The sequence below is a fragment of the Agrobacterium sp. LMR679 genome, from assembly GCF_027157905.1.
Classification (GTDB): Bacteria; Pseudomonadota; Alphaproteobacteria; order Rhizobiales; family Rhizobiaceae; genus Agrobacterium; species Agrobacterium leguminum.
Map to the genome: position 1 here is coordinate 1382094 of NZ_JAPVOJ010000002.1, position 113008 is coordinate 1495101.

The 113008-nt window shown below is 59.8% G+C and carries 108 protein-coding genes, 1 tRNA gene and 3 pseudogenes (1 of these 112 running past the window's edge); 74 read left to right on the top strand and 38 right to left on the bottom strand.

What is annotated here, in order from left to right; all coding sequences use genetic code 11:
• Positions 1–418: 418 nt before the first annotated feature.
• The 3 genes from O3W47_RS17395 to O3W47_RS17405 all read right to left on the bottom strand — a co-directional run bounded on the left by O3W47_RS17395 (position 419) and on the right by O3W47_RS17405 (position 3269).
• Positions 419–1291 (bottom strand): SDR family oxidoreductase, encoded by an 873-nt coding sequence (locus O3W47_RS17395; RefSeq protein ID WP_269314257.1) that lies wholly within the window; start codon positions 1289–1291, stop codon positions 419–421.
• Positions 1292–1294: 3 nt separating this feature from the next.
• Entirely contained in the window at positions 1295–2446 is a 1152-nt protein-coding gene (queG, locus tag O3W47_RS17400; protein WP_137004263.1) for a tRNA epoxyqueuosine(34) reductase QueG, read from the bottom strand.
• A gap of 130 nt (positions 2447–2576) precedes the next feature.
• Entirely contained in the window at positions 2577–3269 is a 693-nt protein-coding gene (locus O3W47_RS17405) for a glutathione S-transferase family protein (RefSeq protein ID WP_003520121.1), read from the bottom strand.
• A gap of 159 nt (positions 3270–3428) precedes the next feature.
• Between O3W47_RS17405 and O3W47_RS17410 the strand changes: the two genes are divergently transcribed.
• The gene (locus O3W47_RS17410; protein ID WP_065654605.1) at positions 3429–4235 is read left to right on the top strand and encodes an undecaprenyl-diphosphate phosphatase; all 807 of its coding nucleotides are present in this window, start codon (positions 3429–3431) and stop codon (positions 4233–4235) included.
• 607 nt (positions 4236–4842) lie between these two features.
• On the opposite strand, the gene O3W47_RS17415 is transcribed toward O3W47_RS17410, so the two are convergent.
• The 6 genes from O3W47_RS17415 to dnaN form a co-directional block, all read right to left on the bottom strand.
• Positions 4843–5823 (bottom strand): complex I NDUFA9 subunit family protein, encoded by a 981-nt coding sequence (locus tag O3W47_RS17415; RefSeq protein ID WP_149742843.1) that lies wholly within the window; start codon positions 5821–5823, stop codon positions 4843–4845.
• 121 nt (positions 5824–5944) lie between these two features.
• The gene (locus O3W47_RS17420) at positions 5945–6232 is read right to left on the bottom strand and encodes a DUF1330 domain-containing protein (RefSeq protein WP_065654603.1); all 288 of its coding nucleotides are present in this window, start codon (positions 6230–6232) and stop codon (positions 5945–5947) included.
• Between the two features lie 20 nt (positions 6233–6252).
• On the bottom strand, positions 6253–6960 hold the full coding sequence (gene pyrF / locus O3W47_RS17425) for an orotidine-5'-phosphate decarboxylase (protein WP_269314258.1): 708 nt from the start codon (positions 6958–6960) through the stop codon (positions 6253–6255).
• Positions 6961–6964: 4 nt separating this feature from the next.
• A complete protein-coding gene (locus tag O3W47_RS17430) occupies positions 6965–7561 on the bottom strand; it encodes a histidine phosphatase family protein (protein ID WP_269314259.1) in 597 nt (198 codons plus the stop codon).
• A gap of 95 nt (positions 7562–7656) precedes the next feature.
• On the bottom strand, positions 7657–8250 hold the full coding sequence (gene pmtA / locus O3W47_RS17435; RefSeq protein WP_269314260.1) for a phospholipid N-methyltransferase PmtA: 594 nt from the start codon (positions 8248–8250) through the stop codon (positions 7657–7659).
• A gap of 194 nt (positions 8251–8444) precedes the next feature.
• Complete coding sequence (gene dnaN, locus O3W47_RS17440) at positions 8445–9563, bottom strand: DNA polymerase III subunit beta (RefSeq protein WP_269314261.1); 1119 nt, start codon at positions 9561–9563, stop codon at positions 8445–8447.
• Between the two features lie 267 nt (positions 9564–9830).
• Between dnaN and rsmI the strand changes: the two genes are divergently transcribed.
• From rsmI to O3W47_RS17490, 11 genes and pseudogenes are all read left to right on the top strand, one after another.
• On the top strand, positions 9831–10772 hold the full coding sequence (gene rsmI / locus O3W47_RS17445; RefSeq protein ID WP_269314262.1) for a 16S rRNA (cytidine(1402)-2'-O)-methyltransferase: 942 nt from the start codon (positions 9831–9833) through the stop codon (positions 10770–10772).
• On the top strand, positions 10762–11130 hold the full coding sequence (locus O3W47_RS17450) for a YraN family protein (RefSeq protein ID WP_003520112.1): 369 nt from the start codon (positions 10762–10764) through the stop codon (positions 11128–11130). Before rsmI ends, O3W47_RS17450 begins: the two co-directional genes overlap by 11 nt.
• A 34-nt stretch (positions 11131–11164) precedes the next feature.
• A pseudogene (locus O3W47_RS25380) lies at positions 11165–11305 on the top strand (maltose acetyltransferase domain-containing protein); the annotation flags it as partial.
• A 222-nt stretch (positions 11306–11527) separates the two neighbouring features.
• Positions 11528–11692 (top strand): annotated as a pseudogene (locus O3W47_RS25385) (DapH/DapD/GlmU-related protein); the annotation flags it as partial.
• A gap of 120 nt (positions 11693–11812) precedes the next feature.
• On the top strand, positions 11813–13111 hold the full coding sequence (locus O3W47_RS17460) for an extracellular solute-binding protein (protein WP_269314263.1): 1299 nt from the start codon (positions 11813–11815) through the stop codon (positions 13109–13111).
• Positions 13112–13194: 83 nt separating this feature from the next.
• Positions 13195–14163, top strand: a complete 969-nt coding sequence (locus O3W47_RS17465; protein WP_174024117.1) for an ABC transporter permease subunit — start codon at positions 13195–13197, stop codon at positions 14161–14163.
• Positions 14164–14174: 11 nt separating this feature from the next.
• Positions 14175–15017: a sn-glycerol-3-phosphate ABC transporter permease UgpE gene (gene ugpE, locus O3W47_RS17470; protein ID WP_003520108.1), complete on the top strand. Its 843-nt coding sequence runs from the start codon at positions 14175–14177 to the stop codon at positions 15015–15017.
• A gap of 10 nt (positions 15018–15027) precedes the next feature.
• Positions 15028–16128, top strand: a complete 1101-nt coding sequence (locus tag O3W47_RS17475; protein WP_127756756.1) for a sn-glycerol-3-phosphate import ATP-binding protein UgpC — start codon at positions 15028–15030, stop codon at positions 16126–16128.
• A 109-nt stretch (positions 16129–16237) separates the two neighbouring features.
• Positions 16238–16750, top strand: a complete 513-nt coding sequence (locus O3W47_RS17480; protein ID WP_080818111.1) for a cupin domain-containing protein — start codon at positions 16238–16240, stop codon at positions 16748–16750.
• A 243-nt stretch (positions 16751–16993) separates the two neighbouring features.
• On the top strand, positions 16994–17953 hold the full coding sequence (gshB, locus tag O3W47_RS17485; RefSeq protein WP_003503823.1) for a glutathione synthase: 960 nt from the start codon (positions 16994–16996) through the stop codon (positions 17951–17953).
• Between the two features lie 185 nt (positions 17954–18138).
• On the top strand, positions 18139–19671 hold the full coding sequence (locus O3W47_RS17490) for a YifB family Mg chelatase-like AAA ATPase (protein ID WP_269314264.1): 1533 nt from the start codon (positions 18139–18141) through the stop codon (positions 19669–19671).
• Between the two features lie 211 nt (positions 19672–19882).
• Here O3W47_RS17490 and cysK read toward each other — a convergent pair whose 3' ends face one another.
• From cysK to dut, 3 genes are all read right to left on the bottom strand, one after another.
• Positions 19883–20851, bottom strand: coding sequence for a cysteine synthase A (cysK, locus tag O3W47_RS17495; RefSeq protein ID WP_003520103.1), 969 nt, complete (start codon positions 20849–20851; stop codon positions 19883–19885).
• Positions 20852–20992: 141 nt separating this feature from the next.
• Positions 20993–21610 carry a LysE family translocator gene (locus O3W47_RS17500; RefSeq protein WP_269314265.1) on the bottom strand — a complete coding sequence of 206 codons (618 nt, stop codon included), beginning with the start codon at positions 21608–21610 and terminating at the stop codon, positions 20993–20995.
• A gap of 87 nt (positions 21611–21697) precedes the next feature.
• Complete coding sequence (gene dut / locus O3W47_RS17505) at positions 21698–22168, bottom strand: dUTP diphosphatase (protein WP_269314266.1); 471 nt, start codon at positions 22166–22168, stop codon at positions 21698–21700.
• Positions 22169–22258: 90 nt separating this feature from the next.
• Here dut and O3W47_RS17510 point away from each other — a divergent pair, with 90 nt between their 5' ends.
• The 3 genes from O3W47_RS17510 to O3W47_RS17520 all read left to right on the top strand — a co-directional run bounded on the left by O3W47_RS17510 (position 22259) and on the right by O3W47_RS17520 (position 25489).
• The gene (locus tag O3W47_RS17510; protein WP_003520100.1) at positions 22259–23842 is read left to right on the top strand and encodes a peptide chain release factor 3; all 1584 of its coding nucleotides are present in this window, start codon (positions 22259–22261) and stop codon (positions 23840–23842) included.
• Between the two features lie 70 nt (positions 23843–23912).
• Positions 23913–25118, top strand: coding sequence for a bifunctional phosphopantothenoylcysteine decarboxylase/phosphopantothenate--cysteine ligase CoaBC (coaBC, locus tag O3W47_RS17515; RefSeq protein WP_127756760.1), 1206 nt, complete (start codon positions 23913–23915; stop codon positions 25116–25118).
• Complete coding sequence (locus O3W47_RS17520; RefSeq protein WP_080818102.1) at positions 25115–25489, top strand: MmcQ/YjbR family DNA-binding protein; 375 nt, start codon at positions 25115–25117, stop codon at positions 25487–25489. The genes coaBC and O3W47_RS17520 overlap by 4 nt, the downstream gene beginning before the upstream one ends.
• Positions 25490–25498: 9 nt before the next feature.
• On the opposite strand, the gene O3W47_RS17525 is transcribed toward O3W47_RS17520, so the two are convergent.
• The 3 genes from O3W47_RS17525 to ubiE form a co-directional block, all read right to left on the bottom strand.
• On the bottom strand, positions 25499–26413 hold the full coding sequence (locus O3W47_RS17525) for a sterol desaturase family protein (RefSeq protein WP_127756761.1): 915 nt from the start codon (positions 26411–26413) through the stop codon (positions 25499–25501).
• Between the two features lie 165 nt (positions 26414–26578).
• On the bottom strand, positions 26579–28153 hold the full coding sequence (ubiB, locus tag O3W47_RS17530) for a 2-polyprenylphenol 6-hydroxylase (protein WP_080818093.1): 1575 nt from the start codon (positions 28151–28153) through the stop codon (positions 26579–26581).
• Between the two features lie 36 nt (positions 28154–28189).
• Positions 28190–28966 carry a bifunctional demethylmenaquinone methyltransferase/2-methoxy-6-polyprenyl-1,4-benzoquinol methylase UbiE gene (ubiE, locus tag O3W47_RS17535; RefSeq protein WP_137452455.1) on the bottom strand — a complete coding sequence of 259 codons (777 nt, stop codon included), beginning with the start codon at positions 28964–28966 and terminating at the stop codon, positions 28190–28192.
• Between the two features lie 143 nt (positions 28967–29109).
• Here ubiE and mutM point away from each other — a divergent pair, with 143 nt between their 5' ends.
• The 4 genes from mutM (at position 29110) to dnaA (ending at position 33603) form a co-directional block, all read left to right on the top strand.
• Positions 29110–30006, top strand: coding sequence for a bifunctional DNA-formamidopyrimidine glycosylase/DNA-(apurinic or apyrimidinic site) lyase (gene mutM / locus O3W47_RS17540; RefSeq protein ID WP_137452454.1), 897 nt, complete (start codon positions 29110–29112; stop codon positions 30004–30006).
• 31 nt (positions 30007–30037) lie between these two features.
• Positions 30038–30811, top strand: a complete 774-nt coding sequence (locus O3W47_RS17545; RefSeq protein WP_003520092.1) for an enoyl-CoA hydratase — start codon at positions 30038–30040, stop codon at positions 30809–30811.
• Between the two features lie 195 nt (positions 30812–31006).
• Entirely contained in the window at positions 31007–31273 is a 267-nt protein-coding gene (rpsT, locus tag O3W47_RS17550) for a 30S ribosomal protein S20 (protein WP_003493474.1), read from the top strand.
• Between the two features lie 869 nt (positions 31274–32142).
• Positions 32143–33603 carry a chromosomal replication initiator protein DnaA gene (dnaA, locus tag O3W47_RS17555; protein WP_003520091.1) on the top strand — a complete coding sequence of 487 codons (1461 nt, stop codon included), beginning with the start codon at positions 32143–32145 and terminating at the stop codon, positions 33601–33603.
• A gap of 72 nt (positions 33604–33675) precedes the next feature.
• On the opposite strand, the gene hemW is transcribed toward dnaA, so the two are convergent.
• Genes hemW through rph form a run of 3 tightly spaced genes read right to left on the bottom strand, consistent with a single transcriptional unit; the run spans position 33676 to position 36259 of the window.
• Entirely contained in the window at positions 33676–34875 is a 1200-nt protein-coding gene (gene hemW, locus O3W47_RS17560) for a radical SAM family heme chaperone HemW (RefSeq protein WP_059759503.1), read from the bottom strand.
• Positions 34876–34880: 5 nt separating this feature from the next.
• Entirely contained in the window at positions 34881–35525 is a 645-nt protein-coding gene (rdgB, locus tag O3W47_RS17565; protein WP_003520089.1) for an RdgB/HAM1 family non-canonical purine NTP pyrophosphatase, read from the bottom strand.
• A 17-nt stretch (positions 35526–35542) separates the two neighbouring features.
• Positions 35543–36259 carry a ribonuclease PH gene (gene rph / locus O3W47_RS17570; protein WP_080818085.1) on the bottom strand — a complete coding sequence of 239 codons (717 nt, stop codon included), beginning with the start codon at positions 36257–36259 and terminating at the stop codon, positions 35543–35545.
• 135 nt (positions 36260–36394) lie between these two features.
• On the opposite strand from rph, the gene hrcA reads away from it, so the two are divergent.
• Entirely contained in the window at positions 36395–37486 is a 1092-nt protein-coding gene (hrcA, locus tag O3W47_RS17575; RefSeq protein WP_020811203.1) for a heat-inducible transcriptional repressor HrcA, read from the top strand.
• A gap of 112 nt (positions 37487–37598) precedes the next feature.
• Entirely contained in the window at positions 37599–38234 is a 636-nt protein-coding gene (gene grpE / locus O3W47_RS17580) for a nucleotide exchange factor GrpE (RefSeq protein ID WP_080852756.1), read from the top strand.
• Between the two features lie 81 nt (positions 38235–38315).
• On the opposite strand, the gene ptsN is transcribed toward grpE, so the two are convergent.
• The 6 genes from ptsN to lptC form a co-directional block, all read right to left on the bottom strand.
• Positions 38316–38777, bottom strand: a complete 462-nt coding sequence (ptsN, locus tag O3W47_RS17585) for a PTS IIA-like nitrogen regulatory protein PtsN (RefSeq protein WP_003503792.1) — start codon at positions 38775–38777, stop codon at positions 38316–38318.
• An 82-nt stretch (positions 38778–38859) separates the two neighbouring features.
• Positions 38860–39432: a ribosome hibernation-promoting factor, HPF/YfiA family gene (gene hpf, locus O3W47_RS17590; RefSeq protein ID WP_003520085.1), complete on the bottom strand. Its 573-nt coding sequence runs from the start codon at positions 39430–39432 to the stop codon at positions 38860–38862.
• Positions 39433–39666: 234 nt separating this feature from the next.
• Positions 39667–41217 carry an RNA polymerase factor sigma-54 gene (rpoN, locus tag O3W47_RS17595; RefSeq protein ID WP_269314267.1) on the bottom strand — a complete coding sequence of 517 codons (1551 nt, stop codon included), beginning with the start codon at positions 41215–41217 and terminating at the stop codon, positions 39667–39669.
• 267 nt (positions 41218–41484) lie between these two features.
• Positions 41485–42294 carry an LPS export ABC transporter ATP-binding protein gene (lptB, locus tag O3W47_RS17600; RefSeq protein ID WP_003520083.1) on the bottom strand — a complete coding sequence of 270 codons (810 nt, stop codon included), beginning with the start codon at positions 42292–42294 and terminating at the stop codon, positions 41485–41487.
• Positions 42295–42303: 9 nt separating this feature from the next.
• Positions 42304–42867, bottom strand: a complete 564-nt coding sequence (locus O3W47_RS17605; protein WP_003503784.1) for an LptA/OstA family protein — start codon at positions 42865–42867, stop codon at positions 42304–42306.
• 13 nt (positions 42868–42880) lie between these two features.
• Entirely contained in the window at positions 42881–43546 is a 666-nt protein-coding gene (gene lptC / locus O3W47_RS17610; protein ID WP_059759327.1) for an LPS export ABC transporter periplasmic protein LptC, read from the bottom strand.
• A gap of 234 nt (positions 43547–43780) precedes the next feature.
• Here lptC and sppA point away from each other — a divergent pair, with 234 nt between their 5' ends.
• The 27 genes and pseudogenes from sppA (at position 43781) to trmB (ending at position 73090) form a co-directional block, all read left to right on the top strand.
• Entirely contained in the window at positions 43781–44734 is a 954-nt protein-coding gene (gene sppA / locus O3W47_RS17615; protein ID WP_080818837.1) for a signal peptide peptidase SppA, read from the top strand.
• Between the two features lie 2 nt (positions 44735–44736).
• Positions 44737–45063 (top strand): integration host factor subunit beta, encoded by a 327-nt coding sequence (locus O3W47_RS17620; protein ID WP_219256707.1) that lies wholly within the window; start codon positions 44737–44739, stop codon positions 45061–45063.
• Positions 45064–45127: 64 nt separating this feature from the next.
• Positions 45128–45469 carry a LapA family protein gene (locus tag O3W47_RS17625; protein WP_003520079.1) on the top strand — a complete coding sequence of 114 codons (342 nt, stop codon included), beginning with the start codon at positions 45128–45130 and terminating at the stop codon, positions 45467–45469.
• Between the two features lie 92 nt (positions 45470–45561).
• Positions 45562–46695 carry a class I SAM-dependent methyltransferase gene (locus O3W47_RS17630; protein WP_269314268.1) on the top strand — a complete coding sequence of 378 codons (1134 nt, stop codon included), beginning with the start codon at positions 45562–45564 and terminating at the stop codon, positions 46693–46695.
• Complete coding sequence (locus O3W47_RS17635) at positions 46692–47552, top strand: TrmH family RNA methyltransferase (RefSeq protein WP_080818073.1); 861 nt, start codon at positions 46692–46694, stop codon at positions 47550–47552. The genes O3W47_RS17630 and O3W47_RS17635 overlap by 4 nt, the downstream gene beginning before the upstream one ends.
• Positions 47552–48040 carry a signal peptidase II gene (gene lspA, locus O3W47_RS17640; protein ID WP_003520075.1) on the top strand — a complete coding sequence of 163 codons (489 nt, stop codon included), beginning with the start codon at positions 47552–47554 and terminating at the stop codon, positions 48038–48040. Before O3W47_RS17635 ends, lspA begins: the two co-directional genes overlap by 1 nt.
• 55 nt (positions 48041–48095) lie before the next feature.
• Entirely contained in the window at positions 48096–50342 is a 2247-nt protein-coding gene (locus O3W47_RS17645; RefSeq protein WP_269314269.1) for a hybrid sensor histidine kinase/response regulator, read from the top strand.
• Between the two features lie 94 nt (positions 50343–50436).
• The gene (locus tag O3W47_RS17650; protein ID WP_003520073.1) at positions 50437–51318 is read left to right on the top strand and encodes a GNAT family N-acetyltransferase; all 882 of its coding nucleotides are present in this window, start codon (positions 50437–50439) and stop codon (positions 51316–51318) included.
• A 190-nt stretch (positions 51319–51508) separates the two neighbouring features.
• Positions 51509–54160: a DNA mismatch repair protein MutS gene (gene mutS / locus O3W47_RS17655; protein WP_127756827.1), complete on the top strand. Its 2652-nt coding sequence runs from the start codon at positions 51509–51511 to the stop codon at positions 54158–54160.
• Positions 54161–54256: 96 nt separating this feature from the next.
• Positions 54257–57085: a [protein-PII] uridylyltransferase gene (locus O3W47_RS17660; RefSeq protein ID WP_269314270.1), complete on the top strand. Its 2829-nt coding sequence runs from the start codon at positions 54257–54259 to the stop codon at positions 57083–57085.
• Between the two features lie 7 nt (positions 57086–57092).
• Positions 57093–58682, top strand: a complete 1590-nt coding sequence (murJ, locus tag O3W47_RS17665; protein WP_269314271.1) for a murein biosynthesis integral membrane protein MurJ — start codon at positions 57093–57095, stop codon at positions 58680–58682.
• Positions 58682–59086, top strand: a complete 405-nt coding sequence (locus tag O3W47_RS17670) for a VOC family protein (protein WP_269314272.1) — start codon at positions 58682–58684, stop codon at positions 59084–59086. The genes murJ and O3W47_RS17670 overlap by 1 nt, the downstream gene beginning before the upstream one ends.
• 103 nt (positions 59087–59189) lie before the next feature.
• The gene (trpS, locus tag O3W47_RS17675; protein ID WP_080818064.1) at positions 59190–60254 is read left to right on the top strand and encodes a tryptophan--tRNA ligase; all 1065 of its coding nucleotides are present in this window, start codon (positions 59190–59192) and stop codon (positions 60252–60254) included.
• Positions 60255–60368: 114 nt separating this feature from the next.
• Positions 60369–60860 carry a universal stress protein gene (locus tag O3W47_RS17680; RefSeq protein WP_003503758.1) on the top strand — a complete coding sequence of 164 codons (492 nt, stop codon included), beginning with the start codon at positions 60369–60371 and terminating at the stop codon, positions 60858–60860.
• A 146-nt stretch (positions 60861–61006) separates the two neighbouring features.
• A complete protein-coding gene (locus O3W47_RS17685) occupies positions 61007–61570 on the top strand; it encodes a NifU family protein (RefSeq protein WP_080818062.1) in 564 nt (187 codons plus the stop codon).
• A 19-nt stretch (positions 61571–61589) separates the two neighbouring features.
• On the top strand, positions 61590–62258 hold the full coding sequence (gene tsaB / locus O3W47_RS17690; protein ID WP_269314273.1) for a tRNA (adenosine(37)-N6)-threonylcarbamoyltransferase complex dimerization subunit type 1 TsaB: 669 nt from the start codon (positions 61590–61592) through the stop codon (positions 62256–62258).
• 52 nt (positions 62259–62310) lie between these two features.
• A complete protein-coding gene (locus tag O3W47_RS17695; RefSeq protein WP_127756773.1) occupies positions 62311–62805 on the top strand; it encodes a GNAT family N-acetyltransferase in 495 nt (164 codons plus the stop codon).
• A gap of 64 nt (positions 62806–62869) precedes the next feature.
• Entirely contained in the window at positions 62870–63298 is a 429-nt protein-coding gene (locus tag O3W47_RS17700; RefSeq protein ID WP_003503749.1) for a Fur family transcriptional regulator, read from the top strand.
• A gap of 30 nt (positions 63299–63328) precedes the next feature.
• Entirely contained in the window at positions 63329–64123 is a 795-nt protein-coding gene (locus O3W47_RS17705) for a lysophospholipid acyltransferase family protein (RefSeq protein WP_269314274.1), read from the top strand.
• A gap of 65 nt (positions 64124–64188) precedes the next feature.
• Positions 64189–65628: a tRNA (N6-isopentenyl adenosine(37)-C2)-methylthiotransferase MiaB gene (gene miaB, locus O3W47_RS17710; protein WP_269314275.1), complete on the top strand. Its 1440-nt coding sequence runs from the start codon at positions 64189–64191 to the stop codon at positions 65626–65628.
• A 40-nt stretch (positions 65629–65668) separates the two neighbouring features.
• Positions 65669–66724, top strand: coding sequence for a PhoH family protein (locus O3W47_RS17715; RefSeq protein WP_080818056.1), 1056 nt, complete (start codon positions 65669–65671; stop codon positions 66722–66724).
• A gap of 10 nt (positions 66725–66734) precedes the next feature.
• A complete protein-coding gene (gene ybeY / locus O3W47_RS17720; protein WP_269314276.1) occupies positions 66735–67241 on the top strand; it encodes an rRNA maturation RNase YbeY in 507 nt (168 codons plus the stop codon).
• A gap of 15 nt (positions 67242–67256) precedes the next feature.
• A complete protein-coding gene (locus O3W47_RS17725) occupies positions 67257–68402 on the top strand; it encodes a hemolysin family protein (protein ID WP_080818054.1) in 1146 nt (381 codons plus the stop codon).
• 223 nt (positions 68403–68625) lie between these two features.
• A pseudogene (lnt, locus tag O3W47_RS17730) lies at positions 68626–70214 on the top strand (apolipoprotein N-acyltransferase).
• Positions 70215–70347: 133 nt separating this feature from the next.
• The gene (locus tag O3W47_RS17735) at positions 70348–70767 is read left to right on the top strand and encodes a helix-turn-helix domain-containing protein (RefSeq protein WP_026363797.1); all 420 of its coding nucleotides are present in this window, start codon (positions 70348–70350) and stop codon (positions 70765–70767) included.
• Positions 70768–70957: 190 nt separating this feature from the next.
• Positions 70958–72220, top strand: coding sequence for a methionine adenosyltransferase (metK, locus tag O3W47_RS17740; protein WP_003520054.1), 1263 nt, complete (start codon positions 70958–70960; stop codon positions 72218–72220).
• A 171-nt stretch (positions 72221–72391) separates the two neighbouring features.
• A complete protein-coding gene (gene trmB, locus O3W47_RS17745) occupies positions 72392–73090 on the top strand; it encodes a tRNA (guanosine(46)-N7)-methyltransferase TrmB (protein ID WP_078051327.1) in 699 nt (232 codons plus the stop codon).
• A gap of 12 nt (positions 73091–73102) precedes the next feature.
• Here the strand turns inward: trmB and O3W47_RS17750 are convergent, their stop codons facing one another.
• Together O3W47_RS17750 and O3W47_RS17755 are read right to left on the bottom strand one after the other, a co-directional pair.
• Positions 73103–74002, bottom strand: a complete 900-nt coding sequence (locus tag O3W47_RS17750) for a ribokinase (protein ID WP_137002806.1) — start codon at positions 74000–74002, stop codon at positions 73103–73105.
• 53 nt (positions 74003–74055) lie between these two features.
• Positions 74056–75249: a DNA recombination protein RmuC gene (locus O3W47_RS17755; RefSeq protein WP_162936737.1), complete on the bottom strand. Its 1194-nt coding sequence runs from the start codon at positions 75247–75249 to the stop codon at positions 74056–74058.
• Positions 75250–75397: 148 nt separating this feature from the next.
• Between O3W47_RS17755 and def the strand changes: the two genes are divergently transcribed.
• From def to truA, 3 genes are read left to right on the top strand one after another with little or no spacing between them, the layout of a single operon-like run.
• The gene (gene def / locus O3W47_RS17760; RefSeq protein WP_003503724.1) at positions 75398–75910 is read left to right on the top strand and encodes a peptide deformylase; all 513 of its coding nucleotides are present in this window, start codon (positions 75398–75400) and stop codon (positions 75908–75910) included.
• 45 nt (positions 75911–75955) lie between these two features.
• Positions 75956–76891, top strand: coding sequence for a methionyl-tRNA formyltransferase (gene fmt, locus O3W47_RS17765; RefSeq protein ID WP_269314277.1), 936 nt, complete (start codon positions 75956–75958; stop codon positions 76889–76891).
• On the top strand, positions 76891–77694 hold the full coding sequence (gene truA / locus O3W47_RS17770; protein ID WP_269314278.1) for a tRNA pseudouridine(38-40) synthase TruA: 804 nt from the start codon (positions 76891–76893) through the stop codon (positions 77692–77694). Before fmt ends, truA begins: the two co-directional genes overlap by 1 nt.
• 22 nt (positions 77695–77716) lie before the next feature.
• On the opposite strand, the gene O3W47_RS17775 is transcribed toward truA, so the two are convergent.
• From O3W47_RS17775 to dapD, 3 genes are read right to left on the bottom strand one after another with little or no spacing between them, the layout of a single operon-like run.
• Positions 77717–78313, bottom strand: coding sequence for a hypothetical protein (locus O3W47_RS17775; RefSeq protein ID WP_003520047.1), 597 nt, complete (start codon positions 78311–78313; stop codon positions 77717–77719).
• Positions 78297–79493: a succinyl-diaminopimelate desuccinylase gene (gene dapE / locus O3W47_RS17780; RefSeq protein WP_127756779.1), complete on the bottom strand. Its 1197-nt coding sequence runs from the start codon at positions 79491–79493 to the stop codon at positions 78297–78299. Before dapE ends, O3W47_RS17775 begins: the two co-directional genes overlap by 17 nt.
• Positions 79494–79508: 15 nt before the next feature.
• Positions 79509–80363 (bottom strand): 2,3,4,5-tetrahydropyridine-2,6-dicarboxylate N-succinyltransferase, encoded by an 855-nt coding sequence (gene dapD / locus O3W47_RS17785; protein WP_003520045.1) that lies wholly within the window; start codon positions 80361–80363, stop codon positions 79509–79511.
• Between the two features lie 138 nt (positions 80364–80501).
• Here dapD and O3W47_RS17790 point away from each other — a divergent pair, with 138 nt between their 5' ends.
• Complete coding sequence (locus O3W47_RS17790; RefSeq protein WP_442864623.1) at positions 80502–81368, top strand: LOG family protein; 867 nt, start codon at positions 80502–80504, stop codon at positions 81366–81368.
• A 166-nt stretch (positions 81369–81534) separates the two neighbouring features.
• On the top strand, positions 81535–83874 hold the full coding sequence (locus O3W47_RS17795; protein WP_269314280.1) for a methyl-accepting chemotaxis protein: 2340 nt from the start codon (positions 81535–81537) through the stop codon (positions 83872–83874).
• Positions 83875–83944: 70 nt separating this feature from the next.
• On the opposite strand, the gene O3W47_RS17800 is transcribed toward O3W47_RS17795, so the two are convergent.
• Positions 83945–84889 carry a nucleoside hydrolase gene (locus O3W47_RS17800; protein WP_080818038.1) on the bottom strand — a complete coding sequence of 315 codons (945 nt, stop codon included), beginning with the start codon at positions 84887–84889 and terminating at the stop codon, positions 83945–83947.
• Between the two features lie 206 nt (positions 84890–85095).
• On the opposite strand from O3W47_RS17800, the gene O3W47_RS17805 reads away from it, so the two are divergent.
• A complete protein-coding gene (locus O3W47_RS17805; RefSeq protein WP_010970852.1) occupies positions 85096–85521 on the top strand; it encodes an Hsp20 family protein in 426 nt (141 codons plus the stop codon).
• A 56-nt stretch (positions 85522–85577) separates the two neighbouring features.
• Positions 85578–85835, top strand: a complete 258-nt coding sequence (locus O3W47_RS17810; protein WP_003520040.1) for a DUF1150 family protein — start codon at positions 85578–85580, stop codon at positions 85833–85835.
• A 41-nt stretch (positions 85836–85876) separates the two neighbouring features.
• Here O3W47_RS17810 and O3W47_RS17815 read toward each other — a convergent pair whose 3' ends face one another.
• Together O3W47_RS17815 and O3W47_RS17820 are read right to left on the bottom strand one after the other, a co-directional pair.
• Entirely contained in the window at positions 85877–86494 is a 618-nt protein-coding gene (locus tag O3W47_RS17815) for an EF-hand domain-containing protein (protein ID WP_080818037.1), read from the bottom strand.
• 100 nt (positions 86495–86594) lie between these two features.
• Positions 86595–87308: a pyrimidine 5'-nucleotidase gene (locus O3W47_RS17820; RefSeq protein ID WP_269314281.1), complete on the bottom strand. Its 714-nt coding sequence runs from the start codon at positions 87306–87308 to the stop codon at positions 86595–86597.
• Between the two features lie 106 nt (positions 87309–87414).
• On the opposite strand from O3W47_RS17820, the gene O3W47_RS17825 reads away from it, so the two are divergent.
• Positions 87415–88332, top strand: a complete 918-nt coding sequence (locus tag O3W47_RS17825) for a DMT family transporter (RefSeq protein ID WP_031234346.1) — start codon at positions 87415–87417, stop codon at positions 88330–88332.
• Positions 88333–88378: 46 nt separating this feature from the next.
• On the opposite strand, the gene argB is transcribed toward O3W47_RS17825, so the two are convergent.
• Entirely contained in the window at positions 88379–89263 is an 885-nt protein-coding gene (argB, locus tag O3W47_RS17830; protein ID WP_003503698.1) for an acetylglutamate kinase, read from the bottom strand.
• 271 nt (positions 89264–89534) lie between these two features.
• On the opposite strand from argB, the gene O3W47_RS17835 reads away from it, so the two are divergent.
• On the top strand, positions 89535–89912 hold the full coding sequence (locus O3W47_RS17835; RefSeq protein WP_020812283.1) for a hypothetical protein: 378 nt from the start codon (positions 89535–89537) through the stop codon (positions 89910–89912).
• 12 nt (positions 89913–89924) lie between these two features.
• Here O3W47_RS17835 and yihA read toward each other — a convergent pair whose 3' ends face one another.
• The 4 genes from yihA to rpmH are packed head-to-tail and all read right to left on the bottom strand — an operon-like array spanning position 89925 to position 92934.
• Positions 89925–90578 (bottom strand): ribosome biogenesis GTP-binding protein YihA/YsxC, encoded by a 654-nt coding sequence (yihA, locus tag O3W47_RS17840; RefSeq protein WP_080818032.1) that lies wholly within the window; start codon positions 90576–90578, stop codon positions 89925–89927.
• Positions 90575–92377, bottom strand: a complete 1803-nt coding sequence (gene yidC, locus O3W47_RS17845) for a membrane protein insertase YidC (RefSeq protein WP_269314282.1) — start codon at positions 92375–92377, stop codon at positions 90575–90577. The genes yihA and yidC overlap by 4 nt, the downstream gene beginning before the upstream one ends.
• The gene (rnpA, locus tag O3W47_RS17850; protein WP_003520031.1) at positions 92377–92760 is read right to left on the bottom strand and encodes a ribonuclease P protein component; all 384 of its coding nucleotides are present in this window, start codon (positions 92758–92760) and stop codon (positions 92377–92379) included. Before rnpA ends, yidC begins: the two co-directional genes overlap by 1 nt.
• Before the next feature lie 36 nt (positions 92761–92796).
• Positions 92797–92934, bottom strand: a complete 138-nt coding sequence (rpmH, locus tag O3W47_RS17855; protein ID WP_003493611.1) for a 50S ribosomal protein L34 — start codon at positions 92932–92934, stop codon at positions 92797–92799.
• A 351-nt stretch (positions 92935–93285) separates the two neighbouring features.
• Here rpmH and O3W47_RS17860 point away from each other — a divergent pair, with 351 nt between their 5' ends.
• The 17 genes from O3W47_RS17860 to O3W47_RS17940 all read left to right on the top strand — a co-directional run bounded on the left by O3W47_RS17860 (position 93286) and on the right by O3W47_RS17940 (position 112913).
• A complete protein-coding gene (locus tag O3W47_RS17860; protein WP_269314284.1) occupies positions 93286–95334 on the top strand; it encodes a methyl-accepting chemotaxis protein in 2049 nt (682 codons plus the stop codon).
• Positions 95335–95583: 249 nt separating this feature from the next.
• Positions 95584–97002 (top strand): ATP-binding protein, encoded by a 1419-nt coding sequence (locus O3W47_RS17865; protein WP_162935999.1) that lies wholly within the window; start codon positions 95584–95586, stop codon positions 97000–97002.
• 217 nt (positions 97003–97219) lie between these two features.
• Positions 97220–97296 (top strand) — tRNA-Arg (locus O3W47_RS17870).
• A 174-nt stretch (positions 97297–97470) separates the two neighbouring features.
• Entirely contained in the window at positions 97471–98283 is an 813-nt protein-coding gene (locus O3W47_RS17875) for a class I SAM-dependent methyltransferase (protein ID WP_269314855.1), read from the top strand.
• 217 nt (positions 98284–98500) lie between these two features.
• Positions 98501–99646, top strand: coding sequence for an ABC transporter ATP-binding protein (locus tag O3W47_RS17880; RefSeq protein WP_170985779.1), 1146 nt, complete (start codon positions 98501–98503; stop codon positions 99644–99646).
• Positions 99643–100569: a carbohydrate ABC transporter permease gene (locus O3W47_RS17885; protein ID WP_003520025.1), complete on the top strand. Its 927-nt coding sequence runs from the start codon at positions 99643–99645 to the stop codon at positions 100567–100569. Before O3W47_RS17880 ends, O3W47_RS17885 begins: the two co-directional genes overlap by 4 nt.
• Entirely contained in the window at positions 100569–101390 is an 822-nt protein-coding gene (locus O3W47_RS17890) for a carbohydrate ABC transporter permease (RefSeq protein WP_127756790.1), read from the top strand. Before O3W47_RS17885 ends, O3W47_RS17890 begins: the two co-directional genes overlap by 1 nt.
• A 42-nt stretch (positions 101391–101432) precedes the next feature.
• A complete protein-coding gene (locus O3W47_RS17895) occupies positions 101433–102725 on the top strand; it encodes an ABC transporter substrate-binding protein (RefSeq protein ID WP_269314285.1) in 1293 nt (430 codons plus the stop codon).
• A gap of 66 nt (positions 102726–102791) precedes the next feature.
• The gene (locus O3W47_RS17900) at positions 102792–103592 is read left to right on the top strand and encodes a phosphodiesterase (RefSeq protein ID WP_269314286.1); all 801 of its coding nucleotides are present in this window, start codon (positions 102792–102794) and stop codon (positions 103590–103592) included.
• Positions 103593–103882: 290 nt separating this feature from the next.
• Complete coding sequence (locus tag O3W47_RS17905) at positions 103883–105379, top strand: acetyl-CoA hydrolase/transferase family protein (RefSeq protein WP_269314287.1); 1497 nt, start codon at positions 103883–103885, stop codon at positions 105377–105379.
• A gap of 186 nt (positions 105380–105565) precedes the next feature.
• The gene (locus O3W47_RS17910; RefSeq protein WP_269314856.1) at positions 105566–106888 is read left to right on the top strand and encodes an alpha/beta hydrolase; all 1323 of its coding nucleotides are present in this window, start codon (positions 105566–105568) and stop codon (positions 106886–106888) included.
• 129 nt (positions 106889–107017) lie between these two features.
• Positions 107018–108055 (top strand): 4-hydroxyproline epimerase, encoded by a 1038-nt coding sequence (locus O3W47_RS17915; protein ID WP_127756794.1) that lies wholly within the window; start codon positions 107018–107020, stop codon positions 108053–108055.
• A gap of 113 nt (positions 108056–108168) precedes the next feature.
• The gene (gene pyrC / locus O3W47_RS17920; protein ID WP_269314288.1) at positions 108169–109206 is read left to right on the top strand and encodes a dihydroorotase; all 1038 of its coding nucleotides are present in this window, start codon (positions 108169–108171) and stop codon (positions 109204–109206) included.
• A gap of 166 nt (positions 109207–109372) precedes the next feature.
• A complete protein-coding gene (locus O3W47_RS17925) occupies positions 109373–110071 on the top strand; it encodes an orotate phosphoribosyltransferase (protein WP_003520012.1) in 699 nt (232 codons plus the stop codon).
• 100 nt (positions 110072–110171) lie between these two features.
• Positions 110172–111098 carry a carbohydrate kinase family protein gene (locus O3W47_RS17930; RefSeq protein ID WP_262534743.1) on the top strand — a complete coding sequence of 309 codons (927 nt, stop codon included), beginning with the start codon at positions 110172–110174 and terminating at the stop codon, positions 111096–111098.
• 124 nt (positions 111099–111222) lie between these two features.
• Positions 111223–112188: an acetylxylan esterase gene (locus O3W47_RS17935; RefSeq protein WP_269314289.1), complete on the top strand. Its 966-nt coding sequence runs from the start codon at positions 111223–111225 to the stop codon at positions 112186–112188.
• Positions 112185–112913 carry an esterase family protein gene (locus O3W47_RS17940; protein WP_127756797.1) on the top strand — a complete coding sequence of 243 codons (729 nt, stop codon included), beginning with the start codon at positions 112185–112187 and terminating at the stop codon, positions 112911–112913. Before O3W47_RS17935 ends, O3W47_RS17940 begins: the two co-directional genes overlap by 4 nt.
• Before the next feature lie 61 nt (positions 112914–112974).
• Here the strand turns inward: O3W47_RS17940 and pgi are convergent, their stop codons facing one another.
• Positions 112975–113008: the 3' portion of a glucose-6-phosphate isomerase gene (gene pgi / locus O3W47_RS17945; RefSeq protein WP_269314290.1), read on the bottom strand. Its footprint extends 1592 nt past the window's final position; 34 of the gene's 1626 nt are visible here — the last part of the coding sequence; the start codon falls outside the window, past its right edge; its stop codon occupies positions 112975–112977.

Consider the following 113008-nt stretch of genomic DNA (forward strand, 5'->3'; position numbering starts at 1 on the left):
CCCTGAAAATCGGCCCCGCGCCGATTGATTGTGCCCTTGCTAAACGGCCATGAACTGGCCTGAACGCCTTTTGATGCGAGATTGTAGGGCGAGGGAAAAATGGCGAAAAAAGCTGACCTCAAATCACGAACTGTTACAGTCTGTAATATTCGTGATCGTTAGCCGGAAAGCTGTCGGCAGGGCATCCCGGCCAGAAGCTGGAAAAAATAACGCAGAATCAATGGATAACGGAAATGCTGTTGCGGGTCACGGCTTCGTGAATCCAGTTCACGAAATGTGAGTGAAATATTTTTCTAATGACTACGATTTTAGTGATTTCTGGATGGTTAATAAAATCCTAATTGGCTGAAATAAGACGAAAACCATCCGCAAAAGCGGGATTGGAAGGATTTTTCATCGCTTTTCAGGGTGGGATTTTTCAGCCTCGCCAGAGGCCGTTTTGCCACAATTGTCTGAGGGAGAACCTGTACTCCGGAAAGCGGAAATCGAAGCCGAGATCGCGTATTCTGGCGTTGGAAACGCGCTTGTTCTCGCCATAAAAAGAGCGCGCCATCGGCGTCAGATCGGCGGTCTCGAAGGCCTGCTCGGGTGGCGGTTCCACCCCCATCAGCGCTGCTGCGAAGCTCACCACATCCTGCGGCGGGCAGGGCTCGTTGTCGGTCACGTTGAAGATGCCGCGTTCGTTTTTCCGTGCCAGAAAGGCAAGTGCGGCACCGATATCCTCGACCCGGATGCGATTGAACACCTGGTCTTTCTTCACCAGCCGCCGCGCCGTTCCCTTCTCGAAATTCATGAAGGCATTGCGTCCGGGGCCGTAAATTCCGGAAAGGCGCAGGATGGAAAGCGGCGCATCCGCCTTTTCCGCTGCCGCAGTCCAGGCGGTTTCCGCAGCCACCCGTTCCACGGATCGCGCGGAGACCGGGCGGCAGGGCGTTGTCTCGTCCACCCAGGCGCCGCCATGGTCGCCATAAACGCCGACGGTGGAAAGATAAGCGACCCATTTCAGATTGGGCATGAGCTTTTTCAGATCGCCACCCAGAAGCGCAAGCAGCGGATCGCCATCCTTGCCCGGTGCGACGGATTGTACAAGATGCGTGACATTGCCCATTGCGGCGACGAGCGCGTCATTGAGCTGAACGCCGTCGAAGAGCAACGGCGTCATGCCTGCGGCGATGAGGTTTGGAAACTTGTCCTGGCTGCGTGTGGTGCCGGAAACGCTTGCCGCTTCGGTTCTCAGCGCGTTAGCGATGGCTTTTCCCGAATATCCCGCGCCGAAAATCATCACATGCATGCGTCACGCCTCTGCCAGTTGCCATTCCATTTCCGCCTCCGGATCAGGCTCCGGCGCGCGACCGGCAGAGTATGTACGGAATTCGTCCCTGTCCATAAGCCGTGACAAAGCCCATGCGGCCATGCCGCGTACTTCGGGCGAAGGGTCGGTTTCGGCAAGTGCTTTGCATTGTTCCACGAATTGCCGGTCTGCGGAGTTGCCCGCCGCGATCAGCACGTTGCGGATGAAGCGATTGCGGCCGATGCGCTTGACGGGCGAGCCGCTGAAAAAACCGCGAAAGGCGGCGTCATCGAGCGTGAGCAGGAAGGCGATGGAAGGTTCCTTCAGATCCTCGCGCGCCTGCAATTTCATCTCGGAGGCGCTGGCCGCGAACTTGTTCCATGGACAGGCGGCAAGGCAGTCGTCGCAGCCATAGATACGATTGCCGATCATCGGCCGGAATTCGTGCGGGATCGGCCCCTTGTGCTCGATGGTGAGATAGGAAATGCAGCGGCGCGCATCCAGTTGATAGGGAGCGGGGAAGGCGGCCGTCGGACAGGCATCGAGACAGGCGCGGCAGGAGCCGCAATGGTCCCTCTCAGCCTCGTCAAGACAGAGTTCGGCCGTGGTGAACATGCTGCCGAGAAACAGCCACGAACCGTGGGTGCGGCTGACGAGGTTGGTGTGCTTGCCCTGCCAGCCGAGACCGGCGGCGGCGGCAAGCGGTTTTTCCATTACGGGTGCGGTATCGACAAAGACCTTTACATCCTCGCCGGCGCGCGCGGCAAAACGGGTGGCGATTTCCTTCAGCCGCCCCTTGATGATGTCGTGATAATCGCGATTGCGGGCATAGACCGAAATGGCGGCCTTGTCGGGTTTGGAAAGCAGGCCGCGTGGGTCTTCCTCGGGGCCGTAGTTCAGCCCGAACATGACGATGGAGCGCACGTCTCCCCACAGCGTTTTCGGCTCTGCCCGGCGGGCTTCCGTTTCTTCCATCCACGCCATCGTGCCGTGATAGCCATTGTCGAGAAACTGTCTCAGCCGTTCGGGTGCGAGCGGAATGCTGTCCGGCGCCGTGATGCGGCAGAGATCGAAGCCAAGCGAAAGCGCTTCCTGACGAACGAAGTCCGTCAGTTTACGCGCGCGTATTCGCTGCTTTTCGCTCGCGACGTCGATGGTCGTCTCTCCTGCGGGTTATTCTGCGGCATATATAATGCATGTCGCCCGAAAGTGCGCAGCGATTTCCGGACAACGACATGCTTTAGATACAGCCGCACGCCACAGCAAATAACCGGGAGGCCAGACCTTAAAAGTCCAGATCGGCGTAGTGGGAGGAAGGGGCAAGGCGCGGAATGCGTTCGCTGAGGAACGGCCGGAAGGAAGGCCGGGATTTCACCCGCTGATACCATTCCTTGGCAATCGGCGCTTCGAGCCAGTTGATCTCACCGAGATAATCCAGCACCGAGACCGCGGCAGCCGCGGCAAGATCGGCATAACTCAACCGGTCACCGGCGAGCCAGGTGCGTGAACCGGCCAGCCATTCCAGATATTTGATGTGCTGGCGAATATTGTTGCGCGCGGTGCGCAGCAGCTTGGAATCCGGCGGTCCGCCACCCTGCGCTGCCGTCATCTGCAATTTATAGACCCGTTCCCGCACCAGCGGCCGGGTCACGTCGTTTTCCATCTTCTGCAGAAACCATTCCGTCAGGCGGCGAATTTCCGCACGCTGAAACGGGTCTTCGGCAAGAAGCCGACGGTCGCGCTTCAGAACCCCGTGCGTTTCGTCAAGAAATTCCGCAAGCACATAGGGCCCGCTCAGCGAGCGCATATTGTCGTCCAGATAGACCGGCAGGGTGCCGGCCGGATTGAGCGCCAGAAACTCCCGCCGTCTTTCCCACGGCTGCTCCTCCACGAGATCGGTCTGGAACCCGTATTCCGCGAGGATCAGACGAACGAACCGGGATGCGGTCGACATCGGAGAGTGATAGAGAGTTGGCATCGGTACTCAATTTTTACGATTGGTTGTCATGATCGGCATTTGCCGAAAAACTTTTTCAGTTTCGCTTCATCAAGACGCTATAAGAGCTTGGCTACTTTAAAACAAGTTTAACGCAATTGCCTTCCATTGCCACTTTCCCCCTGAAAAGAAGGATACCTCATGGGTGACCAATCGATCATCAGCGCGCTTCTGCTGGGCATTATCGAGGGTCTGACGGAGTTCATTCCCGTCTCCTCAACGGCGCACGTGCTGCTGGCCGGGCATTTCCTCGGCTTCAAATCACCCGGCAACACCTTTGCCGTTCTTATTCAGCTTGGTGCGATCCTTGCGATCCTTCTTGTTTATTTTCAAAAGCTTGTGTCGATTGCGCTCGCTCTGCCGACAAGCGCGAAAGCGCGCCGCTTCGTGCTGGCCGTCGCTCTCGCTTTCCTGCCGGCGGCGATAATCGGAGCTTTGGCGCATGACTTCATCAAGACCGTGCTGTTTGAAACGCCGATGCTCATCTGTGTGGTGCTGATCATCGGCGGCGTCATTCTGCTCGGCGTCGACCGCATGCCGCTGAAGCCGAAATATACCGACATCATGGACTATCCGCCGTCGCTTGCCTTCAAGATCGGCCTGTTCCAATGCCTTGCGATGATTCCCGGCACGTCGCGGTCCGGCGCCACAATCGTCGGGTCGTTGCTGATGGGAACGGACAAGCGCTCCGCCGCTGAATTTTCGTTCTTCCTGGCGATGCCGACAATGCTGGGTGCTTTCACGCTCGATCTTTACAAGAACCGCGATGCGCTGAGCTTCGATGACGGTGCACTGATCGCCGTGGGTTTCATCGCCGCTTTTGTCTCGGGCCTCTTCGTCGTTCGCTCCCTGCTGGATTTCGTATCGCGGCGGGGCTTTGCACCCTTCGCCTGGTGGCGCATCGCCATCGGTTCGCTGGGACTGGTGGCACTTCTGGTTCTGGGTTGAACCAGGGGCGGGAATAATCTCCGTTCGCGACGAACGAACAGAAAAAGAAAAAGCGCCCCCGGAGAACCGGCGGCGCTTTTTCTTTGAAACTTTTAAAGGCCGATCAGTTGGTGCTGATCGAAGCCGTTGCGCAGGGGTCGACGCCATAGGCGGGAGCGCAACCGCTCTTACCCGCTGCAACCGTTCCCGGCGCCATGAAAGAACCCGCCAGAACCACCAAAGCCGCACACGCAAAAAAGAGTGCGATAGATCTGCCCATTTTATGATTGCCTTTCAGACGTTCGTTCGCGCGGATCATGCCGCCGTGTGTGAATTGAGTGGTCGGGATATGTTTGGAATGTGGCGAATATCAATAAAGCAGCTTGTTGAATACCGGGTTAATACGAAGTCTTTTCCACAGTTGCGCTTGTGCCACGCTTGCCTGTGGAGGCCGGACCACCGTTAACTTTTACCCGGCTTTGCAAAACAGCCCTGGTTCATTCAACACCTCCCCTGCAGTTGAGGGGAAAATGCACGAATAGCGGTTTGGTTGCGATTGAATTGCGCAAAAACAAAAAGCGGGAATGGCTCCCGCTTTGTTTGTGTTCGATGAGGCTGAAGGTGGGCTTCAGGCCGCTTTTCCGGCATTGGAGAACTGGCCGTGCGGGCGGTATTGCACCATATAGGAAGGCAGAATGGACGCAACGCGAACGGGAGTGATGCCGATGCCTTCCAGCGTCAGGCCGTTCTTTTCCGCGTCAGTGGAAACGACATTGTCCTTTTTCAGCATGGTCACCTGATCGGGCGTCAGCGGCGGCGCAATCAGCGGCACCATTGAAGCGATCTTGCCAATCATGGACGCGACGCCGAAGGGCAGGTTGACGAAGGGACGCTCCCTGTAGGTCGCGGCAAGAACCGCCTCGAGACAGTCACGGAATGTCATGACATCCTGACCGCCGAGTTCATAGATCGCGCCGGGCTTCAGCTTGCCATCGACGCCAAGGGCGACGGCTTCCGCGACATCCTCTACATAGACCGGCTGGAACCTGGTTTTCCCGCCACCGATCAGCGGCAGGAACGGCATGCTGCGGGCCATCTTTGCGAACTTGTTGAAGAAATCGTCTTCCGGTCCAAAAATGATCGACGGGCGCAGGATCACGGCGCCAGGCAGAATGGAATGGATGGCGGCCTCGGCGCGGCCCTTGGTGCGGCCATAACCGGTCGGCGAACCGGCATCCGAGCCGATGGCGGAGATATGCGTCAGCGTGGCGCCGGCATCGCGGGCCGCCTCGGCAATGGCTTTCGCACCGAATTCCTGTACGGCGTCAAAGGTGTTGCGGCCGCTTTCGGTCAGAATGCCGACGCAATTGACCACATGGTCGGCGTCTTCCACGGCTTTGACGATGGAATCGCGATAACGCAGGTTCGCCTGGGCGAAGGAAATCTGGCCGACATTGCCGAGCGGCTGCAGGAAACCGGCGAGATCCGGGCGGCGAACGGCGACGCGGATGCGGTAACCGCGCTTCGCAAGTATCCGCACGACATGCCGCCCGACAAAACCCGAACCGCCGAAAACGGTGACGAGGGGTGGAAGGTTGGCCAAGGTCATGGGAGGCTCCTCAGAAGCTGTCGATAAAGCGTTTTTCAGTCTCTTAGCCCAAAGCCGCGCGCGCGTGAAGAGATGTTGTCGCGAGGCTGGAAGACGGTTTGGGAAATGCGGTTGACGGACGTCAAATTCCTTCGACGATCATCATCTCCGCATCCGCGACTTCCTGGCGGATTTTGGCCGCGGCCTGATATTCGGGAGAATTATAACAGTCGATGGCGTGCTGCACCGACGGGAACTCGATGATGACGTTGCGCGCACGCGCCTTGCCCTCCAGCTCGGTCAGCGCGCCGCCACGGGCCAGGAAATTGGCGCCGAACCGCTCGAAAGCGGGCTTAGCCGTCGTGACATAGTCCTTGTAACGCTCACTATCGCGCACATCGACGCGGGCGATCCAGTATCCCTTTGCCATTTCATCTCCTCCGATTGTCGTTACTGATTGGCCGGAAAGCTGGCGCGCAGCATGTCGTCAAGAATGGCGCGGGCCGCCGCTTTCGGGTCTTCCGCCCTGACGATCGGGCGGGCGACGACCAGATGGCTCGATCCGGCCTTGATGGCGTCGTAGGGTGTCATCACCCGCTTCTGATCGCCGAGATCCGCGCCGGCCGGGCGGATGCCAGGGGTGACGACGGCAAGGTCCGGACCGAGGATTTCGCGCACGGCGGTCGATTCTTCCGCCGAACAGACGATGCCGCCCATGCGCGCCTCGCGTGCCTGCTCCGCCCGGCGCAGCACCAGCGAACGGGCGTCAGAGGCATAACCCGCCTCGGCGAGATCGACGTCGTCCATCGAGGTCAGCACGGTGACGCCCAGCAGGCAGAGACCGGAGCCTTCGGCGGCCTTGACGGCAGCGCGCATCGCCTTGGGATAGGCATGCAGCGTCAGCATCGACATGCCCATGCGGGCGATGTTTTCGACGCCGGAGGCGACGGTGTTGTCGATGTCGAGCAGTTTCATGTCGAGAAAGACCTTCTTGCCGCTCTGGACAAGGTCGCGCGCGAATTCGAGACCGCCGGCAAAGACCAGCTGATAACCGATCTTGTAGAACAGAACCTCGTCGCCGATTTTCGACACGATGTCTTCGGCCTGCTGCACAGTCGGAACATCCAGCCCGACGATGAGTTTTTCGCGCGCGGTCATTGTCTTATCCCTGCCATGTTTCCATTGCCGTCCAGTCGCATGTGGGGGACGCGGCTGCAAGTGAAAAGTCGGCGATGGAGAAGCGAAAGAGATTGCCGCCGCCGGGCGGCTGGTCCTTGCTGCGGCTGATGCCGCGGCCTTCGATATGGCATTTCAGAAGCGTACCCACGCCACCATGGCCGACAAAGGCGATCGGCTGCTGCGGGTCGTGCCGGTCAAGAATGGCTTTGACCACCCCGACGATCCTTGTCTGAGCGTCGATTGCACGCTCCCAGCCGTGAAAACTCTCCTCGGGATGGGCGAAGAACCAGTCCGCCGCCTTTTCGAATTCCGGCGGCGGCAGGAAACCGGTGGCGGACCGATCATTTTCGTGCATCGCCTCGACGATGTCCATTTCCGCCCCGGAGGTTTCAGCCAGGATGCGGGCGGTTTCGATCGCCTTGGTCTCGGCGCTGGAAACGATGCGGCGCAATGACCGTGCCCAGGGCAGGCGGCTTGCCTCACGCGTCCGCTCGGCACCCCTGTCCGAAAGCCCCCATTCGGGAACGGGAACAGCCGGATCGATCTTGACCTGGGGGTGGGTGATGTAGAGCGCATGCATGGCAATCGGTCCTCAAGGGCGATGGAAAGGGCAAATCGACACCCTAACCATTCGTCACGACCGGGAAATGACGGGTTCCGGCACTCTGTCGAATATCAGGCCCGCATATAGGTCCACAATTGCGCCGGCGGAATATTGCGCACGATGAAATCGAAATGGCGGATGTGGTAGAGATGCGGCTGCGCGACGATGGGGGAAATCGGGCCGTAGGATATCTGCACGACGGGCCGGCCATGGGGCACGCGCTTCAGCAATTCGTCGAGAAGCTTGATACGGGCGGCCATGGGGAAATTCAGCATCGGCACGGCGGAAACGACGCTGTCGAACATCTGGCCCTTGTGTTCGCCAAGCGTCGCATCGAGATCGAAGGCGTCGCCATTGACGAAATTGACGCCCGGATAACTCCTGAGCAGCTGATTGTAGAAATCGGTCGAATATTCGATGGCGGTCAGGTTCTCCGGCTTGATGCCACGCGCCAGAATGGCCTTGGTGATGACACCCGTGCCGGGGCCGAGTTCGAGAACCGGCAGGCCGGAATGGGGATTGATGACACTCGCCATTTTTTTCGCCGTGATCGACGATGTCGGCACAATGGCCCCGACTTTTTTCGGCTGGCTGACCATGCCCTTGAAAAAGCGGATTTCTTCTTCAAATTTCTGTTCAAGCCGTTGCTTCAGGTTAAGTGCCATAGTTCCCTCAGATGCTTTTGGTCATTGTCAAAAAACTGTTACGCAATGTTGATCCCATTTGGCGCAAAAACAAGGCAAAATGTCGTAACTGGAAAAATTCACTTCCGACGTGAAACCTTCTTCGGCCGAATCAAAAAACGCCGGTGAAGCAGTTCCCCGGCGTTTTGGATGAAACCGATGAGAAATTCGCGTTTTCAAACGCGCATCGGCATCAAAACATATAACGCATCATCGCCAGCGGTGTCGCGAACGAGCGTCGGCGAGCCGGCGTCGGCCAGCAGGAAAATCGCGTCGTCGCCGGAAAGCTGCGAGGTGATGTCGAGGAGATATTTGGCGTTGAAGCCGATTTCCATCGAATCATTGTCGTAACCGACAGCCACTTCTTCCGTCGCACTTCCCGAATCCGGGTTGTTGACGGTCAGCGTCAGCTGGCCGTTGGTGAGCGCGAGCTTCACGGCGCGGCCGCGCTCGGAGGAAATGGTCGAGACGCGGTCGACAGCCTGCGCGAAGGTCTGGCAATCGACCCGCATTTCCTTGTCGTTGCCGGTCGGGATCACGCGCTGATAATCCGGGAATGTGCCGTCGATCAGCTTCGAGGTCAGGACGACCGAACCGATGGTCAGGCGGATTTTCGCATCCGAAACTTCAACCGTGACTTCCAGTTCCGGGTTGTCCATCAGCTTCTGCAACTCGCCGACGGTCTTGCGCGGAATGATGATGCCCGGCATGCCTTCGGAGCCGGAAGGCGCATCCACATCGGCGCGCGCCAGGCGGTGACCATCGGTCGCGACGGCGCGCAGCTTCAGGTCGCCATTGCTTTCGATGGTATGGAAGAAAATGCCGTTCAGGTAATAACGCGTTTCTTCGGTCGAGATCGCAAATTGCGTCCGGTCGATCAGCATCTTCAGATCGGTCGCCTTCAGTTTGAAGGTGTGGCTGAAGGTGCCGGCCGTGAGGTCGGGGAAGTCCCCTTCCGACAGGCATTGCAGCGAGAATTTCGAACGGCCGGAGGCAACCGTCATCGAGGAGCCGTCCGGATTGGTGGCCAGAAGCACTTCCGAACCGTCCGGCAGCTTGCGCACGATTTCATAAAGCAGATGCGCCGGCACGGTGGTGGCGCCTGCCTGCTCCACCATGGCCGGTGTCGCTTCGGTGATTTCGAGATCGAGGTCGGTCGCCTTCATGTCCAGATTGGCGCCGGATGCGCGCAGCAGGACGTTGGACAGGATCGGGATCGTGTTGCGACGCTCGACGACCCGGTGGACGTGGTTCAGCGATTTCAGAAGGTTCGACCGCTCAAGAGTAATACGCATGGACGCTACCGCTTTCAACCGTTGCGAACCGGCCACCGCCGGATCGGCAAGAAGAGTCTTCACCGGCCAGAAAGCCGGACAATGTGGACGGGCAAAATGGCAGAGTTATTGCAGGAAATGCAAGAGCCGAGTGCATCTGCCGCGGGTCATTTTGCTGCTATACAGCATGATCCACAGGCTGGGGGCGTCCGTGGACCTTGTTCGCCGGTTTTCTATTGCCCATAAAGAGAGGAAACCAGAGCGACCGGCCGCGAATAATCGGCCAGAATGATTGGAAGCCGTGTGACGGAAGAAATATCGAACAGCGACTTGAGAGATGCAACAAAGAGCTTCAGGATCGGCACGGCCACCATTCCGGCCCGGCCGCTGGAGCCTGCGCTTTATCTCGTGGCCACGCCCATCGGCAATCTTGGCGATATCACCATCCGCGCGCTGGAAACGCTGGCCTCGGCCGATGTTCTCGCCTGCGAGGATACCCGCGTCACCCGCATCCTGCTCGAACGTTACGGTATTCGCACCCGCCCGCTCTCTTATCATGAGCACAATGCAAACGAAGCGGGGCCGAAGCTCATTGCAGCGCTTGAGGCGGGAAAATCCGTGGCGCTGGTCTCGGATGCCGGAACGCCGCTCGTTTCCGATCCCGGTTACCGCCTCGGCCAGCTCGCGCTCGAGGCCGGGCATCGTGTCGTACCGGTGCCGGGAGCATCCGCGCCGCTCGCTGCCCTCGTGGGTTCGGGAATGCCGAGCGACGCTTTCCTGTTTGCCGGCTTCCTGCCGGTGAAGGATCGGGGCAAGCGCGACCGTTTTGCCGAACTCGCAAAAATCCCGGCCACCTTGATCTTCTTTGAATCGCCGCATCGCATCGGCGCTTCCGTCAAGGTCGCGTCCGAAGTGCTCGGCCGCGACCGCCGCGCCGTGGTCTGCCGCGAACTGACCAAGACCTTCGAGGAGTTCCGGCGCGGCACGCTGGGCGAGCTTGCGGATTATTACGATGGCGACCGTGTGGTGAAGGGTGAGATCGTGCTTCTGGTGGAGCCGCCCTCCTATGACGAGATTCCCGATATCGAGGATGTCGAGAAACTGCTGAAGGATCTCGTCGCCACCATGCCCGCCGCCAAGGCGGCAGGCGAAGCCGCAAAGCTGACGGGCCTGCCGCGCAAGGAGCTTTATCAAAGGCTGCTGGACATGAAGGAAACGGATGGCCGCTGACGGGCGAAGCAATAAAAGGCGCAAGGCCGAGCGACGCGGCCATGCCGCGGAATATTGGGCGGCTCTTTATCTGCTGCTGAAGGGATATCGCATCCTCGCCATTCGTTATCGCACCCGGCTGGGCGAAATCGATCTCATCGCCCGCAAGAAGGACCTCGTCGCCATCGTCGAGGTCAAGGCGCGAACGTCCGGCGAAGGTGCCGTGGATGCGGTCGGTTTCCATTCGCAGCAGCGTATTCGGGCCGCTGCCGATCTATGGCTCGCCCGCCGCAAGGATGCCGCGCGGTTTTCGCTGCGTTTCGATATCATCGCCGTTTTGCCGCGACGCCTGCCGCAGCATTTTATCGATGCCTTTTGAGGGGAGGGAAAAAATGTCCACCGAGCGGGAAAAAATGGCTGCGGGCGAGTGGTACAGCTGCATGGATGCTGAGCTGGATATATTGCGCTGGCGGGCACGAGGGGCAGTCCACCAGCACAATACGATGCCGCCGGATGGGCGCGGGGCAATGGCCCCCTTGCTACGGGCTCTTTTCGCTTCTGTTGGAGAAGGGGCATTTATCGAAGCGCCGTTTCATTGCGCTTACGGTTTCAACATCACGCTGGGCAAAAATGTTTATCTCAATGCCGGCTGCACCATTCTCGATTCCGCGAAAGTTACGATAGGCGACGGCGCGATGCTGGGGCCTGCGGTGCAGATCTATTGTGCGGAACACCATCTGGACCCGGTGCCGCGCGCGCAAGGCATTGAAATCGCAAAGCCCGTCACGATCGGCCGTGATGTCTGGATCGGCGGCGGAGCGATCCTTCTGGCTGGCATCACCATCGGTGACGGAGCGATTGTCGGCGCCGGTTCGGTGGTGACGCGCAATGTGCCGCCGGGGGTTACGGTGGTCGGAAATCCGGCTCGGCCCATAAAGCGCATGGCCGACTGAGATTTTCGTCAGTCGCTGTAATAAATCTGACATGGAACTGTCAAAGAGGCGTCATGGAACGTCTCTATTCGCATCCTCATCCCAATAAATGGTGGAGAGGATTTAGTAATGTTGAAGAAGATTTCCATGGCCGCAGTGGCCGTCAGCATTTCGGCGACGTCTTCCATGGCTGCTACCAACATCACCTGGTGGCACGGCATGGGCGGCCGCAATGGCGAAGTCATCAACGAAGTCGCCCAGAAGTTCAACGAAGCCCAGAAAGAATGCGCTCTGACGCCGGTTTCCAAGGGCTCCTACGAAGAAGCCCTGGCCAGCGGCATCGCTGCTTTCCGCTCCGGCGAACAGCCGAACATCCTCCAGGTTTTCGATGCTGGCGCCGCCACCATCATCAACGCCAAGGGCGCTGTCATTCCCGCCGAAGACCTCATCAACAAGGCCGGTTACAAGTTCGACCGCGACGCCTTCATCAACGGCGTGCGTTATTTCTACGCTGCCGCTGACGGCAAGTTTGTCGGCATGCCGTTCAACTCCTCCGCTCCCATCATGTACGTCAATGACGAAGCCCTGAAGAAGGCCGGCGTCGAAGCCCCGAAGACCTGGGAAGAGTTCGAGCAGGTTGCGCCGAAGCTGAAGGAAGCCGGCTACATTCCGCTCGTTCAGTCGCAGCTGACCTGGCAGTTCACGGAGAACTTCTTCTCCCGCAACAACATCCAGTTCGCCACCAACAACAACGGTTACGACAGCGTCACCGACACCAAGCTCAAGGTCACCGACCCGAACCTCGTCGTGATGTTCGACAAGCTGAAGGACTGGAAAGACAAGGGCCTGTTCGCCTATTACGGCGCCGGCTGGAACGACAACCAGAAGCCGTTTGAAGAAGGCAAGGTCGCCTTCTGGATCGGTTCCTCGGGCTCCTTCGGCGGCCTGCAGAAGACGGCGACCATGCCGTTCTCGGCAACCTTCCTTCCTTACTGGGGCTCCATCAAGGGTGCCGGCACCAACTCCTTCATCGGCGGCGCTGCGCTCTTTGCAATGTCTGGCAAGTCTGAAGCCGAAAACAAGTGCGTGGCCGACTTCTTCCAGTTCCTGACCTCGCCGGAAATCCAGGTCTTCTACCACAAGGCAACCGGTTACGTCGCCATCACCAAGGCGGCTTACGAAAAGGCCAAGGCTGAAGGCTACTACAAGGAAAAGCCGGTCGCGGAAGTCGGTATCCAGCAGCTCTCGCTGCCGGGCGGCGAATGGTCGAAGGGCTACCGCCTCGGCTTCTACCCGCAGATCCGCGCCGTCATGGAACGCGAATATAACCGCATCTTCTCCGGCGAAGTTACGCCGAAGGCTGCTTTCGAGATCATCGAGAAGGAAGGCAACGACCTGCTCGCCCGTTTCGCCAAGACGGCCGGCTGATCGTCTGTTTCGAAACCAATGACCATTGCCGAGCCTCCTTTCCCACGGAAGGGAGGCTCGCTCTCGGATAAGGAAGCGCAAGCGTGGCCTATACATCGTCTCAACCGCGCCGGTTTTTGTCCGGCTGGTCCGCAAAGGCTGGAAAGCCAGCCAAACCTGCCGACGCCGGCATGAAGCGCGTGCAGTTCTCCTCGTCCTACGTACCGTACCTGTTTCTGGCGCCGCAGCTTGCGGTGATTTTCATCTTCTTCTACTGGCCATCGGTTCAGGCCATACATTCGTCCTTCTATATCGAAGACCCGTTCGGCTTCGGCGCTTCCTTCGTCGGACTTGCCAACTATTCGGATGCGATCTTCAGCCCCGAATATCTCAGCATCGCCAAATTCACGGTTGTCTTCACCGTGATGGTCACCTTCTTTTCGCTGGCGCTCGGCCTGCTGCTCGCCGTCAAGGCCGACGCGGTCATTCGTGGCAGCTCGACATACAAGACGCTGTTGATTTCCGTCTATGCCATCGCGCCGCCGGTCGCCGGTCTCATCGGAATGATGTTTTTCGACCAGCATATCGGCCCCTTCGTCAAGATGGCCGCATTCCTCGGCTGGGACATGAAGGTCGGCCTCAATTATTTCGATACGGCCTTCGCCATGATCGTCGTCGCGGTCTGGAAGCAGATCCCTTACAACTTCATCTTCTTCCTTTCGGGTCTTCAGGGCGTGCCGGTCTCGGTGCGGGAAGCCGCCGCCATCGACTGCCGCTCGGGCTTTCGCCGGTTCTGGACGGTGATCATGCCGCTTCTGGCGCCCACGGCCTTCTTCCTGCTGATCATCAACATCACCTATGCGCTCTTCGACACATTCGGCGTCATCGACGTGATGGTGAAGGACAAGGCGGCCAACAATCCGATCACGCTGGTCTACAAGGTGTTTCTCGACGGTTTCCGCGGCAATGACATCGGTGGCTCTTCTGCCCAGTCCGTCATCCTGATGCTGGTCGTCTTCGTTCTCACCATCATCCAGTTCCGCTTCATCGAAAAGCGCATCCATTACAATTGAGGGAAAAGACCATGTACAAGACAAAACCCCTCGATCATCTGGTGCTGATCATCGGCGCGCTGTTCCTGATATTACCGGTCATCGTGGCCTTCATGACCTCCACCCACACCGCTGCGGAAATCCACCGCAGCGGTCTGACGATGGTTCCCGGTGACAATTTCATCGAGACTTATGAAAAGGTCCTGACCCAGAAGGGCGGCTTCACCGGGCAGATCACGGGTCTCAACATGGTGTTGAATTCGCTGATCCTCGGCATCGGTTTTGCCGTCGGCAAGATCGTCCTGTCGATGACGGCGGCCTATGCGATCGTCTATTTCCGCTTTCGTTTTGCGACGCTCGCCTTCTGGATCATTTTCACCACGCTGCTTCTGCCGCTCGAAGTGCGTATCATGCCCTCCTACGAGGTGATGAGCAAACTTGGCCTTCTGAACTCCTATACCGGCCTCATCGTGCCGCTTCTCGCTTCGGCGACAGGCACCTTCTATTTCCGGCAGTTTTTCAAATCCGTGCCGGAGGAGTTGCTGGAGGCTGCCCGCATTGACGGCGCAGGGCCGGTGAAGTTCTTCATCGACGTTCTCATCCCCCTGTCCCGCACCATGATGGCGGCGATCTTCATCATCATGTTCGTTTACGGCTGGAACCAGTATCTCTGGCCCATGCTGATGACGACGGATGAGGGCTTCTTCACGCTGATGCGCGGCATCAAGTCGATCCTGCAGGTCTGGGTCGGTTCGCAAATTCCCGATTACAACGAAGCTTTCGCGCTCGCCGTGCTGGCCATGCTGCCGCCGGTGCTGATCGTCGTCATTTTCCAGCGCTGGTTCATCAAGGGCCTGACCGAAAGCGATAAATAAGGAGACCGAAATGGCCGCGATAGAAATCAGTCAGGTCTGCAAGGATTATCATGGCGGCGTGCGCGCCGTGCACCACGTCGATATCGACATCAGGGACGGCGAGTTCATCGTTCTGGTCGGCCCTTCCGGATGCGGCAAATCCACGCTTCTGCGCATGGTCGCAGGGCTTGAGGATATTTCCGAAGGCACGGTGAAGATCGGTGACCGGGTGGTCAATCAGGCCGATCCGGCGGACCGGGATATCGCCATGGTGTTTCAGAACTATGCGCTTTATCCGCATATGTCGGTGCGCCAGAACCTGGAATACGGGTTGAAGAACCGCAAGACGCCGAAGACTGAGATCGATGCGCGTGTGGCCGAAGCCGCGCGTATGCTGCAGCTCGAACCCTATCTGGATCGCAAGCCGCGCGCCCTTTCCGGCGGCCAGCGGCAGCGCGTCGCCATGGGTCGCGCCATCGTGCGCAAGCCGGCGGCCTTCCTGTTCGACGAGCCTTTGTCCAATCTCGATGCCAAGCTGCGCGTTTCCATGCGCGGCGAAATCAAGCGCCTGCAAAAGCGCCTCGGCACCACCTCGATCTACGTCACCCACGATCAGCTGGAAGCCATGACGCTGGCCGATCGCCTTGTGGTGTTGAATGGCGGCCGTATCGAACAGATCGGCGCGCCGCTCGATGTCTATCACACCCCTGCCTCGACCTTCGTTGCGAGTTTCATCGGCTCTCCCGCCATGAACCTGCTGAACGCCGAATTGCATGGCGATAGCCTCGCCATCGGTCCGTCGCTCTTTGCGCTCAACGGTTTCGCACCTGCCTCCGGCCCCGTGACGGTGGGCATGCGGGCGGAAGATTTCCGCCTCGCTACGGCAGGTGAGCAGGGCTTCCCGCTTCGGGTCGACTACATCGAGGAACTGGGGTCACAGCGCCTTATCCACGGCATGATCGGCGACCAGAGCCTGACAGTTGCTTTCCCGCCGGATGTCGAGGTTCCGTCTGCGCTCTCCGTCACGATAGCGCCGGAAAAACTGCATTTCTTCTCCAGTGAAACCGGCAAGCGCATTGCCGGCAAAGCGGAGCAGCTGGCGACGCAGCCCACGCAAATGGCGACGGCCTGAGTGCTTCGCAGAAATCGGCGCGATGACTAAAATTGCGCCGATTGTCAAAACCGCTTCGTTACGATCCCGATGATAGAAGACCTCCAATATTTCACGGGGGTTTTCTAATATGTCCTTCAAAATGATGTTCGCTGCCGCGGCAACCATGGCGATCCGCACGGTGCCGATTTTGCCGGCCTATTTGCGCCGGTCAAAAGACGAGGCCGTTGTCAGTGCATCCTGCACCGATCTGCGGCTTCAGCCGGCCCCCATCAATCCGGAATGGATCATTTCCGGCAACCCCCAGGCGCGCGCGGCGGATCATTCCAGAAGCGGCGACCGTGCTTCAAGCACCGCCATGTGGGATTGCACGGCGGGCGAATTCCGCTGGTTCTTCGGCTGGGATGAAACCGTGTATATTCTCGAAGGCGAAGTGCATGTGACCGCGGAAGACGGTTCCATCAGCATCCTGCGGGTCGGCGATGTCGCCTATTTCCCTGCGGGAACATGGGCCACCTGGCGGGTGGATGATTATGTCCGAAAGGTTGCCTTCATGCGCCGTCCGTTCCCCAAGGCGCTGGCGCTTGCCTATCGCGTCAAGAACAAGCTGTTTGCCGGCCGTTCCTATAAGCTGGCGGCCTGAACCCATTAAACATTCCAGTCGGCGGGGCCTGCATGGCTCCGCCGACGGAATTGTGAAGGTTCAATAAAACTCACACGAACCACCGCTTGCAGCAGTTGCCTTTGAATGGTCGCTGCCCTACATCTTCAGGGTTTTCTGAAGCATTTCCGGGTTTCTACCGGTCCTGCAGGGAAGCTTGAAAAGGCGAGGCAATGGGCACCGCGGGCCGGCAAAGCGTCCGCATGCTGCAAGAGGAACATGCGCATGGCGAAGATCAAGAACGTCGCGATCCAGATGGATCATGTCTCCGGCATCAATATCGCCGGTGACTCCACCTTCGCCATGAGCCTTGAGGCGCAGGCGCGCGGATACCGGCTGTTCCATTATACCCCCGAGCGCCTTTCCATGCGCGATGGCAAGATTTACGCCACTGTCGAGCAGATGGAACTGCGTGACATCAAGGGCGATCATTTCTCGCTCTCCGAACCGGAGCGCGTCGATCTGTCGACCATGGATGTCATCCATCTGCGTCAGGATCCGCCATTCGATATGGCTTACATCACCTCGACCCATCTGCTGGAACGCATTCATCCGAAAACGCTGGTGGTCAACGATCCCGCCTGGGTCCGCAACTCGCCGGAAAAGATTTTCGTCACCGAATTCGCCGATCTGATGCCGAAGACGCTGATCACCAAGGACGTGGAGGAAATCGCCCGCTTCCGCAATGAAATGGGCGATATCATCCTCAAGCCGCTTTATGGCAATGGTGGCGCCGGCGTCTTCCATTCCGCGCGCGACGACCGCAATTTCTCCTCGCTGCTGGAGATGTTCGGTCAGATGTTCCGCGAGCCTTATATCGCCCAGCAATATCTTCCTGACGTCCGCAAGGGCGACAAGCGCATCCTCCTGGTAGATGGCGAGCCGGTTGGCGCAATCAACCGAGTGCCGGCGGAAAACGACGCCCGCTCCAACATGCATGCCGGCGGCCGGCCGGAACCGACGGAACTGACGGCGCGCGAGAAGGAAATCTGCCGCCGCATCGGCCCTGCCTTGCGGGAACGTGGTTTCCTTTTCGTCGGCATCGATGTGATTGGCGACTACATGACGGAAATCAACGTCACCTCGCCGACCGGCATTCGCGAAGTGCGGAAATTCGGTGGTGCGGATGTCGCAAGCCTGTTGTGGGATGCGATCGAGAAAAAGCGCGAAGCGCAGGATTTCTGAGGCGACCTTTCGCCGGTCCAGCTTTGTTCCGCGAGTACAACTAGACACAACTAAAATACATCGCCAGCGAGAAATTGTTCGCTGGATGTTCTTGTTTTATTCTTTGCCTTGTGGCAGGTTGCTTGCGGGTGGCCGCGATAGGGCATGAAGCTCTGACTAGCGCGGCCGGTTTGCGGGGGCAGGCCATGGTGGCAAGGGTCAATACGGTCGCATTTCAGGGCATAGAGGGTGTGCCCGTCGAGGTGCAGGTCATGGTCGCGCCGGGAAAGGTGGGCATCCAGATTGTCGGCCTGCCCGACAAGGCGGTGGCCGAAAGCCGCGAGCGGGTGCAGGCCGCCCTGCATGCCTCGGGTCTGGCGCTGCCGGCCAAAAAAGTCACCGTCAATCTCGCGCCTGCCGATCTGCCCAAGGAAGGATCGCATTTCGATCTTCCCATTGCGCTTGGCCTCATGGCCGCTTTGGGCGCGATACCGGCGGAAATGCTGGCACGTTATGTGGTTCTCGGCGAACTCAATCTTGATGGCACCATCGGTATGGTTTCGGGCGCCCTGCCGGCGGCGATCGGCGCCAATGCGCTTGGCAAGGGGCTGATCTGCCCGGCTGAAAGCGGGCCGGAAGCGGCCTGGGCCGGCGCCGGTATCGATATTCTCGCCCCGCGCAGTCTGATTGCGCTGGCCAACCATTTTCGCGGCACCCAGCTTCTCTCGCGCCCGACGCCCGCCATTCGCGCCAACCCGGTCAATCTGCCGGATTTAGCGGATATCAAAGGACAGGAGAGCGCCCGGCGCGCCCTGGAGGTGGCGGCCGCCGGGGGTCACAACCTGCTTATGGTCGGGCCGCCCGGCTCCGGCAAATCCATGCTCGCAGCCCGCCTGCCATCCATCCTGCCGCCACTGGAGGCGGCGGAATTGCTGGAAGTTTCGATGGTTCATTCCATCGCCGGCCAATTGTCCGGCGGCAAGCTCTCGGACCGCAGGCCGTTCCGCACCCCGCACCATTCCGCTACCATGGCGGCGCTGATCGGCGGAGGGCTTCGCGCCAAGCCGGGTGAGGCTTCGCTCGCCCATCACGGCGTTCTTTTTCTGGATGAGTTCCCGGAATTTTCGCCGCAGGTTCTGGATGCACTGCGCCAGCCGCTGGAAACGGGCGAATGCATTATTGCTCGGGCCAATCATCGCGTCAGCTATCCGGCGGAAATTCAGCTCGTTGCGGCGATGAACCCCTGCCGCTGCGGCATGGCGGGAGAGCCGGGTTTCACCTGTGCCCGAGGCCCGCGCTGTGTGACGGATTATCAGGCCCGCATTTCCGGCCCGCTGCTGGATCGTATCGATATCCGCATCGACGTTCCCGCTGTCTCCGCCGCCGATCTCATCCGCCCAGTCGCGTCAGAGCCGAGTGCGGCGGTCGCCGCCCGTGTTGCCCGGGCGCGCCTTGCGCAGCAGGAACGTTACGCTGCAGCGGGATTTGGCGCCATTCGCACCAATGCCCGCTGCACGACGACCCTGATAGAAAAATATGCCGAGCCGAATGCGTCCGGGCTGCAATTGTTGCGCGATGCAGCCGAGCGGCTGAAGTTCTCCGCGCGCGGTTATCATCGCATTCTCAAGGTTGCCCGCACCCTGGCCGATCTGGATGGCAAACAGACGGTCGGCCGCATCCATGTGGCGGAAGCCGTGTCCTATCGTATCTCAGGCGAAAGGCTGACGGCGGCAGCCTAGAGCATCCAGTAAAGTGCGAAGCGGTTGTGCGTCCGGAAATCCGTAAAAACAGGGAGATAGAGCACATCCACCGATTCCGTTTAAACCGGATATGCTCTGGAAGGTTGCCCTTTTGCCTTGCCTAAAAAACATTGTGCCGCCAGCGGAGCCGGCGGCACATAAGAATATTCGCTAATCTGGCGCGCGATCGTACCGCGCTTGAAAGCGTGGCTTAAAGTCCAAGGCCCTCGAAAAGCGCCGTCGAAAGGTAACGTTCCGCAAAGGAAGGAATGATGACGACGATGTTCTTGCCGGCATTTTCTTCCCGCGCGCCGACCTTGATTGCCGCCGCCAGCGCCGCACCCGAGGAGATGCCGACCGGCACGCCTTCCAGCCTTGCCGCCAGACGCGCGGTTTCGAAAGCCTCGTCATTGGTCACGGTGACGATCTCGTCATAAATGCCGGTATCGAGGATGGCGGGTGCAAAACCGGCGCCGATGCCCTGAATCTTGTGCGGGCCGGGGTTGCCGCCGGAAAGAACCGGGCTGTCGGCAGGTTCGACCGCAATGACCTTCACCTCGGGCTTGCGGGATTTCAGCACCTGACCTGTGCCAGTGATGGTGCCGCCGGTGCCGATACCCGAGACGAGAATATCGACCGTGCCTTCGGTGTCGTTCCAGATTTCTTCAGCCGTCGTCTTGCGGTGAATATCGGGATTAGCAGGGTTTTCGAACTGCTGCGGAATGATGGCGTCGGGCAGCGTTTCGGCCAGTTCCTGCGCCTTGGCGATGGCGCCCTTCATGCCCTTGGGACCTTCGGTCAACACCAGTTCGGCGCCGAGCAGGGCCAGCATTTTCCGGCGCTCAACCGACATGGTTTCAGGCATGGTCAGGATCAGCTTATAGCCCTTCGCAGCGGCCGCGAAGGCAAGCGCAATGCCCGTGTTGCCGGAGGTCGGCTCCACCAGCGTGGTCTTGCCAGGGGTGATCTTGCCCTGAGCTTCCAGAGCTTCGATCATGGCGACGCCGATGCGGTCCTTCACGGAGGCGATGGGATTGAAAAATTCGAGTTTGGCGAGAAGGTTGGCCTTCACGCCCTTCTCTTTCGCCAGCTTGTCGAGCCGCACGATCGGCGTGTCGCCGATTGTTTCCGTAATCGAGGAATAGACGCGTCCGCGTCCGGGCTTTCTGGCTTCGGGCATGATGCTCTCCTGTGTAAAGACCGCAAGATTTGAGCGGCAGAATAGGAGCAATAGCTTTCGCAAGCTAGCGAACGTTCGTCCTAATATCCCTAGATTGCAGGAATAATTTCACGATAAATCGCATAAATGCACGAATTTGTTTTACGTGCTGCGGATCGCGATCATGGTCGCGGTTCCGGCCAGAATACCCGCCGCCGTGCGGTTGAGGATCGTCAAGGCGCTCGGCCTTTTCAGGAGGTTACGCGCCTTGGCCGCAAGCAGGATATAAGGCAGGAGAACCGTCATCAGCACGACGAAGGTGATGGCGAGAAGTGTCGCATATTCCGAAGGGCCGATCATGCGGATATCGATCAGCGTCGGCACCAGCGCCACATAAAACAGCATGGTTTTCGGGTTGCCGAGCGTGATCAGCAGACCGGACAGGAAGGACATGGGCATGCTGGTGCTTTTCTTTGCCTTCAGCTCCTGTGGCAGCAGGCCGGCGGTCCAAAGCTTCCAGGCAATATAAAGGAGATAGGCCGCGCCCGCGAATTTCAGCACCATGAAGGCTTCCTGAAAGGTCTGCGCCACGAAGGCCAGGCCCAGGATCACAGCGGTCAGGTAAATCATGTCGCCCAGCACCAGCCCGAGACCCATGAAGAAGGTTTCGCGAAAGCCCGAACCCAGCGCCCGCGCCACGATCGCCGTCATGCCGGGGCCTGGAATGGCGGCGGCGATGAAGAGGGCAGTGGCATAGGCGAAAAGGGTCGTCAGCGTCATGATCGTGTTTCCCGGAAAATCCGCTAAATCCATAACGAAATTGCCAGATAAAGACAATCAGTCCGCGCGTCTGTTCCAGCGGCGTCGCTAAACCCCGGTGGAGCCAAAACCGCCGGTACCCCGTGCCGTCTGCGAGGTCTCCGTCACCTCGCTCACAACAACCTGGGTTACCGGCGCAATCACCATCTGCGCAATGCGCATGCCGCGCTCGATGATAAAAGCCTCCTGGCCCAGATTGGCGAGGATGACTTTCACCTCGCCGCGATAATCGCTGTCCACCGTGCCGGGAGAGTTGAGGCAGGTGATGCCGTTCTTGATTGCGAGGCCCGAGCGGGGGCGGATTTGCGCCTCATAACCCTGCGGAACCTCGAAGATGAAACCGGTCGGGACCAGCGCGCGTTCGCCGGGTCGCAGGGCCAGCGGTTCACCGGCAGGTACGGCAGCGCGCAGGTCCATGCCGGCGGCGCCACGGGTCTCATAGGACGGCAATTCGAGGTCAGCGCCGTTGGCGAGGCGGACGAGCCGGAGAGGGGGGCGATTGTCGTTTTGAAGGGTCATGCGGCATTAGTTTGCCGAGATCGGGGCAAGGTCAATTGCAAATGTGGGCCTGAAACGCTAGATAGCCCGCAATTCCACAGGATTTGTCAGATGGCCGAAACACTTGCCGAGGCGGTCTCCCGCCGCCGCACCTTTGCTATTATTGCGCACCCGGACGCGGGTAAGACCACGCTTACCGAAAAACTGCTGCTGTTCGGCGGAGCGATCCAGCTTGCCGGTGAGGTGAAGGCGAAGAAGGATCGCATCCAGACCCGTTCGGACTGGATGAAGATCGAGCGCGAGCGCGGCATTTCGGTCGTCACTTCGGTCATGACCTTCGAATATAACGATCGTGTCTTCAACATTCTCGATACGCCCGGCCACGAGGACTTTGCTGACGACACCTACCGCACGCTGACGGCGGTGGATGCGGCAATCATGGTCATCGACGCCGCCAAGGGTATCGAGCCGCGCACGCTGAAGCTCTTCGAAGTCTGCCGCATGCGCGATATTCCGATCATCACCTTCATCAACAAGATGGACCGCGAAAGCCGCGACCCCTTCGAGATTCTGGATGAGGTGGAAGAGAAGCTCGCGCTCGATACCGCGCCCATCACCTGGCCGGTCGGTCGGGCAAAGACCTTCTGCGGCGCCTATAATCTCGCCGACAGCACCTTCCGTGGCGTCGATACCCAGGTGGAAGCCATGCCGGTCAACGGCCCGCAGGCGGTTGCCGATCGGCTGCCGGAAAATGAGCGCCATCTTTTTGTCGAAGAAACGGAACTGGCGCTGGAGGCCTGCCGTCCTTTCGATCGTCAGGCATTTCTCGAAGGTCATATGACGCCGGTGTTCTTCGGTTCGGCGTTGCGCAATTTCGGTGTGCGTGACCTCATCAATGCGCTTGGCGATTTCGCACCGCCGCCGCGCGATCAGGTGGCCGATACCCGCACCGTCCATGCGGCTGAAGAGAAAATGACGGCCTTTGTCTTCAAGATTCAGGCCAATATGGACCCGAACCATCGTGACCGTATCGCCTTTGCCCGCATCTGCTCCGGCAAGCTGGAGCGCGGCATGAAGGCGCGGCTTGCTCGCACCGGCAAACAGATGGGCCTCACTGCGCCGCAGTTCTTCTTCGCCTCGCAGCGTCAGCTTGCCGATACGGCCTTTGCGGGTGACGTGGTGGGCATCCCGAACCATGGTACGCTGCGCATCGGCGATACGCTGACCGAGGGTGAAAACCTGGTTTTCCAGGGCGTGCCGAACTTTTCACCGGAAATTCTCCGCCGCGTGCGTCTGGAAGACGCCATGAAGGCCAAGAAGCTGAAGGAAGCCCTGCAGCAGATGGCGGAAGAAGGCGTCGTGCAGCTCTTCTCGCCGGAAGACGGTTCGCCGGCCATCGTCGGCGTTGTCGGCGCGCTGCAGCTCGACGTGTTGAAGGAGCGCCTGATGGGCGAATATGGCCTGCCGGTCTCCTTCGAAATGTCGCGCTTTTCCGTCTGCCGCTGGATTTCTTCCGATCAGCCGGCTGAAATGGACAAGTTCCTCAACGTCAAGCGGGGCGATATCGCCCGCGATCTGGATGGCGATCCGGTGTTTCTGGCGCAGGACGCCTTCTCGCTCCGCTATGAGTCCGAGCGTTTTCCGGCGATCAAGATGGTCGCGATCAAGGAATATCACGTCGCCAAGGCGGCGTGATATCAGCCGGATTGCACTTTGTATGCCAAGGGCTTAGTTTCCCGGTGAAACGGGAAACTGGTCCGGCATCATGACGCTTTCAGGCAAACATATTCTCCTCATCATCTCCGGCGGCATCGCGGCCTATAAGAGCCTCGATCTCATCCGTCGGCTGAAAGAGCGCGGCGCCAAGGTGACACCTGTGATGACGAAAGGTGCGCAGGAATTCGTCACGCCGCTTGCGGTCGGCGCGCTGTCCGCCACCCATGTCTTCACCGAGCTCTTTTCCCGGCAGGATGAACAGGATGTCGGCCATATCAGGCTGGCGCGTGACTGCGACCTCGTGCTGGTGGCGCCCACTACCGCCGATCTGATGGCGAAGATGGCGCATGGCCTGGCAGACGATCTTGCTTCCACCATTCTTCTCGCGACGGATCGCAAGGTGCTGGTGGCACCGGCGATGAACCCAAAAATGTGGGCGGCAAAGCCCACGCTGCGTAATGTCGAAACGCTGAAAAAAGACGGCGTGTTTTTCATCGGACCCATGGCCGGCGAGATGGCAGAGAAGGGCGAGGCTGGTTTTGGCCGTATGGCCGAGCCGCTGCAGATCGTCGAAGCCGTCGCCGCACTGCTGGATGAGGGGCCAAAGCCACTGAAGGGCAGAACGGCCATCGTGACCTCCGGTCCCACGCATGAACCGATTGACCCGGTGCGCTACATCGCCAACCGCTCCTCGGGCAAGCAGGGCCATGCCATTGCGGCGGCTCTGGCCGAGCTGGGGGCAGAGGTTACGCTGGTTTCCGGCCCGGTCACCATCGCCGATCCTGCCGGGGTCACGACGATCCATGTCGAGCGCGCCGAGGAGATGCGCGATGCGGTGATATCGAGACTGCCGGCGGATATCGCCGTCATGGTCGCCGCCGTCGCCGACTGGCGGGTGACGGGCTCGTCGGAGCAGAAGATCAAGAAGCAGCCGGGCGATGCGCCGCCAGCGCTGCAACTGACGGAAAATCCCGATATTCTCAAAACCGTCGGCCATCATGAAAAGCGCCCGAAGATTGTGGTCGGCTTCGCCGCCGAAACGCAGGATGTCGAGAAGAACGGCCGGGCGAAGCTGGAGCGCAAAGGCGCGGATTATATCGTCGCGAATGATGTTTCGGTGGAAACCGGCATCATGGGCGGAGACCGCAACAGCGTGAAGATCATTTCCGCAGATGGCATCGACGTTTGGCCGGATCTGGACAAGGTCGAAGTTGCAAAACGTCTGGCGGCCCTGATCGCGGAGAAACTCGCATGAGCCTGTTCGATCGCAAGACTTTCGACAGGGTGCTCGGTAAATGGCCGGGCGTGCGTTTTGTCGACCAATGGGATTCCCACGTTGCCAAGGTTGGCGACAAGGTTTTTGCCGTGCTTGGCGAGCGGGAGGACTGGCGGCTGGTCGTGAAATGCTCGGAAGAGAGTTTCGAAATATTGACCTCGCTGGAAGGCATAGGGCAGGCGCCCTATTTCGCCAAACGCAAATGGATATCGATTGGCGATCATGCCCCGCTCGAGCAGGAAGAACTGGAGCATTATGTGCGCCGCTCCTATGAGCTTGTCGCAGCCGGTCTGACCAAAAAACTGCGGGGCGAACTGGGTATCGTGATCGATACTGCGCGTGCCCTGTAGTTTTTCGGTTCAGTCGAGCTTGGTGTCCTTGCCGATTATCTGACGGACGCCTTCCTTGGTGAAGGGCTGCAGGAGCTGCGGCAGGAATCCTTTCGCAATCTTACCCTTGATACCGATATCGGTGGAAGAGGGCCTGTCGGGGTTATGATAGGAGCCGAAGATCAAATCGAAGAAGACGAGATTCTCGCCGTAATTGGTGTTTCCTTCCGGAAGCTGCTTTGAATGGTGCCAGCGGTGTAGGCGCGGGGTGCTGAACACGTAATCGAGCGGCCCCGTTTTCATATCGACGTTGCAATGGGTCAAGATGCCGATGAATGCGGTAACGGCACCGAGCCACCAGAAAACCTGTAGCGGCGCACCCATGAAATAGAGCGGAATCTGGCTGAGCGCGATCTTGAACAGGGAGTCGGCCACATGGAACCGTCCCGTATTGACGACCCAGAGCCGCACGACGCTGTGATGCAGCGCATGGAAACGCCAGAAGAATACGGTTTCATGCGCAATACGATGGGACCAGTAGAGGCCGAATTCGGCAATCGTCACCGCAAGGGCGACCTGAATGATCATCGGCAGATGATCCGGCCACAAATCGAACCGCATGGCGGCGAGCGGCTGCAGCACATTGGCGGTCACCATCGGGAAGATTGCCGCTGCGGCGGCTGCTAGCTGGACCAGCCCTTTCGTCAAAAGCGTGTGGCCGATGCTGTTCACGGTCTCGCCATCACCCTCAAGCCATTGGATTTCGTAAGGAATATAGCGTTCGAGAAGAAACAGGCTCAAAACCGCGCCCGCATAGACGGTCAAAAAGGCCGCGATCGGATGGCTGCTCGTAAAAGCGAAATAGGACCCCACCAGGCCGCCGACGAACACCAGCGGCCACGAAGAATAGGAAAGGGCCTCTTTCAGTACCTGCGCTTTTGCCATCAAAATCAAATCCCGTCCGGCATCGTCCGTTTATACCGCCGGCGCAATTCCGCGCAGGCATCAAAGCAGCCCTTACCCCGCATCGATCACCTGTCTCGATTAGAGATCAGGCCCTTATCGCTCCAATGCATTACACAAACATGGCACTCACCGGTGCCGAGATGCTCAGCTTATCCTGATGGCGATGTAAAGAAGCGTCAGCGCTATGACCCAGAGTGCCGCCCGTCCCCATTTGGTGTGGCGCGCTTCCGCCTTGCCGATGGCTTCCGCCGTCTGCGCGTCGAAACGCAAGCCGTTCTCGCTCATATACATCAACTCGGAATGCAGCTTTTCGGTCTTGGCGGCGATCTCCGGCGCTGCCTCGGCAAGTTTGAGAGCCGCCTTCACGCCGTCCTTCAGATCGGTGACGATGCGTTTCGGGCCGAGATTGTCCCTGATCCAGCCGCCGACAACCGGATCTGCCGCCTTCCACATGTTGAAGCGCGGATTAAGCATGCGCGACACGCCTTCCACCACCACCATGGTCTTTTGCAGCATCACCAGTTCCGGCCGCGTTTCCATGTCGAAAAGCTCGGTCACTTCGAATAGCAGCGTCAAAAGCTTGCCCATGGAGATCGTTTCGGCCGGCTGGCCGTGGATCGGCTCACCAATGGCGCGGATCGCCTGGGCGAAGCTTGCTATATCGTGATGGCCCGGCACGTATCCGGCCTCGAAATGCACTTCCGCCACCCGCATGTAATCGCGGGTAATGAAGCCGTAGAGAATTTCGGCAAGGAAGCGGCGTTCCTTTTTGCCGAGACGCCCGGCAATGCCCATGTCGACGGCGACGATCTCGCCCTCAGCATCGACGAAGAGATTGCCGGGATGCATGTCGGCATGGAAGAAGCCATCGCGCAGCGTGTGCCGCAGGAAGGACTGGATCAGCGTGTCGGCGAGTTTGTTCAGGTCGTGACCGGCGGCCTTCAACCCTTCGATATCCGACATCTTGACGCCGTCGATCCACTCCATGGTGACGACATCGCGCCCGGTGCGTTCCCAATCGACCTCGGGAACCCGGAACCCGGGATCGTCCCTGGTGTTTTCCGCAAGTTCGGAAAGGGCGGCGGCCTCGAGCCGCAGATCCATCTCGATCTTGGTGGTCTGCTCCAGCGTGCGTGTCACCTCGACGGGGCGCAGGCGACGCGCGGAGCGGACGAAACGCTGCTGCAGATCGGCGATCAGATACATCGCTTCGAGATCGTTCTGGAAACGCTGGCGCACGCCGGGGCGGATGACCTTGACGGCCACCTTGCGCGGCCCCTTCGGCGTATCCACCATTGCCGGATGAACCTGGGCAATGGAGGCGGCGGCGATAGGATCGCCGAATTCCCTGTAGAGATCGGACACCGAACGTCCGAGCGAGCCTTCGATATTGGCTTTCGCCGCGGCCGCCGGAAAAAAGGCCATGCGGTCTTGGAGGCTCGCGAGATCGTCGGCGAAGTCGGCGCCCACCACATCCGGCCGGGTGGCGAGAAACTGACCCATCTTCACATAGGAAGGACCAAGCCGTTCGACAGCCACCGCCAGACGGTCGCTGCGCTGCGCCCTTTTTGCCTTGCTGCGGGCGAATGGCTTCAGCAGCGCTTTCAACAATTGGGCGGGAGCAGGCAGGTCATCGGAAGGCAGGGCCAGCACGACGCCTTCGCGCACGAGAACCCAGCCAACCCTTGCGAGGCGGAAATATGCGCCCAAAGTACTCATGCTTATGCTTGTCTCCTGCGTCTGCCGGCCATGGTCTTAAAGCTTCCAGCCGGAATGCAGGGCGGCGATGCCGCCGGTGTAGTTGGTATAGGAGACACGGGAGAAGCCGGCGGTGCGGATCATCGTCGCGAAATCCTCCTGATTGGGGAATTTGCGGATCGATTCGACCAGATATTGATAAGGCTCGGCGTCACCCGTGATCATCTTGCCGAATTGCGGGATGGCGTTGAACGACCAGGCGTCATAAACGCGGTCGAGCAACGGCATTTCGACCTCGGAAAATTCCAGCACCAGCAGCCGCCCGCCGCGTTTCAGCACGCGGTGTGCCTCTTTCAACGCGACGTCAATGCGCGGCACGTTGCGAATGCCGAACGCGATCGTATAGGCGTCGAAACTGTTTGCCTCGAAAGGCAGTTCCTCAGCATTGGCTTCCACGAAGGTCAGATTGTCGGAAAGCTTCTTTTTTGCCGCGCGCTCTTCGCCGACGGCCAGCATCGAGCCGTTGATGTCGAGAACGGTGGCATGCGCCAGACGGTTGGAGGCTTCGATGATGCGGAAGGCGATATCGCCAGTGCCGCCGGCAACGTCCAGAACCTTGTAGGACGCGTCCTTGCGCGGCGAAAGCGAAGAGACCATGGCGTCTTTCCACAGCCGGTGCAGGCCAGCCGACATCACATCGTTCATGATGTCGTAGCGTTTGGCCACCTTGTGGAAGACCTCGTTGACCAGCCCCTGCTTTTTGCCTTCGTCCACCTTGTGGAAGCCATAGGACGTTTCCATGCCGCCTTGGGCAGTGGTACGGGCGTCGGTCATTGTCTGTCTCCATATTTATTGCGTGGCGGACCATAGCGGAAACGCCATGGCAACGCTATCTGTTGCCGCATCGCCTGGGCGCGACATTTCGCGTGCACTGTATAGACCACATGGTCCTAACGATAAACTGTCGGATAAGCCAGATGCCAGAATTGCCAGAAGTCGAAACCGTCAGACGCGGTCTTGCGCCCGCCATGGAAGGCGCAAGGGTCCGCAGGCTCCATCTGGGCCGCCCCGATTTGCGCTTTCCATTCCCGCAGGATTTCGCAGCGCTTATCGAAGGCAAGACGATCCTGTCGCTCGGGCGCAGGGCGAAATATCTTCTGATCGAACTGGAGGATGGGCTGACCATCGTTTCCCACCTCGGCATGTCAGGCTCGTTCCGTATCGAGGCGGAAGCGGGCGAGGCCGGCGATGCTCCCGGCGTGTTTCACCATGCCCGTTCCAAGGACGGCAAACATGACCATGTCGTCTTTCATCTGGATAAAGGAGAAGAGCGCGTCTGCGTCATCTATAATGATCCGCGCCGCTTCGGCTTCATGCATCTGGTGGAGCGCAACAGGCTCGACCTTTACCCCGCCTTTGCCGAGCTCGGCCCGGAGCCGACAGGCAATGCGCTGAGCGCGGATTATCTGGCGAGCCGGTTTGAAGGTAAAAGCCAGCCCCTGAAAAGCACGCTGCTGGACCAGAAGGTCATTGCCGGTCTCGGCAATATCTATGTCTGCGAGGCGCTGTGGCGCGCGCATCTTTCGCCTTTGCGGGCGGCGGGAACGCTGGTGACGAAAGGTGGCAAGCCCAAAGCGCAGCTCGTCGATCTGACGGAGAAAATCCGCGACGTGATCGCGGATGCGATCGCGGCAGGCGGTTCCTCATTGCGAGACCATATACAGACGGACGGAACGCTCGGTTATTTCCAGCATTCCTTTTCGGTCTACGATCAGGAAGGCCAGCCTTGCCGGACACCCGGCTGCGGGGGTACGGTTGAGAGGGTGGTGCAGGCCGGTCGTTCGACCTTTTATTGCGCCGCCTGCCAGAAGTAACGGAGCCGGAGTGCCGGAAGGGGAGATTGCCGTGGACTATGAAACGATACTGGTCGAGAAACGCGATGAGGTGGGTGTCATCACCCTCAACCGCCCCAAGGCGCTCAACGCTCTCAATTCGGTGCTTCTGAAAGAGCTGCGGCACATTCTGTCTTCGTTTTCCGCCGATGATTCCATCGGTGCGATCATTATCACCGGTTCGGAAAAGGCATTTGCAGCAGGCGCCGATATCAAGGAAATGCAGGGGCTGGATTTCGTCGATGCCTATGTCGGCGATTTTCTCGGCGGCTGGGACGAGGTTGCGGCCACCCGCAAGCCGGTCATCGCTGCCGTATCCGGCTTTGCGTTGGGCGGCGGCTGCGAACTGGCGATGATGTGCGATTTCATCATCGCTTCGGACACGGCAAAATTCGGCCAGCCGGAAATCACCCTCGGCGTCATCCCTGGCATGGGCGGCTCGCAGCGGCTGACACGGGCAGTCGGCAAGGCGAAGGCCATGGATCTGGTTCTGACCGGCCGTATGATGGATGCCGCGGAGGCTGAGCGGGCCGGTCTCGTGTCGCGTGTCGTGCCGGCTGCAAATCTCATGGACGAGGCGGTGGAGGCGGCAACCCGCATCGCTTCCCTGTCGCGTGCTTCCGTTCTGATGGCCAAGGAAAGCGTCAATCGCTCCTTCGAGGTGCCGCTTGCGGAAGGACTGAGATATGAAAGACGATCCTTCCAGTCGCTCTTTGCGACAGTGGATCAGAAGGAGGGCATGGCCGCCTTCGTGGAAAAGCGCAAGCCCGCTTTCCGGAATCGCTAAGGATTCGGAATATCGGCGCTTTTAAGCGTTTTGCGCGTTGACGGGCGTAAGCTTTAGCGGTATATGCCCGCCCACGGTTAAGGAAAGCCATCCGGCTTGTCCGAAATTACTCCCGCATTCTTGGGTTACGTGAGGTCTTCGAACGACCCGATCCTATGGTTGCGGAATTTGGTTTGAATTCGAAGAGAGGCATACATGGCCAATACAACTTCGGCGAAAAAGGCGACCCGCAAGATCGCTCGCCGTACCGCAGTCAACAAGGCTCGCCGTTCGCGCGTTCGCGGCTTCATCCGCAAGGTCGAAGAAGCCATCGCTTCCGGTGATCTCGCAGTCGCTACCGAAGCTCTGAAGGCAGCTCAGCCCGAGATCCAGCGCGCCGCCACCCGGGGCGTTCTGCACGGCAACACCGCATCCCGCAAGGTGTCGCGTCTCGCACAGCGCGTTAAGGCTCTTTCCGCCTAATCCGGCTAATCACAAATAATTATTCAAAAAGCCTGGTCTTTTGACCGGGCTTTTTGTGATTCTAACTGCCCGTTAACCATTGCTGCCGTAACGTGACAAACGCGTGTCAGATGGACGACAGGAAATTTGCAATAAAAACAACAGCTTGCTGGAGGTCTCTGGAAAACTCGGGGGCTTTCTCTACGGAAGTCGCGGCTAGTTTTGAGTCAAGAAGATTTTTATTTTTTTGCCAAAATCAGCTCTCAAAAATCGCCAAAATTGAATCTCATTGATTCATAAGCGATTCTGCTTCGCACCTTGTCGGTGATGCAAAACGGCCTTTGCGAGTCAATGGCCGATCTGAGTTTTTGCAGAAAAAACGCCATTGATCTCTCCCCACGATCCTGCCTAAATGCATTTCAACAAGGGGTGCGGATCTCAGTCCACAGATTATCTCGATGATCGTATCGACGATATTCACCTTCTTGCTGGCGGGTCTTTCGGGGTCCGTTTTTTCAGGTCATGGAGCTTTTTGTGCCGTTTCGGTCTCCGGAACGGGCGGGAGTTTTTTGTCCTCAAGAATGCGCCTTTAGGTTGTAACGAAAGGAGCGTTTTAGCGTGTCGCAGGCCTCTCCATGAGGGGGAGGGAAATGGGATAACCGGCTCGCAAACGAGTAGTCGCCTTTGACGTTCTTTCGAGGGGAACGCTGAAGGCAAAAATATACGAGGGGGATCTCTGGCGATCGATCTTTGATCGTCAGGCTATGATTGGCAATTTGAAAGGCGGCAATATGCAACTGAATTTGGCGATGGGTGCGGTGGCTGATGGGGACCGCGCACCAAAGACGCGTGATGCAACTTGCTCAGATGCGGCAGGGGACAAATCGGCAATGACGCACGATGCGCTGTTTGAACGTTTTAGCGCGCGGCTCAAGGCACAGGTTGGTCCGGAGGTCTATGCAAGCTGGTTTGCACGGCTCAAACTCCATTCCGTTTCGAAAAGCGTCGTCCGTTTTACCGTTCCGACGACCTTTCTGAAGTCCTGGATCAACAACCGTTACATGGATCTGATCACGAACCTCGTCCAGAGCGAGGATCCGGATGTGCTGAAGGTGGAGATTCTGGTCCGCTCGGCCAGCCGCCCGGTCCGTCCGGCTCAGACCGAGGAAAGGGCGCAGCCCGTTCCGGAAGTCGGCGCGGTTCAGCGTAACAAGTCCTTCATTCCGTCGCAGCCCGCGACGCCTGCCGCGCAGCCCGCAGCTTCGCAGGCGACCCTGCGTCAGGGCGGTTCCGGGCCGTTGTTCGGCTCGCCGCTCGACACACGTTTCACCTTCGATACCTTTGTCGAAGGCTCGTCCAACCGCGTCGCGCTTGCGGCGGCAAAGACGATCGCCGAAGCCGGTGCCGGCGCAGTACGCTTCAATCCGCTGTTCATCCATGCGGGTGTCGGCCTCGGCAAGACGCATCTTCTGCAGGCAATCGCCAATGCCGCCATCGACAGCCCGCGCAATCCGCGCGTGGTCTATCTGACGGCCGAATATTTCATGTGGCGTTTCGCCACTGCGATCCGCGACAATGATGCGCTGACGCTGAAGGACACGCTGCGCAATATCGACCTGCTCGTCATCGATGACATGCAGTTCCTGCAGGGCAAGATGATCCAGCACGAATTCTGCCATCTGCTGAACATGCTGCTCGACAGCGCCAAGCAGGTCGTGGTTGCGGCTGACCGTGCGCCATGGGAGCTGGAATCGCTCGATCCGCGTGTCCGTTCCCGTCTTCAGGGCGGCATGGCCATCGAGATCGAAGGTCCCGACTACGATATGCGCTATGAAATGCTCAACCGCCGCCTCGGCTCGGCACGTCAGGACGATCCGTCCTTCGAGATTTCGGATGAAATCCTGACTCATGTGGCCAAGAGCGTGACGGCAAGCGGACGCGAACTGGAAGGCGCCTTCAACCAGCTGATGTTCCGTCGCTCCTTCGAGCCGAACCTCTCGGTTGATCGTGTCGATGAGCTGCTGTCGCATCTCGTCGGGACGGGTGAGGCCAAGCGTGTACGCATCGAGGATATTCAGCGGATCGTCGCCAAGCACTATAATGTGTCGCGACAGGAGCTGGTGTCCAACCGCCGTACCCGCGTCATCGTCAAGCCGCGCCAGATCGCCATGTATCTGGCAAAGATGCTGACGCCGCGGTCTTTCCCCGAGATCGGTCGCCGTTTCGGTGGTCGCGATCACACCACGGTTCTGCATGCCGTGCGCAAGATCGAGGAACTGATTTCCGGCGACACCAAGCTCGGCCACGAGGTTGAGCTGTTAAAACGCCTGATCAACGAAAACAACGCATGAAAAAAGCGGCCTTCGGGCCGCTTTTTTATTGTCGTCTTGTTTATTGGGCTAAAGCTGGGGTGGAGGCTGGCGTCAGCAGGCGAGATCGGCCACCACCGCGTCCAGAATGAGCATGCCGGACGGCGTGCAGCGCAGGCGGGAATTGCCGAGCCTCTCCACGAAACCGTGCTGAAGGAGGAATTCCTCCTTTTCCGGGTCGAGATCGCGGCCGGAAAGATCGCTCCAGCGGGCGAGGTCGATACCTTCGCGCAGGCGAAGGCCCATCAGCAGCAATTCATCGGCCTGCTCGTCGACGCCAAGCAACTCCTGATCGACCATGCCGTGGCCTTCCCGCTCAACGGTTTCGAGCCAGTTTTCCGGGTGGCGCTCGGTGGCGGTTGCGAGCTTGGAAGCGCCTCTCGTCAGGCGTCCATGCGCGCCGGGGCCGATGCCGGCATAATCGCCATAACGCCAGTAGGTCAGGTTGTGGCGGCTTTCAGCGCCCGGCCGGGCATGGTTGGAAACCTCATAGGCAGGCATGCCGTAACGCTCGGTGATTTCCTGCGTCGCTTCATAAAGCACGGCCGAATGTTCGCCATCCGGCACGATCAGCTTACCGGCCTTGTGCAGCCCGTAGAAGGGCGTGCCTTCCTCGATGGTCAGCTGATAGAGCGACAGATGGTCGACCGCGTAGGAGACAGCCTCTTTCAGCTCGGCGTCCCATTCGGCCACCGTCTGGTTCGGACGGGCATAGATGAGATCGAAGGACATGCGCGGAAAAATCTCCCGCGCCAGCCGGATGGCTTTCAACGCATCGGCAACATCATGCAGGCGGCCGAGGAACTTCAGGTCCCGGTCGTTCAGCGCCTGCACGCCGAGCGAGACACGGTTGACGCCCGCCGCGCGGTAACCGCGAAACCGTTCCGCCTCGACGCTGGAAGGATTGGCTTCCATGGTGATCTCGATACCATCGGGCACATGCCAGAAGCGCGAGACGCCATCGAGAAGTGCTGCGACCGTCTGCGGGTCCATCAGCGATGGCGTGCCGCCGCCCATGAAGATGCTGGTGACGACCCGCGGGCCGCTCAGCGTCCGCATATGTTCCATTTCACGGAGAAAGGCAGCCGTAAACCGTTCCTGATCCACCGGCCGGTGGCGGACATGGCTGTTGAAATCGCAATAGGGACATTTGGCCGCACAGAAGGGCCAATGCAGATAGATCCCGAAACCGGGATCGCCCGTATCCGGCAGAAGCGATGCGCCGGGGGCAGAAAGTTGATGCTCCCCGACCATCGGGTTCATGCCTCCAGGCAGGTTTCTACGAATTTTTTAAACGCCCGGGCACGGTGCGAAAGCGCGAAGGCGTCGCCATGTTTCCAGCCGTGTTTTTCATCCGCGCTCATCTCGCCGAATGTGGTGTCGTATCCCTCCGGTTTGAAGACCGGATCGTAACCGAAACCGCTCGTTCCGCGCGGCGGCCACACCACCGTGCCTTCCACCTCGCCACGGAAATATTCGAGATGCCCGTCCGGCCAGGCGAGGCACAGCACGCTGACGAAACGACCGGTGCGATCTTCGGGTTTCGATGCGCCGCGCTCGGCCAGCGCATCCTCGACCTTCTGCATCGCCATGGCGAAATCACGCGTGCCGTCCGCCGTTTCCGCCCAATTGGCGGTATAGACACCCGGCGCGCCATCCAGCGCATCGATGACCAGACCGGAATCGTCCGACAAAGCCGGAAGACCGGATGCCTTTGCGGAGGCAAGCGCCTTGATGGCGGCATTTTCCTCGAAGGTCGTACCCGTCTCATCCGGCTCTTCGAAATTCAGCTCTGCCGCCGATTTGGCGGAGAAGCCGAAAGGCCCGATCAGATCGGCGATTTCGGCGATCTTGCCCTTGTTGTGGCTGGCGACGACGATCGTTCTGGTATCGAGCTTGCGCATGGTGCTTTCCTGTCGGCTCAGGCGATTGCCTGTTTCTGAAGGGCGACCAGTTCGCCGCAACCGGCCTTGGCAAGACCGAGCAGCGTCAGGAATTCTTCCTCGGAGAAGGGCGCGCCTTCCGCCGTGCCCTGAACCTCGACGATGCCGCCGGAGCCGGTGATGACGAAATTTGCATCGGTCTCGGCCGACGAATCCTCGAGGTAATCGAGATCGATCACCGGCTGGTTGGCGAAGATGCCGCAGGAGATCGCGGCGATATGGTCCTTCAGAACCTTCTCGACCTTGATCATGTTGCGGGTTTCCATCCATTTCAGGCAATCGTGGAGCGCAATCCATGCGCCGGTGATGGAGGCGGTGCGGGTGCCGCCATCGGCCTGGATCACGTCGCAGTCGATGCTGATCTGGCGCTCACCGAGCGCCTGCAGATCGACGACGGCGCGCAGCGAACGGCCGATGAGGCGCTGAATTTCCTGCGTGCGACCGCCCTGCTTGCCGGAAGCGGCCTCGCGCTTCATGCGCTCATGGGTGGAGCGCGGCAGCATGCCGTATTCGGCGGTGACCCAGCCCTTGCCGCTGTTGCGCAGCCACGGTGGCGTCTTTTCTTCAAGGCTTGCGGTGACGAGCACATGCGTGTCGCCAAATTTCACGAGACAGGAACCTTCGGCATGTTTCGAGAAATTGCGCTCGAAGGAAACCTTGCGCATCTGGTCGGTTTTTCTGCCTGAAGGCCGCATATGATCCACTCTCCATGTTGGTTCCTGCCTTCTAAGGCGAGGTCCGGGCTTTTGCAAAGCCAATTTCCATTTTGCCCCGGCGTTGCAACGCATTATATTGATGCAAGCTGGTTTGAACGACAAAGAACGGACGAAATGGGTTTTTCCGCACCGCTATCAAAAGATCAGGCATCGCTGCTGGATGAACGGTCTCGGGAAATTTTCCGGCGCATCGTCGAAGGCTATCTCGATACGGGCGAGCCGCTCGGATCGCGCAGCCTGTCGCGGCTGTTGCCGATGTCGCTTTCACCCGCTTCCGTCCGCAATGTCATGAGCGATCTCGAAGAGCTCGGCCTCATCTATTCGCCGCATATCAGCGCCGGTCGCCTGCCGACCCAAACGGGGCTGCGCTTCTTTGTTGACGCCTTCATGCAGGTGGGTGACCTGCCCGCCGAGGAAAGGGCGACTATCGATCGCCAGATCGGGCCGGTCGCCGGTCACGAACAGTCGCTGGAAGGGCTGCTGACGGAGGCGAGCCGCATGCTGTCCGGCATGTCGCGCGGTGCCGGCCTCGTATTGACGGCGAAGAACGACGTCATCCTCAAGCATGTCGAATTCATAAGGCTGGAGCCCACCAAGGCGCTCGCCGTGCTGGTGGGCGACCACAATCAGGTCGAAAACCGCATCATCGAGCTGCCGGCCGGCATTTCCTCGTCGCAATTGACCGAAGCGGCGAATTTCATCAATGCTCATCTCTCCGGTCAGACGCTGCATGAGTTGCGCGGTCAGTTCCAGACGCAGCGGGCGGAGCTGCAATCGGAACTTGGTATATTGGCGCAGGACCTCGTGGAGCGTGGTCTTGCGGTATGGGCGGGAGACAATGAGGAGGGCAAGCTCGGCCGTCTCATCGTTCGCGGTCGCTCCAACCTGCTCGAAGGTCTCGCCGGTGAGGAAGATATCGATCGGGTGCGCCTGCTGTTCGATGACCTGGAGCGCAAGGAAAACCTCATTGAAATCCTCAATCTCGCGGAAAGCGGCTCGGGGGTCAGGATTTTCATCGGCTCGGAAAACAAGCTGTTTTCGCTGTCCGGTTCGTCGCTGATCGTCGCGCCCTATCGTGATGAGGACAATCGTGTCGTGGGTGCGGTCGGCGTCATTGGCCCGACCCGGCTGAACTACGCCCGTATCGTGCCGATGGTGGACTACACGGCGCAGATCATGGCCCGCCTTTCCCGCAAGCAGAGATAGGACAAACTCGCAGGGTCAGGGAATGCGGCAAGCTTTTCGCCGCAAGCCTTGATTTTTGCCCGTCAAAGCTCGATATCGGGCGCAACCAACATATTCAAATCTGGAGAACGTCATGACCGACGATACAAAAAAGCCCGGACCTGACGCGGACGTCGCCGAAGAGTTTGTCGAACCCGCGCTCGCCGGGGAAGAGCCGATTGACGCTGCCGAACCCGATCCGGTCGAGCTGCTGAAGGCTGAAAATGCCGACCTGCGTGACAAGTTCCTGCGCCTTGCGGCCGAAATGGACAATCTTCGTCGTCGCACGGAGCGCGATGTCAAGGATGCGAAAGCCTATTCGCTCGCGGGTTTCGCGCGCGATATGCTCGCCGTTTCCGATAATCTTCGCCGCGCGCTTGAAGCCATTCCCGATGAACTCAAGACCAATGGCGAAGCCGGTCTCAATGGTTTGATCGAGGGCGTCGAGATGACGGAACGTTCGATGCTGTCGACGCTGGAACGCCACGGCGTGAAGAAGATCGATGCCGAAGGCCAGAAGTTCGACCCGAATTTCCATCAGGCCATGTTTGAAATTCCGAATCCGGCGGTTCCTAACAATACCGTGCTGCAGGTGGTTCAGGCCGGTTTCACCATTGGCGACCGCGTTCTGCGCCCGGCAATGGTCGGCGTCGCCAAGGGCGGCCCGAAGGCGGAAGTTGCCGCATCGGCCGAGCCGGGCACCTCGTCTCTCAATGAAAAGGACGCGTAAGGCATCTGTTCTTACGTCATAAAAAACGCGCCTTCAGGGCGCGTTTTTTATTGCCGTTAAACTGAGGGAGTTAGCCCGCGATCAGGCCGCCGTCGCCTGCTCCTGATTGAGGAAAGCGTAGATTGCGGTGTCGGAATCGGTGGCGCGCAGTTTGGCGACCAGTTCAGGGTCGCGCAGGGCGCGTGCAATTCTGGACAAGGCCTTCAGGTGATCCGCGCCGGCGCCCTCGGGCGCGAGCAGCAGGAAAACCAGATCGACCGGCTGGTCGTCCAGCGCTTCGAAATCGACCGGTGTTTCAAGACGTGCGAAGACGCCGGTGATCTGATGGATGCTGTTGAGCTTGCCATGCGGAATGGCGATGCCGTGGCCCACACCGGTGGAGCCGAGTTTCTCACGCTGGAGGATGACGTCGAAAACTTCCCGTTCCGAGACTCCGGTAATTCTGGCTGCCTTTGCGGCCAGCTCCTGAAGCAACTGCTTTTTGGAATTCACCTTGAGGGCGGGAATAATCGCATCTTGTTGCAGCAAATCTGCCAACGCCATTCTCTTTTTCCTTCATGCCATCGAGACGATGCAGGAGGCAGCTACGCTTTCGCGCTCTGCCTCCCACGTCTTGTCAGACTGTTCAGCTCTTGATCGTTTCCGCGTCGATCCAGCCAATATTGCCGTCATGACGCCGGTAAACGATGTTGAGATATTCCTTGCCCGGGCTGCGGAACAGCAGAACCGGTTCGTCCGTCATGTCGAGCGCCATCACGGCGCTGGCGACGGACATTGTCTTAATCTGTTTCGAACTCTCCGCTACGATGGTGGGTGCGTAATCTTCAGGAACCTCGTGGTCCTCATCGGGAATAGCATCCATCACCGTATAGGCGATTTCCTGCGACACGCCATTCGCACCATTGTGGTGGTCCTTAAGCTTGCGCTTGTAGCGGCGCAGGCGCTTCTCGATCCGCTCTGCGGCGGCATCGAAGCTCGCCTGCGGATCGTTTGCCTGACCCGCGGCATGCAATACAACGCCGGTATCGAGATGCAGCTTGCAGTCCGCGGCAAAACGCGATCCGGACTTCTCCACGGTCACCTGGCCTGAATACCCCCCATCGAAGTATTTGGTAACCGCCAGACCTATATTGTCCTCGATCCGCTGACGGAAAGATTCACCGATCTCCATATGTTTACCAGATACACGCACACTCATGGAAATTTTCCTTTTTGTAGTGATTTGCGAGTACCAGCTTACGTCAAGCCGCGCGCGCATCCAAGCGTTTCGAAGACCTTAAAAAGCCCTCATTCGAATTTTACGCCCATGGACGGTGGAGATGAATCCGTTACAAATGACCTTGCTTACGTGTGCGGCGGGCTTCTAGCCCTTGCCGTGGCAAGAGTCAATGGTGCGGCAAAAAACCGCCATAAACGTGATCGCGGTCGCCGCTCAGAAGGCGGATAGCTTGGCCAGCGCCTTCTTTTCCCTACGCCGCTGCACGGAGGAGGGGATGTTCATCGCTTCGCGATATTTGGCGACGGTGCGGCGGGCGATATCGATACCGCTCTTTTTCAGATTGTCGACGATATCATCGTCTGAAAGAACCGCCTCGGCGGCCTCCTGCGCGATCATGGCCTTGATGCGGTGGCGCACCGCTTCCGCCGAATGGCTGTCGCCGCCTTCCACGGCGCTGATCGACACGCTGAAGAAATATTTCAGCTCGAACAGACCGCGCGGCGTCAGCATGTATTTTTTCGACGTCACCCGGCTGACGGTGGATTCGTGCATCTTGATGGCGTCGGCCACCGTCTTGAGGTTGAGCGGGCGCAGATGATCCACGCCATTGACGAGAAAGGCGTCCTGCTGGCGCACGATTTCCGTCGCCACCTTCATGATCGTCCGGGCGCGCTGGTCGAGGCTGCGGGTCAACCAATGCGCCGTCTGCATGCACTCAGTCAGAAAATCCTGATCCTCGCCTGCACGCGCCTTGTGTTTCGACACCTCTGCGAAATAACTCTGGTTGATGAGCACGCGCGGCAGCGTCTCGGGATTGATTTCCACCAGCCAGCCGCCGGTGGAGGAGGGGCGAACGATAATATCGGGAACGATGGTTTCGGACACCATCGAATCGTAGCCTGCGCCCGGGCGGGGATTGAGCGTGCGGATTTCCGCCAGCATGTCGAGGAGGTCTTCCTCATCGACGCCGCAGATTTTTTTCAAGGAGGCGAAGTCGCGTTTCGCAAGAAGTTCCAGATTGTCGACGAAAGCCCGCATGGCCGGGTCGAGCCGGTCCTTCTGGGCAAGCTGGATCGACAGACATTCGCTTAAAGAACGGGAAAATACACCCGGTGGGTCGAAGCCCTGAAGTGTCTTCAGAACGTGCTCGACCACTGATGGGGCCGCTCCCAGCCGTTCGGCGACATCATCGACGGCATCCGCCGCAATATAGCCGGTCTCGTCAAGCTGGCCGATCAGCGCATCGGCGATCATCCGGTCCTCGGCGGCGGATATGGCGAGCGGCAGTTGCTGATTGAGATGGTCGCCGAGGCTCTGTCTGGCCGCGACGAAATCGTCGAGATCATAACTTTCCCCCGACTCCTGGCCGGGCATGGATTTCCATTGGCCGGCCAGTTCGGGCGCATCGGCCTTTCGGGGCTCGGCATCGTCGGGAAAGACGTTTTCGAAGCTGGTGTCCAGTTGCTCGCCGAGATTTGCGGCGCGATCACCATACCAGTCGTCGCTGTCGGGCGTCACCGTGGCGGATCTCTCCGAGCCTTCGCCGTCCGCGTCACCGAAACTCTCGGTCTCTGCCGGGGCATCGCTGCTCAAATCGCCATCGTTTGCCGCAATTTCCAGCAGCGGATTGCGCTCCACCTCCTGCGCGATGAACTGCGTCAGCTCGAAATGCGTCATCTGAAGCAGCTGGATGGACTGCATCAGTTGCGGTGTCATCACGAGAGACTGGTTTTGACGCAGCAAAAGGCTGGCAGACAATGCCATGGCGGACGCGAAACTCCCCTTACACCTTCTCCGTCGCCTGATTTTCCAGAAATTTTACTGAGACGACGGAACTTGGCCCAAAAATTGCTTTTTTATCTTGTTTGGTCAAGCGTCAGGGCGGGGCGCGATGAAGAATCTTTCGCGCGCCGATCATGATGATTTTAGGTCGAAACGACCTAAAATCTTAAATCATGATCTAGATCATATAATTAGAGCGGGATTTCAAGCGAAAACCGCACACACTTTTCGCTATCCCGCTCTAGGCGTTCAAAGGCTAAAATTATTGCCGAGATAGAGACGGCGTACATCCGGATTGTTGACGATATCGTCCGGACGTCCATGCGTCAGAACCTCGCCGGCATGGATGATGTACGCGCGGTCGATGAGACCGAGCGTTTCACGGACATTGTGGTCGGTCACGAGAACGCCGATGCCACGCGCAGTCAGGTGTCTCACCAGATTTTGGATATCGCTGACCGATATCGGATCGACGCCCGCGAAAGGTTCGTCGAGCAGCATGAAGGTTGGATCGGTCGCGAGTGCGCGCGCAATTTCCAGACGCCGCCGCTCACCACCCGAAAGCGCCACGGCAGGAGACTTTCGCAGTTGCGCGATATGAAACTCTTCCAGCAGCTCATCGAGCTTGCGGTTGCGCTTGGCAGCGTCCGGCTCATGCACTTCCAGCACGGCGCGGATGTTTTCCTCGACCGTCAAGCCCCGGAAGATCGATGCTTCCTGCGGCAGATAACCGACGCCGAGACGCGCGCGTCGATACATCGGCATGGTGGTGACATCATTGCCGTTGATGGCGATCTTGCCGGTATCCACGGGCACCAGGCCCGTGATCATGTAAAAACAGGTGGTTTTGCCCGCACCGTTCGGGCCGAGCAGTCCCACGGCCTCGCCACGGCGCACGACTAGCGAAACCCCGTTGACGACACGGCGCGTATTATAGGTCTTCGTCAGGCCATGCGCGATCAGCGTGCCCTGATAGGGGGTCTTGTCCGCCGGCGAGGCCGCGTCCGCGGATCGGCTGCGCCCACCGCCGAATATCTTTGAGATCGAGGGTATCTTCACGAGGAAAGACTACTGTTTTTTCTGCGATTTCGGATCGAGCATGATCCGCACAGGGCCGCCGCAGCTTTCGAGCTTGGCCTGTCCCGTATTCATCAGGACGGTGAGCTTGCAGCCGGTGAAGACATTCGTGCCTTCGGACAGCACGACCTGCTTGCCGGTCAGAATGAAGGTCTGCGCCGCCATGTCGAATTCGCCGTGATCAGCCGTCGCCTTCTGGGTCTCGGACGTCAGATAGACATTATTGTCGACGAAGATTTTTTCGATATTGGCGTCACCGCTGGTGAGCGAAGAACCCTCGCCCTTGTAATTCACGGTCATCTTGCCGGCCTGAAGGGTGGTCGTTCCCTGCACCACTTTCACATTGCCGGTGAAATAGGCCTTGCGCTCCTGATCGCGAATCTCGAGCTGATCGCTTTCAATCGCGATCGGCTGGTCGCCGGAGAGCTTGACGCCCTGCATGTTGCTGGTGGTGTTCTGGGCGAAAGCCACAGTTGCAAGACACGAAAAGACAAGGCCTGCGGCTGCAAGGCCGGCGGATTTGCCAAGGGAAACGGGACGGGAAATTTGCATCATCTGGACCGGGCTCTCACTTGCCTTCATTCTTGATATTGGATGCAGCGATACGTGCCCGTACCTGCCCCGAAAATGTAATTGTCTTGCCATTATCGGCGATGTCAATCGATTGCGCAACAATCGAGCCGTCGTTTGTTTTGATCGAAACCGGCTCCTGGCTGCTCATTTTCCCGGCCTTCAGATCGACATCCGCAGACTGGAACTTCGCTTGTATGCCATTGCTGAGATTGATGTCAAAAGGGGCGGTCATCTTCAGCTTGTTGGTCGCCCGGTCGAAAATGCCTTCCTGGGCGATCACCTGCGCGACGCTGTCGTTTACCGGCACTGCCGCCAGAACCTTCTCAAGCGTCATGAGATTGGGGTTGGCGATGTCCTGCAACGCACGGTCGGCGTTCATGGAATAATCGATCCCCTTCTCGTTGCGGCCGGCAACAGCGGGTTTTTCCATCACGATCTTGCCGTCTTCAATTCGTGCGCTCTCAAGAGAAACCTCGTCGGGCGCCCAGGTGCGGATAACCGAAACAGCGATGAAGGCGAGCGAAATGATTGCCGCGCCGAGCGGCAGAATGATTTTCAGCCGCTTCACGCGCGCAGAATGCCGCAGCGCGGTGTCATAAGCGCCGTTCTGGTCATTGGGCAGCGAAAATGCTGGCGCGGGTTCGCGGAGTCTTTCGAGCATAAGAGTGGGTCCGGAATGCTTCTAGGGCGCCATTCTGGCGCACAATCGAAGCTTGTGTCTCTATCTAAATGTCTTTGGCATGAGTGCTTTGTCCTGCCAATATGGTTTTTGTCTGGAGAGGTGCAAGGGAAATGCGAATTTTATCGTAATTCTGGTTTCCTTATTGTTTCCTTGCGGCTTCGCGTTAGAAGAACCATATAGCCTGAAGCGCAAAACCGGATGACAGAGGTTTTTATGGACAATATGGCGATAGCGGATCGCAGGCGGTTGCGCCGCAAGCTGACTTTCTGGCGGATTGCCGCCGTTCTCCTGCTTGTCGCCGGCGCTTTCGGTCTTTACCGGTTTTTATGGGATGGACCGCAACAAAGTGCGAAGCCCCATATTGCCCGCGTCGAGGTCTCCGGCCTGATCACCGACAATACCGAACTTCTCGAGCGGCTCGACAAGATCGCCAAGAGCGAGAATGTCAAAGGGCTGATCGTGTCGATTTCCTCGCCAGGTGGCACCACCTATGGCGGTGAGCGCATCTTCAAGGCCATTCGAGGCGTCGCGGAAAAGAAGCCGGTTGTTTCGGATGTGCGCACGCTCGCCGCTTCCGCAGGTTATATGATCGCATCGGCGGGCGATGTCATCGTTGCCGGCGAGACCTCGATCACCGGCTCGATCGGCGTGATCTTCCAGTATCCCCAGCTTGGCCCGTTGATGGAAAAGCTCGGCGTTTCGCTGCAGGAAATCAAGTCGTCGCCGATGAAGGCGGAGCCTTCGCCGTTCCACGAGGCACCGGAGGAAGCGAAGACGATGATCCGCGCCATGGTGATGGACAGCTATGGCTGGTTCGTCGACCTTGTGGCCGATCGCCGCAAGCTGCCGCGCGAAGACGTGCTGAAACTGGCGGATGGATCGATTTTCACCGGCAGGCAGGCGCTCGCCAACAAGCTGGTCGATACGCTGGGCGGCGAAAAGGAAATTCGCAGCTATTTCGAAACACGCGGTGTTGCCAAGGATCTGCCGATCGTCGAGTGGCGCGCGCCGTCATCCCGTTCGCCTTTTGCGCTTTTCAGTGTTGCGCAAATAGCGAAGTTTCTGGGATATGACGATTTAATTCCCTTCGCAGGCCCCGGCCAGCTCGGTACGGACAAGTTGTTTCTTGACGGTCTTGTTTCCGTTTGGCAGGTTGAGCCGCGTTAAAAATCCAATTCTTTCAGGGGGCAACCGTGATCAAGTCTGAACTGGTGCAGATCGTTGCTGCGCGTAACCCGCACCTTTATCACCGTGACGTGGAAAACATCGTCAATGCTGTGCTGGATGAAATCACCGACGCCCTGGCGGCAGGAAATCGTGTCGAGCTTCGTGGTTTCGGCGCATTTTCGGTGAAAAACCGTCCGTCGCGTTCCGGTAGGAACCCGCGCACGGGTGAATCGGTTTTCGTCGAGGAAAAATGGGTGCCTTTCTTCAAGACTGGCAAGGAACTGCGCGAGCGCCTGAACCCCGGCATGGGTGACGAAGAGGACGATTGATCGTCCTCACTGCCCGCGCCGGAAACGGAGCTAGCGGAGCCCCGCAGCGATGGAGTATTCTCGGATGTCGAAAAAAATCATCAACCTCATCATCCTGCTTCCGCTGGCGATTATCCTCGTCATCCTGTGCGTGGCCAACCGCCAGTCCGTGACGCTGGCGCTCAATCCGTTCCGACCGGAAGATGGCGTTCTGTCCTTCACCGCGCCGTTTTTCGTATTCCTGTTTCTGGCGGTCATTTTCGGTGTTCTGCTGGGATCGGCGGCCACATGGTTCGCCCAGGGCAAACATCGCAAACGCGCCCGTATCGAGGCGAAGGAAGCCGTTCGCTGGCATGACGAAGCGAACCGGCAGAAAGCCGCTGCGACAGGCCATCTTCCAAATGCCGGACAACTCCCGGCAAAGTGATGTAGCCGACATTCGTTCCGGCTCTAGGCGAGCGGCGCATGGAATGCTATTTGCTGCGCCATAAGACGCGGGCAGAAGCGGAAAGATTTCCATTGAAGAAAAAAGACAGTCGGCCGGGCAATCGTGCACGTGCCGGGAGCGAGAAAAAACAGGTTCATGCCGCAAAGCCGGCGCGCCGCGCGGATGCCGCGCCGAAAAAGCGCGAGCCGGATGCCGTGCGCAGCGTGCAGAAAGCCGCGCCGAAGGAAAAACCGGTCGTCGCCGCCGCCGCAGAACAGGTCCCCGCGCGCGCCCTGATGCAGCGCACCGGTGCGCTGCCTGCGGAACAGGTTCCCGTCATTCTGGAATCGAGCGGCGCCGGTGATTTTCACCTGATCGACAGCGGTAACGGCCTGAAACTCGAACAATATGGCGATTACCGCATCGTTCGCCCCGAGGCGCAGGCTCTCTGGAAGCCTTCGATCCCGGACCGCGTATGGCAAAATGCCGACGCCGTCTTTACCGGCGATACGGATGAGGATGGCATGGGCCGCTGGCGCTTTCCGAAGGCGGCGCTCGGCGAAACCTGGCCCCTTTCCCTGCTCGGCATCGAATTTCTCGGCCGCTTCACGGCCTTCCGTCACGTCGGCGTCTTTCCGGAACAGATCGTGCATTGGGAATGGCTGAAACATGCCATCGAAACGGCCGACCGTCCGCTGAAAGTGCTGAACCTCTTCGGGTACACCGGCGTCGCGTCGCTGGTCGCGGCGGCCGCAGGCGCTGAAGTCACCCATGTCGATGCCTCCAAGAAGGCGATTGGCTGGGCCAAGGAAAATCAGGCGCTCGCCGGGCTCGAGCAGGCGCCCATCCGCTGGATCTGCGAAGACGCGATGAAGTTCATTCAGCGTGAGGAACGCCGCGGCAGCACCTACGATATCATCCTCACCGATCCGCCGAAATTCGGCCGAGGCACCCATGGCGAAGTCTGGCAATTATTCGACCATCTGCCGCTGATGCTGGATATCTGCCGGGAAATCCTGTCGCCCAAGGCGCTTGGCCTTGTGCTGACGGCCTATTCGATCAGGGCCAGCTTCTATTCGATGCATGAGCTGATGCGTGAAACCATGCGCGGCGCCGGTGGCGTCGTCGCGTCCGGCGAACTCGTCATTCGCGAGGCCGGGCTTGATGGCAAGACGCCGGGCCGTGTGCTTTCCACATCGCTGTTCAGCCGCTGGGAGCCGAAATGATGAAAGATATGCGCGAAAATACCACGCGCCGGGTTGGCCAGGTCAAGGAAGTGACCAGCCTTGCCAATCCCATCATCAAGGATATCAAGGCGCTCACCCAGAAAAAGGGCAGGGAAGAGACCGGCACCTTCATGGCGGAAGGCCTGAAGCTGGTCATCGACGCGCTTGAGCTCGGCTGGACGATCAAGACACTGGTTTACGCCAAGGCCGCGAAGGGCAAACCGCTGGTGGAGCAGGCGGCGGTGAAGACGGTCGCATCGGGCGGACTGGTGCTCGAAGTCAGCGAAAAGGTTATCGCCTCGATCACCCGCCGCGACAATCCGCAGATGGTCGTCGGCATTTTCGAGCAGAAATGGAAGCCGCTGAAGGATATCCGCCCGGAAAAGGGCGAGACCTATATCGCGCTCGACCGGGTTCGCGATCCCGGCAATCTGGGCACCATTATCCGGACAGCGGATGCGGCGGGTGCTTCGGGCGTCATTCTTGTCGGGGATTGCACCGATCCGTTTTCGCTGGAAACAGTGCGCGCCACCATGGGTTCGGTCTTCGCCACCCCCGTCGCCCGCGCTTCGGTCGAGGAATTCCTGTCCTGGAAAAAATCGGCGCAGGTCAGTGTTGTCGCCACCCATCTGGCCGGCTCGGTGGATTATCGGAAGATCGACTATGCCGGAAAGCCGGTCGTGCTCCTGATGGGCAATGAACAATCCGGCCTGCCGCCGGAACTCGCCGGCAAGGCCGACCAGCTGGCGCGCATTCCCCAGCAGGGCCGCGCCGACAGCCTCAATCTCGCCATCGCAACTGCCGTCATGCTGTTTGAAGCACGGCGACATCTCCTCGAACTCGCACCGGTGACGTAATGGCCAAAGCGGCTTTGTTCTCGAAATTCGGCCCGGCTTTCGCGCTGATCGTCGCCGCACTGGTGCTGGACCAGATCGTCAAGCAGCTGGTCGAAGCCTATCTGCCGTTGCAGGAGATGGTTCCCGTTGCCCCGTTCCTGGCGCTTTATCGCACCTATAATCTCGGCGTGGCCTTTTCGATGCTGGAGGACATGCATGGCTGGTTCATCGTCAGCATGCGGCTCGTCATCGTCGTCTTCGTCTTGTGGCTGTGGCGCAAGACGGCGGCGGACCGCACCTTTGCCCATCTCGGCTTTGCCTTCATCATCGCGGGTGCAGCCGGCAATCTGCTCGACCGTTTTTTTTATGGACATGTCATCGACTATATCCTGTTTCATACGCAGACATGGTCTTTCGCGGTCTTCAATCTGGCTGACAGTTTCATAACCATCGGCGCAGCCTGCGTCATTCTCGACGAGTTTTTGCACGCCCGGACGGCTAAAAAGTAAAATTTTAGGGTTTCAGCCAAACATATCAAAACCGCTGCCGTGGTAGCGGTTGCCTATGAGCGAACTGGCAAGACTTCGGCAAAAAGTTTCAGATGAGCTGGGCCTGGCCGCCACGGCGGCGCAGCCGGCGGATCGTGTCGAGACAACAACGCACCATGCGGATGAAGAACATGCGACCGATACCAGGTCAATTGCGCTCTATGTCGCCGCGTCGTTATCGGTCGGGGCTTTTTCCGCAGCCCTGATCGCGCTTGCTGTGCCCTATGCGGTTACCGTTGCGCTGGCGACCTTCTTTGGCGCCGCGCTCGTCGGTGTCCTGCTCTATGCGCTCTTTGATGAATCTTTCCATCAGCCCACCGTGCGGGCTGCAGATTCCGATCTTCGGCTGCGGCAAACGCAAAACCGCTCGCTGATTGCCGAAATGCAGGAATCCATGGGCGATATCGTCGTGATCCGCGACATGAACCGGCGCATTGTCGAGGCGAACCGGGTCTTTCGTGAGATGACCGGCTGTGCGGCGCCCGAAGGGCTGAGCTGCGAGGAAATCGGCATCGCTTTCCGTCCGGGCGACAAGGTCCATGCCTATGATGTGGAGATCGCGACCCCGTTCGGTCAGCGCATCTTTTCCTGGCATGATGTCGTGACCCGCGATCTGGCAAGCAGCCGTCTTCTCATCAGCAGCATTGCCCGGGATGTGACCGAGGAGCGGCTTGCGCTGGCCGAAAGGGAAGACGCCCGGCAGCGCGCCGAAAAGGCCGATGCCGAAAAGGCGCGGCTGCTTGCCACGGTAAGCCATGAAATCCGCCTGCCGCTTTCCGGTATGCTGGGCATGAACCATCTTCTGTCGCAGACGAGGCTCAACGAGGAGCAGCGAAATTATCTCGATGGCATGCGGCAATCCGGCCAGTCGCTGGTGCAGCTTGTCGAGGATCTGCTGGATTATTCGACCATGGAGGCCGGCCGCTTCAGGCTCAACCCGCGGGCGGAAAACCTGCGCCGGCTGATCGAGAGCATCGTCGAGATGCTGGCCCATCGCGCCCATGAAAAAGGCATAGAAATTACCTCCTTCGTTGCGCCGAATGTGCCTGATCATCTCGATTTCGACCCGGCGAGGCTACGTCAGGTCCTCTTCAATCTCCTCGGCAATGCCGTCAAATTCACGCAGGAAGGCGGCGTCGTCATCCGGGCGCGCATGACCGACGACGAATTGCACATTGCCGTCGAGGATACCGGCCCGGGCATGAGCCGGGCGGAGCAGGCCCGTATTTTCGGGGAATTCGAGCAGGCGGGCCCGTTGTCGCAGCGAAGCGCCGGCACCGGCCTTGGGCTTGCGATTTCCGCCCGTATCGTGCGGGAATTCGGCGGCCGCCTCACGGTTTCGAGCCGCAAGGGCAAGGGCAGCACTTTCAAACTGGCATTTCGCCCGGCGGGCGCCCCGGCCGAAATGGCGGATCCGGCAAGGCGTCATTGTCTGCGGCATACAAATGTCCTGCTCATCGCACCGAAGGGCGTGGCGGCGGCGGTGGCGATGGAGGCGATCGAGGCTTTCGGCGGTCAATGCACTCTCATCCATCAGCCTGAAGATCTGGAAAAGCTGAGGAGGGGTTCTGCCACGCGAGCGGCCGACCTTACCGATATCATCGTCGACCGGCGCATTTCGCCGCTTTTCAGGGACGCCCTGAAGGATTGGCCGCAACAGAATGTCCGCCGCACGCTGCTGGTCAGCCCCGAAGAGCGGCCGTCGACCATGCATGTGGCCTTCGACGCCTGGTTGATCCGGCCGCTGCGGGAAAAATCCCTGATCGACGTCCTGTGCGGCCGTCTGCGCGGCATTGAGCGGCGCGACGCCATCAACGACAACCACCCGGATGTGGGATTTTCCTCGCGGGTGGCGGAAGGGGCGAGCGGTATCGAGATACTCGTGGCCGAGGACGATGCCGTCAATCAGCGCATCATCCGCGCCGTTCTGGAAAAAAGCGGCTACATCGTCCGCGCTGTCGAGGACTTTGAGGCGTTGCGGCAATCTGTGGAGCCGGGCGCATCCCGCCCGCCTGACCTCATCGTCTCCGATCTCAACATGCCGGGCGGCGAGGGGCTCGATGTGCTTCCCGACCTTCTCCATACGCTGAAGGGCGAAAGAAATATTCCCGTCATCGTGCTCAGCGCAGATGCGAGTGACGCGACCGCCGAAATCCTGCTTGGGGCCGGTGTCGGTGCGGTTTTGACCAAGCCTGCCGACCCGCGACGTCTGGTTGAGGAAATTCGCCGTCTGCTGGAGGCGAAACGCCTGTCGCTATCATAACTTGACAGACTCGCGCTGGCGGCATTTTGTCACTATTCTGTCGTCAATTAGTGATTTATGACAGGAAAATTCTTTGGTGGCGGAGCGATTCCCCATGGTTGCCGAAATCCTCAATCACGACATTTGTGAAAACAATGTTGTCATTAATCCTCGTCCCGAGGCAGCTCAGGACAATGAGGGTCTTTTCGGCCGTATCGGCACGCTGGAAACACGGCTCGCCAGAAATGAACGCGAGATCGATGCCGCGCAATCCGTGCGTTACCGGGTTTTCGTCGAGGAAATGAAGGCGAGGCTTCCCGCGGAAGCCATGCGCCGCAAGCGCGACATCGATGCCTGGGACAGCGTCTGCGACCATCTGCTCGTGCTCGACAAGGCGATCGAAGGCGACAGCGAAGACCAGATCGTCGGCACCTATCGCCTGCTGCGGCAGGAAATCGCGCTTGCCAATAACGGTTTTTATTCCGCCAGCGAATTCGACATCGCCGGTCTCGTTGCGCGCCATCCCGGCAAGCGCTTCATGGAGCTTGGCCGTTCCTGCGTGCTGCCCGAATATCGCACCAAGCGCACCGTCGAGCTTCTGTGGCAGGGCAACTGGGCCTATGCCGTGAAACACCGCATGGACGCGATGATCGGCTGCGCCTCCTTCCCCGGCGTGCAGCCGGAAGCCCACGCTCTTGCTTTGTCTTTCCTGCACCATAATTGCGTGGCCAAGGGCGAGTGGGAAGCTTCCGCCCTTCCTGAGCTTTATCATGAGATGGACCTCGTTCCGGCCGAAGCGCTGAACGCCCGCAAGGCGCTGAACGCCATGCCGCCGCTGATCAAGGGCTATATGCGCCTTGGCGCCATGTTCGGCTCCGGCGCGGTCGTGGACCATGCCTTCAACACCACAGACGTCCTCGTGGTCCTGCCGGTTTCGTCCATCGCCGGTCGCTATATCAGCTATTATGGCGGCGAGGCCGAGCGCATCAACGGCTGACCGGGTTTTGGCGCAGCCGCGCGGGATGTTCCTGTGGGCAGCGTCCCTGCGCGTGTTGTGTTGAGGTGGAGATTGCCGCTAGTGTCGGCGCTCCTTTTCCGCAACACGATATGACATCGGCAGGCCATTGACGGACGTTCTGACAACCGCTTCCCTGATCTCGGAAGAGAGCCGCGCGACGGCCACTCCGATGATGGAGCAATATATCGAGATCAAGGCGAACAATCCCGGTTCGCTGCTGTTCTACCGCATGGGCGATTTTTACGAATTGTTCTTCGACGATGCGGTCGAAGCCTCCCGCGCTCTCGGCATCACGCTGACGAAACGCGGCCAGCATATGGGGCACGATATCCCCATGTGCGGCGTTCCCGTCCATGCGGCAGATGATTATCTCCAGAAACTCATCCTGCGCGGTTATCGCGTCGCCGTCTGCGAACAGGTGGAAGATCCAGCGGAAGCCAAGAAACGCGGATCGAAATCCGTGGTCAAGCGTGATGTGGTGCGGCTTGTCACGCCCGGCACGCTGACCGAGGAAAAACTGCTGTCGCCGACGGAATCCAACTATCTGATGGCGCTTGCCCGCATTCGCGGCAGTGCCGAGGCGCAGTTTGCGCTCGCCTGGATCGATATTTCCACCGGCGTCTTCCGTCTGGCGGAAACCACGCTGACGCGGCTGCTCGCCGATATCTGGCGCATCGATCCGCGCGAACTGATCGTCGCCGACAGCCTGTTCCATGACGAGGAACTGCGGCCGGTCTTCGATGTGCTTGGCCGCGTGGCGGTGCCGCAGCCGGCGATCCTCTTCGACAGCGCTACGGCGGAAGGGCGCATTGCCCGTTATTTCAACGTCTCGACACTGGATGGTTTCGGCGCCTTTTCGCGCGTGGAAATGGCGGCCGCCGCCGCTGCTGTCGCCTATGTCGAAAAGACCCAGATCGCCGAGCGCCCGCCGCTCGGTGCACCGGAGCGCGAAAGTGCCGCCTCCACGCTTTTCATCGATCCGGCCACCCGCGCCAATCTGGAACTGGTGAAGACGCTGTCCGGTGAAAGAGACGGATCGCTGCTGCATGCCCTGAACCGCACGGTAACAGGCGGTGGCGCGCGGCTTCTGGCGGAGCGACTGATGTCGCCCTTGACCGATCCGGAAAGGATCAACGCCCGCCTTGATGCCGTGGCCTATCTCATCGATGACGTCTCGCTGTGTGATGGCCTGCGTGATGCGCTGAAACAGGTTGCGGATATGCCGCGTGCGCTCTCCCGCCTTGCGCTGGAGCGCGGCGGCCCGCGCGATCTCGGTGCCATCAGGCAGGGGCTGGCTTCGGCCGAAAGCATCGCCGCGATTCTGGATCAGGGATTGTTGCCGGATGAACTCGCGGCGGCGCTCGCGGATTTGAAAGCCTTGCCCGGCGGTCTCGAAGCCATGCTCGGCTCGATGCTTGCCGACGATCTGCCGCTTCTGAAGCGTGATGGCGGTTTCCTGCGAGAAGGCGCCAATCCCGAACTCGACGAGGTGCGGGCGCTGCGCGACCAGTCACGCCGGGTGATTGCCGGGCTGCAACTGAAATATGCCGATGAGACCGGCATCAAGTCGCTCAAGATCAAGCACAACAATGTGCTGGGTTATTTCATCGAGGTGACAGCTGGCAATGCCGATGTGATGACGGCGACGGACGAGGCCAAGGCGCGCTTTATCCACCGTCAGACCATGGCAGGCGCCATGCGTTTCACCACCACCGAGCTTGCCGATCTCGAAAGCCGCATCGCCAATGCCGCTGCGCAGGCTTTGACCATGGAACTGGAAGCCTTCGAGCGCATGGTCAAGGCTGTGGTGCAGCAGGCGGAAGCGATCAAGGCCGGCGCGCTGGCGCTGGCGGTGATCGATGTCGCCTCGAGCCTCGCCTATCTCGCAACCGAACAGGCCTATTGCCGACCGATCGTTGATGCCTCCATGACCTTCGCGATCAAAGGCGGGCGGCATCCGGTGGTGGAGCAGGCGCTGCGGCGGCAGTCGGCTGGACCTTTCATTGCTAATAATTGCGACCTGTCGGCCGTCAATGGCGGCAAGAACGGCGCGATCTGGTTGCTCACCGGCCCCAATATGGGCGGTAAATCGACCTTCCTGCGCCAGAATGCGCTGATCGCCATCCTCGCGCAGATCGGCTCCTTCGTTCCGGCGGAAGCCGCCCATATCGGCACCGTCGACCGGCTGTTTTCCCGTGTCGGCGCATCGGACGATCTGGCGCGCGGCCGCTCGACCTTCATGGTGGAAATGGTGGAAACCGCCGCCATTCTCAATCAGGCGACGGATCGTTCGCTGGTCATTCTGGACGAGATCGGCCGGGGCACCGCAACCTTTGACGGCCTTTCCATCGCCTGGGCGGCGGTGGAGCATCTGCACGAGGTCAATCGTTGCCGTGGTCTCTTCGCCACCCATTTCCACGAATTGACCGTGCTGTCGGAAAAACTCGGCCGCCTTTCCAATGCCACGATGCGGGTGAAGGAGTGGGAAGGTGACGTCATCTTCCTGCACGAAGTCGGACCGGGCGCTGCGGATCGTTCCTACGGTATTCAGGTCGCACGGCTTGCGGGCCTGCCTGCCTCGGTGGTGGAGCGCGCCCGCGAGGTGCTGACGAAGCTCGAAGATGCCGACCGCAAGAACCCGGCGAGCCAGCTGATCGACGACCTGCCGCTGTTCCAGATAGCGGTTCGCCGCGAGGAAACCCGCAAGGCCGGACCGTCGAAGCTGGAGGAAGCTCTGAAAGGCTTCAACCCCGACGAAATGACGCCGCGTGAGGCATTGGACGCGCTCTATGCGTTGAAGAAAGAACTTGGCAAGGCTTGAGGGGATAGATTGCCTGTCCATCGCCTTTAAAACTCGCTATAGGACACTCCCATCGCAAGTGGTGGGATTTCCCACAGGACATGGATACCGGCATAGATGGCCATCAAGGACCTGGATTTTTCCGACATTCTCGATGTATCGGCGCTGAAGCGCGAATGCGACATCATCTTCAAGGAAGACGGCAAACGCATTGCCGATATTCGCTCCGATCTGCTGCCGATCTTTCGCAAGGCCAGCACGGAAGGCCGGGAAAAGGCCAGGGAACTGCTGAAAGCCGATGGCAGCGGCATCGATTGCGCCAGACGCATCTCCTGGCTTCAGGATCGGCTGATCGAAATCCTCTATGATCTCGCCTGCCAATATGTCTATCCGAAAGATACACCGCAGATAGCGGTTGCTGCCGTCGGCGGCTACGGTCGCGGCACGCTCGCGCCGGGATCGGATATCGACCTCCTGTTCCTGTTGCCGGCCAAGAATACGCCGGACATGCACAAGGCCGTGGAGTTCGTGCTCTACCTGCTCTGGGATCTCGGTTTCAAGGTCGGCCACGCCACCCGCACGGTGGATGAATGCATCCGCCTGTCCAAATCCGATATGACGATCCGCACCGCCATTCTGGAAGTGCGGGCGATCTGCGGTAAAAAATCCCTGACCGACGATCTCGAAAAACGTTTCGAGTCGGAAGTCGTCACCGGCACCGGCCCGGAATTCATCGCCGCAAAGCTGGCCGAACGCGACCAGCGCCACCGCAAGGCGGGCGACACGCGTTATCTGGTGGAGCCGAACGTCAAGGAAGGCAAGGGCGGGTTGCGCGACCTGCACACGCTGTTCTGGATCGCCAAATATTATTACCATGTCCGCGATACGGCCGATCTGGTGAAGCTTGGTGTCCTGTCACGGCCTGAACTCCGGCTGTTCGAAAAGGCCGATGATTTTCTCTGGGCCGTCCGCTGCCAGATGCATTTCATCACCGGCAAGGCGGAAGAGCGCCTTTCCTTCGACATTCAGCGCGAGATCGCCGATGCGTTGAACTACCAGCCGCGCCCCGGCCTTTCCGCCGTCGAGCGTTTCATGAAGCATTATTTCCTCGTGGCGAAAGATGTGGGTGACCTGACCCGCATCGTTTGCGCAGCACTTGAAGACCGGCAGGCGAAGGACGTGCCTGGCCTTTCCGGCGTCCTCAGCCGCTTCGCCCACCGCGTGCGCAAGATTCCCGGCTCGGTGGAATTCGTCGAGGATCGCGGCCGCATCGCGCTCGCCAAGCCGGATGTCTTCAAGAACGACCCGGTCAATCTGATCCGGCTGTTCCACATTGCCGATATCAACAATCTGGAACTGCATCCCGATGCGCTGCGTGTCGTCACGCGTTCGCTTTCGCTCATCAATGACGAGCTGCGGGAGAACGAAGAGGCAAACCGGCTTTTCCTGTCGATTCTGACGTCTCGGCGCGATCCGGCGCTGACCCTGCGCCGCATGAACGAGGCAGGCGTGCTCGGCAAGTTCATCCCCGAATTTGGCAAGATCGTCGCGATGATGCAGTTCAACATGTATCATCACTATACGGTGGATGAGCATCTGATCCGCTCCGTTGGCGTGCTCTCGGAAGTGGACAAGGGAACGGCTGTCGATGCCCACCCGCTCGCCAACCAGCTGATGCCGAGCGTCGAGGAACGTGAGGCGCTTTATGTCGCCGTTCTGTTGCACGATGTGGCGAAGGGTCGGCAGGAAGACCACTCGATTGCCGGCGCGCGTGTCGCCCGCAAGCTCTGCCAGCGTTTTCGCCTCACCGGCAAGCAGACCGAAACCGTCGTCTGGCTGATCGAGCAACATCTCCTGATGTCCATGGTCGCCCAGACGCGCGACCTGCACGACCGCAAGACGATCACCGATTTCGCCGACAAAGTGCAGTCCATGGAGCGGCTGAAGATGCTGCTCATCCTGACAGTCTGCGATATCCGCGCCGTTGGTCCGGGCGTCTGGAACGGCTGGAAGGGGCAGCTGCTGCGTTCGCTCTATTACGAGACCGAACTGCTGCTCTCGGGCGGCTTTTCGGAGGTCTCCCGCAAGGAGCGTGCGCAGATCGCCCGGCAGGCGCTCTACGACGCCCTCGAAGACTGGGGCCAGAAGGCGCGGCGCAAATATACCAAGCTGCACTATGAGCCCTATCTGTTGACGGTGGCGCTGGAAGACCAGGTGCGCCACACCCGCTTCATGCGTGAGGCCGACAAGCAGGAAAAAGCGCTGTCGACCATGGTGCGCACCCATTCCTTCCATGCCATCACGGAAATTACCGTGCTGGCGCCGGACCATCCGCGCCTGCTGTCCATCATCACCGGCGCCTGTGCCGCCGCCGGCGCCAATATCGCCGATGCGCAGATTTTCACGACGTCCGACGGGCGGGCGCTGGATACGATCCTCATCAACCGCGAATTTCCGATCGATGAGGACGAGACGCGGCGCGGCAACAATGTCGGCAAGCTCATCGAGGAGGTTCTCTCCGGCAAGCAGCGCCTGCCGGAAATGATTGCTACCCGCACCAAGAGCCGCAAGAAGAAGAGCGCCTTCACCATTCCACCTTCGGTCATCATCTCCAACGGGCTGTCGAACAAGTTCACCGTCATCGAAGTGGAATGCCTCGACCGGCCGGGTCTTCTGGCTGACATGACGGCTGTGATCGCCGATCTGTCGCTCGACATTCACTCCGCCCGCATCACCACCTTCGGTGAAAAGGTCATCGATACCTTCTATGTGACTGATCTCTTCGGCCAGAAGGTGACGAACGACAACCGGCAGGCCAGCATCGCCACGCGCTTGAAGGCGGTGATGAGCGAGCAGGAAGACGAATTGCGAGACCGTATGCCGAACGGCATCATCGCCCACCCAGACGTGGCGGCCCTGCCGGCCGCGCGCACGGCAAAGGCTTGAAGCGATCATGAGCCTGATCGGCAAGTTCGCCACCGTCGGCACCGCCACGCTCGGCAGCCGCATCTTCGGCTTTCTGCGAGAAACCCTGATGGCAGCCGCCGTGGGCACTGGCCCGGTGGCGGATGCCTTCAATGCTGCTTTCCGTTTTCCGAACACCTTCCGGCGCCTGTTTGCCGAAGGCGCGTTCAACTCGGCTTTCGTGCCGCTTTTCGCCAAGGAAATCGAGGCGAATGGCATGGAGGGCGCCAGACGCTTTTCCGAAGAGGTCTTCGGCGTTCTCTTCACCGTGCTTCTGGCCCTGACGATCCTGATGGAACTGTCGATGCCGTTCATCGTGCGCACGGTGATCGCGCCGGGCTTTCTGGAAGACCCGGTGAAGTTCGAAAACACCGTCCATCTCGCCACCATCATGTTTCCCTATCTCGCCTGCATGTCTCTGGCGGCGATGATGGGCGGCATGCTGAACTCGCTGCATCGTTATTTCGCAGCGGCAATCGCGCCCGTATTCCTCAACATCATCCTCATCGGCGTGCTCGCTTTGGCATGGTGGAAGAATTACGATCCGCTTCAGGTAGGTTATGCGCTCTCCTGGGGCGTGATGGTGGCAGGCCTGGTGCAGCTTGCCATCGTCTGGATCGCCGTGCGCAATGCCGGCATGCGCATCGGTTTCCGCAGGCCCCGGCTGACGAAGAATGTGCAGCGCCTTCTGGTCCTTGCCCTGCCGGCGGCCATCACCGGCGGCATCACCCAGATCAATCTTTTGATCAACACCAATATCGCATCTGCCGGCGAAGGCGTAATCTCCTCGCTTGCCTATGCGGACCGGATCTACCAGCTGCCGCTCGGCGTCGTCGGCATCGCGGTGGCCACCGTGCTTTTGCCGGAGCTGGCGCGGGCGTTGCGCGGCGGGCATATGGTGGAGGCGGGAAGCCTGCAGAACCGCTCGGTGGAATTCGTACTGTTCCTGACATTGCCCGCTGCCGCAGCACTTCTCGTCATGGCGGAACCCATCGTTCGTTTTCTTTACGAGCGCGGCAATTTCTCGCCTTCGGCCACGATCACCGTCGCGCAAATCCTCGGCATCTATGGTCTTGGTCTGCCCGCTTTCGTGCTGATCAAGGCCTTTATTCCCGGCTTCTTCGCCCGTGAGGATACGCGCACACCGATGATCTTCGCGGCGATTTCCGTCGTCGTGAACGTCTCCCTGGCGCTGACGCTCTTCCCGCGCCTTGGCGGTCCGGGCATCGCCATTGCCGAAATCACTGCCGGCTGGGTCAATGCCGCCCTGCTGTTCGGCATGCTTTTGTGGCGCGGACACTGGCATGTGGATATTCCGCTGCTCACCCGCATTCCGCGTTTGCTGCTGGCAGCCGCCTTGATGGCCGGTTTCGTGCACTATGCGCTGACATGGCTGACTTTCGAACTGTCTTCCGCCTCGTCCATTCTCGTGCGGGCCGGCACCATCATGGCTCTCGTCTTTGCGGCCATGCTGGTTTATTTCGTGCTTGCTTTCGTTTCGGGCGGTGCCGATATCGGCATGGTCAAACGAGCCATCCGCAAGCGCGGCAAGAAGAACATCGAGACGGAGGCGGGCTGATGTCCTTCGCCGAGAACCGCCGCATCGCGCTCGTCACGCTTGTCGTGGATAACTACGATCGGGCGAAGGCGTTTTATTGTGACATTCTCGGGTTCGAATGCCTTTCCGATCAGCCGCTTGGCGACGGCAAGCGGTGGCTGGTGGTGAAGCCGCAAGGCACCGAGGGCGGCGGCCTGCTGCTTGCCGAGGCGGACGGTGAACAGCAGAGGCTTGCCATCGGTAACCAGACCGGCGGGCGTGTCGGGTTTTTCCTGCATACCGATAATTTCCAGCGCGATTATGAGACCATGCTCGCCCGCGGCGTGCGCTTTCTGGAAGAACCGCGCCACGAGGTTTACGGCTCCGTTGCGGTCTTTGCCGATCCTTATGGAAATCGTTGGGATCTTCTGGAACCGCGCGGCTGACAGGCCCTGAAACCGCTTGATTGCCGGGGGCTGCGGGTGCATAAGCGCGCGTGCAATTCCAACCATGGGGCGGGGCCCTCCACAAGCCTTTTCGAGGACGACAATGAACGCATTCAAGCCGCTGGTTTTCTCGGGCGTCCAGCCGACCGGCAATCTGCATCTCGGTAATTATCTCGGCGCCATCCGCAAATTCGTGGCGCTGCAGGAAGATAACGACTGCATCTATTGCGTCGTCGACATGCATGCCATCACCGCCCAGCTCGTTCACTCGGACCTGAAGGCGCAGACCCGTTCGATTGCGGCCGCCTTCATCGCCTCGGGCATCGATCCCGTAAAACATATCGTCTTCAACCAGTCGGCCGTGCCGCAGCATGCGGAACTCGCATGGGTGTTCAACTGCGTGGCGCGCATCGGCTGGATGGAACGCATGACGCAGTTCAAGGACAAGTCCGGCAAGAATGCCGAGCAGGTCTCGCTCGGCCTGCTCGCTTATCCGAGCCTGATGGCCGCCGACATTCTCGTCTATCGCGCCACGCATGTTCCCGTCGGTGACGACCAGAAGCAGCACCTGGAACTTGCCCGCGATATCGCCCAGAAATTCAATATCGATTTCGGCGATCATATCCGCAAGGCGGGCCTCGGCCTCGACATTACGGTTGGCGATGAGCCGGTGCACGCCTATTTCCCGATGGTGGAGCCGCTGATCGGCGGTCCTGCACCGCGCGTGATGTCGCTCAAGGACGGCACCAAGAAGATGTCGAAGTCCGATCCCTCCGATCTGTCGCGCATCAACCTCATGGACGATGTCGACGCGATCTCGAAGAAGATCAAGAAGGCGAAGACCGATCCGGATGCGCTGCCGAGCGAAGTGGAAGGCCTGAAGGGCCGTCCCGAGGCCGAAAACCTGGTCGGCATCTATGCCGCGCTGTCCGACAGGACCAAGGCGGACGTTCTTTCCGAATTCGGCGGACAGCAGTTCTCGGCCTTCAAGCCGGCCCTCGTCGAGCTTGCGGTCAATGTTCTGGCCCCCGTCAACAACGAGATGCGCCGTCTTCTCGATGACCCGACCCATATCGACGCCATCCTCAAACAGGGTGGCGAGCGGGCGCGTGCCATCGCCGAAAAGACGATGAACGAGGTGCGCGACATCATCGGCTTCCTGCGCTGACAGGTCGCTGCTGCGCGAATGCGGCGGGCGGTTTGCGCCTGCCGTGATTTGATATAATCTCCGCCCGAACCGTCGGGCGGTTTTACGGATCACGGCGGACCTAGGGAGTGCAGAATGGTTTCAAAACGGCTGTCGCGTCTGGAAGGGCATCGTCGCAAATTTCTTGCAGTTATCGATGACACACCGGAATGCGAGAGGGCCGTGCACTATGCCGGTCGTCGCGCCAAGAACTCCAACGGCGGGCTGGTGCTGCTCTACATGATCCCGGAAGGCGATTTCCAGCAATGGCTGGGTGTCGAACAGATCATGCGAGCCGAGGCGCGTGAGGAGGCGGAAGCCACGCTTGCCAAAATCGCCCAGAAGGTGCGCGAGACCATCGGCATCGAGCCGGAAGCGGTGATCCGCGAAGGCAGCGCCACCGAGCAGATTCACGGGCTGATCGAGGAAGACCGCGATATCGCGATTCTCGTTCTGGCAGCAGGCTCGACGAAGGAAGGGCCGGGACCGCTTGTTTCTTCCATCGCCGGACGTGGGGCAGCCTTTCCCATTCCCGTCACCGTGCTGCCGGATACGCTGTCGGACGAGGAAATCGACGCGCTCTGCTGATCCGGGTCCCGGACAAGATTTAGGGGGCTGACGATTTCTTGAATGTAATTATCATGTCAGGGCTTGAAGTGCAGCTTCGCCGGGCGTATTTTTTGGAAGAATTCTAAATTGCGGGGCGTGAATGGCGACCTCGAAGGAGACAGACGATGTTCATTCAGACGGAAGCCACGCCGAACCCGACGACGCTGAAGTTCCTGCCGGGCAAGGTGGTTCTGGAAAGCGGGACAGTTGAGTTTCTCAACCCGTCGCAGGCGCAGGCTTCGCCGCTGGCGGAACGCCTCTTCACCATTCCCGGCGTGACCGGCGTTTATTTCGGTTTCGATTTCATCACCGTCACCAAGGACGGCGCGGAATGGCAGCATCTGAAGCCCGCCATTCTGGGCTCCATCATGGAGCATTTCATGTCCGGTCGCCCGATCATGGGCACGGCAATCGCTGCCGAAGTCTCGGATGAGGAAGGCGAGTTCTTCGAAGAGGGTGACGAAACCATCGTCGCCACCATCAAGGAACTGCTGGAAACCCGCGTCCGCCCCGCCGTGGCGCAGGATGGCGGCGACATCACCTTCCGCGGTTTCCGCGATGGCACGGTGTTCCTGAACATGAAGGGCGCCTGCTCGGGTTGCCCGTCCTCCACCGCCACGCTGAAGCATGGCGTTCAGAATCTGCTTCGCCATTTCGTGCCGGAAGTGCGCGAAGTCGAAGCGGTATAAAAGCGCAAGCCAGGTCATCATGATTGTTCTCGCACTCGACACCTCAGGTGTGGATTGTTCCGCCTGCGTTTATGACAGCGCCTCCGACAGGGTGCTCGGCGAGGTATGCGAAACCATCGGCAAGGGCCATGCCGAAAGGTTGATGGCGGTGATCGACGGTGCTCTGGGGCAGGCACAACTGTCGCTCCAGAATGTCGGGCGCATCGCCGTGACCATCGGGCCGGGGTCTTTCACCGGTATCCGTGTCGGGGTTGCCGCCGCGCGCGGCTTTGCCCTGTCGCTCGGCGTCGAGGCCGTGGGCGTCACCACGCTTGAAACGCTGGCGCTTCATCATCTGCTTGCAAATCCCGGCCGGCCCGTGGCCGTCGGGCTGGATGCCAAACGCGGCGAAGCCTATCTCCAGACATTCGGTGCAGATGGATCGCCGCTGCGCGATGCCGCGCTTCTGTCTCTGGACGACGCCAAAACGATTACTACCGGTTTCGATGGCGTCGTTATCGGTTCAGCCGCGCCGCTTTTGGCGGGGTTGGAGGCGGGTTCGGGACCGGATCACTTCCCGATCGCCTCGGTCGCGCGTGCCGGAGCGCGCAAGCCGGCTGGTCAGCCGAAACCCGCGCCGCTTTATCTGCGCGGGCCGGATGCCCGGCCGCAGACCGGTTTTGCGCTGGCACGTCAGGTCGTTGCCTGATAGGGCATTCCTCGACATGTGCGAATGATTCCTGTGATGCCCGATTCCTGTTATGTTTGACGACTATCTGACCTGGAAACCCTATTTCGAGATCGTGCCGATGCAGCATGAGGATTGCGCCGCGGTGGCGGAGCTGCATGCGCTACGCTTTCCGCGCCCTTGGAACGACGGGGAGTTTTCCGGGCTGTTGACGCAAGGGTCGGTTTTCGGTGCTGTCGCACGCCAGACCAACGCCTTTTTCAGCAAGCCGCTCGGTGGTTTCGTGCTGGCGCGGGAAGTGGCGGGCGAGGCGGAAATTCTGACCGTTGCCGTGGCCGACAAATTCGCACGCGTCGGTCTCGGCTGGCGTCTGATGCAGTCGGCCATCCGCGAAGCGATGATGCGCGGCGCCGAAACCATGTTCCTTGAGGTGGATAACAATAATGCCTCTGCGCTGGGGCTTTACAGGAAGCTCGGCTTCAAAACCGTCGCGGAACGCAAGGCCTATTACACCGCAAAGGATGGAACGAAGTCGACGGCGCTTGTCATGCGCCGCGATCTTCGCTAGTTCCCTGCGACAGGCATTTTTTCGGCGAAAGCCGCAAACCGGAATTCTCAAAAGGCCAGAAGACGTGACAGACCTTTCGAAAACGCTGGAGGAGCTTTGTGCCGAACGCGGCATGCGGATGACCGACCAACGCCGTGTCATCGCCCGCGTCCTTCAGGAGTCAGCCGACCATCCCGATGTCGAGGAGCTTTACCGCCGTTCCTCCGCCGTGGATCCGCGTATCTCGATTTCCACCGTCTACAGAACGGTGAAGCTGTTCGAGGATGCCGGCATCATCGAGCGTCACGATTTTCGCGACGGCCGTTCGCGCTACGAGACCGTGCCCGAGGAACATCACGATCACCTGATCGACCTGAAGAACGGCGTGGTCATCGAATTTCATTCGGCCGAGATCGAGGCCCTTCAGGAAAAGATCGCCCGGGAACACGGCTTCAAGCTCGTGGATCACCGCCTGGAACTTTACGGCGTGCCGTTGAAGCCCGGCGAACACTGAGACGCCGGTGAACAAGCGGTCTTTCCCATCATGATGTGGCTGCGGACAGCCTATATTGCGGTCGCTCTCCTGATCGTCACGCTCGTCTTGCTGCCGCTTCAACTGCTGGGCCTTGCCTTCGACTGGCGGCTTCGCCGTCGCATTCCGCGCCTCTGGCACCGTATCGCCTGCCATGTTCTCGGCATCCGTGTGCATGTGCACGGCGATGTGGAGCGGGCGAAACCGCTGATGCTGGCGGTCAATCACGCCTCGTGGAAGGACATTCTCGTTTTGGGCAGCATTGCCGACGTGGTGTTCATCGCCAAGACGGAGGTGCGGGACTGGCCGGTATTCGGCTGGCTTGCCCGCTTGCAGAAAAGCATCTTTGTTCAGCGTGAGCAGAAACGCAGCACCGGCGCGCAGGTGAGCGAGATCGCCAGCCGCATGGCCGATGGCGAGATCGTCGTTTTGTTTCCTGAAGGCACCACCTCGGACGGCAACCGCATGCTTGCCGTCAAATCCTCGCTGTTCGGTGCGGCCTCCACCGCCGCTGAACAGGTTCCGGGCAAGCTGGTTTATGTGCAGCCGGTCGCCATCGCCTATACAAGGGTGCAGGGCATGGCCATGGGGCGTTACCATCGCGTCATCGCCGCCTGGCCGGGCAGCATCACGCTGGTGCCGCATCTGCTCGGCATCATCAGGGCCGGCGCCATCGATGTCGACGTGACATTCGGTGACAGCGTTCCGTTTCACAGCACGGATAACCGCAAGCGCCTGGCGACCGATATCGCCGCCTCCATCCGCTCCATGCTGGCCTTCAGCCTGCGCGGCGGCTGGCGGAAATAGCGAGATCGTAGCTTTTCCGGCATTTTTCTGTTTAATCTGGCCGTGAAAAACACTAGATAGCCGCCATGACCCAGGAAACGCTTGGCCTTGAGGCCCCACCCATGATCGCCCGCGAGGGTTCGAACAGCCAGCCCGCATCCATCGCGCGCGATGGGGCAAACAGCAGAAAGGTCTTCATCAAGACCTACGGCTGTCAGATGAACGTCTACGATTCCGTCCGTATGAGCGATGCGCTGGCGAAGGACGGTTACGTTCAGACAGAAGATATGGGCGAGGCGGATCTGGTGCTGCTGAACACCTGTCATATCCGCGAAAAGGCGGCTGAAAAGGTCTATTCAGCGCTCGGCCGCCTGCGCGACATGAAAAAATCGCGCGAAGAGCAGGGCCGCGAATTCATGATCGGCGTTGCCGGCTGCGTGGCGCAGGCGGAAGGCGAGGAAATCCTTCGCCGTGCGCCCGCCGTCGATGTCGTCATCGGCCCGCAGACCTATCATCGCCTGCCGGACGCCCTGAAGCGGGTGCGCGGCGGCGAGCGCGTCATCGAGACCGAATATGCGGTCGAGGATAAGTTCGAGCATCTGCCGGTGGCCGAAAAGGCGACGCTGCGCACGCGCGGCGTAACAGCGTTTCTGACGGTGCAGGAAGGTTGCGACAAGTTCTGTACCTTCTGTGTCGTGCCCTATACGCGCGGTTCGGAAGTCTCCCGCCCCGTGCGCCAGATCGTCGATGAGGCGATGAAGCTCGTCGATGCCGGCGTGCGCGAGATCACGCTGCTTGGCCAGAACGTCAATGCCTGGCAGGGCGAAGGTCCGAAGGGCGAAAAATGGGGCCTTGCCGAACTGCTTTACCGGCTGGCGGAAATTCCGGGCCTTGCACGGCTTCGCTACACCACCAGCCATCCGCGCGACATGGACGAACGCCTGATCGGCGCGCATCGCGATCTGCGTATTCTCATGCCCTATCTGCATCTGCCGGTGCAGTCCGGGTCGGATCGCATTCTGAAAGCGATGAACCGTCGCCATACGGGTGAGGAATATATCCAGCTTATCGAAAAAATCCGCGCCGCCCGCCCTGATATTGCCATGTCGGGAGACTTTATTGTCGGTTTCCCCGGTGAGACGGATCGCGATTTCGAAGATACGATGGCGATGGTCGAGACGGTGAAATATGCGCAGGCCTTCTCGTTCAAATATTCCACCCGCCCCGGCACGCCGGGAGCCGATCTCACCGATCAGGTTGCGGAAGAGGTGAAGGCCGAGCGGCTGGAAAGATTGCAGGCCCTGTTGCTGCGGCAACAGAAGGAATTTGCGGAATCGCTGGTCGGAAAAACCATGGATGTGCTGCTGGAAAAGCCCGGCCGCATGCCTGAGCAGTTGATAGGTCGCTCTCCGTGGCTGCAATCCGTGAATCTTGATGCAAAGACTTTGAAAATCGGTGACATTGTTAATGTACGAATCACCGCAACGGGTCCAAACAGCTTGTTTGCCGAGGTGGCAGGGAGTTAGAGTGAGGAGCCGACACTGATTGGGACAGGAGCCTGACCGCTTGAACGCACACGAATTGGTATCAAATTCATCGCGCCAGCCACGCCAAGCCGCGACCGACGCCAATCACTTCGTCCTCACGTTCGAGAATAACAGGATAGCGGGAGAGCTATTCGGTCAGTTCGATCAGAACCTGAAGCTTCTGGAACAGCGCCTCAATATCGACGCTCGCCCGCGCGGCAATTCCGTCGCCATCACCGGCGATGTCGTTGCCACCAATCAGGCTCGTCGGGCGCTGGATTTCCTTTATGAACGGCTGCTCAAGGGCGGAACCGCCGAGGTTTCCGACGTGGAAGGCGCGATCCGCATGGCCATGGCCGCAGACGACCAGCTGACCTTGCCGACGATGGAACGCAAGGCGAAGATTTCCATGGCGCAGATTTCCACCCGCAAGAAGACCATCGCTGCCCGCACGCCGACACAGGACGTCTACATGCGGGCACTGGAACAATCCGAACTGGTTTTCGGCGTCGGCCCCGCCGGCACCGGCAAGACCTATCTGGCCGTCGCTCATGCGGCGCAGCTTCTGGAGCGCGGCGCGGTTGACCGCATCATCCTGTCGCGCCCCGCGGTCGAAGCGGGCGAACGTCTGGGCTTTCTGCCGGGCGACATGAAGGAAAAGGTCGATCCTTATCTGCGTCCGCTTTATGACGCGCTTTATGACATGATGCCGGGCGACAAGGTGGAGCGCGCCATTCAGGCGGGCGTCATCGAAATCGCGCCGCTGGCCTTCATGCGCGGTCGCACGCTGGCCAACGCCGCCGTCATTCTGGACGAAGCCCAGAACACCACGACCATGCAGATGAAGATGTTCCTGACCCGCCTAGGCGAGAACGGCCGCATGATCGTGACGGGTGACCCGAGCCAGGTGGATTTGCCGCGCGGCGTGAAATCCGGTCTTGTCGAGGCACTGCAAATCCTTGGCGATGTGGAAGGCGTGTCGGTCGTGCGCTTCAAGGATGTCGACGTCGTGCGTCATCCGATGGTGGCGCGCATTGTCCGGGCGTATGAATCCCACACGGCGGTGCCGGATGAAAGCCTTGTGAAGGGCAACTGACGTAAAGACAATGACAGCTCTGGATATTCAAATCAGCGTCGAGGCCGAAGGCTGGTCCTCGGAAGAGGATTTGCTGGCCTTTGCTACCAGGGTGCTGGACGCGGCGGTCGATTTTCTGAAGCGGGAAGAGGAGCAACCCTTCCCGAAAATGCCGGTGGAGCTGTCGCTGGTCTTTACCGACGATGAAAATATTCGGGAAATCAATGCCGAGTGGCGCGACAAGGACAAGGCGACCAATGTCCTGTCTTTCCCCGCTTTTCCGCTGGAACCGGGCGGAATGCCAGGCCCCATGCTGGGCGATATCGTCATCGCGCGCGAGACGGTTGAACGCGAGGCCCTTGAACTTGAGAAGAGTTTCGGGGATCATCTGACCCATCTGCTCGTTCATGGGTTCCTGCATTTATTTGGTTATGACCACATGGACGAGGAAGAAGCGGAAGAAATGGAGTCGCTTGAGACTCGCATTTTGGCGGTGCTTGGCCTATCTGATCCATACGCGGGTCAGGAACCGCTTTGAATATTGTCTGGAGCCATGAACGAACATTCTGCACGACCTGCCAATGAGGGCAGAGAAAACGGCGAGCAGTCCTCTTCGGAGGAGGGCAGTAGTCACTTACGTCACGACTACAACGCCAAGCCGAAATCGACCATCTGGTCACGCATCGCACGGTTGCTGAAACCATCCCAGGGCGAGCGCCTGCGCGAGGATTTGACCGACGCGCTGATGGACGACACCGAAATCGGTGCGGCCTTTTCGCCCGAAGAACGGGCGATGCTGAACAATATCCTGCGTTTCCGCGAGGTTCGGGTCGAAGATATCATGATCCCGCGTGTGGACATCGACGGTCTCGATGAGAATATGACGATTGGCGATGCGCTGATCCTCTTCGAGGAAACCGGGCGTTCCCGCATGCCGGTTTATGACGAGACGTTGGATAATCCGAAGGGCATGATCCACATTCGCGATCTGCTGGCCTATGTCGCCAAGCAGGCCCGCAATAAACGCCGGGCCGGTTCGCGAAGCGTCGCCTACGGTGAGGTGAAGGCGCCTCGTTCACCGCGGCCGAATTTCGACCTGGCACGTGTCGATCTGGAGCAGACGGTCGCCGCTGCCGGGCTGGTGCGCAAAATTCTTTTCGCACCGCCCTCGATGCTCGCGTCCGACCTTTTGAAGACGATGCAGGCCCAGAGAACTCAGCTTGCGCTGGTGATCGATGAATATGGCGGCACCGACGGTCTCGTCAGCCACGAGGATATCGTCGAGATGGTCGTGGGTGACATCGATGACGAGCATGACAAGGACGAGGCGATGTTTTCGCGTCTTTCCGCCGATGTGCTTGTCGCGGATGCACGCGCGGAACTCACCGAACTTGCCGAGGTGATCGGGCCGGAATTCGATGTTCGCGAACATCTGGAGGAAATCGATACGCTCGGCGGTCTCATCTTCTTCGCGCTCGGCCGCATTCCGGCCAAGGGCGAGGTGGTCCGGGCCGTGCCCGGTTTCGAGTTCCAGATTCTCGATGCGGATAGCAGGCGTATCAAGGGCGTTCGTATCGTCCGGGATCATGGCTCCGAAGGTGAGGATGATCGCGCCCCGGGCGAAGCGGGCGCCAATGAGGTGATTGCGTTGCCTGCGCCGGATGTTCGACTTATCACGCACCAGCAGAACGCCGATTAAGAAAGGTCGACGGGTTTTTTCCCCGTCGCTTCCACCTTTCGATATATCAATCCGACAGGTATGAATGCCCGTGTTCGGCGTCGAAAAGAACAAGTGGCGCTTCGGTCGCCATGCCTCCTGTGGACTGCGAATCTTTTTTCCTTTACGTCGGGTCTGAGGGGAAATTCCGTGGCGCGGCCTTGTCGGCTGCGGGCTTTTCCGGACGCGCATAAACGGAGATGGCATGGAGCGTCTTGCAGGCAGGGTAATGCTGGCCGGTGGCATGAGCCGCGCAGTTATGGCGATTGCCGCAGGTGCGGTCGGGGCGCTCGCTTTGCCTCCATTCGGCTTTTTCGCGGCGCTTTTTTTGTCTTTCACCCTGCTTGTCTGGCTCGTGGATGGCTGCACCGGCAAGCCGGGCGGCGGCCTCTTCAGCCGCATCCTGCCGGCTTTCGGCATCGGCTGGTGTTTCGGGCTTGGTTACTTCGTCGCGGGCCTGTGGTGGCTCGGCAATGCTCTCCTGCTGGAGGCCGATGAATTCGCCTGGGCGCTGCCGCTCGCCATTCTTGGCCTTCCCGCTTTCTTGGCGTTGTTCTACGGTTTTGCGGTTGCCGCAGCCAATCTCCTCTGGTCGGAGGGCCTCGGCCGTATCGCTGCACTTGCTGCCGCCTTCGGCTTTTCGGAATGGCTGCGCAGCTTCCCGGCCACCGGCTTTCCGTGGAACGCTATCGGCTACGGCATCATGCCCATCCCGATCATGATGCAATCGGCACATCTGCTTGGCCTTTTCAGCATAACGACGCTTGCGGTTTTCATCTTCGCCTCGCCCGCGCTGACAGGCACGAAAAAAGGCATGTGGCCGGGTCTCGCCGTGGCGGGGCTGCTGCTGGCCGGCCATTTCGGCTATGGCTTTTACCGTCTCCAGACGCCGGCGGAGGTGCCAGCGGACGCACTGACCGTTCGGATCGTGCAGCCTTCCATCGATCAGTCACGCAAGATGCTGAACACGGACAGGGCGGAGATTTTTGGCGAGCATCTGCGGCTCTCTGCTCTGCCGCCCGGCGAAGGGAAAAAGCGCCCCGATATCATCGTCTGGCCCGAAACCTCCGTGCCGTTCATTCTGACGCAAAATCCGGATGCTCTGGCGGAAATCGCCAAAACCCTGGAGGATGGGCAGGTGCTGTTCACCGGCGCCGTCAGAATGGAAGATCAGGGAGCAGGCCGCCCGCCGCGTTATTACAATTCGGTCTATGCGATCGACAGCCAGGGCGAGATCATTGGCGCGACCGACAAGGTGCATCTGACCCCCTTTGGTGAATATGTTCCCTTTGAAGGTATCCTGCGGGAATTCGGCATCGACAATGTCATCGCCCTGCCGGGGGCTTTTCCGCCGCTTCCTCGCGCACGCCGCTCACGCTCCCTTCGGGCAAGACCTTTTATCCTCTCATCTGTTACGAGATCATTTTTCCGGGTGAGATGACGCCGGGGCTGGCCGGCTCGGCCGCTATCCTGAATGTGACCAATGATGGCTGGTTCGGCGACACGCCCGGCCCCTATCAGCATTTTCTGCAGGCGAGGGTCCGGGCCGTTGAGACGGGCGTGCCGGTGATTCGCGGTGCCAATACCGGAATTTCCGCCGTCATAGATCCCTATGGCCGCATTATTGCGGGGCTCGATTACGGTCGGGTGGGAATTGTTGACGCCACTTTGAGTGGTGGGTCAAACGACGCATTTACTTACGACACACATCGGACGTATTTCTGGTTGATTTTTTCTATCTTGATGATCGTTGCGGTATTTCCCGCCTTGAGTTTCGCTCGGCGCCAGAATTGACCGGGAACCCCTGTAATTGCATAGTGAATACGTCAGTCGTAAAACAAGTTTAGACGCTGTCGAATTGCCGACTCATTTCTTCGAATAGTAATGAAGCGAGATATCAACCCTTTCCGAGTGTCAGGACCGCATGATGACCGAGAATAAGAAAAAGCCTAACCCCATCGACATTCATGTCGGAAGCCGAATTCGCCTTCGCAGAACCATGCTCGGAATGAGCCAGGAGAAGCTGGGTGAAAGTCTCGGAATTACCTTTCAGCAAATCCAGAAATATGAAAAAGGCACGAACCGCGTTGGCGCCAGCCGCCTCCAGAATATTTCCGCGATCCTCAATGTGCCCGTTTCCTTTTTCTTCGAAGATGCACCCGGCGATCAGGTCGGCGGTACGACCGGCATGGCGGAAGCGTCGAGCTCCAATTACGTGGTCGACTTTCTGTCCTCGGCTGAAGGTCTGCAACTGAACCGCGCCTTCGTGAAGATCGCCGACCCGAAGGTTCGCCGCCGCCTCGTCGATCTCGTCAAGGCGCTCGCCGCCGAGGGTGACGCTGAGTAAGCGCAACCCGCGCGACGCAGAAAATTTCCGGCACGGGATGCCGGGCACTCAACGGTCCGCAAGGACCGTTTTTTTGTGCGCGATTAGAAAGGAATTCTCACATAAAGATATATTTATGTGGTTGTGTCCTTGTTTTTCGCGGCCGAAATGACTAACAAACTCCAAGACCGTTCTTTGAGGGGAATCCCGCATGCGTGCCAATTATCTGTTCACCAGCGAGTCCGTGGCCGAGGGTCATCCGGACAAGGTTTGTGACCGTATTTCCGATGAAATCGTGGATCTCATCTATCGTGAAGCGTCCAAGACGGGCGTTGATCCCTGGACCGTGCGCATCGCATGCGAAACGCTTGCGACGACCAACCGCGTCGTTATCGCCGGTGAGGTTCGGGTTCCCGATACGCTTCTGAAGAAGGACAAGGACGGCAAGGTTCTCAAGGACGCCGCTGGCCATCCGGTCATCAACCCCTCGAAGTTCAAGTCCGCCGCCCGCAAGGCGATCCGCGACATCGGCTACGAGCAGGATGGTTTCCACTGGAAGACCGCCAAGATCGACGTTCTCCTGCATCCGCAGTCGGCTGATATCGCGCAGGGCGTGGACAACGCCTCCGACAAGCAGGGCGACGAGGGCGCCGGCGACCAGGGCATCATGTTCGGTTACGCCTGCAAGGAAACGCCGGACCTCATGCCGGCTCCGATCTATTATTCCCACCGTATCCTGCAGCTGCTTGCCACCGCCCGTAAAAGCGGCGAAGGCGAAGCGGCAAAGCTCGGCCCCGACGCCAAGAGCCAGGTCACGGTTCGTTACGTCGACGGCAAGGCGGCGGAAGCCGTATCCATCGTTCTGTCCACGCAGCATCTCGATGCAAGCTGGGATTCGAAGAAGGTTCGCGCCGTTGTCGAGCCCTATATCCGCGAAGCTCTGGGCGACCTGAAGATCGCCGACGATTGCCAGTGGTATATCAACCCGACCGGCAAGTTCGTCATCGGCGGTCCCGATGGTGATGCCGGCCTGACGGGTCGCAAGATCATCGTCGACACCTATGGCGGCGCTGCGCCCCATGGCGGCGGTGCATTCTCCGGCAAGGACACGACCAAGGTCGACCGTTCCGCCGCCTATGCCGCCCGTTATCTCGCCAAGAACGTCGTGGCTGCCGGCCTTGCCGAGCGCTGCACGATCCAGATTTCCTACGCAATCGGCATCGCCCAGCCGCTGTCGATCTATGTCGATCTGCATGGCACCGGCAAGGTCAGCGAAGATCAGGTCGAGGCCGCGATCCGTAAGGTCATGGACCTTTCGCCGTCGGGCATTCGCCGTCATCTCGATCTCAACAAGCCGATCTACGCCAAGACGTCTTCCTACGGCCATTTCGGCCGCAAGGCTGGCCGTGACGGCTCCTTCTCCTGGGAGAAGCTCGATCTGGTGAAGCCGCTCAAGGAAGCTTTGAGCGCTTGAAGCATTTCCAGTAAAATTGCGTAGCGGTTTTACGTCCGGAAAATGCGTCAACCAGATATCGCGCTTGTTATTTGACGGCGATTGAGAGATACCGTCACCAACTTTTGTAACCCGCACAGCGCCTCATGTGGCGCTGTGCGGGTTAAGTCTATTTGTTCTTGAGAGTATGAGATGACGGAAGAACGGCGTTCGCGCGCGACGGAAGCGTTTTTTGGCAGACGCAAGGGCAAGCCCCTGCGCAATCAGCAGGTCGATACAATCGAGAACCTGTTGCCTTTGCTGAAAATCGATCTGGAAAGCGCCCCGCCGCAAAATCTCGCCGCTCTTTTTCCCGCGGATGTGCGGTCGATCCGTCTGGAGATCGGTTTTGGCGGGGGCGAGCATCTCGCCCACCGCGCGGTTGAAAACCCGGAGACGGGTTTCATCGGCGTGGAGCCCTTCGTCAATTCCATGGCCAAGCTGCTGGCCGCCGTGCGCGAACGCGAGTTGATGAATATCCGCCTTTACGACGACGATGCGACGCAATTGCTGGACTGGCTGCCCGAGGGATCGATCGATCATATCGATCTTCTCTATCCTGATCCGTGGCCGAAGAAGAAGCACTGGAAGCGTCGTTTCGTTTCAGACGTCAACCTTGCCCGCTTCCATCGCGTGCTGAAACCCGGTGGAAAGTTCTGCTTCGCTTCCGATATCGATACCTACGTCAACTGGACGCTGCAGCATTGCGCCCGCCATGGCGGCTTCGAATGGACGGCGACGAGCGCCGATGACTGGCGCACGCCCTACGCCAACTGGCCGGGCACGCGTTATGAGAACAAGGCGAAAAGAGAAGGCCGCAGCTCGGCCTATCTCACCTTCATTCGCCGTTGAGCGGCTGATCCCTCAGAGGGCCGCATCCACTTCCGCTGCAAGCGGAATGGAAGGCTGGGCGCCGGCGCGGGTGCAGGCGAGCGAACCTGCGACGGCGGCGCGCTTCAGCGCCTTCTCGAAATCCATCCCCTGATCGAGGCTCGCGGCGAGATAACCGCAGAAGGTGTCGCCCGCACCGACCGTATCGACCGGTTCGATCTTGAGGCCGGAAGCCCGGAAAACCTTGCCGTTGCGCATCGCGATCACACCATCGGCGCCAAGCGTCACGATCAATGTCTGGCCGGTCCTGTCATGCAGGGCTTTCAGTTCGTTTTCCCGCTCAGAACCGGAAAGTCCGTTCTTTCCGAGCAACAATTCGAACTCGGTTTCGTTGGCTATGACGATATCGGCAAGGCCCGCAAGGCGGGGGCCATCGGCGGTCAGTGGCGCGGTATTGATGACGGTGGTGACGCGCTTTGCCTTCGCAGCCGTCAGCGCCGCTTCGATAGCGGACGCGGGTATCTCGAACTGCAGCATCAAAATATCGCCCGCCGACATTTCCGCCAGGGCTTTCGCGGCGTCGGATGCGGAGACTTCACCGTTGGCGGCGGGAATGACCGAGATCATGTTTTCCCCGCCTTCGCCGATAAGGATCACTGCCGTCCCCGTAGGGCCGGGCGTGGTCTTCACCAGTGAGAGATCGGTGCCGGCGTCGCGCAGCAATGTCAGCGCCGGCGCGGCAAAGGTGTCATCGCCCGCAGCTCCTGCCATCTTGACGGTGGCGCCCGCACGCCGTGCGGCCAGCGCCTGGTTGGCTCCCTTGCCGCCGGCGGCCGTGGAGAAGGTGTCGCCCGTCACGGTCTCACCCGGCTTGGGCAGGCGTTTGGCGGTGGCGACGAGGTCCATGTTGATGGAGCCGAAAACAGTAATCATGGAGGGCGTATCCGTATAGAATTCAAGCAAGGCGGCGACTTTGCCCGAGCGGATCACTCGTCGTCAACCACCCGCAACTTTGCCGTTCCCGCCCTGTTCTCGGCAAAGCGTCGAGCCTGCTCGATTTCCCCATGCGAAGTCTCTTTTTCCGTCGGTGAAAAATCGAGACCCTCGATTTTCTGGCCGCGCGCCAACACCTTGTCGGAAGAGATCAGCATCATGTCGATATCTTTTTGGGCCAACCCAAAATGGGCCTGCAGCTTGCGCGTCCGGTCGTCCAGCCGCCGCACATCGTCCATGAGAAGGGCGACTTCGCCCTGAATGAGATGTGCCTGCTCGCGCATGCGCTGATCCTTGAGCACGGACTGGATGACCTGTACCGACAGCATCAAGAGCGATGGCGAAACGATGACGACGCGGGCGCGGTGGGCGCGCTGCACCAGATATTCGAAATGCTGGTGGATATCGGCGAAGATCGATTCGGACGGCACGAAGATGAAGGCCGTATCCTGCGTCTCGCCGCGGATGAGGTATTTCTCGGCCACATCGCGAATATGCACTTCCATATCGCGGCGGAACTGCTGCACGGCGGCGCGTTTGGTTTCGGGCGTCTCGTCCGCCTTGATGGCGTTCCATGCCTCCAGCGGAAACTTGGCGTCGATGACGAGCGGCGGGGCATTGTTGGGCATCTTGATGGTGCAGTCCGGCCGATAACCGTTCGAAAGCGTCGGCTGCAACTGGAAGGCCCCGGCCGGAAGCGCATCGGCAATCAGCGTCTCCATGCGCGCCTGTCCGAAGGCGCCGCGCGTCTGCTTGTTGGAAAGAATGGCCTGCAGCCCGACGACGTCCTTGGCCAGATCCTGAATATTGCCCTGCGCGGCGTCGATGACCGCGAGGCGCTCCTGCAGGCGGCTCAGATTCTCATGCGTCGACCGGGTCTGCTCCGTCAGTGTTTCGCCAAGGCGCTGCGACATGCCGTCGAGGCGCTGGTTCAGCGTCTGGCTCATCTCGGTCTGGCGGGTGCCGAGCGTTTCCGCCATGGCGGCGATGCGGCCATGCAGTTCGGACTGTGTTTTCAGGAGGTCGGAGATTTCGCCATCGGCTCCCGCTTTTTTCCCACGGCTCGCCGTCACCAGCCAGGTGGCGACCAGACCGAAAACCAGAGCCGCGAGCAGCGCGCCGAAGCTGATGTCGACGGAGCCGGCCCGCAGCGCGGGATCGAGGAGAACGGAGAAATCTATGCTCATGATTAAATCTAGCAGGTTTCTTGTGATTCGGAAGATCAAAACAAGAACATTCCTGCGGCGGAAATGAGTCGGGCGGGACGGATACCGGAGGCGGTTTGAACCTCGTGTTTTTTATTTCCTCCGCGCAAGAGATACGTTATGGGAAGCCATGACCATCAAACCGCTTATCATTTTGCCCGATCCCGTGCTGCGCCAGCAATCGAAACCCATCGAAAAGGTGGATGCCGAGGTGCTGCGTCTTGCCGACGACATGCTGGAAACCATGTATGATGCGCCGGGTATCGGCCTCGCCGCCATTCAGATCGGCGTGGCGCGCCGCATGCTGGTGATCGACGTTGCGCGCGAGGGCGAGGAAAAGACCCCGATCGTCTTCATCAATCCGGAAATCCTCAAGGTGTCGGACGATGTCTCGACCTATGAGGAAGGCTGCCTCTCCATCCCTGATTATTACGCCGAGGTCGAGCGTCCCGCGTCGCTCACGGTGCAATATGTCGGCCGTGACGGCAAGCAGCAGACGGTGGAGGCGGATGGCCTGCTCGCCACCTGCCTGCAGCACGAGATCGATCACCTGAACGGCGTTCTCTTCATCGACCATATTTCGCGGCTGAAGCGCGACATGGTCATCAAGAAATTCACGAAAGCGGCCCGCGCAAAGATCTGATCCGTCCTCTCTGGACCGGAATGGACGACAGGGCAGGGGGCGACGATGGCTCTTCGCATCATTTTTATGGGTACGCCGGAATTTTCCGTTCCCACCCTGCGTGCACTGGTGGAGGCCGGCCACGAGATCGTTGCGGTCTACACCCAGCCGCCGCGTCCCGGCGGCCGTCGTGGCCTCGATCTACAGAAGTCCCCGGTGCATCAGGCCGCCGAACTGCTGGGCCTGCCCGTACTGACGCCGGTGAACTTCAAGGCAGAGGAAGATCGCCAGAAGTTTCGGGATTTCAATGCCGATGTGGCGGTTGTCGTGGCTTACGGGCTGCTGCTGCCGGAAGCGATCCTCAGCGGCACGCGCCTTGGCTGTTATAATGGTCACGCCTCGCTGCTGCCGCGCTGGCGCGGCGCTGCCCCCATCCAGCGCGCGATCATGGCCGGCGATGCCGAAACGGGCATGATGGTCATGAAAATGGAGAAGGGGTTAGATACCGGCCCCGTCGCGCTGACCGCAAAGGTCGCGATCGATGAGAACATGACCGCCGGAGAATTGCACGACAGCCTGATGCTGGCCAGCGCGCGGCTGATGCGGCAGGCTATGGACAAGCTGGAATCCGGCGACCTGCCGCTCGTCACGCAGGCGGAAGAAGGCGTTCTCTACGCCGCGAAGATCGACAAGGGCGAGACCCGCATCGATTTTTCGAGGCCGGCGCAGGACGTGCATAATCACATTCGCGGCCTTTCGCCATTTCCCGGCGCATGGCTGGAAATGGACATCGGCGGCAAGGCGGAACGCGTGAAGGTTCTGGCCTCCGAACTGGCTAGCGGCATGGGAGAGGCGGGCGCGGCGCTCGATGACGCCCTTACCATTGCCTGCGGCAGCGGCGCCGTGCGGCTCACCCGTCTGCAAAAGGCGGGCGGCAAGCCGATGTCGGCGGCCGATTTCGTGCGCGGCACACCGGTTCCGACCACAACGAGGCTCGGCTGATGCCACGTTTCCGCATGACCGTCGAATATGACGGCACGCCCTATTATGGCTGGCAGAGACAGGATAACGGCCCCTCGGTTCAGGGTGCGCTGGAGGCTGCGGTTTGTTCACTGACGGGAGAGAGCGTCTCCATTCGCGGTGCGGGCCGTACTGATTCCGGCGTGCATGCCGTCGGGCAGGTCGTCCACGTTGATCTTTCCCGAGACTGGGAGCCCTACAAGCTGCGCAACGCGCTCAATGCGCATCTCGCCATGGCGGGCGAAGCGGTGGCCGTCCTCGATACCGCTTCCGTGACCGAGGATTTCGACGCCCGGTTTTCCGCCCTTCGTCGGCACTACCTTTACCGCATCATCTGCCGCAAGGCCCGGCTGGCGCTGGAGCACAAGCGGGCATGGTGGGTGTCGAAGGACATGGACCATGAGCGCATGCATGAAGCGGCCCAGATGCTCGTCGGCCGGCATGATTTCACCACCTTCCGCTCCGTGCATTGTCAGGCGAACAGCCCCGTGCGCACGCTCGACCGGCTGGATGTGACGCGCACCGGCGATCTCATCGAGATACGTGCGACGGCGCAGAGCTTCCTGCATAACCAGATCCGTTCTTTCGCGGGCACGCTGAAACTGGCGGGCGAAGGCACGATGACGCCGGGGGATGTGCGCGCCGCGCTGGAGGCGCGCGATCGCAAGGCCTGCGGCCCGGTCGCACCGCCGGACGGTCTCTATTTCATGCAGGTCGATTATCCCGACGTCATTCCGCCGAGTCGCAGGTACCCTGAAGCCGATATGGCTGAGGACGCGGACTGACCGTGAAAACCCACGCCGCTTCTCAGGCCGGATAAACGCCGAGAAAACGCTGCAGCGCTTCCGACAGAAGCATGCCGGGCACCAGCAGCGTCATGACGATGGCCGAGACGAGCAGCGACTGGTCGCGGATGAAGAACCGCACAATTCGCGAGAAGGCAAAGACCAGCGACAGAAGCAGCGCCAGCCAGAGAATGGCGATCAGCCCCTGCAAGGGCGGCAGGAAGAATGCGATCAGGATCAGAACCGCATAGGCATAGGAAAATGGCAGCGACAGCCAGTTCATGGTGGTGACGAGCGGCGCGAATTTTTCCCGTGCGCCGAAGGCAAACAGCAGCATGCCGATCAACAGCAGCGGCACGATCCAGCAGATGGCCTCGACCATCGCCAGACGGAAGAAGAAGATGAAGCCCGTTCCGGTGCCGGGCGGATAGCTGGCGAGGAAGGCGGCGCGCAGCCACAGCCATGAAACCAGCATGGCCGGCAGGCACCAGAGGGCGGAATAGAAGGACCGCCACATGCCGCGTTCGGAGAGGTCCAGATAACGCGCGCCATTATGGTCGCCGAGCAGCAGAAGCCAAAGGCCCGTCAGATAAAGCCTTATTTCACTTGCCGTCGGCATGGGCGAACCAGCGTTCGATAAAGGTCTCGTAAATGCGCGTCAGCGTCTCGAGATCGGCAACGGCCACACGCTCATCGACCATATGCATGGTCTGTCCGACGAGGCCGAATTCCACCACCGGGCAATAATCCTTGATGAAACGCGCATCCGAGGTGCCGCCGGTGGTCGAAAGCTTCGGTTCCTTACCCGTCACGGCCTCCACCGCGCCGGAAAGCGACGAGATGAGGGCATTGTTCCGGGTAAGAAAGACATGGGCCGGGCGGTCGGCCCAGACGATATCGTACTTCACCGGTGCACGGTCGGGGCGAAGTTCGCCTTCCGCCGCGGCGGCATCGAGGCGGCGGATGATTTCCGCGCGCAGGCTCTCTGCAGTCCACGTATCGTTGAAACGGATGTTGAAGGAGGCCGTTGCCCGCGCCGGGATCACATTGGTGGCGGCGTTGCCGGTATCGACGGTCGTTACTTCCAGATTGGAGGGCTGGAAATTGTCGGTGCCATGATCGAAGGGCGGATGCATCAGCGCATGGGTCAATTGCAGCAGACCGCGAATGGGATTGTCGGCGAGATGCGGATAGGCGGCATGTCCCTGCACGCCATGGACCGTGATGCGGCCGGAAAGCGATCCCCGGCGGCCGATCTTGATCATGTCGCCAAGCTGGTCGGGATTGGTCGGCTCGCCAACCACGCAGGCGTCCCATGTCTCGCCCTTGGCGGCCGCCCATTCCAGCAGCTTGGAGGTGCCGTTGATCGACGGGCCTTCCTCATCGCCTGTAATCAGGAAAGAGACGGAGCCCTGCGGCTTGCCGTGTTTTTCGATATGGCGGGCAATGGCGGCAACGAAACAGGCGATGCCGCCCTTCATGTCCACTGCACCGCGACCGAACATTTCGCCGCCGGCGATTTCGGCCGCAAAGGGCGGATGGCTCCATGCGGCCTCATCGCCCACCGGAACGACATCCGTATGGCCCGCAAACATCAGATGCGGACCCTCGGTGCCGAGACGGGCGTAAAGGTTCTCCACGTCAGGCGTTCCCGCCTCGCTCGCCACCATCCTGTCCACCTGGAAACCAAGCGGCGAAAGCAGGGTGTCGAGCAGGGAAAGCGCGCCGCCTTCCGCAGGCGTCACCGAAGGGCAACGGATGAGGGCGGCGAGATTGGCAACGGGATCGGTCGTGGTCATGGCAGTCGCTTTATATCAGTCGCGCAGAAGCTCATTGATGCCGGTCTTGGAGCGGGTCTTTTCATCGACGCGCTTGACGATGACGGCGCAATAGAGGCTCGGGCCCGGTTCGCCATTCGGGAAAGGCTTGCCCGGCATGGTGCCGGCAACGACGACGGAATAGGGCGGCACTTCGCCATAGGTGATCTCGCCGGTGGCGCGGTCGACGATCTTGGTGGACTTGCCGATGAAGACGCCCATGCCGAGAACCGCGCCTTCACGCACGATGCAGCCTTCCACGACTTCCGAACGGGCGCCGATGAAGCAATTGTCCTCGATGATCGTCGGGCCCGCCTGCAAGGGCTCCAGAACGCCGCCGATGCCGACGCCGCCGGAGAGGTGCACATTCTTGCCGATCTGTGCGCAGGAGCCGACAGTCGCCCAGGTGTCGACCATCGTGCCTTCATCGACATAGGCGCCGAGATTGACGAAGGAGGGCATCAACACGACGTTCTTGGCGACATAGGCGGAGCGGCGCACCACGGCGTTCGGCACGGCGCGGAAACCGGCGGCGCGGAACTGGTTTTCACCCCAGTTTTCGAACTTCGACGGCACCTTGTCCCACCAGGTGGATTCGCCCGGTCCGCCGGTGACGATTTCCATGTCGTTCAGGCGGAAGGAGAGCAGCACGGCCTTTTTCAGCCATTGGTTCACCTTCCAGCTGCCGTCCGCCTGCTTTTCGGCCACGCGTGCCTTGCCGCTATCGAGAAGTTGAAGAGATGTGTCCACGGCGTCGCGAACCTCGCCCTTCGTCGATACGTTCACACCATCGCGGTTGTCGAAGGCGGTTTCGATGATGGTTTCGAGAGAGGTGAGATCCGTAAGGCTCATGGAAAATTCCTTAAAGTCGCGTGGTGTTCGTGGTCACGGATGGTCCCGCGCCGCTGGAAGGCTTTGGTCATTTGATCTAAGGGAGTGTTGGAAAGGCGTCAATGTGATTTGGGTGATTTGGCGCGTCAGACGAAAGGCATGGAAATGACACGACTGAAAAACGGCAAGTTGCGGCGCAAGGACGGGGTATGGGACCCGTTGAAGCGCAGTGCCGTGGACAAGCAGCAGGCCGAGGTCGTTCAAAAAACACCGCAGTCGGATTCCCCGTCCTATCGCCTCGCCTATGTGGACATGGATTTTCTCTGCCGCGAGGAATTGCGCCCCGTCAGGCTTCAACTGGAACTGCTGAAGACGGAGATGGCGCTGGCCGAGCGCGGTATCAAATCCACCGTCGTCATGTTCGGCGGCGCCCGCATTCCCGAACCCGGCGGCGAAGCCTGGGCGGCGCGCAACGAGACGCAGAAGCGCAATCTGGAGCAATCCTCGGTTTATTATGACGAGGCGCGCAAGTTCGCGCGGCTTTGCACCGAATATGCCGCGAAGTCCGATCACCTCGAATATGTCGTGGTCACCGGCGGCGGTCCCGGTGTCATGGAAGCGGGCAATCGCGGCGCTGCCGATGCCGGCGGCCCGTCCATCGGCCTCAACATCGTCCTGCCGCACGAGCAGGCGCCGAACCCCTATGTGACGCCGGAGCTGAGCTTCAACTTCCACTATTTCGCCATTCGCAAGATGCATTTCCTGATGCGGGCGAAAGCGGTGGTGATCTTCCCCGGCGGTTTCGGCACGCTGGACGAACTTTTCGAGGCCTTGACGCTCATCCAGACGAAGCGCATGGAGCCCATTCCACTCATCCTGTTCGGAGAGAAATTCTGGCGATCGGTGATCAATTTCGAATTCCTGGCGGATTTCGGCACCATCGCGCCTGAAGATATGAATCTTCTGCATTTCGCCGAAACGGCCGACGATGCATGGAAAATCATCTCGGCCCACTACGAACACTGATTATGCTTGGCGCGACGAAGTAATTTTAGGGCTTAATTAGCAATCTTCTTCTAATTTTGCCCCGTCGCGCTGCAGCGCACTGTCCCCTGCGGACGGGCCTCCATGACGGAGATTTATCATCCGTTGACGTCAGCCTTTTCGGGCGGGCGATTTGATCGAGGCCAAAATGTTCAATTTCCAAGTGAAGTCGCTTGCGACCAAGCTGATCCTCGTAACCGGCTGCGCCATCACCACGGTTCTCGTTGCATCGAATTCCTTCCTCATTTCCCAGACGAGTGAGCGCGTGCATGCGCTGACCATGGATCAGGCCAATACCGAAGCGCGCGCCATCGCCAATGTCATCGCCGCCGATGTTGGTGAGCTCGGCAGCGCCGCGCGCTCCATGGCCGGCGTCATCGGCCGTGCGCATCAGGCGAAATCGATGGATCGCCCCGGCATCGTCAACATCCTCAAGGCCAATGTCGAGCAGAATGCCTTTGCTTTCGGAAGCTGGTTCTGCGAGCAGCTCGGCCTCTTTGACGGGCAGAGCAAGGAGATTGCGGGCAGGCTCGATCTCGGCACCAATGAAAACGGTGCGTTTGCGCCTTATTGGTCGAAGACCCAGAAGGGCGACATCCAGTTCTCGACCTTCAAGAATGACTATGCGGCGGAATGGTATGCGCTCGCTTCCAAATCCGGCAAGGGCGCTATCACCCAGCCCTATCTCGCAGAAGGCACGGAAGTACCCACAACCATGACCTCGCTTGCCTATCCGGTCATGTCGGACGGCAAGATGATCGGCGTGGCGGGTGTCGATATCTCGCTGGCCTCGCTGTCGCAGAAGCTGCAGGCGCTGCATCCTTTCGAGACCGGCCGCGTGACGCTCGTTTCGCAGGGCGGCCAGTGGCTGGTGCCGCCGACGCCCGCGCAGAACATGAAAGCCTATGACGGAGACGGTGCAAGCACCGTTCAGGCGGCGATCACCTCCGGCAAGCAGGGCCTCATCGAAAATCTCGGCCTCGATACGGACGCGCCCTATAACCGTCTCGTCTATCCCTTCGCCGTTCCGGGCCTCAACGCGACCTGGGTGGTGCTGGTGGATATTCCCCATCAGGCCCTGAACGCACCGGTTCAGGAGCAGACCTACATGATGATCATCGGCGCGATCGTCATTCTCGCCGCCGTCATCACCGCGCTTTATTTCGCCGTGCGTCATTTCGTCCGCAATCCGCTCGCCTCGCTGGTTTCCGACGTCAGAACGCTGAGCGACGGTCGCTATGATGTGCCGGTTTCCGGACAGGAGCGCCGGGATGAGACGGGCGCCGTTGCTACCGCGCTTGAAGGTTTCCGCGCAAAGCTTGCCGGCATCCGCGAGATGGAGGCCGAAGCCGAGGCCCAGCGTGGCCATGCGGAAACGGCGCGCCAGCGCTCGGAATCCGAGCGTACTGAAAACAGCCGCATGCAGCAGCACATTGTCGGCGTGCTGGGTGCTGGCCTCAATGCGCTTTCGCAGGGCAATCTCACCTACCGTATCGAGGACGAGTTCCCCGGCGAATATGCGAAGCTGCGCGAGGACTTCAACTCGGCGCTTGCGAGCCTCGAGGAAACGGTTTCCACCGTCAACGCAACCGTCGTCAGCATCGGCAACGGCACAGGTGAGATCACCCGCGCCGCCAGCGATCTTTCGCACCGCACGGAACAGCAGGCCGCAAGCCTGGAAGAAACCGCCGCCGCCCTCAATGAGCTGACCGCGCAGGTCAATTCCAGCGCGGAAAACGCCGCAGAGGCGGCCGGAGCCGTCAGCCATGCCTGCGACGACGCGGGCAAGTCGGGTGAGGTCGTGCAGCAGGCCGTGAGCTCCATGGAAGGCATCGCGCAATCCTCGGCCGAAATCTCGCGCATCATCGGGGTTATCGACGAGATCGCCTTCCAGACCAACCTTCTGGCGCTGAATGCGGGCGTGGAAGCCGCGCGTGCCGGTGATGCCGGCAAGGGCTTTGCCGTCGTCGCCCAGGAAGTCCGCGAACTGGCGCAGCGGTCCGCCACCGCCGCCAAGGAGATCAAGGGCCTCATCAACACCTCGGCCATGCAGGTGGGCGAGGGCGTCCAGCTGGTCGGCAAGGCCGGTGAGACGATGAAAAAGATCGCCGATCAGGTCCTGCAGATCAACCAGCTGATACGGCAGATTTCCGCTTCCGCCAGCGAACAGGCGGTCGGCCTCAAGGAGATCAATTCCGCCGTCACGCAGATGGACCAGGTTACCCAGCAGAATGCGGCGATGGTGGAGGAAACCACGGCGGCCAGCGTAACGCTGAACAGCGAAGCTGAAACGCTGAAATCGCTCGTTGCCGGCTTCTCCGTCTCCGGCGACCATTCCAGCCAGCAGTTGCGCGCCACGGCGGCGGCAATGCGCGCACCCGCCGCTCCGGCGCAGGCGCACGCACCTGCACGTGCCGCTAACCCCCGCGCCCGCCCGAGAACCAACGGTGCAAACGCTTTGGCGCAGGATGACTGGACGGAGTTCTGACGCGCCATTTCCGCCTCAAATGAAAAGGGCCGCTGGTATCGCCAGCGGCCCTTTTTCATGTCCGCTTCCGTCACAGACGGGCGAAACGTTCCGTCAGCAATTCGAAGAAACCGTCGGCATCCACATTGCGCATCACGCGGGCATTGGCGGGCCGTTCGGTAACATTCCACCAGTCCACCACGGTCATGCCCATGGTGAGTTCCGAATGGACCTCGATTTCGACATTGCACTCGCGACCCTGAAACAGTTCGGGTTTGACGAGATAGGCAATGACGGTCGGATCATGCAGCGGGCCGCCATCCGAGCCATATTTTTCGATGTCGAAACGTTCGAAGAATTCCAGCATTTCCGCCATGGCGATGGCCGGCCGTGTGCCAATGTCGCGAATGCGGCTGACCCGAGCCTTGGTCGTCAGCAACTGATGGGTGACGTCGAGCGGCATCATGACGATCGGCATGCCGGAGCGGAAGACGATATCGGCGGCCTGCGGATCGACATAGATGTTGAATTCCGCCGCGGGCGTGATGTTGCCGCCCTCGAAGAAGCCGCCGCCCATCATCACCAGTTCCTTGACGCGGTCGGCGATCTCAGGCGCCTTCAGGAGCGCCAGCGCCACATTGGTCAGCGCGCCGAGCGTGCAGAGCGTTACGGTGCCTGAGGGTTCCCGCATCAGCGTTTCGATGATGAAATCGACCGCGTGCTGCTTTTGCGCTTCCATGGTCGGCTCATCGAGAACCGGGCCGTCGAGGCCGGTGCTGCCGTGAACGTGCTCGGCGGTGATGGGCTTGCGCACCAGCGGCTTCTCGGCGCCCTCATAGACGGGAATATCGGTGCGGCCGCACAATTCGCTGATGATGCGGATGTTGCGGCTGGTCAGCTTCAGCGGAACGTTGCCGGCGACGGCGCACAATCCGAGAATGTCGATTTCCTCCGGGCTTGCGAAGGCGAGCATGATTGCCGCCGCGTCGTCCTGGCCAGGATCGGTGTCGATAATGATTTTTCTGCGTTCTGCCATGTCTTGCCCGCCGTTGAGATGAGCGCTTTTTTCGAGCTGCGGATGCTCACTTGTCAAGCCTCATTCCCCGGTGTCCCCTTTGCTCGTCGCCGCGTCTTGCGTATTGCGGTTGTGCTTCCCATATTGCAGGGGCCGGTGCGATTAACCGGCGAGGTTGCCGGAAGCGGGACCGCGAAACGTCGCTTGGTTGCAAGGACAAAAGAGACATGAGCCGCATGACGCCATTCACCCACCCGCTTCTGCTGGGTTTTGATGCCATGGAAAAAACGCTGGAGCGCATGGCGAAGGCCAATGACGGCTATCCTCCCTACAACATTGAGCGCCTGCCCGGTGGGGAAGACGTGCCGGAACGCCTGCGCATCACCATCGCGGTTGCCGGTTTTTCGCAGGACGATCTGGATGTGACGACGGCCGATAATCAGCTCGTCATTCGCGGACGCCAGCAGGAACAGGAGAAACGCGATTTTCTCTATCGCGGCATCGCGGCGCGCCAGTTCCAGCGGGTTTTCGTGCTTGCCGATGGCATGCAGGTCAGGGAAGCGCGCCTGCGCAACGGCCTTCTTTCCATCGACCTGGTGCGGCCGGAAATTTCAAACGTGGTGAAGAAAATTAATATTTCCGTCTCAGAGTAGAACGTGAACGCCGGAATCCGACACGAATCGCTCGGCGTGAAGAAGGAGGCTGAAATATGCTGTTGAAAGAAGCGCATGCGCGTCTCACCCAATCCCAGCTCGCCCATATCGGCGAAGGAGAGGTGGGATATATCCGCAAGATCCGCGCGGAAGACGTCAGCCGCTGTTTCCCGGAAGCGCCCGATCTCGATCCGCAATTGGACCTTTGGGCGCTGTTCGGTGCAGATGGTACGCCGATCCTCCTGACGGACAACCGGTCCAGTACGTTTTTCAAGGCTGCCGAAGACGATCTCCAGACCGTCAGCCTGCATTGAAGAAAAAAGCCCGCTTTTGAGCGGGCTTTTTCTTGAGCGGGTTAAAGGAACGGGCGGTCCGGCATGTCGTCGATGGAGATGACGCCGTCCTTGTTCTTGTCCAGCCGTTCGAACATCTTTTCGCCGGCGGCGGTGAACTCGGCCTTGCTGACCTGACCGTTCTCGTCGGTATCGGCCCAGCGGATCAGCGCGAAACCTGCGCCCTTGCCGCCATGCTTGCCCCAGCCCTGATGGCCGAAACGGCCGCCATGTTCGCGCTCGGCATGTCTTTCGGCGCGTTTGCCCTCGGGGCCTTTGCCGTCTTCGGCTTTGGCGTCCTCACGCTCGGGACGGGGATTGGCGGCGCGGAAAGCTTCCATCTTCGCCTGGCGATACTCACGCATTTCCTTCGGCGTGATCGAGCCGTCCTTGTCCTTGTCGATCTCTGTGAAGAGCGTGTCCTGACGGGCGGCGAATTCCTCCTTGGAAATCTTGCCGTCCTTGTTGGTGTCAGCCACCTTCAGCAGGTGAACGAAGGCCGCTTCCTGGCGGATCGGCATGCGCTCGCCATGGCCTTTGCCCGGAGCGGGCGGGGCGGCAAAGCTTGCCGTCGCGGCCGTGCCGATCAAAAGGGCTGCGCCAAGAGCAGACAGGGCGATTTTTCGTGTGGTCATCGTCATTACCTTTCTTTGGTGTCCCTGAAGAGAAGATAGTGACGTCCAATTCGCCTCACCACTTAAACATCAGTAAGGTGGATGAAGCTTCGGTAATGTTCGCTGCTCAGCCTGCGATGGTTTTCGTCAGGAAACCGGTCAGGTCGTCGGTGATGTAGTCGATATGCGCATCCGTGGCGGCGGGGATTTCCCAGCGTTCCATGATGATGCCCTCGAGATTGGCGGGGACGAGCAGAACGGTCTTCATGCCAAGTGCCTTGGGCGCCGCGAGATTGCGCGGCAAATCCTCGAACATGGCGGCTTTTTGCGTGTCGAGTTTCGCAAGCGCCGCGAACTTCTCATAGGTCGCGCTGGCCGGTTTCGGCAGATAGCCCGCGGCGACGATATCGAAAATATCCTCGAAATGATCGAGAATGCCGAGCGCACCGGCGGCGGCCTGCGCATGTTTGACGCTGCCGTTGGTAAGGATGAATTTGCGGCCCGGCAAAGCCTTGATTGCCTCACCGAGTTCCGGATGCGGTTTCAGCGCCGAATAATCGATGGCATGGGCGCGTTCCAGAAACTCGTCCGGGCTGATGCCGTAATGGATCATCAGCCCCTGAAGCGTCGTGCCATGGTCATGATAATAGCGCTTCTGCAGTGCCCGGGCCTCGTCGGGATCGAGCTTCAGAAGCTCCGCCACATAGGCCGTCATGTTACGGTCGATCTGCGAAAACAGATTGATGTGATGCGGATAGAGCGTGTTGTCGAGATCGAAGACCCATTCGCTCACATGGTCGAAATCGGCGGCTTCGGGCAGGTTTTTCGGCTTTGTGTCCATGGCCTGCTTTATGCCCGTTTCGAAGGCCGAAGAAAATCGAAAAGACGACGATTGATCAGAAAATCGGGCTTGGCTGCGGCCTCCGGCCCATGATACCGCCAAAGCCATGGAACTCTGGATAGGCATCACTTTCGCAAGCGCGTTCTTGCAGAACCTGCGCTCGACCCTGCAGAAGCACCTCAAGGGCATGATGGGCACCACGGGCGCAACCTTCGTGCGCTTCGTGTTCGGCATGCCTTTCGCTCTCGCCTATCTTGCTTTCCTGCATTTCGGGCTCGGTCGCCCTCTGCCGGTGCCCAACACGTCCTTTGCCGTGTGGGCGACGGTCGGCGCCATGGCGCAGATTGCCGCCACCTTCCTGCTGGTGCACCTGTTCTCGTTTCGCAACTTCGCGGTTGGAACGGCCTATTCCCGCACAGAACCGGCGCAGGCGGCACTGTTCGCGCTTATCTTCATCGGGGAAAGCGTCAATGGCGGCACATTGGCGGCCATCGCCATCTCGGTCGCCGGCGTCATGCTGATTTCGGTGGCGCGCACGGAAGTCACGCCCGCTTCCTTCTTCACCTCGATCTTCAGCCGGACGGCGGGTATCGGCCTTGCCTCGGGCGCTTTCTTCGGCCTGTCGTCGGTCGCCTATCGATCGGCGTCGCTTGCGCTTGCGCCGAGCCTTCCCGCTCCGGACGCGATGATGCAGGCGGGCTTTACCCTCGTTGTCGTCATCGTCATGCAGACGGTTTCGATGTTCCTGTGGATCGTCTGGCGCGAGCGGGAAGAGTTGCGGCGGATCGCCAGGGTGTGGAAACCGTCGCTTGCGGTCGGTTTCGTTGGCGCTACGGCCTCGTTTGGCTGGTTCACGGCGATGACCCTGCAGCAGGCCGCCGTGGTGAAGGCATTGGCGCAGGTGGAGATGCTTTTCGCCTTCGCCTCGACCGTGCTTTTCTTCAAGGAGAAGATCAACCGGCTCGAACTTTCCGGCTGCCTGCTGATTGTCGTGGGCGTGCTGTCGCTGCTGGCATTCGGCTGAATGCCTGTCGTGGCGGACAGGCTTGCCGTCCGCCACATGAAGCCTATCAGGGCACGATGAGCGTGCCGGCGCCTTCCGTGAAGATTTCCAGAAGGACGGAGTGGGGCGTCTTGCCGTTGAGGATCACCACGCCCTGAACACCGGCCTTGATGGCGTCGATGCAGGTCTCGACCTTCGGGATCATACCGCCGGAAATCGTGCCGTCCTTGATGAGCGCACGCGCCTGCGAGACGGTGAGTTCCTTGATGAGTTCCTTGTTCTTGTCGAGAACGCCGGGAACGTCGGTGAGAAACAGCAGACGCGAGGCGTGAAGCGCACCCGCAATCGCGCCGGCGAAGGTATCGGCGTTGATATTGTAGGTGGCGCCATCGCGGCCAGGCGCGACCGGAGCGATGACCGGGATCATTTCCGACTTGGCGAGCAGGTCGAGCAGGGTGCGGTCGACTTCGGTGACTTCGCCGACGAAGCCGAGATCGAGCACACGTTCGATATTGCTGTCGGGATCGATGACGGTCTTTTTCGCCTTTTCGGCGAAGACCATGTTGCCGTCCTTGCCGCACAGGCCGATGGCCCATTCGCCCGTCTGGTTGATGAGGGCGACGATTTCCTTGTTGATCGAGCCGGCCAGAACCATTTCGACGATCTCGACCGTCTTGGCGTCGGTGACGCGCAGGCCGCCCTCGAATTTCGATTCGATGCCCATCTTGGTCAGCATCGCGCCGATCTGCGGGCCGCCGCCATGCACGACGATGGGGTTAATGCCCGATTGCTTCAAAAGGGCGATGTCTTCCGCGAAAGCCTTGCCGAGCGTGGAATCCCCCATGGCGTGGCCGCCATATTTCACCACGATGGTCTTGTTCTCGTATTTCTGCATGAAAGGCAGAGCCTGTGCGAGCAGCCGCGCCTGAGTTTCGCTTTCGGAAGACGTCATCTAAAAACCTCGGTCTGTGGTTGCGGCCGTTGAAAGCCTGTCACCGCTCTAAAGCAAGTCTTTGACGGATGAAATAACCTCCTGGCCTTATTGTGTCGGCAGCGGTCAAATTTCTTTTTTTTGGCTGTCCCAACGCTGTAATGCGATTGACATAAAGGCCCAATGGGACCAGCCTTGCAGGGGAAAGGGGAGGGGTTAATTCAGGGCGATATGGGATGTCGCGCGCCGCGGGAGCGATGCTGACCTGAACGACCGAGGAGCGAGAGACCACATGACGGCACCCGATCGAGACAAGCAAAGCGGTTTGCGGGATGAAGTCCTTGCGGGCGAATATGTGCTGGGTGCCCTGCCGCCGGAAAGCATGGCGGAGCTTGCCAAGCGCGTCAAACGCGACCGCCAGTTCGCGGCCATGGTCAGGCGCTGGCGGGACAATCTGGCGGAAACCGAATATCGCGAAAACGCGACCGTCGCCGCGCTGCTGGAGCGGGACCCAAGCCGCTCCGGCCTGCCTTTCAGGGGCCAGCCGCTGCGGGGTGGCAGCATGTTCGCAGCCATGCTTTCGGAGGTCTGGCATTCCGTGCGCTTCTGGCGCCTACTGGCGTTGACGGCGACGCTCTGGACCGCCGTTCTGCTTTTCACCATCGCCTGAGAGGCGTGCCTCTCAAAGAGAGATCGTTCTGACGATCTCGGCCCGCAGGCTATCCAGCCCGAGTGATTTTTCCGAGGATGTGGCGAGAACTTCCGGATAGGCGGCGGGACGCTTGCGGATTTTCTCCAGCGTTTCGCCGATCAGACGCGGAACGCCGGCATCCTTGATCTTGTCCGTCTTCGTCAGCACGATCTGATAGGAAACGGCCGCCTTGTCGAGCAGGGTCAGAACCTCCTCGTCGTTCTTTTTCACGCCGTGACGGGAATCGATCAGCACGTAAACGCGCTTCAGGGTCGCACGGCCGCGCAGATAATCGAAGACGAGCTTGGTCCAGGCGTCGACCTGATCCTTGGGGGCCTGCGCATAACCATAACCGGGCATGTCGACCAGCGCCATCGGAGGCAGATCGCCCGCTTCGCCGGAATAACCATCCGGAACGAAATAGTTGAGTTCCTGCGTGCGTCCGGGCGTATTGGATGTGCGGGCGAGCCCTTTATGGCCCACCAGCGCATTGATGAGCGAGGACTTGCCGACATTCGAACGACCGGCGAAGGCAATCTCCGGCGGGCCTTCGGGCGGCAGGAATTTCATCGCGGGAACGCCGCGAATGAAAATCCAGGGTCGCCCGAACAGGGGCTTTTCGGTTGCCGTGCCGGTCTCACTCATTTCGATTGCACCGGCTTTCGCTTGAACAGTCCTTTGATGTTATCGAACAGCTCGATCTTGGCGCCCTGGCGCTTCATGATGACGGCCTGCTGGGTGATGGAGAGCGTATTGTTCCATGCCCAGTAGATGACCAGACCGGCCGGGAAGGAGGCCAGCATGAAGGTGAAGATCAGCGGCATCCAGTTGAAGATCATCGCCTGCGTCGGATCGGGCGGCGTCGGGTTCATGCGCATCTGCAGGAACATGGTGATGCCCATGACAAGCGGCCAGACACCGATCATCAGGAAGTGCGGAACATCATAGGGCAGAAGGCCGAAGAGATTGAACAGCGACGTCGGATCCGGCGCGGAAAGGTCGTGAATCCAGCCGAAGAACGGTGCATGCCGCATTTCGATGGTGACGTAGATGACCTTGTAGAGCGCGAAGAAGACCGGGATCTGCAAAAGCATCGGCCAGCAGCCGGCAACAGGATTGATCTTCTCTTCCTTGTAGAGCTGCATCATCGCCTGCTGCATGGCCATGCGGTCATCGCCATGCTTGGCCTTCAACTCTTCCATCTTCGGCTGCACGCGCTTCATGTTCGCCATGGAAGCATATTGCTTGCTGGCGAGCGGGAAGAAGAGCGCCTTGACGACGATGGTGGTGAGCAGGATCGCCACACCGAAATTACCAAAATAACGGAAGAAGAAATCCATCAGTTTGAACATCGGCTTGGTGATGAAGTAGAACCAGCCCCAGTCGATCAGAAGGTCGAACTTCGGAATGGCGTAAGTCGTCTCGTAACGATCGACCAGCGGCACTTCCTTGGCGCCAGCGAAAACGAGGCTCTTCAGCTCGATCGACTGGCCGGGCTCGACCGTCAGCGGGTCGCTCTTGAAATCGGCCTGATAGCTCGGCTGATTGCCGGTGATGTGCGAATAACGGGTTTCGAACGGCGTCGTCTGCGGCGGAACGATGGCCGCGGCCCAATATTTGTCGGTGATGCCGAGCCAGCCGCCGGTCGCCTTGGCAACCGTTACCGGTGCTTCTTCGACGTCCTTGTACTTTTCTTCCGTCAGGCTGCCGTCTTTGCCCGAAACGCCGAGGAAACCTTCATGGATGACGAAGACCGGGGGAATTGCGGGCTTGTTGTTGCGCGTCACACGGCCATAGGTGGCAAAGGAGATCGCCGCCTGTCCGGGGTTTTCCACCTTGTCGGCGACCGAGATCATGTAATGCTCATCGATCGAAACCGTGCGGGAGAAAATCACGCCCTTGGAATTGGTATAGGTGAGGGTGACCGGGCTGGCTTCCGTCAGCTTGTCGCCGCTTGCCAGCGTCCACACGGTGGTCGGGCCGGGAACGCCGCCGACTTCCTGTGCCGCAACGTAACCGAGTTCGGTAAAGTAGCCGTCCTTGGTGTCGGAGGGCGAAAACAGCGTGATGATCGGGCTCGAGTCATCGACGGTCTCATGGTAGCCCTTGAGCCGGATGTCATCGAAACGCGCGCCGGTCAGGTTGATCGAGCCGGCGATGGCGTTGGTGTCGATGGCCACGCGCTGGGTTCTTGCAATCGACTCTTCGCGGGTCGCCGTGGCGGCAGTCTGCGGTGAGGAGGCGGGCGGTGCGCCTTCAACGGCAGCACCTGGTGCGGCGCCCGGCGCCGGCTGCTGTTGCTGCGTCGTCTGCTGCTGCGCCTGGCGGGCCTCTTCGGCGCGGCGCTGCTGCTCGATACGCGGATTCATGTAAAGGAATTGCCAGGCGAGGACGATGACAACCGAAAGGGCTATCGCGATGAAGTAATTACGGTTCTTTTCCATCATTCTTTCCTGGAGCGGGTCTCCTGGGACCGTTTCGGTTTCGCCGTTCCTTCAATTCGCTCGTTAAGGAGAGACTGAAGTTTCGGGAAGGCCGTATCGAGCACGTCCCTGCGGGCGACAATCACATAGTCATGACCGGGCTTCATTGCGAATCCGGCAGAAAGCCTGACGGCTTCCTTGAGACGGCGGCGCATGCGATTTCGCTCGACCGCGTTGCCTTGTCTTTTCGTTACGGTAAAACCGACGCGAGGCTCGGTTTCCGGGGCTTTCCGGTCAAGCACTTCCAGAAGAAAGGTGCCTCCCCGCCGTTTTTCTCCTGCCTGAACGGCAAGGAAATCCGACCGGTTTTTAAGCCGGCCGGGCAGTTTTCCTGTCTTACTCATGTGCCCGCGACTTTCACCGGGTCACAGAGGCGGCAATTAAGCCGAAAGACGAGCGCGGCCGCGCGCACGGCGGGCTGCGAGAACCTTGCGGCCGCCTGCGGTAGCCATACGGGCGCGGAAGCCATGGCGACGCTTGCGGACAAGCTTGGACGGTTGGTAAGTACGCTTCGACATTTATTTAATACCGCGGTGTGCGGCCCTTCTTGAATTTGCAATAATTTGCAAGAGCGTTTCGTTTTTTGCACGGCTAACCCCGCCTGGGCGAGCTTTCAATGGCCGAGCGTGCGCGGCTTATAAGGGCATAGGCCGAGCAAAGTCAATTGCCGAAGGGGTTTTCGCGCTTCACCTTTTACGGAAAACGCACCGTCATCTCCTTCGCCGACTGCCGATAGAGGCCGATTCCGGCGCGCAATCGATAAAATCTGAAATTCTTTCTTAACGCAGCATTGATAAATCTTGTGACGCGAAAAGTTATGCCAGCTTCCCATTTTCATCGCGCGGCTGGTTTTTGTTGGGGGAACGAAGTTGAGAATTCGCGGTCGTATCAATCTTCTTGTCGGGCTGATGAGCCTTGTGGCCTGTACCATTGGCGGGCTGTCCATCTATGCGATCAACGAATTCCGGGTTCGGTCGCATCATTTCGAGGAAACCGCCGAGAGGGCTTACAAGGGCGAGGCGCTCAACCGTCTGGTAACGGCAGTCGTCATGGAGGCACGCGGTGTCTACGCGGCAGCCGATGTGGCGGCAGCCACCCCCTTTGCCGACGGCATGGTCAAAAACCTCGACGCCATGGAAAAGCTCATTGCCAGCTGGGCGCCGCTCGTGCCGGCGGAACAGCAGGCGAGTTTCGACAAGCTTGTCGGCCGGTCCAAGGAATTCCGCACTTTCCGTCTGGAGACCGTGCGACTGGCGAAGGAAAACGGGCCGCAGGCGGCCAGCCAGCAGGGCAATAACGAGGCGAACCGCGCCAACCGCAAGGCCTATCAGGCGGAGATCGATGGTGTCGTGAAAAACGACCTTGCCGAACTTGAAGTCGTGAAGGCGGGAGTCGATTCTTTCAGCACCGCCATATTCTGGGTGATCGTCGCGGTGACGGTTGCCGGTGTCGGCGCGGGAGCCGCTTTCGGTCTCTACATCGGAACACGGCAGCTTAGCGCACCCATCCGCAGGGTTTCGCAGGTGATGAATGCCGTGGCCGATGGAAATCTCGACGCGGACATCCCCTATCTCGGCCGCAACGACGAAATCGGCGAAATGGCTGCGGCCGTCGAGGTCTTCAAGAAAAACGGCAGCGAAGTGCGCCGCATGAATGCGCAGGAAGCCGCCATGCGCGCCAAGAGCGACGATCTGCAGGCCGGCATGGCCATCGTCGTCGACGCTGCGGCCCAGGGCGACTTCAGCCGCCGCATCAACAAGGATTATGGCGACGACAACCTCAATCGTTTCGCCGCGACGATCAATTCGCTCCTCACCGGCGTCCATAATGGCGTATCCGAGACCAGCCGCGTCATCGAAGGTCTTGCGCGGGGCGATCTGACGGAGAGAATGGATGGCGAGTTCCGCGGCGTCTTCGCCGAACTCCAGGGGAACGTCAACCAGACGCTGACGAAGCTGCGCGAGACAATGCGGGAAGTGCGTGGCAGCACGGAAGGCATCAGCGGCAACGCGAACGAATTGCGCTCGGCGGCCGATGATCTGTCGAAGCGGACGGAACAGCAGGCGGCGGCGCTGGAGGAAACCTCCGCCGCTCTGGATGAGATTACCGCCGTTGTTCGCAACTCGACCGACCGTGCGCAGGAAGCCAGCGCCATGGTCGCCGAAACGAAGCAGAAGACGGAAGAGTCCGCCAATGTCGTGCGCGATGCCGTGTCCGCCATGGATCGCATCGAGCACGCCTCGCGCGAAATCAGCCAGATCATCAATGTCATCGACGAAATCGCCTTCCAGACGAACCTGCTGGCGCTGAATGCCGGCGTGGAAGCCGCCCGTGCGGGTGAAGCGGGCAAGGGCTTTGCCGTCGTCGCTCAGGAAGTGCGAGAACTTGCGCAACGATCCGCAACGGCCGCGAAGGACATCAAGGCGCTGATCACCAAATCCGGCGAGGAGGTCGGGCGTGGCGTATCGCTGGTGCAGAGAACCGGCGGCGCACTGAGCGAGATCGAGACCCGCGTTCTGGCAATCAACGAGCACATCCATTCGATCGCCACGGCCGCCAGGGAACAGTCCACCGGACTGCACGAGGTGAATACCGCCATCAACCAGATGGACCAGGTAACGCAGCGCAACGCCGCCATGGTGGAGGAGACCTCGGCCGCAACCCATAAGCTGAGCAGCGAGGCAGACCATCTCGTGACGCTCGTGGCGCGCTTCAACGTCGGCGCGGAGAATGTGCAGCGCAGCCCCCGCATCGAGCAGCCCGCGAGGCCGATGACGGTCTCCGCCGGACCGGTGGCAGTCTCCGGCAGGACGCCGGCGGTGGCGTCTCCGGCCCGCAAATTGATGAACAGTGTTAGCCGCGCGCTTAACGCCCAGCCTGCGGCAGCACCCGCGCATGGCGACTGGCAGGAATTCTAGGCGACCAGCGGTCCGCTTCAAACCGAATCATCTTCGAACGTCGCCCCTGCTGGGCGGCGTTTGTTTTTCCGGCGATGAAAACCTTTATTTTGCAGCGCATTGGAAAAATATCCATTAGGTCCTATTATCATCGCTGCATATAAACCGAGCCGTTCCACGCAAGCAGCGGCGCGCATACAGGATCATGGCCCGGTGTTTTCTAAAGGCGTAGACAGCTTGGACCGCACGCAAGACGATCCGGTGCATTGCATGCCGGGATTGACCGCCGGTCTTTCGGGACGGCTGCTGCTGCTCACGGTCATCTTCGTGATGATCGCCGAAGTGCTGATCTTCGTGCCTTCCGTCGCCAATATGCGTCTTTCATGGTTGCGCGACCGTCTGAACACGGCTGCGGCCGCCGGCGCTGTTATCGACGGCCTGCAGGCCGAACTGCCGCGAAGCGTGCAGAACGACACGCTGATGGCAACCGGGGCGAAGCTTATCGCGCTGCGCAAGGACGGCACCTCACGCCTGCTCGCCGTGGCGGAAACGCCGCCGGGTGTCGATGAGCAATATGATCTTTCCGACGTTTCGCAGGTGGCGGCGGTGCGGGACGCCTTTTCGACCCTGCTGTTCGGCGGCAACCGCGTCATCCGCGTTTTCGATGTCGTCGGCGACAGCGACACGATCATCGAACTGGTGCTCGGCGAAAACAAGCTGCGGGCGGCAATGCTTGCCTATGCCCGCAACGTTTTCCTGATTTCCATCGTCCTGTCGCTGATCACCGCAGGCCTGATCTTCATTTCCATCAACCGCATCATGATCCGGCCGATACGCCGGCTGACGCTCGGCATGCAGAACTTCTCGGAGGATCCGGGCAATCCCGAGCGGATTTTCGTTCCCGAGCAGGGGGCAGACGAACTCGCGGTTGCGGGCCGCCACCTCGCCGACATGCAGACCGAACTGCAGAAAACCCTGCGCCAGCAGAAGAACCTCGTGGATCTCGGCCTCGCGGTCTCGAAGATCAATCACGACATGCGCAACATCCTGTCTTCCGCGCAACTCATGTCGGACCGTCTGGTGGATGCCAAGGATCCGATGGTTAGGAGCTTTGCGCCGAAACTGCTGCGCACCATCGACCGCGCCGTGGCCTATACCGGCGAGGTTTTGGCCTATGGCCAGGCGACTGAAGGCGCGCCGAAACGCAAGATGGTGCAGTTGAGCCTCCTGGTGCGGGATGTGCGCGATATTCTGGCGCTCGATCCGGATAGCGGCATCGAGTTTCAGGACAGCGTGCCATCCGACCTCACGGTCGATGCGGATTCCGAGCAGCTTTTCCGGGTCATCCACAATCTCTGTCGCAATGCCGTTCAGGCCCTGCAATCGGATACCGCGAATGCCGCGCTTCGGCATCTCTCCATCTCGGCCCAGAGGTCCGGCAGCGTCGTCAGCATCGTCATCGACGACAATGGGCCGGGCATGCCGCGCAAGGCCAAGGAGAACCTGTTTTCCGCTTTCAGGGGTTCGGCTCGCTCCGGCGGCACGGGCCTCGGGCTGGTCATTGCCCGCGAACTTGTGCTTGCCCATGGAGGCACGATCGCGCTCGTCGAAAAGCCCGGTCCCGGCACGCAGTTCCGTATCGAGATCGCCGACCGCGCCGCCTCCGTACAGGCGGCCAGAACCGCCTGAAAAAGCTGCTTTGCAGCCGGCTCGCGCAATCATTCTTCCCGCCCAAACGGACAGGGTATCTGGCCCGTGGAAAATGATCCTCATGGAATTTCCAATAAAATCAATGTGATACATGAATTGCTGCGGAAAAATGACAATTTCGAAGCGAAATCGCTTGCATTCGGAATGAGGACGTTTTAGAGGATCGCCACGCCACCGGAAACGACCGGAACGGCACGCACCCGTAGCTCAGCTGGATAGAGCACCAGACTACGAATCTGGGGGTCAGGAGTTCGAATCTCTTCGGGTGCGCCATTTCTCTTCCCATAAAATTAAGTCCCGAGACAATCGCCGTCACGCGCGATATGGCTGATATCGGCAAGTCCGTTCAGGCGGATGCTTCGACGCTCCGCAGGACCGCGTGAATTCCGAACGTCCCGAATATGTGCTAAAGTCACCCCGTCATCAGCTGTTCCCGGGGTGAAAGCCATGTTGGAAGCGGACAAGGTGTTTGCGGGTTCGATTCCGGAAAATTACGACCGCTATATGGTGCCGCTGATTTTTGCGCCATTCGCCGCCGATCTGGCGCGTCGGGCGGCGGCCTTGATGCCGATTGATATTCTGGAAATCGCCGCAGGCACCGGCGCCGTCACGCGCGAATTGGCTCCCCGATTATTGCCCGCGGCAAACTATGTGGTAACCGACCTCAACCAGCCGATGCTCGATTTTGCGGCGTCGCAACAGGCGTCGGATCGCCGCATAAAATGGCAGCAGGTGGATGCCCAGACATTGCCTTTTGAAAACGCTGTGTTCGATCTCGTTTTCTGCCAGTTCGGCGCGATGTTCTTTAATGACCGCTTGTCGGCCTATCGCGAGGCGAAGCGGGTATTGAAGCCCGGCGGACATTATTTATTCAATGTATGGGACCGCATTGAGGAAAATCACTTCGCGGATGATGTGACGAACGCCCTGGCGCGCCTGTTCCCCGATGATCCGCCGCGCTTCATGGCCCGTACCCCGCACGGTTATCATGACACGGCACTCATTCGCCGCGAGCTGGAGGAGGCCGGCTTTTCCCGCGTGACGATTGAGACGGTGACCGCGCAGAGCCGCGCCTCTTCGCCACGCATTCCGGCCATGGCTTATTGTCAGGGAACCGTGCTTCGGACGGAAATTGAGGCGAGAGCACCGGGAGGGCTCGACACCGCGACAGATTGCGCAGCCGCGGCGATTGAAGCGCGGCATGGCGGTGGCGCGGTTGCCGCCAAAATTCAGGCGCATGTGATTCTCGCCGCCGTTTAAACCGGCGCTGCCGACCCGGTTCTCAGCCTATAAATGCGAACGGGGAATATTTGAGCAATACCCCCCTAAATATTAGTGGTTTTGGGTGGAGGCCTGTACCACCGGGTTTTCCGATAGTCCGAGATTATCGGGCTTTCGAGTGTCATCGAACTTTCCGCAAACCTTCGTCATATTGTCATACAATATAAGCATATGCGCTCCAGAAAAGGAGCGCAGAATGACGCCACAATCACTTGAACTTTCGGGCATCGGTAAAGGCTTCGGGGCTGACGATGTTCTGAAAGAGATCGATCTCTCCATTCGTCCCGGAGAGTTTTTGTCTCTCGTCGGCATGTCGGGCTGCGGCAAGTCCACGCTTCTGCGTATCATTGCGGGGCTGGAAACACCGGATCGCGGTTCGGTCTCCATCGGCGATCAGGATGTGACTGAGGTTGATCCGAGCGATCGCAATCTGGCAATGGTTTTCCAGTCCTACGCCCTTTATCCGCATATGAGCGTGCGCCAGAACATTGCCACACCGCTCAGGATGCGGCGTTTGCCCTTTGCCGCCCGCCTTCCGCTGGTCGGACGGTTTGCGGCCCCGGCAGAAACGCTAAGCCAGATCGACGCCGCCGTCGAACAGGCGGCCGAGACGCTACAGATCGCGCATCTGCTGGATCGCAAGCCGGCGCAGCTCTCCGGCGGCCAGCGTCAGCGTGTGGCGCTTGCCCGGGCGCTGGTGCGTTCGCCTGCCGCCTTCCTGATGGACGAACCGCTCTCCAACCTCGATGCAAAGCTTCGCGCCCATATGCGTGAGGAACTGGCCGGACTGCACCGTCGGCTGGGGGCGACCTTCATCTATGTCACCCACGACCAGATCGAAGCCATGACCATGTCCGACCGCATCGCCTTGATGTCGGAAGGCCGCATCGAGCAGCTGGGCACGCCGGACGAGCTTTACCGCAAGCCCGCGACGCTGACAGTCGCGCGTTTCATCGGCACGCCATCCATCAACCTGCTGCCGGTCGAAATCGACGCGCAGGGTAAAGTCACGGCCTTTGGACGCGATCTTGGCATCGAGGGTGTGGGCCGCGATGCCGGCCCGGCGACGCTCGGCCTTCGCGCCGAAGATTTGCGCCCGGGCGAAGAAGGTTTTGCCGTGCGCGTGGTGCGCAGCGAAACCCACGGGGCCGACCGCTTCGTGAGCTGCCGCCTGCTGAGCGACGAGACGGTCGCCGTCACCCTGCGTCAGGGCGCCGGCGATGCCCTGGGCGCGGATATGAATGGCGTGATGAATCTCGGCTTCGCGCCGGAACGCGCGCATCTTTTCGCGGCCGATGGCCTGCGTCGCAAGGTGACGGTGCGCGAACGGGTGCCGGCATGACGGCGGTCGATTTTTCCACGGCCGCGCGCGCGAAGGCTCGCCCGCGGCTGTCGAAGGCGGACCGGCGGATGATCTGGCGCGGCCTGATGTTCGCTGCCCCCGCAAGCCTGCTGCTTCTGGCGATCTATATCGTTCCGATGCTCGTTCTGGCCGGTTTTTCCGTCACCGATTACCAGCTCGGTTCGCTCTCCACCCGCTTTGTCGGCCTTGGAAACTTCGTCAAGGCATTTCAGGATCCGGTCTTCCTGCGCTCTCTGGCCAATACCGCCATCTATGCGCTCATCGTCATTCCTTTCGGTGTGTTTCTGGCGCTCGGCGTGGCTTTGCTCGTTTATAACCGCAAGCGCAGCCGGGCTTTCTGGGAGGTGGCTTATTTCCTCCCCGTCACCGCAACCCTCGTCGCCATGGCGACCGTGTGGCAGTTCCTGCTGCATCCCTCGCTCGGTCCGGTCAATGCGGCGATCAAATGGCTGGGCTTCGAGCCGGTCGCCTTCCTCTCCAATCCCGTCCTCCTCATTCCCACCATGGCTCTGATGGGCGTCTGGCAGATCCTGGGTTTCAACATGGTGCTGTTCCTCGCCGGCCTCACCGCCATTTCGAAGGATCTGCACGAGGCGGCGCGGCTGGATGGCGCCAAGAACCCGATCGACCGCTTCCTGACCGTGACCTGGCCGATGCTTGGGCCGACGACCATGTTCGTGGTGGTCACCACCTCCATCTCGGCCTTCAAGGTGTTCGAGACGGTGGCTGTGCTCACCAAGGGCCGCTTCGGATCGGAAACCCTGCTGTTCGATCTCTATCTGGAAGGTTTCGAATATTCGAACACCGGTTATGCCGCCGCGCTGACGATTATCTTCCTCGCGATCGTGCTGGTCCTGTCTATCGGCCAGACGCTGCACATGGACCGGAAGGTGCATTACTGATGGCCGCACTCCGCAAATATCTCCCGCATCTCGTGCTTGCCCTTGGCGCTTTCGTGATGCTCCTGCCGTTCTACTGGATGGTGTTGACCTCGATCCGTTCACCGGCAGAGATTTTCGATGTCTCGCTCTGGCCGATCCCGCAGAAATTCGACGCGGCCGATAATTACGCCCGGGCGGCGGGTCAGGTGCCGATGGCGCGTTTCATGCTGAACGGCGTCATCGTCTGCGTGGGCATTCTCGTCGTGCAGATCCTGACGTCGGTTCCGGCTGCCTATGCGCTGGCGAAACTCCGGTTCCCGGGCCGCAAGCTGCTGCTGGGCCTCGTCATTGCGGCGCTTTGCGTCCCTATTCAGGCGCTCGCATTGCCGCTTTTTGTCGGTCTCGCCAAGACGGAACTCCTGAATACCTATTTCGCGATGATGATGCCGTTCTTCCTTTCGGTCTTCGCCATCTTCCTGTTCAACCAGTCCTTCCGCAGCTATCCGAATGAGATTATCGAGGCTGCCCGCATGGACGGGTTCTCGGAAATGGAAATTTGTTGGGGACTGGTCCTTCGCGGGTCGCTGCCTTCGCTCGCCGCTTTTTCGATCTTTTCGCTCGTTGCCCACTGGAACGACCTTTATTGGCCGATGATCGTGGTCTCTGACACCAATCTCGCCCCGCCGCCGCTTGGCATGATGCTCTTCGCCGATGTCGAATCCGGCGCGAATTACGGTGCGCTGATGGCGGGCGCCACACTGATTACCGCGCCGATGGTGCTGTGCTTCCTCCTCGCACGGCGGCACTTCATCGCCGGTATTACCATGACCGGCGTCAAGTGACGCCGTTCAGATTTCCTCCTCCCAACCTCTCTGGAGACTGACATGAAACTCAACCGACGCGCTGTGATGGGCGGTCTGGCTCTCGGCATGGCTTTTGCGGGCCTCGCCCAGCCGGTTCTGGCCAATGAAATCACGCTCAACGTTCTTTACAACCTGCCGGGCTTCACCAAGTTCCATCAGCCGCTGGCCGATGAATTCATGAAGAAGAACCCGGACGTGAAGATCAACTTCTTCGCTCCGGCCGCCGGTTATAATGAAGGCCAGCAGCAGGTTCTGCGCTCCGCCGTAACGGGCAATCTGCCGGATGTTTATTTCTCGGGTTACAATCTGACGGCGGAACTCGTTCACACGCTCGCACCGCGCAACCAGATCACCGATCTCGGCCCGTTCATTCAGGCTGAAGGCGGTCAGGCCTTCCTCGACAAGAACTACAGCCCGAAGATGGCCGCCCTCGGCCAGATCGACGGCAAGCAGTATGGCCTGCCGGTCAATGCGTCCTCGCCGATCATCTACATCAACTCCGACCTCGTCACCAAGGCTGGCGGCGATCCGGACAAGATGCCGACGACCTTTGCGGAACTCATTGCTCTCGCAAAGAAGATCAAGGCTCTCGACCCGAAGTTCGCCGGCATGAGCTACGACATCAATGGTTGGCCGGATGACTGGTTGTGGCAGGCGCTCATCGTCGAACAGGGCGGCAAGCTCGTTGACGAGAAGGCCAAGACCGTTGGCTTCGATAACGAGATCGGCCTCAACGCCCTGAAGATGACCCGTCAGTTCGTCACCGAAGGCGGCCAGAACCTGCTCGACTGGGATCAGTCGCGCCAGCAGTTCGGTGCAGGCCTCACCGGCTTCATCTTCTCGACGCCTGCCCATGTTCAGACGATCCAGGGCCTGGTCGGCGACCGCTTCAAGCTGAAGACCGCGACCTTCCCGCTCGACAATAAGGAAAAGGGCGGCGTTCCGACCGGCGGCAACTCGGCTGTTATCCTGACACAGGAAAAGGCCAAGCAGGACGCCGCCTGGAAGTACCTGAAGTGGATCACCGGTCCGGAAGCGCAGAACACCATCGTTCGCATCACCGGTTACCTGCCGACCAACAAGCTGGCCACCGGCCCGGACTTCCTCGCTCCTTATTATGTAGAGAACCCGAATGTGAAGACCGCTTCGCTTCAGGCTGACCGCTCTCTGCCCTGGGCCGGTTATCCGGGTGGCGATTCCGTCCGCATCTGGCGCACCCAGCGCGACATCATCGGCACCGTCATGCGCGGTGAGGTGACGCCGGAGGCCGGTCTCAAGCAGATCGTCGAGCAGACCAACGCCCTGCTGAAATAAGCAAAACCATCGAAAAGGCTGCGGGGAAATCCGTTCCCGCAGCCATTTTGCGCAGAAAGACCTGTTATGAAGATCATTCAGATCACCGACACCCATCTCGTACCCCCCGGCATTGCTGTAAACGGCGTCGACCCGGAAAAGCAGCTACGCGCGGCGGTGGCCGATATTGTCGAAAAACATGCCGACGCCGATCTTCTTGTGATGACGGGTGATCTCTGCAATTACGGCGAGCCGGAAGCCTATGAGCTGCTTCGCGATATCCTCGCGCCCGTCTCGATCCCCGTGCGGTTGATGCTCGGCAATCACGACCGCCGCCCGGAATTCGTGACCGCCTTTCCGGAACAGCCGCGCGACGATAACGGCTATATCCAGTCCTTCATCGATACCGAATTCGGTCGGCTGCTGTTTCTCGACAGCCATGAGGCCGATGTGATCGGCGGCATATATGGCGCGGATCGTCTGGCTTGGCTGGAGAGTGCGCTGGAAAGCGCGGGCGAATTGCCGGTGACGGTATTCATTCATCACCCGCCGATGGATTGCGGCATCCGCCATTTCGAACATATCGGCATGCATGATGACGGAGCTGTCATGCGCCGTCTCGCCGCTCATCCGGCCGGTATACGTCATATCATTTTTGGCCATATCCATGTGCCGATGGCAGGCACGACCGCCGAAGGCATCGCCTACAGTTCCGGTCAGGCCTGCGCGCACCGTTTCATCACCGATATCGATGTTGTCGATCCGCTGTGGGCGGGCGGCAATCCCTGTTACCGGGTCATAAGCCTCGGTACATTTGGCCTGCGCGCCTATGATGCGGAAGTGGGGCAGGTCGTGCTCGGTCAGGCGCCTGTTTGCGAAGGCCCCTGACACCGGACGTTTCCGTGTTGCACGGAGATGACCTTCGCCTCGTCGCCTGTTGCCGGTGGTGAGGGAGGGGTTTTGGCGATTGCAGGGCTGCGGTGGTGAGAAGACCTCCGTGGCCTGTCGCGCCGATGCGTCACTTGAGGTTTGTTGAACGGGATGTGATGCGTCGAAACCATGGTTCCGTGCGCACCCTTGATCTATGTCAGTTTCATCGATGAAACTGCACGCCATAGTCGCCGAAAGGTGGCCAGCCGAATGCCGTGCCATCGTGATGACAGATCATGGAGAATTGCATGCTTGAAAAGCGTATCCGCAACGCGTCCCTCTTGAACAGGATCGTCAGCGCCGAAGAGGCCGCCAGTCTCATTCAGGACGGCATGACGGTGGGCATGAGCGGTTTTACGCGCGCCGGCGAAGCGAAGGCGGTGCCGCTGGCGCTGGCCGAGCGCGCCAAGACGAACCCGATGAAAATCACTCTGATGACCGGCGCCTCACTCGGCAACGATCTCGACAAGACCATGGTGGAGGCGGGCATGCTGGCGCGCCGCATGCCGTTCCAGTCCGATCCGGCTTTGCGCAGGGCGATCAATGACGGCAAGGTGATGTTCATCGATCAGCACCTTTCCGAAACGGTCGAGCAATTGCGCGGCGGCCAGATCCACGGGGTCGATATCGCCATTGTCGAGGCGGTAGCGATCACTGCGGAAGGCGGCATCGTGCCCACCACCTCCGTCGGCAATTCCGCAAGCTTCGCCATTCTGGCCGACAAGGTCATCGTTGAAATCAACCTGTCCCAGCCCGAGGTGCTGGAGGGGTTGCACGACATCTTCATTCCCGCCAGGCGCCCGACCCGCATGCCCATTCCGGTGGTGGCGACGGATAGCCGTGTCGGCCTGCCGTTCATTCCGGTGCCGCCGGAAAAGATCGCCGCCATCGTGCTGAGTGACAAGAGCGACAGTTTTTCAACCGTGCTGCCGCCGGATGACGAGACCAAGGCCATTGCCGGCCATCTCACCGAATTCCTGTTGAACGAGGTGCGTCATGGCCGCATGACCCATGAGCTCCAGCCGCTCCAGGCCGGCATCGGCACCATTGCCAATGCCGTGATGCACGGTTTCATCGATACGCCGTTTCACGATCTCAAAATGTATTCGGAGGTCCTGCAGGACTCGACTTTCGAACTGTTTGATGCGGGCAAGCTGACTTTCGCCTCCGGCTCGTCGATCACGCTGTCTTCCGCCATGAACGAGCAGGTGATGCCACGACTGGCGGAATATAAGAGCAGGCTTATCCTGCGGCCGCAGGAAGTCAGCAACCATCCGGAAGTTATCCGCCGCCTCGGCATTATCGGCATCAACACGGCACTGGAATTCGATATCTACGGAAACGTCAATTCCACCCATGTCGGCGGAACGCATATGATGAACGGCATCGGCGGCTCGGGGGATTTCGCCCGCAACGCCTATATGTCCATCTTCGTCACCAAATCGATCGCCAAGGGCGGGGCCATTTCAAGCGTCGTGCCGATGGTCAGCCATGTCGATCATACCGAACATGATGTCGATATTCTCGTCACCGAAATCGGGCTTGCCGATCTGCGTGGGCTGGCGCCTCGTGAGCGCGCGGCGGTCATCATCGCGAACTGCGTGCATCCTGATTATCGTGATGCGCTGATGGATTATTACCAGAGGGCGGCAGCGCGGGGCGGGCACACGCCGCATCTCATCGAAGAAGCTCTATCCTGGCATGCGGCTCTGCGCGAAAGGGGCACGATGCTGCCGCAGAAATAGGCCTGCTTTTTACGAGGTGCCCCGTTGCCGGTGTGAAAGCCGCGCAATTGGGTCCGTTTGGACACACAAGCGCGGAAATTGTCCGCTTCTGTGCCGTGGTTGCTGGCGCGTCTGTTCCGCCTCCGGTAGAAAATCCTCTCCCCCGGCTGCTGTCCGGCTGCCTCTGGGTTGTAGGAGAGTAACGTGATGCCCATTCGCTTCGTGGCCATGATCGCCATTGTCGCCCTGCTCGCCGGCTGCGGGGGGCGTCCGATCGAGGTCATGACGCCAACGGGGCAGACCGTGGCGGGAACCACACCGGTCAACCTTCTTGTCGCCACTACCCGCGCGCCATCGGAAAACGCCGCCGTGCTTTTTGGCGGCGAGCGTGGAACCGGTCTGAAGGTGGATGCGGTGACGGTTTCCATTCCACCCAATGCCAACCGCAAGGTCGGGCAGGTGCAATGGCCGAAGAAACTGCCGCCGAACCCGCTCAAGGATTTTACCACGGTTGCGGTGGAGCCCATTCGCTCCGAAGCGGAGACACGAAGCTGGATCAGCAAGCATATCCAGAAAGACCGCCGCGTGCTGGTCTTCGTGCACGGTTTCAATAACCGTTACGAAGAATCCGTTTATCGTTTCGCCCAGATCGTCCATGATTCCGGCACGGATGTCGTGCCGGTGGTCTTCACCTGGCCGTCGCGGGCGAGCATTTTCGACTATAATTACGACAAGGAAAGCACCAACTACTCGCGCGATGCGCTGGAGGAGATGCTGACGCGCCTCGCCAAGGACAGGTCCATCGGCGAAGTCACGGTCATGGCCCATTCCATGGGCACCTGGCTTGCGGTGGAGGCGCTGCGCCAGATGGCCATCCGCAATGGCCGGGTCGATCCGAAGATCGGCAATGTCATTCTCGCCGCGCCGGATCTGGATGTGGACGTGTTCAGCCGGCAATTCGCAAGCCTCGGCAAAACCCCGCCGAAATTCACTCTGTTCGTTTCGCAGGATGATAGGGCGCTCAGCCTGTCACGCCGCATTTCCGGCAATGTCGACCGTCTCGGCCAGATCGACCCATCGGTCGAACCCTATCGCAGCGAGCTTGAAAAGGCCGGCATCACCGTTCTGGATTTGACCAAGCTGCAATCCGGCGACCGCCTGAACCATGGCAAATTTGCCGAAAGCCCCGAGGTTGTCCGGCTTATCGGCGACCGCCTTATCGCCGGTCAGACGGTGACGGATTCAGATGTCGGTCTGGGTGAGGCGCTGGGTGCAGTCAGCATCGGGGCTGCGCAAACCGTCGGAACGGCGGCGAGCGTCGTGGTCAGCGCGCCGATTGCGGTCTTCGATCCGCGCACGCGTGAAAATTACGGCAGGCAGGTGGAACGGCTCGGCCGCTCCGTGGAAAATACCGTTGGATCGGTGGGCGATACGGCCGGTTCCGTGGTGGACGATCAGGCTGTTCAGTCGTCGAGAGTGAATTGCGAGGCGGCCGCCAATCGAAACCGGGCAGAGTGCCGTAACCGATAGATCAAAGATCAAGAGCGAGATGGTGAAACCGTAAGCGATTTTCACCATCTCGCCCTCGCAGATTTGTATACAGCTTGTATTTTTATCTGTATGGTCGGGTCAACAAGCCAACTTCCGGAGTAGACCCCCATGCGTTGGAAACGCACCCTCCAGCTTCTCGATGTTCATTGCGAAGGCGAAATCGGCCGTGTCGTCACCGGCGGCGCGCCGAAAATTCCCGGCGACACGGTGGCCGAACAGCTTCACTGGATGAATACCGATCCGCAGGGTGAGGCGCTTCGTCGCTTTCTGACGCTGGAGCCGCGCGGCACACCGATGGGGTCGGTCAATCTTCTCCTGCCGCCAAAGCACCCGGATGCGCACGCCGCCTTCGTCATTCTCCAGCCGGATCAGGCGCATGCCAGCTCGGGCTCGAATTCCATCTGCGCGACGACGGCGCTTCTGGAAAGCGGCATGGTGGAAATGCAGGAGCCGGAAACCGTCATCATCCTCGAAACGGCCGCCGGTCTGGTCAAGGCCACGGCCACCTGCCGCGATGGCCGTTGCGAAAAGGTCAAGCTGACCATGGTGCCATCCTTCGTGCATGAGCTGGATGTCAGCATCGACACGCCCGAATGGGGCAGGGTGACGATGGATATCTCCTATGGCGGCATCTTTTATGCGCTGGTCGATGTCCGCCAGATCGGCCTCACCATCGAAAAGGCCAATGCTGCGAAGCTGGTTGCGGCCGGCATGATCCTGAAAGATCTGGTCAACCGCGAAATGACCGTCGTTCATCCGGAAATTCCGGCCATTTCCGGCGTTGCCTATGTCATGTTCCGCGATGTGGATGCGGATGGCTCCATCCGCACCTGCACCACCATGTGGCCGGGCCGGGCGGATCGCTCGCCCTGCGGAACCGGCAACTCCGCCAATCTCGCCACGCTTTATGCGCGCGGCAAGGTGAAGGTGGGAGACGAGTATAAATCCCGCTCGATCATCGGTTCGGAATTCGATGTCGGCCTTTCCGCCGTTACCGAGGTGGCGGGTCGCCCGGCCGTCATTCCCACCATTGCAGGGCGCGGCTTCACCTTCGGGCTGCATCAGGTCGGTCTCGATCCGTTTGATCCGCTGGCTGATGGTTTCGCCATGACCGATGTCTGGGGCCCGGAAGCGGGCAACATCTGAGGCAGGCTTTAAAAAAATGACATTTACAGCCGCCCGATGGACTTTGGCGGCTGTTTTCCCGCGGCAAAAGATGCTAAGCGGGCGCCAATTCCGTCATGCTCCGAGGTATCCCGATGAAGTCGCTCACCCTGCGCCGCCCTGATGACTGGCACCTGCACCTGCGTGATGGAGCAATGCTGGAAGGGGTGATCGGGGATACGAGCCGCCATTTCGCCCGCGCCATCATCATGCCGAACCTGGTGCCGCCGGTCGTCACCACGGCCGATGCCCGCGCCTATCGCGAACGCATCGTCAAGGCCATTCCCGCGGGTGACCGTTTCGAGCCGCTGATGACCCTCTATCTGACCGAGGACACGCAGGCCGACGATGTGGATGAGGGCAAAAAAAGCGGCCTCATCACTGCCGTAAAGCTCTATCCGGCTGGTGCGACGACCAATTCCCACGGCGGTGTGCGCGATTTCAACAAGGCCATGCCGGTTCTGGAGCGTATGGCGAAGATTGGCCTGCCGCTTTGCGTGCATGGCGAGGTAACGACGCCGGAAGTCGATATTTTCGACCGCGAGAAGGTGTTCATCGATACGGTTCTGGAGCCGCTGCGCCAGCGACTGCCGGAACTCAAGGTGACGATGGAGCACATCACCACCCGCGACGGCGTGGACTATATCAAGTCGTCCAAGGCCAACATCGCTGGCTCCATCACCACCCATCACCTCATCATCAACCGCAATGCCATCTTGGTCGGCGGTATCAAGCCGCATTATTATTGCCTACCCGTCGCCAAGCGCGAAGAACACCGGCTGGCGCTACGGGCTGCCGCGACTTCGGGCGATGCACGCTTCTTCCTCGGCACGGATTCCGCTCCGCATGTGGACCCGCTGAAGGAATGCGCCTGCGGCTGCGCCGGCATCTATACCTCGATCAACACCATGAGCTGTCTCGCCCACGTCTTCGAGGATGAAAACGCCCTCGATAAGCTGGAAGCCTTCGCTTCGCTTAACGGCCCGGCCTGGTACGGGCTGGCCCCGAACGAGGAGACGATCACGCTGGTCAAGCGCGAGGAAGCGGTGGCCTTTCCTGAAAAAATCGAGACGGGCGCCGGGCCGGTCACCGTGTTCGATCCGATGTTCCCGGTCCATTGGGATGTAAGTTGATTTTTAGTAACCGCCGGCACTGCCGGCGGTTTTGTTATGGTCCCCAGGCATTCGCCCTTCGGCGCCGCCTGCGGATGCCTGCAATGCTGAACCGAGACATTGTGCTTTCCGAAAACCGATCCGGGTTTTCGGAGCGATAAACCAAGGCCGAAAAAGGAGAACGCCTATGAACCATTTCACATTCACTGACCGCGCCGTCGTTGCGGAACTGGTTGCGAAGATGTTGTGGGAAATCAAGGCGGTCCATTTTAATTCGGAAAGCCCCTACACCTTCGCTTCGGGCATGAAGAGCCCGGTTTACATCGACATGCGCAAGCTCATCTCCTTCCCGCGCATCCGCTCGGCGGCGATGGATTTTGCGGCGGCGGCGGTGATGCGCGAGGCCGGTTTCGAGAAGTTTGACTGTGTGGCAGGTGGTGAAACGGCGGGCATTCCCTTTGCCGCTTTCCTTGCCGAGCGCCTCGGCCTGCCGATGATCTATTGCCGCAAGAAGCCGAAAGGCCATGGCCGCAACGCTCAGATCGAAGGCCATATGCCGGAGGGAGCCCGCGTTCTTGTCATCGAGGATCTGACGACGGCCGGCGGCTCGATGTTCACCTTCATCGACGCCATCCGAGCGGCGGGCGGCATTGTCGATCACGGCATCGCGCTGTTCTATTACGGCATCTTCGAAGAGGCCGAAGCGCGCTTCGCCAATGGCAATGTCAAGCTGCATTACCTGACCACCTGGCGCGATGTTCTGGCCGTTGCCCGGGCTGAAAAACTGTTCGACGAGAAGACCCTGTCGGAGGTCGAAGCCTTCCTCGATAACCCGCTGCCATGGTCGGCAAAACGCGGCGGTGTCAGCGAATTGCCGCAATCTTAATTTCGGATGCGGCCAGCCCGGTTTTGCGGCTGGCCTTCCGATCGATCTTCGTCTAAATCGATTTAAGTCCATTTGATTTGCTGTTTTGAGGAGGACCGTAATGATCCTGTGTTGTGGTGAAGCCCTGATCGACATGCTGCCCCGGCAGACGACGCTGGGTGAGGCGGGTTTTGCCCCCTATGCAGGCGGAGCGGTCTTCAACACGGCGATTGCGCTGGGGCGTCTTGGCGTTCCATCCGCCTTCTTCACCGGTCTTTCCGATGACATGATGGGCGATATCCTGCGGGAAACCCTGCGCGCCAGCAATGTCGACTTCAGCTATTGCGCCACCCTTTCGCGCCCGACCACCATCGCCTTCGTGAAGCTGGTGGATGGCCATGCGACCTATGCCTTCTACGACGAAAACACCGCCGGCCGCATGATTACCGAGGCGGAGCTTCCGGCACTGGGCGCGGATTGCGAGGCGCTGCATTTCGGTGCGATCAGCCTCATCCCGGAGCCCTGCGGCAGCACCTATGAGGCGTTGATGACGCGCGAGCACAAAAGCCGCGTCATCTCGCTCGATCCGAATATCCGCCCCGGCTTCATCAAGGACAAGCAGTCCCATATGGCCCGCATTCGCCGCATGGCGGCCATGTCGGATATCGTGAAATTCTCGGATGAAGACCTTGCCTGGTTCGGTCTGGAAGGCGATGAGGACACGCTTGCCCGCCACTGGCTGCATCATGGTGCGAAACTCGTCGTCGTCACCCGTGGCGCCAAGGGCGCGGTGGGGTATAGCGCCAATCTCAAGGTTGAAGTGCCTTCTGAGCGGGTGGAAGTGGTCGACACTGTCGGCGCGGGTGATACCTTCGATGCCGGCATTCTTGCTTCGCTGAAAATGCAGGGCCTTCTGACCAAGGCGCAGGTTGCCTCGCTGACGGAAGACCAGATCAGGAAGGCTTTGGCGCTGGGTGCGAAAGCGGCCGCTGTCACCGTTTCGCGGGCTGGCGCGAATCCGCCCTTTGCGCATGAAATCGGTTTGTGATGAGCGCGGTTGAACCATTTTGAAAAGGTGGTTCAACACTCTTCCCGGTGCTAAAGCCGTAAAAAACCGTTATTTCGATATTATGAAGCTTGTATCCGCTGTTTTTTCACGAAACAAGCATCGCATGAGCGTTCCCAAGTCCCATCCTTTCGATTTCGACCCGACCTATGGCATGCAGCGCGAGCAGCTGCTGGCCATCACCCCGCCCGAAGCGCCGCCGGGCTTCGATGATTTCTGGAAAAAGCGCTATCGCCGCGCGCTCGCCACGGATCCCCGACCGGTGCTGCGCAAGAGCAGGCTCAGCGACCCCCGCTGGCATGTCCTCGATATGACCTACACCTCCACCGGCGGTTTTCGCATCGGCGGGTGGCTGCTTTTGCCGCGCGAAGGGCAGGTGCGCCGTGGCCTCGTTGTCGGCCATGGTTATGGTGGTCGAGGGGAGCCCGATTTCGACGTGCCGGTGGAAGAAACGGCCGTGCTGTTTCCCTGTTTTCGCGGGCTTTCGCTGAGCGCCTGTCCGCCGATCTCATCCGACCCCGCCCTTCATGTTCTCTATAATATCGACAGGAAAGACGATTACATCATCGGCGGCTGCGTCGACGATCTGTGGGTTGCCGTTTCCACGCTCATCAGCCTTTATCCCTGGCTGGAAGGGCAGGTGGGTTATAGCGGCATCAGTTTCGGCGGCGGCATCGGTGCACTGGCCATCCCTTTCGACGAGCGCATAGACCGTGGTCATCTTGTCGTGCCTACATTCGGACACCGGCCGTTCTGGCTGACGCTGCCGACCGTCGGCAGCGCGGATGCGGTTCAGACCTATCAGAAAACCCATGCCAACCTGCTTGAGACGCTGCGCCTGTTCGATGCCGCCTGTGCCGCCACCCGCATAAAAGTGCCGATGCTGGTCGCGCCCGCACTTTTCGACCCTGCGGTCGCGCCGCCCTGCCAGTTCGCGGTGGCCAATGCGCTGCCACAATCAAAATTTAATGAAATATTCATCCTCGACGCCGGGCATTTCGATTACCCTGACAGCGCATCGCAAGATGCGGTCCATAAGGACAAGGTCAGACGGTTTTTCAAGGTGCCATGAAACGCGAATATCTCCGCTGGTATAGTCAAAGACTCCATCGCGACATGGAGTTGTTAATATTCGGACATTCCGGCGCCAAGGTGCTGATGTTTCCCACCCGCGACGGGCGTTTCTTCGAATATGAGGAACTTGGTCTGGTCGGCAGTCTGGCCGACAAGCTGGAGGCGGGCCACCTTCAGCTCTATTGTATAGAGGGGCTGGCCAGAGAGACCTTCTATGCGGCCGGGCATCATCCCGCCGATCGTATTCGCCGCCATGCAGCCTTCGAAGAGTATATTCTGAACGAAGTGCTGCCGCTAATGGCCGAGAAAAATCCGAATAGTGATACGATCGTGCAGGGCTGCAGCCTGGGTGCGTTTCAGGCCGCCAGCCTCGTTTTTCGCCACCCGCATCTTTTTCGCAAGCTCGTCGCCTTTTCCGGCCGTTATGACCTGACGATGAAGGTGGAATCCTTCGGCGACCTGTTCGATGGCTATTACGACGACGATGTCTATTTCCACATGCCGAGCCATTTCCTGCCGGGCCTTGCCTGCCCATGGCGGCTCGATAGCCTGCGGCGTATCGACATGGTCTTCACCATCGGCGATGCCGATCCGTTTCTGGACAACAACCATCACCTCAGCCGGGTTCTGTCGGAGAAGCAGGTGGGGCATCGGATGCATGTCTGGGATGGCCGCGCCCACCGGGCGGGCGCGTGGCGCAAGATGGCGGCGCTTTATATTTGAGCGGCCACATTAAAAAAGCCGGAGGCGTCTCCGGCTTTTTAGATCGAGGGCGTAACGACCCTCAGCCCGCCAGTCCCGCCAGCGCTTTCACCAGC

What these genes read in the sequence shown, in the direction of transcription:
- ugpE (WP_003520108.1), top strand. Translation starts at nt 14,175, where the DNA reads ATGTACAAGACAAAACCCCTCGATCATCTGGTGCTGATCATCGGCGCG.
- O3W47_RS17725 (WP_080818054.1), top strand. Translation starts at nt 67,257, where the DNA reads ATGAACGAACATTCTGCACGACCTGCCAATGAGGGCAGAGAAAACGGC.
- dnaA (WP_003520091.1), top strand. Translation starts at nt 32,143, where the DNA reads ATGACGCACGATGCGCTGTTTGAACGTTTTAGCGCGCGGCTCAAGGCA.
- O3W47_RS17520 (WP_080818102.1), top strand. Translation starts at nt 25,115, where the DNA reads ATGAGCCTGTTCGATCGCAAGACTTTCGACAGGGTGCTCGGTAAATGG.
- O3W47_RS17500 (WP_269314265.1), bottom strand. Translation starts at nt 21,610, where the DNA reads ATGACGCTGACGACCCTTTTCGCCTATGCCACTGCCCTCTTCATCGCC.
- O3W47_RS17935 (WP_269314289.1), top strand. Translation starts at nt 111,223, where the DNA reads ATGAGCGTTCCCAAGTCCCATCCTTTCGATTTCGACCCGACCTATGGC.
- O3W47_RS17925 (WP_003520012.1), top strand. Translation starts at nt 109,373, where the DNA reads ATGAACCATTTCACATTCACTGACCGCGCCGTCGTTGCGGAACTGGTT.
- O3W47_RS17875 (WP_269314855.1), top strand. Translation starts at nt 97,471, where the DNA reads ATGTTGGAAGCGGACAAGGTGTTTGCGGGTTCGATTCCGGAAAATTAC.
- O3W47_RS17825 (WP_031234346.1), top strand. Translation starts at nt 87,415, where the DNA reads ATGGAACTCTGGATAGGCATCACTTTCGCAAGCGCGTTCTTGCAGAAC.
- O3W47_RS17650 (WP_003520073.1), top strand. Translation starts at nt 50,437, where the DNA reads ATGGTTGCCGAAATCCTCAATCACGACATTTGTGAAAACAATGTTGTC.
- O3W47_RS17605 (WP_003503784.1), bottom strand. Translation starts at nt 42,867, where the DNA reads ATGATGCAAATTTCCCGTCCCGTTTCCCTTGGCAAATCCGCCGGCCTT.
- O3W47_RS17525 (WP_127756761.1), bottom strand. Translation starts at nt 26,413, where the DNA reads ATGGCAAAAGCGCAGGTACTGAAAGAGGCCCTTTCCTATTCTTCGTGG.
- O3W47_RS17490 (WP_269314264.1), top strand. Translation starts at nt 18,139, where the DNA reads ATGGTGGCAAGGGTCAATACGGTCGCATTTCAGGGCATAGAGGGTGTG.
- O3W47_RS17810 (WP_003520040.1), top strand. Translation starts at nt 85,578, where the DNA reads ATGCTGTTGAAAGAAGCGCATGCGCGTCTCACCCAATCCCAGCTCGCC.
- O3W47_RS17635 (WP_080818073.1), top strand. Translation starts at nt 46,692, where the DNA reads ATGATGAAAGATATGCGCGAAAATACCACGCGCCGGGTTGGCCAGGTC.
- O3W47_RS17750 (WP_137002806.1), bottom strand. Translation starts at nt 74,002, where the DNA reads ATGATTACTGTTTTCGGCTCCATCAACATGGACCTCGTCGCCACCGCC.
- O3W47_RS17685 (WP_080818062.1), top strand. Translation starts at nt 61,007, where the DNA reads ATGTTCATTCAGACGGAAGCCACGCCGAACCCGACGACGCTGAAGTTC.
- ybeY (WP_269314276.1), top strand. Translation starts at nt 66,735, where the DNA reads ATGACAGCTCTGGATATTCAAATCAGCGTCGAGGCCGAAGGCTGGTCC.
- argB (WP_003503698.1), bottom strand. Translation starts at nt 89,263, where the DNA reads ATGACGTCTTCCGAAAGCGAAACTCAGGCGCGGCTGCTCGCACAGGCT.
- murJ (WP_269314271.1), top strand. Translation starts at nt 57,093, where the DNA reads ATGAGCCTGATCGGCAAGTTCGCCACCGTCGGCACCGCCACGCTCGGC.
- tsaB (WP_269314273.1), top strand. Translation starts at nt 61,590, where the DNA reads ATGATTGTTCTCGCACTCGACACCTCAGGTGTGGATTGTTCCGCCTGC.
- O3W47_RS17910 (WP_269314856.1), top strand. Translation starts at nt 105,566, where the DNA reads ATGCCCATTCGCTTCGTGGCCATGATCGCCATTGTCGCCCTGCTCGCC.
- O3W47_RS17755 (WP_162936737.1), bottom strand. Translation starts at nt 75,249, where the DNA reads ATGAGCATAGATTTCTCCGTTCTCCTCGATCCCGCGCTGCGGGCCGGC.
- O3W47_RS17820 (WP_269314281.1), bottom strand. Translation starts at nt 87,308, where the DNA reads ATGGACACAAAGCCGAAAAACCTGCCCGAAGCCGCCGATTTCGACCAT.
- grpE (WP_080852756.1), top strand. Translation starts at nt 37,599, where the DNA reads ATGACCGACGATACAAAAAAGCCCGGACCTGACGCGGACGTCGCCGAA.
- truA (WP_269314278.1), top strand. Translation starts at nt 76,891, where the DNA reads ATGCCACGTTTCCGCATGACCGTCGAATATGACGGCACGCCCTATTAT.
- rph (WP_080818085.1), bottom strand. Translation starts at nt 36,259, where the DNA reads ATGCGGCCTTCAGGCAGAAAAACCGACCAGATGCGCAAGGTTTCCTTC.
- lspA (WP_003520075.1), top strand. Translation starts at nt 47,552, where the DNA reads ATGGCCAAAGCGGCTTTGTTCTCGAAATTCGGCCCGGCTTTCGCGCTG.
- O3W47_RS17395 (WP_269314257.1), bottom strand. Translation starts at nt 1,291, where the DNA reads ATGCATGTGATGATTTTCGGCGCGGGATATTCGGGAAAAGCCATCGCT.
- dapE (WP_127756779.1), bottom strand. Translation starts at nt 79,493, where the DNA reads ATGACCACGACCGATCCCGTTGCCAATCTCGCCGCCCTCATCCGTTGC.
- rdgB (WP_003520089.1), bottom strand. Translation starts at nt 35,525, where the DNA reads ATGCGCAAGCTCGATACCAGAACGATCGTCGTCGCCAGCCACAACAAG.
- rsmI (WP_269314262.1), top strand. Translation starts at nt 9,831, where the DNA reads ATGATTGGAAGCCGTGTGACGGAAGAAATATCGAACAGCGACTTGAGA.
- coaBC (WP_127756760.1), top strand. Translation starts at nt 23,913, where the DNA reads ATGACGCTTTCAGGCAAACATATTCTCCTCATCATCTCCGGCGGCATC.
- O3W47_RS17460 (WP_269314263.1), top strand. Translation starts at nt 11,813, where the DNA reads ATGTTGAAGAAGATTTCCATGGCCGCAGTGGCCGTCAGCATTTCGGCG.
- O3W47_RS17705 (WP_269314274.1), top strand. Translation starts at nt 63,329, where the DNA reads ATGATGTGGCTGCGGACAGCCTATATTGCGGTCGCTCTCCTGATCGTC.
- metK (WP_003520054.1), top strand. Translation starts at nt 70,958, where the DNA reads ATGCGTGCCAATTATCTGTTCACCAGCGAGTCCGTGGCCGAGGGTCAT.
- O3W47_RS17510 (WP_003520100.1), top strand. Translation starts at nt 22,259, where the DNA reads ATGGCCGAAACACTTGCCGAGGCGGTCTCCCGCCGCCGCACCTTTGCT.
- O3W47_RS17895 (WP_269314285.1), top strand. Translation starts at nt 101,433, where the DNA reads ATGAAACTCAACCGACGCGCTGTGATGGGCGGTCTGGCTCTCGGCATG.
- ubiB (WP_080818093.1), bottom strand. Translation starts at nt 28,153, where the DNA reads ATGAGTACTTTGGGCGCATATTTCCGCCTCGCAAGGGTTGGCTGGGTT.
- O3W47_RS17890 (WP_127756790.1), top strand. Translation starts at nt 100,569, where the DNA reads ATGGCCGCACTCCGCAAATATCTCCCGCATCTCGTGCTTGCCCTTGGC.
- O3W47_RS17790 (WP_442864623.1), top strand. Translation starts at nt 80,502, where the DNA reads ATGGAAATGACACGACTGAAAAACGGCAAGTTGCGGCGCAAGGACGGG.
- trmB (WP_078051327.1), top strand. Translation starts at nt 72,392, where the DNA reads ATGACGGAAGAACGGCGTTCGCGCGCGACGGAAGCGTTTTTTGGCAGA.
- hpf (WP_003520085.1), bottom strand. Translation starts at nt 39,432, where the DNA reads ATGAGTGTGCGTGTATCTGGTAAACATATGGAGATCGGTGAATCTTTC.
- O3W47_RS17430 (WP_269314259.1), bottom strand. Translation starts at nt 7,561, where the DNA reads ATGCATGCGCTCTACATCACCCACCCCCAGGTCAAGATCGATCCGGCT.
- sppA (WP_080818837.1), top strand. Translation starts at nt 43,781, where the DNA reads ATGGACAATATGGCGATAGCGGATCGCAGGCGGTTGCGCCGCAAGCTG.
- fmt (WP_269314277.1), top strand. Translation starts at nt 75,956, where the DNA reads ATGGCTCTTCGCATCATTTTTATGGGTACGCCGGAATTTTCCGTTCCC.
- O3W47_RS17475 (WP_127756756.1), top strand. Translation starts at nt 15,028, where the DNA reads ATGGCCGCGATAGAAATCAGTCAGGTCTGCAAGGATTATCATGGCGGC.
- O3W47_RS17670 (WP_269314272.1), top strand. Translation starts at nt 58,682, where the DNA reads ATGTCCTTCGCCGAGAACCGCCGCATCGCGCTCGTCACGCTTGTCGTG.
- lptC (WP_059759327.1), bottom strand. Translation starts at nt 43,546, where the DNA reads ATGCTCGAAAGACTCCGCGAACCCGCGCCAGCATTTTCGCTGCCCAAT.
- O3W47_RS17645 (WP_269314269.1), top strand. Translation starts at nt 48,096, where the DNA reads ATGAGCGAACTGGCAAGACTTCGGCAAAAAGTTTCAGATGAGCTGGGC.
- yihA (WP_080818032.1), bottom strand. Translation starts at nt 90,578, where the DNA reads ATGAGTGAGACCGGCACGGCAACCGAAAAGCCCCTGTTCGGGCGACCC.
- rpsT (WP_003493474.1), top strand. Translation starts at nt 31,007, where the DNA reads ATGGCCAATACAACTTCGGCGAAAAAGGCGACCCGCAAGATCGCTCGC.
- O3W47_RS17905 (WP_269314287.1), top strand. Translation starts at nt 103,883, where the DNA reads ATGCTTGAAAAGCGTATCCGCAACGCGTCCCTCTTGAACAGGATCGTC.
- rpmH (WP_003493611.1), bottom strand. Translation starts at nt 92,934, where the DNA reads ATGTCGAAGCGTACTTACCAACCGTCCAAGCTTGTCCGCAAGCGTCGC.
- O3W47_RS17410 (WP_065654605.1), top strand. Translation starts at nt 3,429, where the DNA reads ATGGGTGACCAATCGATCATCAGCGCGCTTCTGCTGGGCATTATCGAG.
- pyrC (WP_269314288.1), top strand. Translation starts at nt 108,169, where the DNA reads ATGAAGTCGCTCACCCTGCGCCGCCCTGATGACTGGCACCTGCACCTG.
- miaB (WP_269314275.1), top strand. Translation starts at nt 64,189, where the DNA reads ATGACCCAGGAAACGCTTGGCCTTGAGGCCCCACCCATGATCGCCCGC.
- cysK (WP_003520103.1), bottom strand. Translation starts at nt 20,851, where the DNA reads ATGCCCGAAGCCAGAAAGCCCGGACGCGGACGCGTCTATTCCTCGATT.
- O3W47_RS17625 (WP_003520079.1), top strand. Translation starts at nt 45,128, where the DNA reads ATGTCGAAAAAAATCATCAACCTCATCATCCTGCTTCCGCTGGCGATT.
- O3W47_RS17480 (WP_080818111.1), top strand. Translation starts at nt 16,238, where the DNA reads ATGTCCTTCAAAATGATGTTCGCTGCCGCGGCAACCATGGCGATCCGC.
- dnaN (WP_269314261.1), bottom strand. Translation starts at nt 9,563, where the DNA reads ATGCGTATTACTCTTGAGCGGTCGAACCTTCTGAAATCGCTGAACCAC.
- O3W47_RS17835 (WP_020812283.1), top strand. Translation starts at nt 89,535, where the DNA reads ATGACGGCACCCGATCGAGACAAGCAAAGCGGTTTGCGGGATGAAGTC.
- O3W47_RS17930 (WP_262534743.1), top strand. Translation starts at nt 110,172, where the DNA reads ATGATCCTGTGTTGTGGTGAAGCCCTGATCGACATGCTGCCCCGGCAG.
- O3W47_RS17775 (WP_003520047.1), bottom strand. Translation starts at nt 78,313, where the DNA reads ATGCCGACGGCAAGTGAAATAAGGCTTTATCTGACGGGCCTTTGGCTT.
- O3W47_RS17415 (WP_149742843.1), bottom strand. Translation starts at nt 5,823, where the DNA reads ATGACCTTGGCCAACCTTCCACCCCTCGTCACCGTTTTCGGCGGTTCG.
- O3W47_RS17450 (WP_003520112.1), top strand. Translation starts at nt 10,762, where the DNA reads ATGGCCGCTGACGGGCGAAGCAATAAAAGGCGCAAGGCCGAGCGACGC.
- dapD (WP_003520045.1), bottom strand. Translation starts at nt 80,363, where the DNA reads ATGAGCCTTACGGATCTCACCTCTCTCGAAACCATCATCGAAACCGCC.
- O3W47_RS17885 (WP_003520025.1), top strand. Translation starts at nt 99,643, where the DNA reads ATGACGGCGGTCGATTTTTCCACGGCCGCGCGCGCGAAGGCTCGCCCG.
- O3W47_RS17695 (WP_127756773.1), top strand. Translation starts at nt 62,311, where the DNA reads ATGTTTGACGACTATCTGACCTGGAAACCCTATTTCGAGATCGTGCCG.
- mutS (WP_127756827.1), top strand. Translation starts at nt 51,509, where the DNA reads ATGATGGAGCAATATATCGAGATCAAGGCGAACAATCCCGGTTCGCTG.
- O3W47_RS17680 (WP_003503758.1), top strand. Translation starts at nt 60,369, where the DNA reads ATGGTTTCAAAACGGCTGTCGCGTCTGGAAGGGCATCGTCGCAAATTT.
- dut (WP_269314266.1), bottom strand. Translation starts at nt 22,168, where the DNA reads ATGACCCTTCAAAACGACAATCGCCCCCCTCTCCGGCTCGTCCGCCTC.
- O3W47_RS17880 (WP_170985779.1), top strand. Translation starts at nt 98,501, where the DNA reads ATGACGCCACAATCACTTGAACTTTCGGGCATCGGTAAAGGCTTCGGG.
- O3W47_RS17420 (WP_065654603.1), bottom strand. Translation starts at nt 6,232, where the DNA reads ATGGCAAAGGGATACTGGATCGCCCGCGTCGATGTGCGCGATAGTGAG.
- yidC (WP_269314282.1), bottom strand. Translation starts at nt 92,377, where the DNA reads ATGGAAAAGAACCGTAATTACTTCATCGCGATAGCCCTTTCGGTTGTC.
- O3W47_RS17805 (WP_010970852.1), top strand. Translation starts at nt 85,096, where the DNA reads ATGAGCCGCATGACGCCATTCACCCACCCGCTTCTGCTGGGTTTTGAT.
- O3W47_RS17795 (WP_269314280.1), top strand. Translation starts at nt 81,535, where the DNA reads ATGTTCAATTTCCAAGTGAAGTCGCTTGCGACCAAGCTGATCCTCGTA.
- ubiE (WP_137452455.1), bottom strand. Translation starts at nt 28,966, where the DNA reads ATGACCGACGCCCGTACCACTGCCCAAGGCGGCATGGAAACGTCCTAT.
- O3W47_RS17915 (WP_127756794.1), top strand. Translation starts at nt 107,018, where the DNA reads ATGCGTTGGAAACGCACCCTCCAGCTTCTCGATGTTCATTGCGAAGGC.
- def (WP_003503724.1), top strand. Translation starts at nt 75,398, where the DNA reads ATGACCATCAAACCGCTTATCATTTTGCCCGATCCCGTGCTGCGCCAG.
- O3W47_RS17815 (WP_080818037.1), bottom strand. Translation starts at nt 86,494, where the DNA reads ATGACGATGACCACACGAAAAATCGCCCTGTCTGCTCTTGGCGCAGCC.
- hemW (WP_059759503.1), bottom strand. Translation starts at nt 34,875, where the DNA reads ATGGTCGGGGAGCATCAACTTTCTGCCCCCGGCGCATCGCTTCTGCCG.
- mutM (WP_137452454.1), top strand. Translation starts at nt 29,110, where the DNA reads ATGCCAGAATTGCCAGAAGTCGAAACCGTCAGACGCGGTCTTGCGCCC.
- rnpA (WP_003520031.1), bottom strand. Translation starts at nt 92,760, where the DNA reads ATGAGTAAGACAGGAAAACTGCCCGGCCGGCTTAAAAACCGGTCGGAT.
- O3W47_RS17865 (WP_162935999.1), top strand. Translation starts at nt 95,584, where the DNA reads ATGCCGGGATTGACCGCCGGTCTTTCGGGACGGCTGCTGCTGCTCACG.
- pmtA (WP_269314260.1), bottom strand. Translation starts at nt 8,250, where the DNA reads ATGGCACTTAACCTGAAGCAACGGCTTGAACAGAAATTTGAAGAAGAA.
- O3W47_RS17800 (WP_080818038.1), bottom strand. Translation starts at nt 84,889, where the DNA reads ATGGCAGAACGCAGAAAAATCATTATCGACACCGATCCTGGCCAGGAC.
- trpS (WP_080818064.1), top strand. Translation starts at nt 59,190, where the DNA reads ATGAACGCATTCAAGCCGCTGGTTTTCTCGGGCGTCCAGCCGACCGGC.
- gshB (WP_003503823.1), top strand. Translation starts at nt 16,994, where the DNA reads ATGGCGAAGATCAAGAACGTCGCGATCCAGATGGATCATGTCTCCGGC.
- O3W47_RS17660 (WP_269314270.1), top strand. Translation starts at nt 54,257, where the DNA reads ATGGCCATCAAGGACCTGGATTTTTCCGACATTCTCGATGTATCGGCG.
- O3W47_RS17405 (WP_003520121.1), bottom strand. Translation starts at nt 3,269, where the DNA reads ATGCCAACTCTCTATCACTCTCCGATGTCGACCGCATCCCGGTTCGTT.
- hrcA (WP_020811203.1), top strand. Translation starts at nt 36,395, where the DNA reads ATGGGTTTTTCCGCACCGCTATCAAAAGATCAGGCATCGCTGCTGGAT.
- rpoN (WP_269314267.1), bottom strand. Translation starts at nt 41,217, where the DNA reads ATGGCATTGTCTGCCAGCCTTTTGCTGCGTCAAAACCAGTCTCTCGTG.
- O3W47_RS17735 (WP_026363797.1), top strand. Translation starts at nt 70,348, where the DNA reads ATGACCGAGAATAAGAAAAAGCCTAACCCCATCGACATTCATGTCGGA.
- O3W47_RS17940 (WP_127756797.1), top strand. Translation starts at nt 112,185, where the DNA reads ATGAAACGCGAATATCTCCGCTGGTATAGTCAAAGACTCCATCGCGAC.
- pyrF (WP_269314258.1), bottom strand. Translation starts at nt 6,960, where the DNA reads ATGACCGCGCGCGAAAAACTCATCGTCGGGCTGGATGTTCCGACTGTG.
- O3W47_RS17900 (WP_269314286.1), top strand. Translation starts at nt 102,792, where the DNA reads ATGAAGATCATTCAGATCACCGACACCCATCTCGTACCCCCCGGCATT.
- ptsN (WP_003503792.1), bottom strand. Translation starts at nt 38,777, where the DNA reads ATGGCGTTGGCAGATTTGCTGCAACAAGATGCGATTATTCCCGCCCTC.